The 115,343-nt window shown below is 40.2% G+C and carries 108 protein-coding genes, 1 tRNA gene and 4 pseudogenes (2 of these 113 cut by a window edge); 69 read left to right on the forward strand and 44 right to left on the reverse strand.

The genetic code is table 11. From position 1 onward, the window contains the following. The 3 genes from lpxC to ACWIWK_RS02610 form a co-directional block, all read left to right on the forward strand. Positions 1–608, forward strand: partial view of a UDP-3-O-acyl-N-acetylglucosamine deacetylase gene (gene lpxC, locus ACWIWK_RS02600; protein ID WP_454150567.1) — the 3' portion only. Its footprint begins 301 nt before the window's first position; the window shows 608 of its 909 coding nt (coding positions 302–909); the start codon falls outside the window, past its left edge; the stop codon is at positions 606–608. A 164-nt stretch (positions 609–772) separates the two neighbouring features. Then, positions 773–1,165 carry a hypothetical protein gene (locus ACWIWK_RS02605; protein WP_454150569.1) on the forward strand — a complete coding sequence of 131 codons (393 nt, stop codon included), beginning with the start codon at positions 773–775 and terminating at the stop codon, positions 1,163–1,165. Positions 1,166–1,340: 175 nt separating this feature from the next. Next, positions 1,341–1,748 carry a hypothetical protein gene (locus ACWIWK_RS02610; RefSeq protein WP_454150571.1) on the forward strand — a complete coding sequence of 136 codons (408 nt, stop codon included), beginning with the start codon at positions 1,341–1,343 and terminating at the stop codon, positions 1,746–1,748. A 90-nt stretch (positions 1,749–1,838) separates the two neighbouring features. Here the strand turns inward: ACWIWK_RS02610 and ACWIWK_RS02615 are convergent. From ACWIWK_RS02615 to cysK, 8 genes and pseudogenes are all read right to left on the reverse strand, one after another. Beyond that, a pseudogene (locus tag ACWIWK_RS02615) lies at positions 1,839–2,064 on the reverse strand (type II toxin-antitoxin system HicA family toxin). A 3-nt stretch (positions 2,065–2,067) separates the two neighbouring features. Further along, positions 2,068–2,223: pseudogene (locus ACWIWK_RS02620) on the reverse strand (type II toxin-antitoxin system HicB family antitoxin); the annotation flags it as partial. Positions 2,224–2,479: 256 nt separating this feature from the next. Beyond that, complete coding sequence (locus tag ACWIWK_RS02625) at positions 2,480–2,701, reverse strand: type II toxin-antitoxin system RelE/ParE family toxin (RefSeq protein ID WP_454150573.1); 222 nt, start codon at positions 2,699–2,701, stop codon at positions 2,480–2,482. Continuing rightward, positions 2,691–2,924 (reverse strand): hypothetical protein, encoded by a 234-nt coding sequence (locus ACWIWK_RS02630; protein ID WP_454150575.1) that lies wholly within the window; start codon positions 2,922–2,924, stop codon positions 2,691–2,693. The genes ACWIWK_RS02625 and ACWIWK_RS02630 overlap by 11 nt, the downstream gene beginning before the upstream one ends. A 46-nt stretch (positions 2,925–2,970) precedes the next feature. Continuing rightward, on the reverse strand, positions 2,971–5,415 hold the full coding sequence (locus ACWIWK_RS02635) for an Eco57I restriction-modification methylase domain-containing protein (protein WP_454152011.1): 2,445 nt from the start codon (positions 5,413–5,415) through the stop codon (positions 2,971–2,973). A 99-nt stretch (positions 5,416–5,514) separates the two neighbouring features. Continuing rightward, positions 5,515–5,853, reverse strand: a pseudogene (locus ACWIWK_RS02640) (type IIG restriction enzyme/methyltransferase); the annotation flags it as partial. 10 nt (positions 5,854–5,863) lie between these two features. Beyond that, positions 5,864–6,901: a DUF7149 domain-containing protein gene (locus ACWIWK_RS02645; RefSeq protein ID WP_454150577.1), complete on the reverse strand. Its 1,038-nt coding sequence runs from the start codon at positions 6,899–6,901 to the stop codon at positions 5,864–5,866. Positions 6,902–6,966: 65 nt separating this feature from the next. Beyond that, positions 6,967–7,872, reverse strand: a complete 906-nt coding sequence (cysK, locus tag ACWIWK_RS02650; protein WP_454150579.1) for a cysteine synthase A — start codon at positions 7,870–7,872, stop codon at positions 6,967–6,969. Positions 7,873–8,049: 177 nt separating this feature from the next. On the opposite strand from cysK, the gene ACWIWK_RS02655 reads away from it, so the two are divergent. The 7 genes from ACWIWK_RS02655 to gdhA all read left to right on the forward strand — a co-directional run bounded on the left by ACWIWK_RS02655 (position 8,050) and on the right by gdhA (position 16,887). Next, entirely contained in the window at positions 8,050–9,489 is a 1,440-nt protein-coding gene (locus tag ACWIWK_RS02655; RefSeq protein ID WP_454150581.1) for a M20/M25/M40 family metallo-hydrolase, read from the forward strand. An 8-nt stretch (positions 9,490–9,497) separates the two neighbouring features. Beyond that, positions 9,498–10,502 carry an N-acetyl-gamma-glutamyl-phosphate reductase gene (gene argC / locus ACWIWK_RS02660; RefSeq protein ID WP_454150583.1) on the forward strand — a complete coding sequence of 335 codons (1,005 nt, stop codon included), beginning with the start codon at positions 9,498–9,500 and terminating at the stop codon, positions 10,500–10,502. 7 nt (positions 10,503–10,509) lie between these two features. Then, positions 10,510–11,310 (forward strand): metallophosphoesterase, encoded by an 801-nt coding sequence (locus ACWIWK_RS02665; protein ID WP_454150584.1) that lies wholly within the window; start codon positions 10,510–10,512, stop codon positions 11,308–11,310. Between the two features lie 63 nt (positions 11,311–11,373). Next, the gene (locus tag ACWIWK_RS02670; protein WP_454150586.1) at positions 11,374–12,330 is read left to right on the forward strand and encodes a chemotaxis protein CheW; all 957 of its coding nucleotides are present in this window, start codon (positions 11,374–11,376) and stop codon (positions 12,328–12,330) included. Positions 12,331–12,407: 77 nt separating this feature from the next. Beyond that, complete coding sequence (locus ACWIWK_RS02675) at positions 12,408–14,816, forward strand: chemotaxis protein CheW (protein ID WP_454150588.1); 2,409 nt, start codon at positions 12,408–12,410, stop codon at positions 14,814–14,816. A 2-nt stretch (positions 14,817–14,818) separates the two neighbouring features. Next, positions 14,819–15,313 carry a chemotaxis protein CheW gene (locus tag ACWIWK_RS02680; protein WP_454150590.1) on the forward strand — a complete coding sequence of 165 codons (495 nt, stop codon included), beginning with the start codon at positions 14,819–14,821 and terminating at the stop codon, positions 15,311–15,313. Between the two features lie 221 nt (positions 15,314–15,534). Beyond that, a complete protein-coding gene (gdhA, locus tag ACWIWK_RS02685; RefSeq protein ID WP_454150592.1) occupies positions 15,535–16,887 on the forward strand; it encodes an NADP-specific glutamate dehydrogenase in 1,353 nt (450 codons plus the stop codon). Between the two features lie 173 nt (positions 16,888–17,060). On the opposite strand, the gene ACWIWK_RS02690 is transcribed toward gdhA, so the two are convergent. Both ACWIWK_RS02690 and ileS read right to left on the reverse strand, forming a co-directional pair. Then, positions 17,061–17,186 carry a hypothetical protein gene (locus ACWIWK_RS02690; protein ID WP_454150594.1) on the reverse strand — a complete coding sequence of 42 codons (126 nt, stop codon included), beginning with the start codon at positions 17,184–17,186 and terminating at the stop codon, positions 17,061–17,063. 25 nt (positions 17,187–17,211) lie between these two features. Then, the gene (gene ileS, locus ACWIWK_RS02695) at positions 17,212–19,983 is read right to left on the reverse strand and encodes an isoleucine--tRNA ligase (RefSeq protein ID WP_454150596.1); all 2,772 of its coding nucleotides are present in this window, start codon (positions 19,981–19,983) and stop codon (positions 17,212–17,214) included. Between the two features lie 316 nt (positions 19,984–20,299). Here ileS and rpoD point away from each other — a divergent pair, with 316 nt between their 5' ends. The 6 genes from rpoD to mreC all read left to right on the forward strand — a co-directional run bounded on the left by rpoD (position 20,300) and on the right by mreC (position 27,074). Further along, positions 20,300–22,315, forward strand: coding sequence for an RNA polymerase sigma factor RpoD (gene rpoD / locus ACWIWK_RS02700; RefSeq protein ID WP_454150598.1), 2,016 nt, complete (start codon positions 20,300–20,302; stop codon positions 22,313–22,315). Positions 22,316–22,516: 201 nt separating this feature from the next. Further along, positions 22,517–22,978, forward strand: coding sequence for a 3-hydroxyacyl-ACP dehydratase FabZ (gene fabZ / locus ACWIWK_RS02705; protein WP_454150600.1), 462 nt, complete (start codon positions 22,517–22,519; stop codon positions 22,976–22,978). Between the two features lies 1 nt (position 22,979). Then, positions 22,980–23,792: an acyl-ACP--UDP-N-acetylglucosamine O-acyltransferase gene (lpxA, locus tag ACWIWK_RS02710; protein ID WP_454150602.1), complete on the forward strand. Its 813-nt coding sequence runs from the start codon at positions 22,980–22,982 to the stop codon at positions 23,790–23,792. After that, entirely contained in the window at positions 23,792–25,102 is a 1,311-nt protein-coding gene (gene clpX / locus ACWIWK_RS02715; protein WP_454150604.1) for an ATP-dependent protease ATP-binding subunit ClpX, read from the forward strand. The genes lpxA and clpX overlap by 1 nt, the downstream gene beginning before the upstream one ends. A 35-nt stretch (positions 25,103–25,137) precedes the next feature. After that, positions 25,138–26,169 carry a rod shape-determining protein gene (locus ACWIWK_RS02720; RefSeq protein WP_454150605.1) on the forward strand — a complete coding sequence of 344 codons (1,032 nt, stop codon included), beginning with the start codon at positions 25,138–25,140 and terminating at the stop codon, positions 26,167–26,169. A gap of 14 nt (positions 26,170–26,183) precedes the next feature. Further along, complete coding sequence (gene mreC, locus ACWIWK_RS02725; protein WP_454150607.1) at positions 26,184–27,074, forward strand: rod shape-determining protein MreC; 891 nt, start codon at positions 26,184–26,186, stop codon at positions 27,072–27,074. Between the two features lie 106 nt (positions 27,075–27,180). Here mreC and ACWIWK_RS02730 read toward each other — a convergent pair. Beyond that, positions 27,181–27,257, reverse strand: a tRNA-Ile gene (locus ACWIWK_RS02730). Then, complete coding sequence (locus ACWIWK_RS02735; protein ID WP_454152012.1) at positions 27,219–28,313, reverse strand: FtsW/RodA/SpoVE family cell cycle protein; 1,095 nt, start codon at positions 28,311–28,313, stop codon at positions 27,219–27,221. The genes ACWIWK_RS02730 and ACWIWK_RS02735 overlap by 39 nt, the downstream gene beginning before the upstream one ends. 93 nt (positions 28,314–28,406) lie before the next feature. On the opposite strand from ACWIWK_RS02735, the gene ACWIWK_RS02740 reads away from it, so the two are divergent. The 13 genes from ACWIWK_RS02740 to ACWIWK_RS02800 all read left to right on the forward strand — a co-directional run bounded on the left by ACWIWK_RS02740 (position 28,407) and on the right by ACWIWK_RS02800 (position 39,831). Beyond that, positions 28,407–29,594 (forward strand): pseudouridine synthase, encoded by a 1,188-nt coding sequence (locus ACWIWK_RS02740; RefSeq protein WP_454150609.1) that lies wholly within the window; start codon positions 28,407–28,409, stop codon positions 29,592–29,594. Further along, on the forward strand, positions 29,545–30,855 hold the full coding sequence (locus ACWIWK_RS02745; RefSeq protein ID WP_454150611.1) for a hypothetical protein: 1,311 nt from the start codon (positions 29,545–29,547) through the stop codon (positions 30,853–30,855). The genes ACWIWK_RS02740 and ACWIWK_RS02745 overlap by 50 nt, the downstream gene beginning before the upstream one ends. Positions 30,856–30,893: 38 nt before the next feature. After that, positions 30,894–32,222 carry a tRNA (guanosine(46)-N7)-methyltransferase TrmB gene (gene trmB / locus ACWIWK_RS02750; protein WP_454150613.1) on the forward strand — a complete coding sequence of 443 codons (1,329 nt, stop codon included), beginning with the start codon at positions 30,894–30,896 and terminating at the stop codon, positions 32,220–32,222. Between the two features lie 12 nt (positions 32,223–32,234). Beyond that, the gene (locus tag ACWIWK_RS02755; RefSeq protein ID WP_454150614.1) at positions 32,235–32,921 is read left to right on the forward strand and encodes a cell division ATP-binding protein FtsE; all 687 of its coding nucleotides are present in this window, start codon (positions 32,235–32,237) and stop codon (positions 32,919–32,921) included. Beyond that, the gene (locus ACWIWK_RS02760; RefSeq protein ID WP_454150616.1) at positions 32,908–33,717 is read left to right on the forward strand and encodes a cell division protein FtsX; all 810 of its coding nucleotides are present in this window, start codon (positions 32,908–32,910) and stop codon (positions 33,715–33,717) included. Before ACWIWK_RS02755 ends, ACWIWK_RS02760 begins: the two co-directional genes overlap by 14 nt. Before the next feature lie 9 nt (positions 33,718–33,726). Beyond that, positions 33,727–34,962, forward strand: a complete 1,236-nt coding sequence (locus ACWIWK_RS02765; protein ID WP_454150618.1) for a murein hydrolase activator EnvC family protein — start codon at positions 33,727–33,729, stop codon at positions 34,960–34,962. Positions 34,963–35,122: 160 nt separating this feature from the next. After that, a complete protein-coding gene (locus ACWIWK_RS02770) occupies positions 35,123–35,488 on the forward strand; it encodes a FlaG family protein (RefSeq protein ID WP_454150620.1) in 366 nt (121 codons plus the stop codon). A gap of 71 nt (positions 35,489–35,559) precedes the next feature. Continuing rightward, positions 35,560–37,617, forward strand: a complete 2,058-nt coding sequence (fliD, locus tag ACWIWK_RS02775) for a flagellar filament capping protein FliD (protein WP_454150622.1) — start codon at positions 35,560–35,562, stop codon at positions 37,615–37,617. A 13-nt stretch (positions 37,618–37,630) separates the two neighbouring features. Beyond that, positions 37,631–38,023 carry a flagellar export chaperone FliS gene (gene fliS, locus ACWIWK_RS02780; RefSeq protein WP_454150624.1) on the forward strand — a complete coding sequence of 131 codons (393 nt, stop codon included), beginning with the start codon at positions 37,631–37,633 and terminating at the stop codon, positions 38,021–38,023. Positions 38,024–38,025: 2 nt separating this feature from the next. Then, a complete protein-coding gene (locus ACWIWK_RS02785; protein ID WP_454150626.1) occupies positions 38,026–38,313 on the forward strand; it encodes a hypothetical protein in 288 nt (95 codons plus the stop codon). A gap of 87 nt (positions 38,314–38,400) precedes the next feature. Then, positions 38,401–38,820 (forward strand): acyl-CoA thioesterase, encoded by a 420-nt coding sequence (locus tag ACWIWK_RS02790; protein ID WP_454150627.1) that lies wholly within the window; start codon positions 38,401–38,403, stop codon positions 38,818–38,820. After that, positions 38,813–39,133, forward strand: coding sequence for an HP0495 family protein (locus ACWIWK_RS02795; RefSeq protein WP_454150629.1), 321 nt, complete (start codon positions 38,813–38,815; stop codon positions 39,131–39,133). Before ACWIWK_RS02790 ends, ACWIWK_RS02795 begins: the two co-directional genes overlap by 8 nt. Then, entirely contained in the window at positions 39,133–39,831 is a 699-nt protein-coding gene (locus ACWIWK_RS02800) for an MqnA/MqnD/SBP family protein (RefSeq protein WP_454150631.1), read from the forward strand. Before ACWIWK_RS02795 ends, ACWIWK_RS02800 begins: the two co-directional genes overlap by 1 nt. Here the strand turns inward: ACWIWK_RS02800 and mobA are convergent. Next, positions 39,793–40,503: a molybdenum cofactor guanylyltransferase gene (gene mobA / locus ACWIWK_RS02805; protein ID WP_454150633.1), complete on the reverse strand. Its 711-nt coding sequence runs from the start codon at positions 40,501–40,503 to the stop codon at positions 39,793–39,795. The two genes, ACWIWK_RS02800 and mobA, sit on opposite strands and share 39 nt — an antisense overlap. Positions 40,504–40,575: 72 nt before the next feature. On the opposite strand from mobA, the gene moaA reads away from it, so the two are divergent. Genes moaA through pdxA form a run of 3 tightly spaced genes read left to right on the forward strand, consistent with a single transcriptional unit; the run spans position 40,576 to position 43,315 of the window. Beyond that, the gene (gene moaA, locus ACWIWK_RS02810; protein WP_454150635.1) at positions 40,576–41,547 is read left to right on the forward strand and encodes a GTP 3',8-cyclase MoaA; all 972 of its coding nucleotides are present in this window, start codon (positions 40,576–40,578) and stop codon (positions 41,545–41,547) included. Positions 41,548–41,563: 16 nt separating this feature from the next. After that, entirely contained in the window at positions 41,564–42,355 is a 792-nt protein-coding gene (locus tag ACWIWK_RS02815; protein WP_454152013.1) for a pyridoxine 5'-phosphate synthase, read from the forward strand. Between the two features lie 3 nt (positions 42,356–42,358). Continuing rightward, positions 42,359–43,315 (forward strand): 4-hydroxythreonine-4-phosphate dehydrogenase, encoded by a 957-nt coding sequence (pdxA, locus tag ACWIWK_RS02820; protein WP_454150637.1) that lies wholly within the window; start codon positions 42,359–42,361, stop codon positions 43,313–43,315. Here pdxA and ACWIWK_RS02825 read toward each other — a convergent pair. Genes ACWIWK_RS02825 through ACWIWK_RS02835 form a run of 3 tightly spaced genes read right to left on the reverse strand, consistent with a single transcriptional unit; the run spans position 43,308 to position 46,161 of the window. Next, positions 43,308–43,877: a DedA family protein gene (locus tag ACWIWK_RS02825; protein WP_454150639.1), complete on the reverse strand. Its 570-nt coding sequence runs from the start codon at positions 43,875–43,877 to the stop codon at positions 43,308–43,310. The genes pdxA and ACWIWK_RS02825 overlap by 8 nt on opposite strands. Positions 43,878–43,901: 24 nt before the next feature. Continuing rightward, on the reverse strand, positions 43,902–45,185 hold the full coding sequence (locus ACWIWK_RS02830) for a hypothetical protein (protein WP_454150641.1): 1,284 nt from the start codon (positions 45,183–45,185) through the stop codon (positions 43,902–43,904). Positions 45,186–45,222: 37 nt separating this feature from the next. Continuing rightward, a complete protein-coding gene (locus tag ACWIWK_RS02835; RefSeq protein ID WP_454150643.1) occupies positions 45,223–46,161 on the reverse strand; it encodes a D-2-hydroxyacid dehydrogenase in 939 nt (312 codons plus the stop codon). Positions 46,162–46,246: 85 nt separating this feature from the next. Between ACWIWK_RS02835 and argB the strand changes: the two genes are divergently transcribed. Both argB and ACWIWK_RS02845 read left to right on the forward strand, forming a co-directional pair. Next, positions 46,247–47,113, forward strand: a complete 867-nt coding sequence (argB, locus tag ACWIWK_RS02840) for an acetylglutamate kinase (protein WP_454150645.1) — start codon at positions 46,247–46,249, stop codon at positions 47,111–47,113. 16 nt (positions 47,114–47,129) lie between these two features. Then, positions 47,130–48,122 carry a glycosyltransferase family 9 protein gene (locus ACWIWK_RS02845; protein ID WP_454150647.1) on the forward strand — a complete coding sequence of 331 codons (993 nt, stop codon included), beginning with the start codon at positions 47,130–47,132 and terminating at the stop codon, positions 48,120–48,122. On the opposite strand, the gene ACWIWK_RS02850 is transcribed toward ACWIWK_RS02845, so the two are convergent. The 3 genes from ACWIWK_RS02850 to ACWIWK_RS02860 form a co-directional block, all read right to left on the reverse strand. Beyond that, positions 48,100–49,482: a peptidase U32 family protein gene (locus ACWIWK_RS02850; RefSeq protein WP_454150649.1), complete on the reverse strand. Its 1,383-nt coding sequence runs from the start codon at positions 49,480–49,482 to the stop codon at positions 48,100–48,102. The genes ACWIWK_RS02845 and ACWIWK_RS02850 overlap by 23 nt on opposite strands. 18 nt (positions 49,483–49,500) lie before the next feature. Next, positions 49,501–50,187: a chemotaxis protein gene (locus ACWIWK_RS02855; protein ID WP_454150651.1), complete on the reverse strand. Its 687-nt coding sequence runs from the start codon at positions 50,185–50,187 to the stop codon at positions 49,501–49,503. Positions 50,188–50,373: 186 nt separating this feature from the next. Next, on the reverse strand, positions 50,374–50,871 hold the full coding sequence (locus ACWIWK_RS02860) for a hypothetical protein (RefSeq protein ID WP_454150653.1): 498 nt from the start codon (positions 50,869–50,871) through the stop codon (positions 50,374–50,376). A 182-nt stretch (positions 50,872–51,053) separates the two neighbouring features. Here ACWIWK_RS02860 and ACWIWK_RS02865 point away from each other — a divergent pair, with 182 nt between their 5' ends. Continuing rightward, complete coding sequence (locus ACWIWK_RS02865) at positions 51,054–53,153, forward strand: RNA degradosome polyphosphate kinase (protein WP_454150654.1); 2,100 nt, start codon at positions 51,054–51,056, stop codon at positions 53,151–53,153. A gap of 33 nt (positions 53,154–53,186) precedes the next feature. Continuing rightward, complete coding sequence (locus ACWIWK_RS02870) at positions 53,187–55,313, forward strand: LTA synthase family protein (protein WP_454150656.1); 2,127 nt, start codon at positions 53,187–53,189, stop codon at positions 55,311–55,313. A gap of 3 nt (positions 55,314–55,316) precedes the next feature. Here the strand turns inward: ACWIWK_RS02870 and ACWIWK_RS02875 are convergent, their stop codons facing one another. Both ACWIWK_RS02875 and ACWIWK_RS02880 read right to left on the reverse strand, forming a co-directional pair. Continuing rightward, a complete protein-coding gene (locus ACWIWK_RS02875) occupies positions 55,317–56,048 on the reverse strand; it encodes a di-trans,poly-cis-decaprenylcistransferase (protein WP_454150658.1) in 732 nt (243 codons plus the stop codon). Between the two features lie 30 nt (positions 56,049–56,078). Next, on the reverse strand, positions 56,079–57,767 hold the full coding sequence (locus ACWIWK_RS02880) for an N-6 DNA methylase (protein WP_454150660.1): 1,689 nt from the start codon (positions 57,765–57,767) through the stop codon (positions 56,079–56,081). A 138-nt stretch (positions 57,768–57,905) separates the two neighbouring features. Here ACWIWK_RS02880 and ACWIWK_RS02885 point away from each other — a divergent pair, with 138 nt between their 5' ends. Continuing rightward, the gene (locus tag ACWIWK_RS02885) at positions 57,906–60,383 is read left to right on the forward strand and encodes a heavy metal translocating P-type ATPase (RefSeq protein WP_454150662.1); all 2,478 of its coding nucleotides are present in this window, start codon (positions 57,906–57,908) and stop codon (positions 60,381–60,383) included. Position 60,384: 1 nt separating this feature from the next. Here ACWIWK_RS02885 and ilvN read toward each other — a convergent pair whose 3' ends face one another. Then, entirely contained in the window at positions 60,385–60,855 is a 471-nt protein-coding gene (gene ilvN, locus ACWIWK_RS02890) for an acetolactate synthase small subunit (protein ID WP_454150663.1), read from the reverse strand. Between the two features lie 3 nt (positions 60,856–60,858). Next, on the reverse strand, positions 60,859–62,649 hold the full coding sequence (locus ACWIWK_RS02895) for an acetolactate synthase large subunit (protein ID WP_454150665.1): 1,791 nt from the start codon (positions 62,647–62,649) through the stop codon (positions 60,859–60,861). Positions 62,650–62,806: 157 nt separating this feature from the next. Between ACWIWK_RS02895 and ACWIWK_RS02900 the strand changes: the two genes are divergently transcribed. The 13 genes and pseudogenes from ACWIWK_RS02900 to pssA all read left to right on the forward strand — a co-directional run bounded on the left by ACWIWK_RS02900 (position 62,807) and on the right by pssA (position 75,936). Then, the gene (locus ACWIWK_RS02900) at positions 62,807–63,343 is read left to right on the forward strand and encodes a 50S ribosomal protein L25/general stress protein Ctc (RefSeq protein ID WP_454150667.1); all 537 of its coding nucleotides are present in this window, start codon (positions 62,807–62,809) and stop codon (positions 63,341–63,343) included. A 39-nt stretch (positions 63,344–63,382) separates the two neighbouring features. After that, positions 63,383–64,135: an aminoacyl-tRNA hydrolase gene (pth, locus tag ACWIWK_RS02905; RefSeq protein WP_454150669.1), complete on the forward strand. Its 753-nt coding sequence runs from the start codon at positions 63,383–63,385 to the stop codon at positions 64,133–64,135. Between the two features lie 58 nt (positions 64,136–64,193). Further along, a pseudogene (pyrD, locus tag ACWIWK_RS02910) lies at positions 64,194–65,237 on the forward strand (dihydroorotate dehydrogenase (quinone)); the annotation flags it as partial. Between the two features lie 251 nt (positions 65,238–65,488). Next, positions 65,489–66,808, forward strand: coding sequence for a M16 family metallopeptidase (locus ACWIWK_RS02915; RefSeq protein ID WP_454150671.1), 1,320 nt, complete (start codon positions 65,489–65,491; stop codon positions 66,806–66,808). Then, complete coding sequence (gene dapA, locus ACWIWK_RS02920; RefSeq protein ID WP_454150673.1) at positions 66,809–67,702, forward strand: 4-hydroxy-tetrahydrodipicolinate synthase; 894 nt, start codon at positions 66,809–66,811, stop codon at positions 67,700–67,702. Positions 67,703–67,802: 100 nt separating this feature from the next. Further along, on the forward strand, positions 67,803–68,591 hold the full coding sequence (locus ACWIWK_RS02925; protein WP_454150675.1) for an enoyl-ACP reductase: 789 nt from the start codon (positions 67,803–67,805) through the stop codon (positions 68,589–68,591). After that, a complete protein-coding gene (locus tag ACWIWK_RS02930; RefSeq protein WP_454150677.1) occupies positions 68,591–70,387 on the forward strand; it encodes an ATP-binding protein in 1,797 nt (598 codons plus the stop codon). Before ACWIWK_RS02925 ends, ACWIWK_RS02930 begins: the two co-directional genes overlap by 1 nt. A gap of 9 nt (positions 70,388–70,396) precedes the next feature. Beyond that, on the forward strand, positions 70,397–71,113 hold the full coding sequence (gene hisA, locus ACWIWK_RS02935; protein ID WP_454150679.1) for a 1-(5-phosphoribosyl)-5-[(5-phosphoribosylamino)methylideneamino]imidazole-4-carboxamide isomerase: 717 nt from the start codon (positions 70,397–70,399) through the stop codon (positions 71,111–71,113). Between the two features lie 59 nt (positions 71,114–71,172). After that, positions 71,173–71,550, forward strand: a complete 378-nt coding sequence (locus ACWIWK_RS02940; protein ID WP_454150681.1) for a chemotaxis response regulator CheY — start codon at positions 71,173–71,175, stop codon at positions 71,548–71,550. Positions 71,551–71,631: 81 nt separating this feature from the next. Further along, positions 71,632–72,648, forward strand: a complete 1,017-nt coding sequence (prmA, locus tag ACWIWK_RS02945; RefSeq protein ID WP_454150683.1) for a 50S ribosomal protein L11 methyltransferase — start codon at positions 71,632–71,634, stop codon at positions 72,646–72,648. 15 nt (positions 72,649–72,663) lie between these two features. Further along, positions 72,664–74,583, forward strand: a complete 1,920-nt coding sequence (ftsH, locus tag ACWIWK_RS02950) for an ATP-dependent zinc metalloprotease FtsH (protein WP_454150685.1) — start codon at positions 72,664–72,666, stop codon at positions 74,581–74,583. Between the two features lie 40 nt (positions 74,584–74,623). Next, the gene (locus ACWIWK_RS02955) at positions 74,624–75,232 is read left to right on the forward strand and encodes a phosphatidylserine decarboxylase (RefSeq protein ID WP_454150686.1); all 609 of its coding nucleotides are present in this window, start codon (positions 74,624–74,626) and stop codon (positions 75,230–75,232) included. After that, positions 75,232–75,936, forward strand: coding sequence for a CDP-diacylglycerol--serine O-phosphatidyltransferase (gene pssA / locus ACWIWK_RS02960; RefSeq protein WP_454150688.1), 705 nt, complete (start codon positions 75,232–75,234; stop codon positions 75,934–75,936). The genes ACWIWK_RS02955 and pssA overlap by 1 nt, the downstream gene beginning before the upstream one ends. A 46-nt stretch (positions 75,937–75,982) precedes the next feature. Here the strand turns inward: pssA and pta are convergent, their stop codons facing one another. Together pta and ACWIWK_RS02970 are read right to left on the reverse strand one after the other, a co-directional pair. Next, positions 75,983–76,987: a phosphate acetyltransferase gene (gene pta, locus ACWIWK_RS02965; RefSeq protein WP_454150690.1), complete on the reverse strand. Its 1,005-nt coding sequence runs from the start codon at positions 76,985–76,987 to the stop codon at positions 75,983–75,985. 208 nt (positions 76,988–77,195) lie between these two features. After that, positions 77,196–77,558 carry a hypothetical protein gene (locus tag ACWIWK_RS02970; RefSeq protein WP_454150692.1) on the reverse strand — a complete coding sequence of 121 codons (363 nt, stop codon included), beginning with the start codon at positions 77,556–77,558 and terminating at the stop codon, positions 77,196–77,198. 138 nt (positions 77,559–77,696) lie between these two features. Between ACWIWK_RS02970 and ACWIWK_RS02975 the strand changes: the two genes are divergently transcribed. Next, positions 77,697–78,020 (forward strand): helix-turn-helix domain-containing protein, encoded by a 324-nt coding sequence (locus tag ACWIWK_RS02975; RefSeq protein ID WP_454150694.1) that lies wholly within the window; start codon positions 77,697–77,699, stop codon positions 78,018–78,020. 87 nt (positions 78,021–78,107) lie between these two features. Here the strand turns inward: ACWIWK_RS02975 and ACWIWK_RS02980 are convergent, their stop codons facing one another. Then, on the reverse strand, positions 78,108–78,560 hold the full coding sequence (locus ACWIWK_RS02980; protein ID WP_454150696.1) for a CoA-binding protein: 453 nt from the start codon (positions 78,558–78,560) through the stop codon (positions 78,108–78,110). Positions 78,561–78,729: 169 nt separating this feature from the next. Between ACWIWK_RS02980 and coaD the strand changes: the two genes are divergently transcribed. Genes coaD through ACWIWK_RS02995 form a run of 3 tightly spaced genes read left to right on the forward strand, consistent with a single transcriptional unit; the run spans position 78,730 to position 80,395 of the window. Beyond that, the gene (gene coaD / locus ACWIWK_RS02985) at positions 78,730–79,215 is read left to right on the forward strand and encodes a pantetheine-phosphate adenylyltransferase (RefSeq protein ID WP_454150698.1); all 486 of its coding nucleotides are present in this window, start codon (positions 78,730–78,732) and stop codon (positions 79,213–79,215) included. Further along, entirely contained in the window at positions 79,212–79,817 is a 606-nt protein-coding gene (gene tmk, locus ACWIWK_RS02990) for a dTMP kinase (protein ID WP_454150700.1), read from the forward strand. The genes coaD and tmk overlap by 4 nt, the downstream gene beginning before the upstream one ends. After that, positions 79,814–80,395, forward strand: coding sequence for a ComF family protein (locus ACWIWK_RS02995; RefSeq protein WP_454150702.1), 582 nt, complete (start codon positions 79,814–79,816; stop codon positions 80,393–80,395). Before tmk ends, ACWIWK_RS02995 begins: the two co-directional genes overlap by 4 nt. A 17-nt stretch (positions 80,396–80,412) precedes the next feature. Here ACWIWK_RS02995 and ACWIWK_RS03000 read toward each other — a convergent pair whose 3' ends face one another. From ACWIWK_RS03000 to glmM, 5 genes are all read right to left on the reverse strand, one after another. Further along, entirely contained in the window at positions 80,413–81,228 is an 816-nt protein-coding gene (locus ACWIWK_RS03000) for a hypothetical protein (protein WP_454150704.1), read from the reverse strand. A gap of 84 nt (positions 81,229–81,312) precedes the next feature. Continuing rightward, positions 81,313–81,594: a hypothetical protein gene (locus tag ACWIWK_RS03005; RefSeq protein ID WP_454150706.1), complete on the reverse strand. Its 282-nt coding sequence runs from the start codon at positions 81,592–81,594 to the stop codon at positions 81,313–81,315. 223 nt (positions 81,595–81,817) lie between these two features. Next, entirely contained in the window at positions 81,818–82,111 is a 294-nt protein-coding gene (locus tag ACWIWK_RS03010; RefSeq protein WP_454150708.1) for a hypothetical protein, read from the reverse strand. Positions 82,112–82,242: 131 nt separating this feature from the next. Beyond that, on the reverse strand, positions 82,243–82,716 hold the full coding sequence (gene lspA, locus ACWIWK_RS03015) for a signal peptidase II (RefSeq protein WP_454152014.1): 474 nt from the start codon (positions 82,714–82,716) through the stop codon (positions 82,243–82,245). A 70-nt stretch (positions 82,717–82,786) separates the two neighbouring features. Further along, on the reverse strand, positions 82,787–84,148 hold the full coding sequence (glmM, locus tag ACWIWK_RS03020) for a phosphoglucosamine mutase (RefSeq protein WP_454150710.1): 1,362 nt from the start codon (positions 84,146–84,148) through the stop codon (positions 82,787–82,789). Positions 84,149–84,262: 114 nt separating this feature from the next. Between glmM and rpsT the strand changes: the two genes are divergently transcribed. Genes rpsT through ACWIWK_RS03035 form a run of 3 tightly spaced genes read left to right on the forward strand, consistent with a single transcriptional unit; the run spans position 84,263 to position 86,305 of the window. Further along, positions 84,263–84,532 (forward strand): 30S ribosomal protein S20, encoded by a 270-nt coding sequence (rpsT, locus tag ACWIWK_RS03025; protein ID WP_454150712.1) that lies wholly within the window; start codon positions 84,263–84,265, stop codon positions 84,530–84,532. 33 nt (positions 84,533–84,565) lie between these two features. Then, on the forward strand, positions 84,566–85,627 hold the full coding sequence (prfA, locus tag ACWIWK_RS03030) for a peptide chain release factor 1 (protein WP_454150714.1): 1,062 nt from the start codon (positions 84,566–84,568) through the stop codon (positions 85,625–85,627). Positions 85,628–85,660: 33 nt separating this feature from the next. After that, positions 85,661–86,305: a hypothetical protein gene (locus ACWIWK_RS03035; protein WP_454150716.1), complete on the forward strand. Its 645-nt coding sequence runs from the start codon at positions 85,661–85,663 to the stop codon at positions 86,303–86,305. Between the two features lie 24 nt (positions 86,306–86,329). On the opposite strand, the gene ACWIWK_RS03040 is transcribed toward ACWIWK_RS03035, so the two are convergent. From ACWIWK_RS03040 to ACWIWK_RS03065, 6 genes are all read right to left on the reverse strand, one after another. After that, the gene (locus ACWIWK_RS03040; RefSeq protein WP_454150718.1) at positions 86,330–89,107 is read right to left on the reverse strand and encodes a RecB-like helicase; all 2,778 of its coding nucleotides are present in this window, start codon (positions 89,105–89,107) and stop codon (positions 86,330–86,332) included. Continuing rightward, positions 89,107–90,006 (reverse strand): DUF2156 domain-containing protein, encoded by a 900-nt coding sequence (locus tag ACWIWK_RS03045; protein ID WP_454150720.1) that lies wholly within the window; start codon positions 90,004–90,006, stop codon positions 89,107–89,109. The genes ACWIWK_RS03040 and ACWIWK_RS03045 overlap by 1 nt, the downstream gene beginning before the upstream one ends. Before the next feature lie 2 nt (positions 90,007–90,008). After that, on the reverse strand, positions 90,009–91,100 hold the full coding sequence (gene pheA, locus ACWIWK_RS03050) for a prephenate dehydratase (RefSeq protein ID WP_454150721.1): 1,092 nt from the start codon (positions 91,098–91,100) through the stop codon (positions 90,009–90,011). After that, complete coding sequence (gene lysA / locus ACWIWK_RS03055; RefSeq protein ID WP_454152015.1) at positions 91,090–92,337, reverse strand: diaminopimelate decarboxylase; 1,248 nt, start codon at positions 92,335–92,337, stop codon at positions 91,090–91,092. Before lysA ends, pheA begins: the two co-directional genes overlap by 11 nt. A 61-nt stretch (positions 92,338–92,398) precedes the next feature. Next, positions 92,399–93,346, reverse strand: a complete 948-nt coding sequence (locus tag ACWIWK_RS03060) for a DNA ligase (RefSeq protein WP_454150723.1) — start codon at positions 93,344–93,346, stop codon at positions 92,399–92,401. Next, positions 93,339–95,414 (reverse strand): LTA synthase family protein, encoded by a 2,076-nt coding sequence (locus tag ACWIWK_RS03065; protein ID WP_454150725.1) that lies wholly within the window; start codon positions 95,412–95,414, stop codon positions 93,339–93,341. Before ACWIWK_RS03065 ends, ACWIWK_RS03060 begins: the two co-directional genes overlap by 8 nt. Positions 95,415–95,728: 314 nt before the next feature. Between ACWIWK_RS03065 and ACWIWK_RS03070 the strand changes: the two genes are divergently transcribed. The 12 genes from ACWIWK_RS03070 to ACWIWK_RS03125 all read left to right on the forward strand — a co-directional run bounded on the left by ACWIWK_RS03070 (position 95,729) and on the right by ACWIWK_RS03125 (position 108,293). After that, positions 95,729–97,888, forward strand: coding sequence for a carbon starvation CstA family protein (locus ACWIWK_RS03070; protein ID WP_454150727.1), 2,160 nt, complete (start codon positions 95,729–95,731; stop codon positions 97,886–97,888). Between the two features lie 6 nt (positions 97,889–97,894). Further along, on the forward strand, positions 97,895–98,113 hold the full coding sequence (gene kcuS / locus ACWIWK_RS03075; RefSeq protein WP_454150729.1) for a KCU-star family selenoprotein: 219 nt from the start codon (positions 97,895–97,897) through the stop codon (positions 98,111–98,113). A 149-nt stretch (positions 98,114–98,262) separates the two neighbouring features. Then, positions 98,263–99,699, forward strand: coding sequence for an amidophosphoribosyltransferase (gene purF, locus ACWIWK_RS03080; RefSeq protein ID WP_454150730.1), 1,437 nt, complete (start codon positions 98,263–98,265; stop codon positions 99,697–99,699). A gap of 30 nt (positions 99,700–99,729) precedes the next feature. Continuing rightward, entirely contained in the window at positions 99,730–100,692 is a 963-nt protein-coding gene (locus tag ACWIWK_RS03085; protein ID WP_454150732.1) for a TIGR01212 family radical SAM protein, read from the forward strand. Between the two features lie 296 nt (positions 100,693–100,988). Continuing rightward, a complete protein-coding gene (locus ACWIWK_RS03090) occupies positions 100,989–101,708 on the forward strand; it encodes a tetratricopeptide repeat protein (protein ID WP_454150733.1) in 720 nt (239 codons plus the stop codon). Next, positions 101,708–103,204, forward strand: coding sequence for a pentapeptide repeat-containing protein (locus ACWIWK_RS03095; protein ID WP_454150735.1), 1,497 nt, complete (start codon positions 101,708–101,710; stop codon positions 103,202–103,204). Before ACWIWK_RS03090 ends, ACWIWK_RS03095 begins: the two co-directional genes overlap by 1 nt. 68 nt (positions 103,205–103,272) lie before the next feature. Continuing rightward, the gene (locus tag ACWIWK_RS03100; protein ID WP_454150737.1) at positions 103,273–103,602 is read left to right on the forward strand and encodes a hypothetical protein; all 330 of its coding nucleotides are present in this window, start codon (positions 103,273–103,275) and stop codon (positions 103,600–103,602) included. After that, entirely contained in the window at positions 103,602–103,802 is a 201-nt protein-coding gene (locus ACWIWK_RS03105; protein WP_454150739.1) for a hypothetical protein, read from the forward strand. Before ACWIWK_RS03100 ends, ACWIWK_RS03105 begins: the two co-directional genes overlap by 1 nt. A gap of 22 nt (positions 103,803–103,824) precedes the next feature. Next, positions 103,825–104,421, forward strand: coding sequence for a hypothetical protein (locus tag ACWIWK_RS03110; RefSeq protein ID WP_454150741.1), 597 nt, complete (start codon positions 103,825–103,827; stop codon positions 104,419–104,421). A gap of 4 nt (positions 104,422–104,425) precedes the next feature. Further along, complete coding sequence (locus ACWIWK_RS03115; RefSeq protein ID WP_454150743.1) at positions 104,426–105,667, forward strand: hypothetical protein; 1,242 nt, start codon at positions 104,426–104,428, stop codon at positions 105,665–105,667. A gap of 79 nt (positions 105,668–105,746) precedes the next feature. Beyond that, a complete protein-coding gene (locus ACWIWK_RS03120) occupies positions 105,747–106,163 on the forward strand; it encodes a hypothetical protein (RefSeq protein ID WP_454150745.1) in 417 nt (138 codons plus the stop codon). A gap of 21 nt (positions 106,164–106,184) precedes the next feature. Beyond that, positions 106,185–108,293, forward strand: coding sequence for a hypothetical protein (locus ACWIWK_RS03125; RefSeq protein WP_454150747.1), 2,109 nt, complete (start codon positions 106,185–106,187; stop codon positions 108,291–108,293). Positions 108,294–108,585: 292 nt separating this feature from the next. Here the strand turns inward: ACWIWK_RS03125 and dapB are convergent, their stop codons facing one another. The 7 genes from dapB to ACWIWK_RS03160 all read right to left on the reverse strand — a co-directional run. Continuing rightward, on the reverse strand, positions 108,586–109,368 hold the full coding sequence (gene dapB, locus ACWIWK_RS03130; RefSeq protein WP_454152016.1) for a 4-hydroxy-tetrahydrodipicolinate reductase: 783 nt from the start codon (positions 109,366–109,368) through the stop codon (positions 108,586–108,588). 90 nt (positions 109,369–109,458) lie between these two features. Next, positions 109,459–110,394 carry a thioredoxin-disulfide reductase gene (gene trxB / locus ACWIWK_RS03135; protein ID WP_454150749.1) on the reverse strand — a complete coding sequence of 312 codons (936 nt, stop codon included), beginning with the start codon at positions 110,392–110,394 and terminating at the stop codon, positions 109,459–109,461. A gap of 90 nt (positions 110,395–110,484) precedes the next feature. Continuing rightward, the gene (locus tag ACWIWK_RS03140) at positions 110,485–110,961 is read right to left on the reverse strand and encodes a DUF4149 domain-containing protein (RefSeq protein ID WP_454150751.1); all 477 of its coding nucleotides are present in this window, start codon (positions 110,959–110,961) and stop codon (positions 110,485–110,487) included. 29 nt (positions 110,962–110,990) lie between these two features. Beyond that, positions 110,991–112,178 (reverse strand): cell division protein FtsZ, encoded by a 1,188-nt coding sequence (gene ftsZ / locus ACWIWK_RS03145; protein WP_454150752.1) that lies wholly within the window; start codon positions 112,176–112,178, stop codon positions 110,991–110,993. Positions 112,179–112,198: 20 nt separating this feature from the next. Further along, positions 112,199–113,551, reverse strand: a complete 1,353-nt coding sequence (gene ftsA / locus ACWIWK_RS03150) for a cell division protein FtsA (RefSeq protein ID WP_454150754.1) — start codon at positions 113,549–113,551, stop codon at positions 112,199–112,201. A 36-nt stretch (positions 113,552–113,587) separates the two neighbouring features. Further along, positions 113,588–115,141: a peptidylprolyl isomerase gene (locus ACWIWK_RS03155; protein ID WP_454150756.1), complete on the reverse strand. Its 1,554-nt coding sequence runs from the start codon at positions 115,139–115,141 to the stop codon at positions 113,588–113,590. Positions 115,142–115,278: 137 nt separating this feature from the next. Next, positions 115,279–115,343 carry the 3' portion of an RNA ligase gene (locus ACWIWK_RS03160; protein ID WP_454150758.1) on the reverse strand. 2,380 nt of this gene lie beyond the right edge of the window, so the window shows 65 of its 2,445 coding nt (coding positions 2,381–2,445); the start codon falls outside the window, past its right edge; its stop codon occupies positions 115,279–115,281.

Raw genomic sequence — 115,343 nt, forward strand, 5'->3', positions numbered from 1 at the left:
ACGGCAGTGCGATAGGGTATTGTATGCTTTTAGAGGAGGCGCAAATCGTCCGTCAAGATGCGCCCAAAAAGGCAATGCGCATTAAAAAACCAATCGAAGTCAAAGATGGTGATAAATTCGTGCGTATAGAGCCAAGCGAGCGTGTGGTATTTGATTTTCGTATTTCTTTCCCACATCAAGCTATTAAAGAGCAGGCATATACATTTACTTTTTCTACAAGTGGGTATATCGAGGAGATTGCGCGGGCGAGGACTTTTGGCTTTTTAAGCGAGGTGAATTATTTGCGCTCTCAAGGGCTTGCTAAGGGGGGAGATTTGAGTAATTGTATCGTGCTTGATGATAATGGCGTGATGAATAAAGATGGATTGCGCTATAAAGATGAGTTTGTGCGACACAAAATTTTAGATGCTATTGGTGATATGGCGGTGCTTGGAATCCCGCTCATTGGTAGTTACATCGCTTTTGCGGGGAGTCATAAACTAAACCACCTCCTCACGCAAAAAATCCTAAACGAACAAGGCGCGTATGAAGTGGTGGATTTAGATGAAGTGGCTGAAGATGAGGCACTAGATTACGCACTAGCGCAAGATTACGAGCACAAAATCTAAATTTTTATACAAATTTTTACAATTTTGTCTATGGTGGCTTAATTTTTGCTATTGCAAGGAAGTGGTGTTTAGGAATCTTTGTGAAATTTTATAGATTCTTAAGCGCGAAAGAACTACAATGTATGCTTTGCAAGTGGTATTAAAATTTTAGGGAAGTGCAAGTCGTGGGCGAGATTCACAAAATATTAAACTTTTTACAAGCTAATTGGCATTTGACGGCGTATATTGGCGTGGTGGTGATTTTGGTGTCTCCTGTGGTGCTGTGGCTTTGTAAGCTGGCGGTGGATATTTTTGGGATTTTTTCCGTAGTTTTTGTAGAGATTACCTTTTTTATTACGATGCTTTTGCTTTGCTTTGTGGTGTTTTTAGGAATCAAGCAAGGATATAACTGCCTTAATGGCACGCAAGCAATACAAGCTGTGTGGCATTATATGGTCGCTAGTATCGCTTCGCTAGGGCTAATGGTAATGCTTAAGCGAATGCGCGATAAACAAAGTATCAGCACCAAGACAGAGCAATCCAGCGTTACCACAGATTCCCAAGATTTTGAATTTTAACCTCGTAATTTACCTACTTTTTCTTAGTTGTATTAAGTTTAATACATTTTTTTCAAAAATTGACAAAAACTCTCTTTTTTATGGTAAAATGTCGCTCTAAATCGTTTTTTTTTTTTTTGTCTTGCGCCGTTCTCATCAGTATTTTTGGTTTTATAAATTACTTAAAGGAGGAGTGATGAAAAGCATTTTAGCAAGGCTTGCAGGCGTGGTATTTGTATTTGGGTTGGTAGCGTGTGGCTCATCTAGCAGGAGTGCCGATGAAGCCTCAATAGAGTATGTTAAAAGCTGCTTTAGTGGCAGTGGGACGGAGTTTTTAAGCAATGCACGGGGTCCAAATGGCACTACGCTTGATAAAGAGCGGGTTATCGAGCGCACACAAGATATAGCCCAGCTACGCAGTTTCGCTCAAGCTCGAGGCGGGCTGAAGGCTATAAGCGTGCTAAAAAGTAGCAATATATCAAATGAAATACACAAGAATCTTATGCTTATAGAGTTAAAGGTGGAGTTTCATAATGGCGAGGCGGTGGATTATGTTGTGAAAGTCGCTCTTATTGATGATGTGTGGCGGGTGCTGGTGGATTGAGCGCGCGGGGCTATTGATTGGATTGTATGATTTTAATCTCATTAGAATCTAGCTCGTAGAGGGCATAGGCTAGCGTGTCGATTGTAGATTCTAGTGCGCTTGTATCCGCGCTAGAATCTTGTGCTTTTTGGTTAATCCTCCAAAAATCTCAAATAATTCTTTGATGATTTTTGGGTGTAAAATTTTCCCGCTATGGTGTGGCAAAACCATTCGTTTCGATTCTTTTTTGGATTCTATGACTGCCACTTTGTCTATCCACCACGAAGCCATTTTGCAATAGCAATGCCTCCGCTTCTTTTGCGACAATGCGATGAATCACATCTGTCTCTAAACTCTCCAAATATAGCTTAATGGCTTCTTTGATATTTGCCCGTGCTTCCTCAAAGCTCGCTCCCTCGCTTACGCAACCTTTTAGCTCTGGCACAAACGCAAAGTAGCCGTTTTCGTCCTTTTGTATCACTGCGTTTATTAGTATAGCTGTCCTTTTTTGCGAATTGTAGCATAATTTTTGGATTCGATGATTTTGTGCGAATCTAGGCTTTGTAAAAGGTTAGTTTTATTTTTTGTTTGGATTGCTTCGTTGTAGCTTCGCCACACCTCGCAATGACGCTTTTAGCTTTAAAATTTTATCTACAACATTTTGTGTTACTAATATTTGATATTTTATTCGTTTGGTTGCCACAGATTCCATTTGCAAATCCCCAAAATCACTAGTTTATCCTTGTCGCTATCTATGAGATATGCACGACATAGCCCTTGTAAATAAAATCGCGGATATTTGGGTTGCTAAAGTGGATTGATTTTCGATATTTGCGTGGCATAGAATCTAGCTGTTGGATTTTGTCTAAAAATTCGCACTCAAAATTTAGCGCATTTGCAATGCTATCTTGTGCGATAAAATCTAGCACCACTTGGAGTTGTGCTATAAATCGTTCGCTAAATTCAATGTGCATATTTCGCTTGTAAGTCCTGCATAAAGTCTTGCATTTGCTCTTTATACTGCGGTAGAGTCTTGGTTTTTAGCTTGCCTTTTTCATAGTCTTTAGCGTCTTGTTCTACCTGTGCTATGAAGTCTTGTGTCTGGTTATTTGGTGCATAGTCGATATGCAAATCATCAAGCAATGGCAAGATATAAGAAGCTTGAATCTTGCTTAGATTTATCGTATAGCGTTGCATAGCTGTCCTTTTGTGTAAAATTTTTGTGCAATTTTAGCATAAATATTTATGAGTTTTTGATTATGCCAATCTCGTGGGAATCCAATCCATAAAGTGCATAGACTAGCGAGTCGATTTGGGATTGTAAATCTTTGATTTTTGTGTCATATTGAGGTTTCGCAGAAACCGAAATATCTTTGTTGTCATTTTGAGCGGAGCAAAAAATCTCTTTTGTTGATTGAGATACTTCGCTTTCTTGCGAAAGCTCAGTATGACAAAGATTTTTTGACTCCAAAATCGTATCCACGAGATTTGCAATCTCATCGGCGATTTTGCGATTTTTGGAATCTATTTTTGGGATAGGGATTTTTCCTGCCACTTCGTTAGAAAAATCCATCGAGCGAATCGCTTTAGCATAAGCAAATCTGTGTGCATACCAATTTATGAGTTTTGAGTGAAATAACCCTAAAATAAACTTATTTGAAATATCCTCTTTGCAAATTATTTGAAAAATTGTATTAACGATTTTGTAGCTTTTATCATTAGTAATCGTGCCTGTAAATTTTATGTGTGATGTTGGATTATCAATGTGTGAGATGATTCGTTGCAATAAAATGCCATTGTCCTTTATTGTGGAATGTTCGCCGATTTTGTTTTTGTCAATATAACCCTTAACACCACTTATTGTGTATCTTTGGATTTCATTTCCACCCAAAACTTTGTATCCTTTTGAATCTTCATTCATAAATTTTTGAAAACTATCACCACGATAACATTCTGCAAAATCTAAAAGTGTTTGTTTGCAATTTTTACAAATTTTAATCCCCAAATCCAACTCTCTTTTGGTTAAGCCATTGACAAATATCCCAAATAAATCAATAAGTTTTTTATCAACAATAATGCTTTGACTTTGCGTTTGAGATTGACTAGATTCCGAATTTTTAAAGAAAATGCTTTTATAATTTTCATATTTGTGATTTTTATGCACGACATAGATTACCATTTCAAGCTTGACATAATTCCACGCCTTGCCACAATCTGCTAGCAAATAAAGATTTGGGTTTAGCACTTCGCGCAAGGGTTTCCATTTGGCGACATAGGCAAGGGATTTTGGCACGATAAAGGTATTTATGCCATTTGGACTTGTGATTTTATCGCCGAGCAAAATAAAAAGTTGCGCGGTATTTGTCGAGTTGAGTTTATAAATTTGCTTATATTTTTCTCTATCCTCTTTGCTTAAATCCGCACCATACGGTGGATTGCCTATCACTAAATCAAATCCCATAAAGTCGCCATTTTCGTCTAAAACTTCGGGGAATGCAAATCTCCATTCAAAAGAAGATTTTGCTTCATTTGCGATATTTTCATAGGCATTCATAGACTTTACCAATGCGATAAAATCGCGTTCCACAAATTCGCGTGGGTCATCTGCTTTAGGAATATCAAGGATTATCTGATGAAAATTAAAGTCATTTATATAAGTGTTTAGTTTGTTCTGCCACTCTTGTAGTTCTGCTATGTCGATATTTACCATTCGCGCATTATCGATACCATTGCAACCATAAGTTTTGAGATATTCTGCAAAAAGGATTTTAAATTCTCGATATGTAGGGTGCGTTTTGACAAAAAGATTTAGGATAAAGTCTTTGGCGGATTGTATTTTGCATTTATGCTGTGCTTTTAAGTCTTTGTGTGTTTCGTTTTTGTAGGCGTTTGTGGCTTCTTTGTAGATTTCGATTTGTCGAGGGAGTTTATTTTTTAAATCATTTAAAATCGCTTTGATTTCATAGCTAAAGACTAAGGTTTGTTTTTTGTTATTTTCTACTTTATCAGTCATGGTGAAAAGTCCTGCGGATTGGAGCAAATCTTTTAGCTGTTTTTCTAGCTTGTCTTTGGCAATATCTAGCGCGATATTTGAGAGCAGGCTATTTCCACATTTGATATTTATATCGATATTTGGGAGGGTTTGCATTTGGTGGATATGCGCGCTTAAAGTTGACTCATATCCCTCATCGCCCTGCGTGAGATAATAGCTATTTTTAAGCAATTCAATCCATAATCGTAGCCTGCAAATCTCCACCGAGTTTGGGTTTATATCCACGCCAAAAAGGTTGTTTTCGATTATGGATTGTTTGAGCGTGAAAAGTTCTTTTTGGATTTGATACTCTCTGCCTTGTGAATCTCTTTTATACGAGAAATCTGCTATATCTATCTCATCATCGATGATTTCTAAATGTGTAATATCGCTATTGATTAAATGCAGGTCATAATGTATCTGTATCATAGCATTGAGCGCGGATACGAGGAAGTGTCCGCTCCCCACAGCAGGGTCGCAAATGCGAATGCCTTGGAGCAAGGTTTTATACTTTTGTTTGATAGCGTTTCTATCCGCGCTTTGTCTCATTTCCATTTTAATTTCATCTTGTATATCACTTATATGTTTGCATTGCCACTTAGGATTTGCCTCATTAAACTTCTGTAAGACAACTCGCTCTAAACTCTCCTTACACATATATGCTGTAATCGCGCTAGGTGTATAAAATGAGCCGTCTTTATACGCATTTAGTCTCTCAAAGACATTGCCTAAAATGCTTGCGCTAATAAGCGTCTTGCCTTGTGCTTCTACCTCTGCAGTGCCAAAGTCAAAGGCGTTTAAAAACTCAAATAAATAGGATAAAAATTTCACTTCGCCTTTTTTGCTTTTGCCTGTGGCTTCTTTGATTTGTGTGTGGGGATAGTAGGATAATTTTGCTTGATTATTAAGACTTGAAATCTCTAGCAAGAATGCTTGATTGTGTGGATTCTCAATGTTTTGTCTTTGAAAGAGTGATGAGTTGAGATAAGGGAGGTGGTAAAATGGCGAGTTTGTATCGTGCCTTTTATCGTGGGGGAGCGCGAGAATCTCAAAAAACAGCTCGCTCAGTGTGCCAAAATCTTGGATTGTGCCAGATTCAAAGAACCTATCCCCCCCCTAATTGCCTATCTGTCGAGAATCTAACGAGGTTTGCCTCGATGAGCTTTAAAAATAAGATTCTATTTAGCCATAGGATTATGAGCTTCATCACATTTTCAAAATTTTTATCTTCTGGCGCAAGTTTGTGGAGTATATTATCATACAGCGTTCCATTGTTGTTTGCTCTTGGTGTGAGCTTTTCTTTATCTTTACCTTGCTGTAAGCCTAAAATATAGAGCAATTCTTTATAGAAATTTTCGCTAATTTGGTTGTTGATGTTGGGGTTAAACTCGCCGAGTAAAAAATCTCTATGAAAGGCTTTGATAAAGGGTTTATAATCCTTAGAATCTCTTAGGGAATCTAAATCCAAAAACAACGGCTGCAAGGCTTGCAATCCCTCTGTTACTAAAAATCTCTCATATTCATCGCTCGCTAAATACTCTTTTATGTTGGTGTAGAAGTCTTGGTTGTTGTCTTGCTCGCTTTTTGGAATCTTTGTGGTAAGATTGGCGTGATTTTCTGGTAATTGTTTGAAAAGCTCACGGATTCTTTTGTCTTGGTAGAAAAACTTATCAAACTGCGCCTCCCTAAAAATATAAAATTGTGTGAAATTTGTGATTATGATAAATTTTACTTCGTTGTTGGTTCTTGTCTTTTCTCGTAAATAATACAGTATGGTTTGGTGTAGAGATTTTGTGTTATAATTATCGAGTCTTATCATTTCAGGGCTTTTTGGGGCTTTGACTTCGCATATCACGCTGACTTTATCGCGTTTTTTAATGCTTATATCAATTTCACTATTGCCCTTTTGAGAATCTCCCACAACCACTTCATCTTCATCAAAGCCTAGTGCCCTGAAAAATCCTCCCAAAATCTCTGCTTTTGCGCGCTCATTTTGCTGGCTAGAATTTTGGAGTTTTTTGTGATATTCTTGCAAGGCATTGTCAAATCTCACCTCACTATCGTGTAATGGATTACTTTGAAAGTATAATGGTGTAAAAAACTTTTGCGCTTCTATGGATTCTATGGGTTGTAGTTTAAGCATTGCCGACCTTATTTGGGCTTATTTGTGGGTTAAGTCGCGCCTTTGCAAGACACGACTTTTAAGTTTTACAAAGTATTAAACAAATCCGTGCTTAAATATCGCTCGGCGGTGTCATTAAGCACAGTTAAAATCGTTTTATCGCTATGCTCGCGTGCGATTTTGAGAGCCGCGCTTACATTTGCACCGCTGGAGATTCCCACCATTATGCCGATTTTGCCAAGCCTTTGCGCCATAGCGATAGCGTCATCGTTCTCCACGCACGCGATTTCATCTATCACATTGCGGTTTAAAATCTCAGGGATAAAGTTCGCGCCAATGCCTTGAATCTTATGCCCGCCTGCTTGTCCTTTGCTAAGCAGTGGCGAAGCAGCTGGCTCAACGCCTATGATTTTGATATTTGGGTTTTTTTCTTTGAGCACTTCGCCCACACCGCTTATCGTCCCGCCTGTGCCAAATCCCGCGACAAAATAATCTAAATTAGAGCCAAAGCTCTCCCAAATCTCAACTGCAGTCGTTTTTTTGTGCATTTCTTTGTTTGCAAGGTTGCTAAATTGGCTTGGCATAAAGGCATTTGGCGTATTAGCTAAAATCTCATTTGCCTTGTTGAGCGCGCCTTTCATTCCCTCGCTTGCGGGGGTTAGCTCGAGCTTCGCGCCAAAGAGTTGCACCATTTTCCTACGCTCGATACTCATAGATTCTGGCATTGTGAGGATTATCTTTAGCCCCAAGCTCGCGCAAATCATTGCTAGTGAGATTCCCATATTGCCACTTGTGCATTCTACAATGGTGGTGTCTTGGTTTATCTTGCCACTTTTGAGTGCCTCATCTATCATCGCATACGCCGCCCTGTCTTTGACCGAATGGCTAGGGTTTAGAAACTCGCACTTGCCATAGAGGTTTGGCGCGATTTGCTTTAGGCTTATGATTGGTGTTTTGCCGATAATGTCGGTGATATTTTCATAGACTTTCATTGTCTCTCCTTTTATGTTCCTCTTTTTATGAGGGTTTTGATTTTGTGTTTAACGCGCATAACATAGCAAAAAATCTATTTACAATCAAGGGAAAGACTATGCACTTATACAAATCTCTTATTTGTTTTGCTATAATCGCACCTGTTTTATCTAAACAAATTGCATAAATGAGAGAATATGATACAAAAAACACTTGAATATTTTGGCAAAATCGCTAGTATCCCGCACGCTAGCTATGATACAACATTGCTTTTTGAATTTTTATTGCAAGAATGCGAAAAATTAGGCGCGCAAGTCAGTGTCGATGAAGCGCGCAATATCCATTTGCTAAAGGGCAATCCAAAATGTTGCTTACAGGGGCATTATGATATGGTAGCGGTGGGGGAAGCGCGAGAGAAAAAGCCACTTGAGCTCTATGAGGAAGCGCAAGGAGAGAGGCGATTTTTACGCGCGCGAGATTCTTCGCTTGGTGCGGATAATGGCGTTGCTATCGCGCTGTGCTTGGCATTGGCAAACAAATATGATGATATAGAATGTCTTTTTACCAATGATGAGGAAGTGGGTATGCTTGGGGCAAAGGCATTGCAACTGCCAATACACGCTACCATTATGCTTAATTTAGATTCTGAAAATATCAATGAAATTGTGCTTGGTTGCGCGGGCGGTATGGATATAAATGCAAAAAAATCTCTTATTCCTCAAAAGCGCAAATATGCGCATTTTTACACCATTACCGCGTTTGGATTCCAAGGGGGGCATAGCGGGATTGATATAAACAAGGGACGCGATAATGCTATTATTGAGTGCGCGAAGTTGTTAGGAGAGTTGCCTTGCGAGATTATGCGCTTTAAGGGTGGGGAGAAGCGAAATTCTATTCCAACGGGCGTTGAGGTAGTTATCGCAAGCGAGCGAGATTTGCTTGATTCTTTGGCGTTAGGAAAATTTTGTAATCATTTAGAATCTTTTGAGGAATCCACGCAATCTCTTTGCCTAAAGAGTGTTAAAAATTGGGGGTTTGCCTTTAGACAATGCGAGTGGGGTGAGAATCTTAGCTTTGCTAAAGAGCAGATTCTCCCTATTTTGCTAGAGATAAAAAGTGGCGTGTATGAGAGTGATGGCGCGGTGGTGCTAAACTCCGCAAATCTTTCTCTTTGTGAATTAGAGCTTGCTCCAACGCCGACTTTTAGTCTAAGCATTATGGCGCGGGCAAATGATGATGAAAAACTCGCACACACCAAGACACACTTACAACAATCACTACAAATGCAGGACTTTGCAGTGGAGATAAGTGATTTTTACGGAGCGTGGAAACGAAGCATACACGATGATGACACACTTTTACAACTCCTTATGAAAGAATTTAATGTGTGCGACATCACACCAAGTGTGGTGCAGATTCACGCGGGATTAGAATGCGGGATTTTGCAAAAGCGCATTAGTGAGCTACGCGCTAAAAGTGGTGGCAAGAGCGAGTCTTTAAAGATTCTCTCTATCGGTCCTAGCATAGATTTCCCGCATAGCACGCAAGAGAGGCTTGATTTAGCAAGTTTAAAACATTTTGTTACAATCGTGGAAAATTTTATGCAATCATTGCAAAAAGATTGTAAGGTTGGTTAGGAGAGGAAATGAAACGCTTACGCGCTGGAATCATTGGAGTAAGTGGCTATACGGGTGCAGAGTTATTAAAGATTTTGCTTCCCCATCCACATTTTGAGATTACTTTGCTGGCAAACTCGCAGGGGCAAACAAACATAGAGCACATTCACCCCGAGTTTAAGGGAATCTTTGAATGTGAGGTAAAAAAGGCAGACCCACAAGAGGCGATTGCAAGTTGTGATATAGTGTTTTTAGCTCTACCGCATAAAAGTGCTATGGAGTTTGTCAAAGGCTTGGGAGAGAATCTCGGTGGGCTAAAGGTTGTTGATTTGTCCGCAGATTATCGCTTAAGCGCGCAAAATTATGAGAAGTTTTATTGTCCGCATATTGATTTGCATAATTTACAAGGCGCAGTATATGGGCTACCAGAATATGCCAAAAGAGAAATTGCGAATGCTTCTTTGGTGGCAAATCCGGGCTGTTATCCAACGGCGACACTTTTAGCCATTGTGCCATTTTTGCCATTTATTAAGTCAAATACTATCTTTGTCGATGCCAAAAGTGGCGTGAGTGGCGCGGGGAAAAAGCTCAGTGATAATACACATTTTCCCAGCATTAACGAAAATATCTTTGCGTATTCACCGCTAAATCATCGCCACCAAATCGAAATGGAAGAAAAATGTGCTCTTTTTGGGAATAGGGAATTGCAAATCCATTTTATTCCCCACCTTATCCCCATTACGCGTGGAATGTTAGTGAGTGTTTTTGCCGAGCTTAGCGAGGATATTGAGCCATTAGAAATTTTACAAAAAACCTACAAGGGAGCGGAATTTGTGAGAATCTGTGAAAGCCCCGTGCGTGTAAGCAATGTATGCAAAACTAATATGTGCGATATTTTTGCTTCAAAAAGAGGAAACGCGCTCTATGTCAATAGTGCGATTGATAATCTTATGCGCGGGGCGAGCTCCCAAGCGGTAGTAAATGCAAATTTAATGTGTGGATTCCCTGCGGACTGCGCAATCCCAAAAGTTTGATAGCTTAATGTCAAAATACACAGAAATTGTCATCAACCCTGATGCGGTGTTTGTCGCGGATTCTCATTGGTTTGATTACACGCTTATTAGTGAGAATCCCCACATAAATGCCACAGATTCTAGCGATTATACGCCAAAAGATTTGCCAAGTTTTTTAGAATCTTTGCGTTGCTCGCAAGTGTTTTTAATGGGTGATATTGCGCAAGTGCTCGTTGGCAACATTCACACAAGCGTGCAATCAAACCAAAAATTGCTCGCGGTTATAGAGATTGTAAGTCAAAGAAGCGAGGTTTTTTGGTTTGAGGGTAATCACGACTTTGCCTTGCAATCATTACAATCATTGCTCCCTCGCGTGCGTTTTATCCCACGCAAAAGCCAGCCACTTTTGGCGACATTGAATGAGAAGTGCGTAAGTTTAGCACACGGCGATTTGTTTTTAAATTTGCGCTATAAAGTGTATATTGGAATCTTAAATTCTTCTTTTGGTCGCAGTGTCATTAAAGTGCTTAATAAAGCGTGCTTTGGCAAGTTATATGAGGCATTGGAGCAAAAAATCGTGCGTAAAAAAATGCGCCCATTTGCTGGGGAATCAGAGGCATTTTGTGAGAGAAGATTGCATTTGTATGCACGATATTTTACTCATAGAGAAAAAAAAATGCCACAAATCATTATCGAGGGGCATTTTCATTTAAACACACACAAACTCAAAGATGGAGTTTTGTATGTGTGTTTGCCAGCTTTTTGTGAAAATAGCGAAACTTTATGCCTTAATACCCTCATAGATACAATCAATGATATAAAGATTTGATAAAATTGCCGATTGTTTTGGACTAAAGTCAAAGAGATTATAATATTTGGGAGAAATCAAAATATGCTAGGCGAAAAATCAGGCATTCCTAGTCTAAGCACCAATGAAATGGAGCTATTAGATTTTAGAATCTATGAGCTACGCGAAGATAACAGAGTTTATGAGGGTGTGTATGGGATAAATGTCGCTAAGGTTGAGGGCGTTGTGGTCTATCCAGACCATATTTTTGATTTGCCCGCCGCACCTGATTATGTGATTGGGACTTTTGATTTGCGTGGAGAGATTGTGCCGTTGGTGGATTTGACCAAGTGGATTAGAGTGCAATCTGATACCTCAAGGGATAGAGATAGAAAAGTCATTATCGCGATTTTTAATAACATTAAAATTGGCTTTGTGATTCACGAGGCAAAGAGAATCCGCCGTATTAGTTGGAAAGATATTGATGGCGCGGAGTTTGGTATGAGCGGTGATAATAGTCGCTCTAAAATCACGGGCACTACCCGCATAGAAGATGGTGTAACACTGCTGATTCTCGATTTAGAGGGAATCATTGATGATTTGGATTTCTACGACCCGATGAAATCTCTGTCTAAAGATGATGGTTCTACGCGCGAGATTCCCAAATTTGACGGAATGGCTCTCATTTTAGATGATAGTGTTATTGCGCGCAAACTTTTGCGCACTTCTCTTGGCAATGCGGGCTTTGAGCTTGTAGAGGCGGTGAATGGCGAAGATGGCTTGCAAAAGTTAGAGAGTTTGTATGCCAAGTATGGCAACGAGCTTAACAAACATCTTAAAATCATCGTTTCAGATGTGGAAATGCCAAAGATGGATGGCTTTCATTTTGCTGAAATAGTGAAGCAAGATAGGCGGTTTTCAAGCATTCCCGTAGTCTTTAACTCTTCGATTTGTGATAGAATTAGCGCGGAGAAGGGGAAAAAGGTTGGTGCTGATGCGTATTTAGTGAAATTTGATGCGGGGTCATTTTATGATGAAATCTCTAAAATTTTATCTAAATAGCTCTAAAATTTGCTACAATCCCAAAAACACTAAATTTTGGGGTTGATTAAAACTTAAATTTAAAGCGGAGGTTTTTTATGGATGATATGCAAGAGATAATGGAGGACTTCCTTGTCGAAGCCTTTGAAATGGTTGAGCAACTCGACCAAGACTTAGTCGAACTAGAGAGCAACCCAGAAGATTTGGAATTGCTTAATAGAATCTTCCGTGTGGCACACACCGTGAAAGGCTCTAGCTCATTTTTGAACCTAGACATTCTCACAAGCCTTACACACAATATGGAAGATGTGCTCAATAAAGCGCGTAGAGGTGAGTTAAAAATCACTCCTGATGTAATGGATGTGGTGCTTGCTTCGATTGACTTGATGAAATCTCTACTCAACGCCATTAGGGATAACGGCACAGATTCTAATAGTGGCATTGACATCACTGATATTGTAAAAAGATTGCAAGCTATCTCCACAGGTGGCGCAGCTCCAGCGGAATCTGCCCCAGAAGCTCCAGCCGCCGCCCCAGCACAACCAGCTCCAGCCACCACTCCAGCCCCAGATTCCTCCAATCCTTTAGCAAATGAGCCAGAGATTGATGTGTCATCAATGAGTGGCGAGCAAGTTGATGCTGAGATTGAACGATTGCTTAAAAAACGACAAGAGGCGGATAAGGCGCGTCGTGAGGAACTTAAAAAACAAGGTGTAGCAGTAGAAGTGCAAGCTCCAAGCGCACCAGCTACTGAAGCTCCAAAGGCTCAAGCTGCCCCAGCGCAACCAGCTCCAGCCGCCGCTCCCAAGCCAGCGGCCAAACCTGCTCCTAAACCAGCAGAGAAAAAAGACGGAAATGCTCCAGCGACTAATGTCGAGCAAACTGTGCGTGTAGATGTCCGTAGATTAGACCATTTGATGAATCTCATTGGTGAGCTTGTGCTCGGCAAAAACCGCCTTATTAAGATTTATGGTGATGTCGAGGAGCGATATGATGGCGAGCGATTCTTAGAGGAGCTTAACCAAGTTGTTTCAAGCGTTTCAAGCGTTACTACCGACATTCAGCTAGCGGTGATGAAAACGCGTATGCAACCTGTTGGAAAGGTATTTAACAAATTCCCTAGAATGGTGCGGGATTTATCACGCGATTTGAAAAAAAGCATTGACTTAGTAATCACAGGTGAAGAAACAGAGCTTGATAAATCTATTATTGAGGAAATTGGCGACCCACTTATTCACATTATCCGTAACTCTTGCGACCACGGTGTGGAATCACCAGAGGATAGAAAAATCGCTGGCAAGCCTGAAACAGGACGCGTGGATTTGAAAGCATATAACGAGGGAAATCATATCGTTATTGAAGTAGTTGATGATGGTAAGGGCTTAGATGCGGATATGCTTAAGCAAAAGGCAGTTGAGAAAGGCTTAATCAGCGAGCGAGAGGCTGATACAATGAGCGATAAAGAAGCCTTTGGTATCATCTTTAAGCCGGGCTTTTCTACCGCCAAAGTCGTCTCAAATGTCTCTGGGCGTGGTGTGGGAATGGATGTGGTGAAAACGAATGTCGAAAAACTCAATGGAATCATTGAGATAGATTCCGAAAAGGGTGTGGGCACGGTCTTTAAACTTAAAATCCCACTTACGCTTGCTATTATTCAAGCATTGCTTGTGGGTGTGCAAGAGGAATATTATGCCATTCCGCTTTCATCGGTTATTGAGACGGTGCGCATTAGCCAAGAGGAGATTTATGCTATTGATGGGAAGAGCGTGCTAAGATTGCGCGATGAGGTGCTTTCTCTCGTGCGATTGGCGGATATTTTTAAGGTAGATTCTGTTTTAGAGGCGATGAATGAAGTATATGTAGTCATCATCGGGCTTGCAGACCAAAAGATAGGCGTGATTGTGGATTATCTTGTGGGACAAGAAGAGGTGGTTATTAAATCACTTGGCTATTACCTAAAAGGCACAGAGGGCATAGCTGGAGCGACTGTGCGAGGTGATGGTAAGATTACACTTATTGTCGATGTCGCAGGTATGATGGAAATGGCAAAAAGTGTAAAAGTAAGCATCAATAAGCTAATGGACGAGGCTGAAACACAAAAAACCAAAAATTCTCCAGCGGATTATGTCGTGCTTGCTATTGATGATAGCAACACGGATAGAGCGATTATGAAAAAATGCCTTAAAAAGCTTGGCGTAACGGTGCTAGAAGCAGCAAATGGGCTAGACGGTTTAGAAATTGTCAAAAATAGCGATAAGCCACTTGATGCCGTGCTCGTGGATATAGAGATGCCAAAGATGGATGGTTATACTTTCGCTAGCGAAGTGCGAAAATACAATAAATTTAAGAATCTGCCACTGATTGCGGTTACAAGTAGGAATAGTAAGACGGATAGAATGCGCGGGGTAGAATCTGGTATGACAGAGTATATCACTAAGCCCTATACACCCGAGTATTTAACCAATGTGGTAAAACGCAACATTCACCTTGAAACGACAGGAGAGTAAAAATGAGCGACCAAGTAAAAAAAGTAATGCAAGACCAGCAAAAGGGAATTGATAACAAAAACACCGAGATTGAGGAGGCGTTGCAAGTCATTAGCTTCACTATTGGCAATGAAGAATTTGCTGTGCCAATCCTTAATATAAAAGGAATCGAGCGACCTATCGAATATACACGCGTGCCGGGCACACCTAATTATGTGTTGGGTGTGTTTAATCTACGCGGAAGTGTCTATCCGCTTATTAACTTACGAATGAAGTTTGGACTTAATGCGATTAAGCAAGATAAAGACACACGATATTTAGTCGTGCATAATCACGATGAAATGGCGGGTTTTGTCATTGATAAACTCAATGAGGCTATGTGGATAAATCAAAGCGATATTGACCCTGTGCCAGAAACCATTGGTGAGGGAGAGAATCTCATTCAAGGCATTGGCAAGCGAGAGGATAGACTTATCTCAATCCTTAAGGCAGAAAATCTTCTCAAGCGAGTTTTTTAAGCTCGCTCCCCATACATTAAGTTCCTTCTTTTTTATTTTCTATCTTTTTAAGTAGTTTTTGCAGTCGTGCTATATTGAGACAAATAATTTTTTAATATAGTAAATTAGGGAAATTATTTGTAGAATTTTTGCATAAATTGCAAGATTCTCATTATGTTTAAAAAATTTTTAAGTTTAATTTCGTTAGAATCGCCTCGTAAAAAAATATTAAGGAGCGTACAATGTCTTATACACAGCAAGTTCTAGCCAACTTAAAGGCTAATTTTCCGTCTCAGGTGCTTTTTCATCAAGCCGTAGAAGAGGTTTTTGATTCTCTTCGTTTAGAAGTGGATAAAAATCCAAAATACCAAAAAAACGCGATTTTAGAGCGAATGGTGCTCCCAGAGCGCGAGATTCACTTTCGTGTGCCTTGGGTTGATGATAATGGTAAAGTGCAGGTTAATCGGGGCTATCGTATTGAGTTTAGTTCAGCGATTGGACCATATAAGGGAGGATTACGCTTTCACCCAAGTGTAAATGAGGGCGTAATCAAGTTTTTGGGCTTTGAGCAAGTGCTTAAAAACTCTCTTACCACGCTTGCTATGGGCGGTGGTAAGGGTGGAAGCGACTTCGACCCACACGGCAAAAGTGATGGCGAAGTAATGCGATTTTGCCAAAGTTTTATGAATGAGCTTTTCCGTCATATTGGTGCGACTACCGATGTGCCAGCGGGTGATATAGGTGTTGGAGGGCGTGAGATTGGCTATCTTTTTGGTCAATATAAGCGTCTTACCAATCGTTTTGATGGTGTGCTCACAGGCAAGGCTCTTGCTTGGGGCGGAAGTTTAGTGCGCACAGAAGCCACAGGCTATGGATGTGTGTATTTTGCTGAGGAAATGCTAAAAGAGCGAGGCGAGAGCTTGCAGGGCAAGACTTGCACTGTCTCAGGTGCGGGCAATGTGGCAATCTACACGGTTGAGAAACTCCATCAATTAGGCGCAAAAGCCGTAACGGTAAGTGATTCTAAAGGAATGATTTATGATGAGAATGGTATTGATGTGGCGTTGCTAAAAGAGATTAAGGAGGTTCGTAGAGAATCTTTAGAATCTTATGCAGCACAAAAATCAAGTGCCAAATACACAAAAGCAAGCGATTATAAAAAGGGCACAAATGGCGTGTGGAGTGTGCCTTGCTTTGCAGCATTCCCATCAGCGACACAAAATGAAGTAAGCGAAGAGGACGCTAAGATACTCTTAAAAAATGGGTGCAAATGCGTGAGTGAAGGAGCGAATATGCCTTCAACTATCGAAGCGGTGCATCAATTCCTCAACGCAAAAATCGCTTATGGTCCGGGTAAAGCTGCAAATGCTGGTGGCGTGGCAGTGAGCGGATTAGAAATGGCGCAAAATGCAAGTATGAATCCGTGGAGTTTTGATGTGGTTGATGCAAGATTGCACGAGATAATGGAGAGCATATTCCGTGCTTCAAGTGAAGTGGCTAAGGAATTTGGTGAGCCTACGAATCTCGTGCTTGGCGCAAACATTGCTGGCTTTAGAAAAGTGGCTGGTGCGATGATTGACCAAGGAATTGTGTAATCACAAACTACGATGCAAAGATTCTATAAGAGAATCTTTGCGTTTTTGCTCTAACTTCCCCACACAAGAATCCCATAAAGATTTAATCCAATACGATAAATATTATGTATTATTTTTCATCATTGTAATTTTAGAAAGTAAGTTTAAAAGAGTTGATGATTGCAAATATTTTATTACGAATTAGGGCGGAAGTATCGCAGGAGTAAAAATATCACTAATGACAATCCTAACACAACACCAATGGTGCTAAACGCTTCAAAATATCCAAAAGGCTTGCTTAAATCAAATACATTTTCCATACCATTTTCCTATTGTGCTAGATTCTCACCCGACTACTTGCTTACAGCGCGCGCATAGGCAATCCTCGCTGGGCGCGATAAATTGCCAACAGCGCGGGCACTTATGCTTTTTGGCGCGGGCGATATAAAATGTCTCGGTGGTTTTTGATTGTGCGTTTTCAATGCCAAATTCACCCAAAATTTCCTCACCATCTTGCGCACTCTTGCATTCACTTACGATAAGCCATCGCTCCAACTCGCTAAACTCTTGCTTATTTGGGCTTATTACGCAGAGTTCTAGCGAGGATTTGATAAGTTTTTCTTTTTTAAGCCCATCTACGCATTCGCCAAACTTCTCTCTAATGTGCATTAAACGAGTAAAATCCGCTGTATATGCGAGATTACTAAGAGAATCTAAGTCGCTATCGCGTATGTCAAAAATGTCTTCCCCGCCGTTTTTTACCAATTCACTTGCGTGCGAAAATGCCTCATACGCAGTGTATGTCAGCACAGGAGCGATAGTGAAAAGTAATTTGCGTAAGATAAGTGCCATAGCACTTTGAATAGAGAGCCTACGAGAATCGCCAATCCCATCACAATACAAGCTATCCTTACACAAATCCATATACACACCACTTAAATGCGTGCTTAAGAAGTTCATTATCACACTAAAGCCCTTAGCGAACTCATACTCACCAAAGAGTGTGTTTGCAGTGTTTAGTTCCTTTTGTGCGAGTGCGACAATGTAGCTATCAATCTGTGAGCTTAGCGGGGCGAGATTCTCCAAACCCTGCGTGTTTGCAAGGAGGAATCGAATGGTATTACGCACCTTTTTATACTGCTCGCTAATTTGCTTTAAAATCTCATTAGAAATGCGTTGGTCATTTTGATAATCACTTAATGCCACCCAAAGTCTTAGAATCTCGCTTCCATATTGCTTGATGACTTCTTGTGGAAGCACCACATTGCCTAATGATTTGCTCATTTTACGCCCATTTGCATCCATTGTGAATCCGTGCGTAAGCACGCTTTTATACGGGGCTTTTTTGTTGATTGCGCACGACACAAGCAATGAACTTTGAAACCAGCCTCTATGTTGGTCGCTCCCCTCCAAATACATACTCGCAGGATATGCGCCTGCATTGTATTTGGGATTTTGTAGCACAGCACTCCAAGTGCTTCCGCTATCAAACCACACATCTAAGATATGTTTGCCTTTTTGCAAATCTTTTGCTCTGTGTTTCCAGCTTTGCGGGAGTAACTCTTCTACTTCACGCTCCCACCACGCATCACAGCCTTGTTTTTCAAATATTTGTGCGATATGCTCTAACACTTCGGAATCTAAAATTGCCTCGCCATTTGTGCTATCTATGAAAAATGCGATTGGCACACCCCAATCTCTTTGACGAGAGATACACCAATCAGGGCGATTTTGCACCATTCCATAGATTCTATTGCGTCCAATTTGTGGATAAAATGTCGTTTTTTCAATTTCACTTAGGGCAATTTGGCGCAAAGTTTTCCCCTCAAAGAATGGCTCATCGAGCAAAATAAACCATTGTGTCGTGGCACGATAAATCACAGGTTTATGAGAACGCCAGCAATGTGGATAGGAGTGCGTAATTTTACTTGAATGCAATAGATTCTCCCCTAAAAGCTCTAAAATGCGTGGTTGGGCATCAAAAATATGCTGACCGACAAATTCTTTTGCATTTGGCAGGAGATTAAGACTCTCCACCAAAGGCGAGAAATTCCCCTTATCATCAACAGGCATAATAACCTCTAATCCATACTCCAAGCCAATGTAGTAATCATCTTCGCCGTGCCCGGGCGCAGTATGCACCGCTCCACTCCCATCATTAAGCGAGACATATTCTGCTAAAATCAACACAGAATTTCGCCCATTAAGCGGATTTATCGCCTTTAGATTCTCTAATTCTTTCGCGTTAAATTCACGCGTTATTGTTTGTAAGCCAAGAGTTTCTTTAAGTTTTTCAAAGAGTGATTTTGCCACAATGCACCCATTTTGCGCAAGGACATAGATTTCATTTGGATTGATTGCAATCCCCACATTAGCTGGCAATGTCCAAGGTGTGGTCGTCCAAATCACTACACCAACTTCATTTGCACTAGATTCTAGCTTAAGAGATTGTTTTGCCTCATCGCTTAGGGCAAACTTCACAAAGATAGAATCTGAAACTTTATCTTGGTATTCTACTTCTGCGTCTGCAAGCGCGGTTTCACACGCCCAGCTCCAATAAATCGGTTTTAATCGTTGCACGAGCAAGCCCTCTTTGGCGATTTGGCAAAGGGAGCGATAAATTTGTGCCTCAAAGGCATAATCCATTGTTTTATAAGGATTTTTAAAGTTGCCAAGCACTCCTAATGCTTGAAATTCCTCACTTTGAATAGTGAGGAAATTTTGCGCCCAATCTCTACACATTTGGCGAATGGTTGATTTTGGCAAAGTATCTTTTTTTGCCTTACCAAGTTTTTCCTCTACCTTTTGTTCAATGGGTAATCCGTGGCAATCCCAGCCCGGCGTATAGGCGATTTTCTCACCTTTGAAGTAGTGGTATTTCACTACAATGTCTTTAAGAATCTTATTAAGCGTGTGCCCGATATGCAAGTGTCCGTTGGCGTATGGGGGACCATCGTGTAAATTAAAAGCATCTTTGCTGCTTTCATTTGCCTTTAGCATTTTTTCATATATTTTTTTTTCTTGCCATTTGGCATATACGGGTGGTTCGCTAGCAGTGAGGTTACCACGCATTGGGAAATCTGTGTTGGGTAAAATAAGCGTATCTTTATAATCCATACATTTAGCCTTAAGTTGAATTTAACTTGGAATTGTAGCAAAATTAAAGAGTGTTTAGGTGTGTTGGCAAGATATTCATTAAGAATGCTTTTTAAAAGCCTTAATTTAGGGCATTGTAGCAAAAAGTTAGAGAATCTTTGAGCGAAAAATTGCAGAATTTAGATACAAAAATTCCTTAAAATTCTATAAATTTTGCGTTTTATTTACCAAAATATGGTTTTTGGTATTAAATTTTTTTAGCATTAGTCGATAGTTAGCCGATTTTAAAGGGTGTAACAAATGCAAAAAAATAAGCAGAACTTTTAAGGAGTGTCGTATGGCAGTGCAAAATGAACAAAACGATGTCTTTGATGAGATGACTGATGCTGATATGGAAGAGATGATTATCATTGATGGAGAAGATGAAAAAAGCACTGATAAGAAAAAAGCCAAAGAAGTAATGGGCTCTTTGGAAAAATTCTTTAAAGAGGAAGAAAGTAGTTATGTAACCTACGAAAAAATTGCACAAATTTTTAACAAAGCACCATCAAGCGCGCAAGCACGAAAAATCCGCGAAATGGCAAAAAAATACAAAAAAGAACTTTTAAGCTCTTCAGAAGCAGCAATCAAGCTCAACAACAAAGAAAAAGTCCAATCTCAAAAAGAGCGCAAGAGAATCTTAGATGAGGAATTAGAGAGCGAGTTTGACTTCACTAAAGATAAAGAGCTCTTAGAGTGGAGCAGGAGTGATAGTCCTGTGCGAATGTATCTGCGTGAAATGGGGCAAGTGCCACTTCTTACCAAAGAAGAAGAGGTGGATTTGTCTAAAAAAATAGAAATTGGAGAGAGCACTATTTTAGATGCGATTTGCTCCGTGCCTTATCTTATTGATTTTATCTATGATTACAAAGACGCGCTTATCAATAGAGAGAGACGCGTAAAGGAGCTTTTTAAAAGTTTTGATGATGAGGAGGAGGGTGAAGATTCTGAATCATTGGAGCTAGATGTCGAGGAGAGCGATTTAGAATCTGAAAGCCCAAAGCAAACACTCGAGGATAAAAAAGTCTCAAAAGTCGCCAAGCGTAAGGATAAAAAGCGCGTAGAAAAAGTGTTAGAGAGTTTTAAAGCACTTGATAAAGCCAAGCGCGATTGGCTTAAAGTCCTTAACACAGAAAACACAATCAATGAAAAAGAGAAAAAAAATAAAGCTAAGAGTGATGAGGATTTGGCACAGATTCTCTTGCTCGCACACAAAAAGCAGATTTTAAAGGACAAATTGCTCGATTTAGGTCCTACGAGCAAACTTATTAACGAGCTTGTCAAAGCGATGGAAAATACACTAAAAAGTGGCGATGGGTTTGAAAAAGAGCTCAAAAGACTTGAGTATAAACTCCCACTTTTTAATGATACGCTTAAGCAAAATCACCAAGAGATTCTCTCTAAAATTACTTCAATGAGTCGCGAAGACATTGTCGCTAGTGTGCCAGAAGCCACGATGGTGAGTGCGTATGTAGAGATTCAAAAGCTCTTTAAAACAAAAGAGGCAAGTGAGGGCGGGTTTAACCTAGAGCCAGAGAAACTCAAAGAAATTTTAGAGCAAATTAAGCGTGGGAAAAACATTTCAGATAAGGCAAAGGCAAAAATGGCAAAATCAAATTTGCGCCTTGTAGTAAGCATTGCCAAACGCTACACCAATCGTGGGTTGCCGTTTTTGGACTTAATCCAAGAGGGAAATATCGGGCTAATGAAAGCGGTAGATAAGTTTGAATACAAAAAGGGCTTTAAGTTTTCTACTTATGCGACTTGGTGGATTCGCCAAGCTATTTCGCGTGCAATCGCTGACCAAGCACGCACGATAAGAATCCCAATCCATATGATTGAGACGATTAACAGAATCCACAAGATTATGCGTAAGTCTATACAAGAGACAGGCAAAGAGCCAGATGTAGAGTTCATCGCTAAAGAAGTGGGCTTGCCTGTGGATAAAGTAAAAAATGTGATTAAAATTACCAAAGAGCCAATTAGCTTAGAAGCTCCTGTGGGCAATGATGATGACGGGAAGTTTGGAGATTTTGTCGAGGATAAAAACGCCGTTGGTCCAATGGATTTCATTTTAAAAGAGGATTTAAAAGCCCAAATTGATGATGTGCTAGAGCAACTCAATGATAGGGAAGTGAGAGTTATTAGAATGCGCTTTGGGTTGCTCCCAGATGAGAGCGACCGCACGCTTGAAGAGATTGGCAATGAGCTTGGTGTAACGCGAGAGCGCGTGCGACAAATAGAATCGAGTGCGATTAAAAAGTTAAAACACCCAAAAGTCGGGCGCAAACTCAAAAATTATATGGAAGAATAAGTGAGCTTTGGCACAAATGTAGTGTTAAATACCCAAGATTTCATAGAATCTGCCTAAATTCTCTCTGATTTTATGCAGATTTTGTATTTGTAATAAAAGTTACAAGACAAGGCATTTTTTTAGTGCGTATTTTTAGGATTTTTTTGCTAAAATACCTTTTTTATTTAAGTCTGCAACTTTAAAACAAAAGGCAAATACACAATGATGGATGTAAATAAGATTAGAGAAATCCTCCCACATCGCTATCCTATGCTATTGGTTGATAGGGTGGTGAGCCTTATCCCAAACGAAAGTATCGAAGCATATAAAAATGTAACAATTAACGAAGAGGTCTTTTTAGGGCACTTTCCACGACAGCCGATTTATCCGGGCGTTATGCAGATTGAGGGAATGGCGCAGGCTGGGGGATTACTCGCGTTTTGTAGTATGTTTGGTGATAATGTCGAGGAAGCAAAAACCAAAATTGTGTATTTTATGACGATTGATAATGTAAAGTTTAGAATCCCCGTAGTGCCGGGCGATAAACTCGTATATAAACTCAGCGTGCTTAAGCACAGAGGGAGCATTTGGAGCTTGAGCGCACAAGCGTTTGTCGATGATAATGTCGTTTCTGAATGCGAGCTTAAAGCGATGATTGCAGATTCCACAGATTCAAAGAGTTAGTATGCAAGAAGCACTTATTTCCCCAAATGCCATTATAGAATCTGGAGCAAAGATTGGCAAAAATGTCAAAATTGGGCATTTTTGTGTTATTGGCAAAAATGTCAAAATTGGAGATAATTGCCAAATCGCTAATAATGTTACCATTAGCGGATATACAAAGATTGGCAACAACAATAAAATTTACTCAAATGCCTGCATTGGCACACATCCCCAAGACTTAAAATATGCTAATGAGCCCACAGAGCTTGTCATTGGTGATGATAACATTATCCGTGAATGCGTTACGATGAATACAGGCACGATTGGTGGCAGTGGAGTTACACGCGTAGGAAATAAGAATCTTTTTATGGCGTATGCACATATCGCGCACGATTGTCAAGTGGGTGATGAGTGTATATTTGCTAATGTGGCGACTTTAGGCGGGCATGTTAAGGTGGGGAATTATGTAAATATGGGTGGACTTACAGCCGCACATCAGTTTGTCCAAATTGGTGATGGTTGTATGCTCGCAGGTGGGTCTATCTTGGTGCAAGATTTGCCACCATATTCTATGGCGCACGGCTCGCACGCCTACATTCGTGGGTTAAACAAACACCGAATGCGCAAGATTTTTAACTCCAAAGAAATTGATGAGATTTCCGCGCTTTATAAGCGGTTGTATTCTCGCACTGCGCCGTTAAAAGAGCTTGTAAAAAAAGAGCTAGATTCTAAAGAAATCACACAAACAATGCGATATATTTGCGAATTTATTTTGGGTGCGACTCGCGGGATTCCATTTAGGGGTGGCAATAATCATAGTGAAGGAAATGAGTAATGGAGAGATATTGTAATTTTTGTGGCAAGCCAGAAACACCAAGTAATCGTATCATTACGGGCAATGTAGGAGTTTCTAAAAATGTGTATATTTGTGAGAATTGTGTGCGTGCTGTGGAAATTGCGCTCAATCGAGCTCCGTTGGAAAGCATTGAGAGCGAGGGTAAGGCGCAATCGCCATTTGATTTGCCAACGCCAAAAGAGCTTAAAGCAAAACTTGATGAGTATGTCATCGGACAAAATGATGCAAAAAAGGTTTTTAGCGTGGCGGTGTATAATCACTACAAGCGCATTAGCCACCAAGATGTGGAGCAAATAAGGAATCCACAGGAAAATGAGCTAGCTCGCGGATTAGAAGAAGTTGAGATTGCGAAGTCTAATATCTTGCTTATTGGTCCCACAGGGAGTGGGAAAACACTTATGGCACAAACTTTAGCGCGATTTTTAAATGTGCCAATCGCGATTTGTGATGCGACAAGTCTCACAGAAGCTGGTTATGTGGGCGAAGATGTGGAAAATATTTTAACGCGTTTGTATCAAGCTGCCGATGGTGATGTGAAGTTAGCCGAGCGCGGTATCGTGTTTATCGATGAGATTGATAAGATTTCACGCCTTAGCGAAAACCGCTCTATCACGCGTGATGTGAGTGGCGAGGGTGTGCAGCAAGCATTGCTAAAAATTATTGAGGGAAGTTTGGTTAATATCCCACCAAAAGGCGGGAGAAAGCACCCAAATCAAGAATTTATCCAAATTGACACGAGCCATATTCTTTTTATTTGTGGCGGAGCGTTTGATGGTTTGGGTGAAATTATCAAACGCAGAGTGGGTGGCAATGTGCTTGGATTCAATGGTAAAAAGCGTGGTAAAAGCGATGAGAGCGAGCTACTCCATTTAGTCGAGCCAGATGATTTAGTGGGTTATGGACTTATCCCTGAGCTCATTGGACGATTGCATATTATCACTACGCTAAGTCCTATTGATAAAGAGGCGATGATAGAGATTCTAACTAAGCCCAAAAACGCTCTTATAAAGCAGTATCAAAAACTTTTTGCAATGGACGGAGTGAAGTTGCATTTTGACTTGGGGGCGATTGAAGAGGTCGCAGAATTAGCCATCGCGCGTAAAATTGGTGCGCGTGGGTTGCGCTCAATTATTGAGGAGCACATCAATGATTTAATGTATGAATTACCAGAATTAAGAAACTGCGAGGTAAGCATTACTAAAGATTGCATACAAGGAAACAAAAAACCACTTATCATAAAGACAGCTACGGCAAAGACAACCATTGGTAAAAAGGCGCGTAGCTCGTAGCTAAGTGGTGATAAATCTAATACAAGGAGTTTAGAATGTTTGATAAGTTTGTAGGAGCACTTTCAAAGGATATTGCCATTGACTTGGGCACGGCAAATACGGTGGTTATTGTGAAAGGTGAGGGCATTGTAATCAATGAACCCTCCGTAGTCGCTGTGCAAACAGATAAAAGAGGCACAGACAGAATCCTCGCTGTGGGGTATGAGGCAAAAGAAGTCGCAGGCAAAACGCCAGATAGGATTAAGGCTGTGCGCCCAATGAAAGACGGCGTGATTGCGGATTTTGAGATGACAGAAAAGATGATTCGATTTTTTATTGAAAAGGCACATAAGCGAAAGTCTCTCGTGCGCCCAAGAGTTATGGTATGTGTGCCTTATGGCCTCACAGGTGTGGAGAAAAAGGCAGTAAGAGAATCTGCGCTTGGGGCTGGAGCTAGAGAGGTGTATTTGATTGAAGAGCCAATGGCGGCGGCTATTGGTGCTGGATTACAGACTGATGAAGCAAAAGGGAATCTCGTCATTGATATTGGCGGTGGGACGACAGAAATTGGCGTGGTGAGTTATAGTGGTCTTGTGGTGAGCAAAAGTATCAAAGTCGCGGGAGATAAGTTTGATATGGCTATCCAAGATTATGTGCGTAAAAAATATAATCTCCTTATTGGCGAGCGCACAGCAGAAGAGATTAAGCTAGAAATTGGTTCGGCTTCACCGCTTGAGAATCCACTCACCTATCAAGTTAATGGTCGTGATAATGTGAGCGGATTGCTTAACACTATTCCTTTGACTAGCGAGGATTGCAGAGAGGCGATGAAAGAGCAACTCAAAGAGATTGCTAATGCGTTAAAATCCGTGCTTGAGGAAACTCCGCCAGATTTATCAGGAGATATTGTAGAAAATGGAATCGTGCTTACAGGTGGCGGGGCACTTATACGCGGACTTGATAAATATCTTTCTGATATTGTTAAGCTTCCTGTGTATGTCGCAGAAGAACCACTACTATGTGTGGCAAAGGGCACAGGCAGGGCTATGGAAGACCCACGACTTTTAGAAGAACTCGCTATCGAGTAAGATAAGAATCTTTAATGCGCTATAAGGCTTTAATTTTTGTTGTGATATTGCTTGCTACACTGCTTGTGGTGATAGAACTTGATAAGGGAATTGAGAGCAAGGTTTTGGGTGCGGGTGATGCGGTGCGTATGTTCTTTGTCCAAAAGATTCAAGGATTTAAAGAGTGGAAAAGCAAGTATTTTGACCAAGCTGAGCAAATCGTTGCGTTGCGCCAAAAGGTTGCAGATTATGAGAATCTTGCGTTGCAAAACCACGCTTTGACAAATGAAAATAAGCGATTAAACACTCTTTTTGATACACAACATTTAACCAACAATCCAATATTTCATCGTGCTTTTGTGAGTGCTTTTGTGCGTTTGGGTGAATATGAGCGCGTGTGGCTAATACTTGATTTGGCTACACAACAAAGTTTTGTGGGCGATGAGGAGAGAATCGTAGGGTTAATTCACAATAACACCGCGATTGGGATTGGGAAGTTTGAAAATGGCCGTTTAATGGGACTATTAAACGGAGAAAAAAATTGCAGTTATGGTGTGTTTATTGGTGAGGATAGAGCTTTGGGGATTTTAGAGGGCAAAAGTGATGATGGCGAGCACATAAGCGTGCATTATATCCAGCGGTGGAGAGACATTAAAATCGGCGATGAGGTTTATACAAATGGACTTGATGAGATTTTTTTGCCCAATGTGCCTGTGGGAAAGGTGATAAATATTTATGAGGATAGCGGATTTTTACGCGCTGATGTATTGCCTTATGCGAATATGAGTGATATGGATTATATTTGGGTTGTTGATATGAGAAATAGCGTAGATGAGAGCATTGATGAAAGCATAAGTGATGAAACAAACCAAATACAAGAGAATCAAGCACAAGATTCCAAACCAAATCAAGCAGAACAACAATAATACAACAAACTATATATCATAAAGAGAATGAAAAAGCATTCAAAAGAGCCATAGCCTTATAAACCATTTCCATTGTAATGCAAAGAAATGTTTATTTGGCATTAAGTGGTGGGCTTTGCAGGACTTGAACCTGCGACCAATCGGTTATGAGCCGAGTGCTCTAACCAGCTGAGCTAAAAGCCCACTTCGACCTGGTGAGGCTGAATTATACTGAAAAATCAATCTAAAGGCAAGAGCGTTTTCTAATATCGCCAATAAGACGAGAAAAGTTGTAAAACTTGTCCCGCCATAGCTTACCATCGGTAGCGGTATGCCAACCACAGGTGCTAATCCAACGACCATACAAATATTCACCCCAGCGTATAAGAAAAATAGCACAGCAATATACGCGCTTACCACGCGCAAAAAGTAATCTTTCATCGCATTAAAGCAAATATTAAGCAAATATACAATGAGCATCATATACAAACCGATTAAGCCAAGTGCGCCAACCAACCCAAATCGCTCGACAAAATACGCAAAAATAAAATCTGTGCTCGCATAGGGCAAAAATTCTAATTGGGATTGCGTGGCAGATTCTTTATCTTTGCCCACCACACCACCTGAACCAATCGCAATGAGAGCTTGCTGGACTTGATAGGGATAATTTCCGCTTACAAAGTCATCAATACGCTTTTGATGATAGCTTTTTAATAACCCAGAGCTAAAGGCGATTGATGAGCCAATAGGCACAACCAAAAGTCCAATAATCCCAAGTGTAAGCCATACCTTTTTATTCACCCCTATTAAAAAAAGCACTCCAAACCCAGCGAGAAACACAATTAAAGCCGTGCCTAAATCAGGCTCAAGTAAAATAATAAAAAAAGGCACTAAGATAAGCAAGGAAATAATGCTAAAATCTTTCCACCCATAGCCATCTTCTGCTGGCGGATTCTTAGAGACATACCAAGCAATGATAAGCATTAGCGCGATTTTCATAAATTCGCTGGGCTGGATAGAAAAACTTGTGAATGGAATCTCAATCCAACGCCTAGCGTGATTTTTCTCCACTCCTATATATTTCACCAAAAGAAGCAACAATAGCAAGATTATATACACAACAACAAGAGAATAATTCAACTTGCGATAGGGGATAAAAAACAACGCAAATGCTATGCAAAAGCCAAACACAATGTATTTGAGCTGTTTTGAAGCGAGATTCTCATCAAGCTCGCCAACCAAGTAAAAACTCACTAGCATTAACGCGCCCACAAGTATAATGACAAAGAAATCAAAATTTGCTACAATTTTGCGAAAATCCAAAATACCAACCTTAAAATAAAAAGTGAGAGAATGACTGCAATTATAACTAAAAACAGCAATTTCGTGCGCTTAGATTCTATAATAAGTGAAGTTTTGGGCATTTCTCGTGCAAAAAGTGTAGGCCTTATTAAATCAAACAAAGTCTATCTTAATGGGAATCTCGCACCAAAGCCAAGTCTCCAAGTCGCACAGGGAGATAAAATTGAGATTGATGAAGATATAAATTTAGAGCAAGATTTATCTCATTTAGACACAAACAGTTTAGATGAACTCATTGCAATAAAACCACAATTACAACAAATTGATATTGTGCATAAAGATAGCGATATACTCATCATTAACAAACCCCCAAATCTCGTCCTCCACCCCGCCCCCAACCTAAAAGAGCCGACTTTGCAAGATTGGCTTAAATGCAAGGCTAAAGATTTTGGTATCACTCTTAATGAAGATTCTCGTTATGGCATTGTCCATAGACTTGATAGAGAGACAAGCGGAGTGCTTAGCATTGCAAAAAATACTACCGCCTTTAACGCGCTCTCAAATCAGCTTAAATCTCGCCAAATGGGGAGAATCTACCTCGCCATTATTGAGCCACCGCTTAAAGAAGCACAAACGCTCGAGTGTTACTTAGGACGCAATCCAAAAAATCGCCTAAAAATTACCCAAATTGGTAAAGCTACACGACACATTATTCCACAAGAATGCTTTGAGTATGGCGATGGAGAATCTCCACACAAACAATCAAAGCAAGACCTACAAGGCGACTTAGCGCACAATCCTAGCGCAGATTCTAGGCATTTGCGCTATGCTAAAAGTGCATTTTTACCATTGCTTCATTCACGCTCTAATGCAATGCAGCTTATAGCGGTTAAACTTTTTACAGGCAGAACACATCAAATTCGCGCACAATTAGAGGGCTTGGGGCGACACATTGTGGGCGATAGTTTGTATGGATTCAAGCTTCACAGCAAGGCTGGTAGAGAATTTAGCACATTTTTAGCACAAAGCCCATTAGCGCGTAATCTCACACATAGAATCTTTTTGCACGCGTATGTGCTTTACTTGTGTCATCCAAATGATGAGTGCGGTAAAATATCGCTTTTTAGGGCGCAGATTTTGGCAGATATGGTAGAATTTTTGCAGACATTTTTTGATTTGGATGGTGTGAATGAAGCGTTGGACATCGAGCGTATTTTGCGTAATTTTAGGGCTTTTTAGTGGCTGTGCATTCATCGAGGGAGACAAAAAGTTAAGTTTAGATGAAACTCTCCCAGAACTTGGAAGAATCCAAGTATTAAGCGATGTGAATGCCGTTGGCTTTGAGTGGCAAGGATTAAGCCAAGAACCAAAAGCAAGCTCTATAAACCCCTCACTCATACCATCAATTAACACCATAATTGATGGATTTGTCGTGTATCGCGCTGATGCAAGCTCGCTTAATAATGCCCGCAAAAAATATAACAATACTAGCGCGGATTTTTTCCCCGCGGAGGCGTTTAAAAAAATCGCCACGATAAAAAATCCTTTCGCTACGCATTATTTTGATAGCGGGTTAAAGCCCAAAAGCGTGTATTATTATATGTTTGCCACACTTGGAGCAAACAGCACGGTTGGGAAGACTTCTCGAGTTATTAAGGTTGAGACTTCCTATGTCGATGCGGTCGAGGGGGTTTTTGGATTCTCAACCACACCAAAGAGCAATAAACTCATCATCACTCCTCACCCAAATCCCAGCGTGAAGTCTTACATTATCCAGCGCAAAAATAACCAAAACACTTTTTCTAAAGTTGCTGAATTAAAGCACCGCTTTGATATTGAGTTTTTTGATGAGAATCTCCAAGATAGCAAAACTTATGAATATAGAGTGTTGGCAAAAGATTTTTTAGGCAATCTCTCTGAGCCTAGTGAAATCATTTCGGTGCGCACGCTAGACTTAATCCGCAGTGTCGAGGGAGCGCAAGCAAGCAAGGGACTGCCACTCAAAGTAGAGCTTAAATGGGAGGAACACCCAGACGCAATAGGATATAGAATCTATGTAAGCGATGAGCCAAAAGGCAGATACACATTTCTTGCAGCAAGCAAACAAGCAAAATATACGCATAATGTCGAGGAGCACGGCAAGATACTCTATTATCAAATTGTTGGGATTGATGAGCATTCAATGGATGGCAAACGATTGGCAAGCCCCATTGAAGGCTCTACACTGCCTCCACCCCAGCCCCCTAAAATCACAGCTTCGTTTGTGGAGAATAATGCCATTATCATTGAGTGGGAAGAGCCAGATGATGGGAGAGCGAGGAAATATGCCCTTTATCGTAAAGAAGGTAGGGCTGATGCAAATCGCTATGGGAATCTTAGAGATACAAAATTTATCGATAAAGAAACAAACATAGGCGTAGTATATACTTATAGCGTAGTGAGTGTCGATGAATTTGGCATACAATCTGCCCAAAGTCAATCTGTAAGCCTCTCACGCTAAGTGATTTATGATGAGAATCTTTTATCCTTAGGTGAGCTATGCCACATTTTTTCGCCCAAACTTTGCAAAATTTCTCACTGCCTTTGCACAAAAGAGAGTTTGAGTTTGTGGGGGAGTTTTGTCATTGTGCGTATCCTCATAGGCGGGCAATGTTGGTTTGTCATAGAGAATCTACGCGTTTTAAGGAATTTTTGCTTAGCATAAATGCTGGGCAAAAAGTGCTCTATAAATGCCTCAAATCCACCAAACCAAGCCCTATTGGAATCGCCAAAGATGCGCTTGGTATTTTAATGGAGCATTCAAACCAAGTCCTTTCACACAACCTTTCGCCTAATTCACATCGACAAAAAGTAAGTTCGCCATTTTTACTCTTAAAAGATGAAATACCAACCTTTATCACACAAAAACTTCACAGCACTAAGCCACTCCAAATTGAGATTGGCTTTGGCTCTGGGCGACATTTACTTCACCTTGCCAAGTCAAATCCAGATGTGCTTTTTTTGGGAGTGGAGATTCACACGCCCTCGCTTCAGCAAGTGTTGCGTCATATTGAGCTTTTAGAGTTGGAGAATCTTTATGTAACAAACCTCGATGCAAGGCTACTTATAGAGCTTTTGCCACACAAATGTGTGAGTGTGCTTTATATTCACTTCCCCGTGCCGTGGCTTAAAAAGCCTCATAGACGCGTGATTAGCAAGGAGTTTTTAGGGCAAATTGCGTGCGTGCTTAAACCTACACAATTTCCGCAAGATTTGGATACAAAGAGCACAAATAGCGGAGGATTCTTGCATTTACGCACTGATGAAGAGCAATATGCAAACTTCACATACGATATAGCGCAAAGTTTGGGGTTTATCTCACGCTTTAGTGTTGATGAAAATGCGTTAGTGGTAAGCAAATATGAAGCAAGGTGGCGTGCAAAACAAAAGAGAATCTATGATTTATTTCTCACTATTGACAAAAATAGGCAAAATTTGTGTTGCAAAAATAAAATTTTGTGGCAAAATACAACATTTATTTTTCCTAAAATGAATGAGACTATCAGGCGAAATGTGGAGGATTTGATAGCTTTTTTTGCCAGCCCTGCGTCTATTGGCGCGAATATTGAGCAAGGAGGCTTACAAGGGGCGATACAAAAGGAGGATTATTTTTTACACATTAGTGCGGTGTATAGAGGCGTGGATTGCGTTAAGGGTTCTTTTTTGTTGGAGGTGAGTTTGGGAGATTTTGGCAGGGTGCAAAATGCGTTTGTGTTACTTGATATACAGAATGCAAAAGTGCGATATGTCAATCCCCCGCTCCCTACCATAGCGACATTAAAAGCCCACGACCTTTTAGTTAGCATTTTGGAATCTAAACCAATTTAAGGATGTGTTGGTATGAATGCGGTTACTTCAAATACTATCATTGAGGCAAGAAATCTCTATCTAGCCTACAATAACAAAGAGGACATTATCAAAGATGCAAATTTTAGCATTCAAAGGCGCGAATTCGTGTTTATCACAGGACCAAGTGGGAGTGGGAAAAGCACGATTTTAAACTCACTTTTTGGATACTTGCCTATCAAAAGTGGCAATTTGGAAGTGCGTGGGATAAATATGGCGCGCCCATCAAAGGCACAGATTAACTTTTTACGCCAACATATTGGAATCGTGTTCCAAGATTACAAACTCATTAAAGAGTGGAATATAGAGCGTAATATTGAATTACCAATGATGATTAGCGGGTATAAAGAGCAGATTCGCAAAGACCAAGTGCAAAAACTTCTTACTCACATTAAACTCCCCCATAAATTTAATAAATATCCCTTAGAGCTAAGTGGTGGAGAGCAACAGCGTGTGGCTATGGCTCGCGCTCTCTCAAGCAACCCCGAGATTATCCTAGCCGATGAGCCAACGGGCAACCTTGATGATTATTCTAGTGATTTGATATGGAATCTTTTGCGTGGGGTTAATGAACAGCTTGGCATTACTGTGATTGTGGTTACTCACCGCCTACCGCAAAGTTTTAATGCGAACTTTAGACACATTAGGATTGAGGAGGGAATGGTGTATGACTTCGATTAGAAATCACTTGGCATTGATTATTCCGCTAATTGCGTTGCTTTTTGGCATTGAGAGTATAATGCTTGTCAATCGTGCTATTTCAACACACGAAATGCAGCTTGCCCAAAATTATCAAATAATTATTGCTTCTAAAGAAACGCTTGATTTAAGCAAGATTCAAACCTTTGTGCGCGAAGCGGTAGAACTCAAATCTATTTCTCCAGCATATATTATCAATGAGTTAAAAACTGAGCTTCCCAAAGATGCCATAGAAACATTGCAAAAAGAGTTGCCATTTTTTTATTCTTTGCGCTTAGATTCTTATCCTAGCGATGAGAGGATTGATAAAATTAGCTCTACGCTAAGTCGTTTAGGAAGTGTAACTCGCGTGGAATCTTTTAAGAAAACGCATTCTCAAGTCTATAAACTTTTGTTGATTATTAAAGGTTCGGTGATTATTTTTTCGGTGCTTAGTGCGATTTTAAGCTGTCTTTTAATGGTAAAACAAATCGAAGTGTGGAAACTAGAGCATAGTGAGCGAATGCAGATTATGAGCTTTTTAGGTGCGCCATCTTGGATGCGTAATAATATTTTATTAAAACTTGCTGTGATAGATTCTATCATCGCCACCGTAGCGATAGTTTCTGCGCTTGTGTATTTTAAAACCACTCCATTAGCAGGCGATGTGGCTATCGCCCTAGAAGTGGATTTAGATATTATTAAGACGGCGAGTGATTGTGTGATTTTATTTTTCTCATCAGTTATTATTTCGCTAGTTTCGGTGTTTTTTGTCATTATCAAACAAAAAGATTTTTAAGCTTGAATAATGCGTATATTAGGAATCTTACTCGCCTTTGTGGGATTGACATTTGGCGCACCAGATGTGCAAAGGGACATTTCACAAAACACTAAAAAGCTCGAAGAAACTATCAAGGCACAAAGCAAGATTAGCCAAAAACTTGATAAATTAGGCAGGGCGATTAACCAAAAAAACCAAGAAATTATTAACCTTGATGCGCAGATTGAGAATCTCCAAAAAGGCATAGAGCAAAACAAAAGCAAATATTCCCTCCAAGAAAAATCACTCAAAGACAATCAAACGCGCCAAAATGAACTTATAGAAAAATCTAAAAAATTACAAAGCGAAGTTATCTCGCTAGTGAGCAAAAGCCTTGCTTTTTATGCCCTAAGTAATGAAATAGATTCTAAAGAAGATGTGCTCTCCCAAGAAGTATTAAATATCTTGCTTAAGGATAGCAAAAAGCGTATAAAAACACTCAAAGAAAACCAAGAAAAACTTAATAACGAAATAAACAATGTGTCTAAAAATATTTCCACCCTAAAAGATTCTATCCAAGCTCAAAGTGTCAAAAAACTTTCCCTAGAGGAAACAAAAGCAAAGCAAGAGCAAATTATAGCTTCTATGAAAAAGGAATTAAACGCTTATAATGCCGAGCTCCAAGCCATTAACAACGAACGAAAGAATCTTGATTCAATTTTAAGTAATTTGAAAATTATCCAAGCCCAAAATGAAAAAAATATCCAAAAACAAGTCCAAAAAGATGAGCAAGCTCAAGCAAACTTACCAAATCCCAAGCGCACAATTCAACCAAGTAAAGATGTGCGCATTGCTTCAAGTGCGTATAAAGACATCAAAACCGCTGTGTATAAGGGGAGCAAAACTATACCGCCATTAGAGCCAAAGACTTTTAGCATTGACCAAAAATTTGGACCCACTTTTGACCCTGTGTATAAAATGAAGTTTTTTTATGAAAATATAATCCTCGTGCCAAAGAATAAAAATGCTAGTGTCAAAAGCGTGCTTGATGGCAAGGTCGTTTTTGCCAAAGAGAATCCTGTGATTAAAAAAGTGGTGATTATTGAGCATAGCAATTCGCTTTATACCGTGTATGCCCACCTTGATAAAATTAGCAATGGCGTGAAAAATGGTGTGTATGTGAAAAAAGGTTTTGTCATTGGTAATGTAAATGAAAAGCTAAGCTTTGAGGTTACACAAAAAGACAAGCATATCGACCCACTTCAACTTATAAAAATCAATTAACCCCTTACAACACGATTATATGAAATAGTTAAATATTTTATTACTTAAAAGTATTCAAAAAAAAAACCCTTAGCCGATATTGCACGCATAAAAGCAAGAAGCTTAATGGATTATATGAAATCTACAACATACACATTTCAAGGAGGAATGGCGAGTGGATATGAGGATTGAGAATACAAATTCGGCGCAAGCCGTCCAAAACAAAATTGTTGATATGGTTGAATCTGTCGCAGCGAAACAATCAAACCACGCACAACAGCAGCAACTCGAACAAGAATACACTAAGGAGCAAAAAAAACAGCTTGAAGCAGAGCACCGAGTCCTTAGTCAAAAACTCAATGAAGAGATGAGACAGCTTGGCACAAGCATTAGCTTTTCTTATAATGATGTTTTGGAGGGGCTAACAGTTACGGTAAAAGAGTTTGGCAGTGGGCGTGTGATACGCGAGATTCCAAGCAGAGAGGCTATTGAGCTTATGCACAAGATGCGTGAGGTAGTTGGCATAATTTTTGATAAGCAAGCGTAGATTCTTATACCACAGCCTTGTTTTGTCGGATTTAGTGGGTGAGAATGAAAATTTACACATAAAGGCAGATTATGGCATTAGGAAGAATGAGCTCTTTGGGCGTTGGAAGCAATGTCTTAAATTATGATATGATTGATAAATTGCGTAAAGCAGATGAGGGCTCTTACATTGCCCCCATTGATAGAAATTTAGAAAAAAATGTGCAAAAGCAAACCGAGCTTGTCGAGCTCACAAATTTAGTGCGTGATGTGAAGTCAAACACAAGGGTGCTTAGCGATTATTCTACTTATTTAGGTCGTTCTCACGAGGTCATAGGCAATGAAGTGAAAGCTATCATTAGCGATGGTGTGCCTATCCAAGATATTCGGTTAGATATTGATTCTATTGCGCAAAATGATGTGAATGAAGTTGGCTCGAAATTTTCTCAACGCGATTCTGTATTTAGCCAAAAAGATTCTACTTTGCGTTTTTTTACAAAGGGAAAGTTTTATGAGATTGATATAAAGGCTGGGACGAACTTAGAGGAGGTCGCACAGCTTATTACTGATGAGACAAAGGGCGAGGTAATAGGCTCGATAATGAAAACAGGCGGGCAGCACCCCTACCAACTAATGATAAACTCCAAAGATACAGGGGAAGAAAATAGAATCTATTTTGGTGAAACCCTTAGTGGCGGGACGATAAAAGCAGGCGAGATTGATATTAAAGATGATGATTTTACCATTACTTTAGCGGATAAAAACGGCGGAGAAAAAACACTCCAAATCAAACTAAAAACCTCCCAAAGTGCTAAGACAAATGAAAATGTGGAGAGCTTGCGAGATGCGATTAAAGAGGCGATAAGCGAAGATTCTGACTTTGAGGGCTTGCTTGATTCTGAGATTAACATTGGTATTGGAAGCAACGATTCGTTAGTGATTAACGATTTGCGAGGTTATGAAGTCAAAGTAGGTGGCGATAGTGCTAGAATGCTTGGTTTTAAAGAAACAAGCAGTCAAAACGACAAAGATGAGCGCAAGAAAAAAGATTTGGTTTATGGAGAGCCCGTGCAGGAGGGATATATAGATGGCATAATAAGAATTGGTTCAGTGCCACTTGACTTAGCCAAACTCACACAAAGAGGCAACTCATCGTATAAAAATGCCAAAATTATCGCCCGCGCTATTGATAACATCGCTGGAATCCACTCTTATGCCACAAAAGATGGAAGAATTGTCATAAACTCTGATACGGGTGAGGTTGCCATTGTCCCAGATGATGATGGTGGAAAGAGTGAAGATGCACTAAAAAGAATCGGCTTGGAGCGAGGCTCGGCTATGGATTATACAAAGGCACAAAACGATTTATTCAAAATTAGAAATATTCAAACCGCTCAAGATGCGGAGTTTAGTTACAATGGCATAAAAATGCGCCGTGCTTCTAATCAAATCGATGATATTGCCACAGGTGTGAATATTGAGCTCCTTGCCTCTACTCAAGAGGGCAAGCCAGCGATGATACACATTGGGCGTAATGACGAGGAAATCATCGAAAATATCACAGGCTTTGTGGAAAACTACAACAAACTCAGCACCAAACTTGATGAAGTAACCCGCTATGATGAGGATACTAAAATCGCGGGCATCTTTAATGGTGATAGCGATATACGCGCTATTCGCCCAGCACTCAATAAGATTCTCTCGTTTAATAGAGGCGGGATTGATGGGCAAACGCTCGTAAAATATGGAATCACTATCAACGAACACGGATTGATGAGCCTTGATTCTGGGAAGTTGCGAAGTGCTATCAACGAAGACCCGCAAGCCGCTCAAGAGTTTTTTCAAGGCAAGATAGTTACAAGAGAGTTTAGAGATGTTGAAATTGATGGTGTATTTAAAATGCTTGATAAAGAACTTTCCCTTTTTGTCGATAATGGTAAGTCAAGGTTGAAGTTGCTTGAGGAGAGTCTCACAACAGAGGATAAGAAGCTAAAAGACGATAAGCGCAGAGCAACAGAAATGTTAGATTCTCGCTATGATTTGATGGCACAGCGATTTGCTAATTATGATAGCCAAATCGCAAAAGCAAACAATTCATTTAATGCCGTGCAGATGATGATAGACCAATCGATTGCGAATAAAAAACCATAAGTTAGGAGGATAAATGAAAAACAATAATGCCTATGAGCTCTACCAAGCCAACTCGACAATGGTAGAATCACCAATTAAATTGGTGGAAATGCTTTATGAAGGAATCTTGCGTTTTTGTGCGCAGGCGAAGCGGTATATGGAGGCTGGGGATATTGAAAAAAAGGTGTATTTTATTAACCGCACGACAGATATTTTCACAGAGTTGCTAAATACGCTTGATTACGAGCGTGGTGGAGATGTAGCGACTTATCTTACAGGATTGTATATGCACCAAATTAAGCTTCTTACGCAAGCTAATGTTACCAATGACACACAAAAAATAGATATTGTTATAAATGTGGCTAAAGGACTTTTAGAAGCGTGGCGAGAAGTCAATGCCGATGAGCTAATGCAATATGAGAGCTAGGAATGAGAGAATCTAAAGAGATTAACCAAGAGCAACAATCTCACGCTCAAGCTGAGATTATGGTGCGAGCGTGGTTAGATTCCCTAAAGATTGCTCTTATGAATAATGACGAAAATAAAGCCTTCGCACTCACACAGAACCTTCCAAACCTATTAAACCAAGCAAGTTTGGAATCAAAACTCCAAGCAAAAGAACTCATCTCTCAAACTATCGAGTTGCTTCAACTCCACAAAAATCACACAAGACTATCAATGGAGCAAATTAGGGCGGCAAAAAATTTTTTCTCTTAAATCTTTTATTGTCAAACAATCACCAAGATGCCTTTCGATAATCTTGTGCTACAATGTGGGTTTAGATTCCCATTTTAAAGGATAAGAGTGCAAGTCCGTGTGTATTTTGAGGATACAGATTGTGGGCAAATCGTGTATCATACTAATTATATAAAATATTGTGAGCGTGCTAGAAGCGAGTTGTTTTTTAGCAATGGATTTAAGCCTTATGTAGATGATTGCGGGTTTGTGGTGAGTAGCATTGAGGCGAAGTTCCATACCACAGCAAGGCTTGGCGATGTGTTAGAAGTGCGCACAAATATTATCCAAATTAAGCACAGCTCACTTATTGCTCACCAAGAGATTTATAGAATCTATGATGGATTAAACCAAAAAGATGATGAGCGTTTAATCTTTAGTATGGATTGCCTGCTTGCTTTTGTGGATATAAGTAAGCAAAAAATTGTAAAGATTCCGCCACAGATGCGTGAAGTCTTACAAAAGACACTTGGTGGTGATAATGCCTAAGAATACTCCACAACCCACAAACAACCCACAAGACAACTCCTTGCCCCCATTTAAGCAAGAGCTAGACATAACGCCACTTATTTCTTATCCCACGCGCTGGGAGTATATCATTATTGGTAAAGATGAGAATCACATCAAATCCGCGCTCGATGAGATTCTCCTAAATAAAGAATATGAAATCACCGCTCATAAAGTCTCTGCAAAGGGGAATTTTACTAGCATTCATATCGCCTTAGAAGTTGCCTCTAAGGAGGAACGCGATGAAATTTTTCGCACTTTAAAAAGCCATAGTGCCGTGAATATGGTGATTTAATGCGTTTTGGTAAAATTGCTTACCTCAATCTTTTGCCTTTTGATAGCTTTATTAAGTCCTATCCATTGCCCTCACAAGTCAAAGCATTTATCACGCTTAAAAAATCTTATCCCGCCAAACTTAACAACGACTTTTTCTTTAAGCGCATTGATGCGGGCTTTATCTCTTCAATCGCAGGAATGAAAAGCCATTATAAAAAATGTGTCGCCCCAAGTGGAATCATCGCCAAAGGCGCAGTATGGAGCGTGATAGTAAAGCACGGAGAGGGATTTGATTATCAATCAAGCACTTCAAACGCGCTTAGTCAAGTGCTTGATTTGCAAGGAGAAGTGCTTATCGGCGACCGCGCTTTAGCGTATAAAAAATCTGGTGGAGAATATATCGATATGGGTGAAGTGTGGTGGGAGAGAGAACGCCTGCCTTTCGTGTTTGGGCGATTGTGCTTTAGTAAGCATAAAGAGTTGCTTTTACGCATAAGCAAGGCGTATAACGCTAAAACGCGCTCAAAGCGCAAAAAAATCCCCCGCTATCAACTCCTCAACGCACAAAACACAAGCGGGATAGAATCTGCTTATATTTTAGAGTATTTAGAGCATATTTTTTATGAGATTGGGGCGAAAGAGCGCGCAGGATTAGAGCGATTTTATCGCTTCGTGCGCTTAAAGCGATTGTTTTTGAAAAGAAGTTTTAGAATCTAAGCACTCAAGTATTTTGAGAGCATTTTGGTATTCCTCTTTAGTGTTGCAGTTTATACTAAGGAGTTTATCTCGCACATTGATATGGGTGGAGTTGAGTGTGTGTATAAGCGAGGCGATTTTAAACTCGCCTTTTTGCAACGCTTGCTCTATTGCTTCAACCGTGTCTTTGCACCAAATGCTCAGTAAAAAATGCTCCCTATTTTCTTGGTGGGAGAGAATCTGTGAAATGTAGGCAACTTGTGCGTTTTGTTCTTCTAAATGTGTAAAAAGCCCCGCAAAATATCGCCCATTTAAAAATGGGCTATCCACACTCATAAAGGCAATAAATGGAGAATCTAGCACTTCAAATGCCCTTTTAATGCCAAAGAGCGGTGAAAACAGCGATGTATTTGTCTTGTCAATGGGCGTGCTTGATTCTGCGATGATGTTTTGTTTGGGTATGTTTGTCGCTCCATTATCCCATTTCACACACACAAATACTTCGCTAAAATATCTTTGCATTGATTGAAAGCAAAATTGCACCAACAAACCATTGCCAAATGGCAAAGTTGCTTTATCTTGCCCCATTCTTTTGCTTCTCCCACCACACAAAATCACACAGGGGAATCCAAGCGCATTGGTGCTTTGCAATCCACACCTTACTTTAGCGTCATTTGTGCTCTTTGGTGGCATTTTTTATCCTTTTGGTCGATATTGTGTTTTTTATTGTATTATTGCATTATATCTCAACAATAAAGGTTTTGTATGCTTGTGGATTCTTTTGGACGCAAGATTGATTACTTGCGTATCTCGCTTACCAAGCAGTGTAACTTTCGTTGCGCATATTGTATGCCAAATACTCCTGATGACTTTTTTGACACGAATGCCCTGCCTTTGCCAAAACTTTTAGAATTTTTAAAAATTGCTATGGATAATGGAATCCAAAAAATCCGCATAACAGGCGGAGAGCCACTTTTGCGTGAAGATATTGCGGAGTTTATCGCAGGCATTTATGCGCATAATCCAAGTATGGAAATCGCAATGACAAGCAATGCTTTCTATCTCCAAAAATATGCTAAAGCTCTTAAAGAAGCAGGATTAAAGCGCATTAACATATCCTTAGATTCTCTAAAACCAGAACGCATAAAGCAAATCTCAAAACGCGATGCCTTACCACAAATCTTAGCAGGGATAGAATCTGCCCTGCAAAATGGGCTAAAAATCAAGCTCAATATGGTCGCCTTAGAAATAAACAAAGATGAAATCCTTGATATGCTCGAGTTTGGTAAAGAGCGCGATATTTTAGTGCGCTATATCGAATTTATGGAGAATATCCACGCTAAGCAAAATCTCACATCACTTTCACGCGAGGACATTGTAAGCATTATTAGCGCGCGCTATGCTGTGCGTGAAGTAAAAAAGGAGTGCTTTGGTCCTGCAAGGCTTTATGAGATTAGCGAGGGAGCGAATGTAACTAAGCCCTATGCTTTTGGCATTATCGCGCCACACGAAGATGATTTTTGTGAAAGTTGTAATAGAATTCGCCTCACAAGCGATGGAATCTTGTGCCCTTGTTTATTTTATCAAGATGCTGTGAGTGTGAGAGAAGCGATTTTGGCAGGAGATAGAGAGCAAATGGAGGAGTTATTAAAACTTGGCGTGCAAAATAAGCCACAAAAAAATCAATGGAGTGCCAATGAAGTTTCCACGCGTGCCTTTTATCACACAGGCGGATAAGAGATTTGGGAATGCTATGAAGCGATTAGGAGTGAATATCGACCATATTGCTACTCTAAGAGAAGCGCGCACCATAAATGACCCAAATCCCCTGCAAGCAATCTTTATCGCTCACACCGCAGGCGCGCACCAAATCACACTCCACTTGCGTGAAGATAGGCGACATATCCACGATAGCGATGTGTTGCAGATTATCCAAGCCTCGCCACTACCTATAAATGTCGAATGCTCGATGAACGCACAAATTATCGAGTTTTTGTGCGAGCTTAGACCACAGCGCATTACTCTTGTGCCTGAGAATCGCGCTGAGGTAACCACAGAGGGCGGATTAGAGTTGCTTCATAACGCTAAGCACATACAATCTCTTATGCGCACTTTTGAGAATCTAGGCGTAAAAACTACGCTTTTTATCAACCCAGATATAAAAACTATTGCGCTTGCAAAGGAGTTAGGAGCGAGTGGCGTGGAGCTTCACACAGGTAGATACGCTAATTTATGGTTAATGGCAAATACCAATCTTTCGCGCACACAGCATAGTATTAAGGAGTTTGAACTCCACCAAGATATGCTTGTCAATGAGTTAGCATTAGAGGTTGAGGCACTTACAAAGAGCGCGAAAAAGGCGCAAAAATTAGGATTAGATTGTTTTGCTGGACACGGATTGCATTATCACAATCTCACGCCAATCCTTGCAATCCCTGAGATTACTGAGCTTAATATCGGGCACGCTATTATCGCGCGCGCAGTGTTTGTAGGACTACAAAACGCCATAGAGCAAATGCTTAGTGCAATGGCACAAGACTGCTAAAATATGACACACAACAAACCAAGCATAGCCATTAGCATAGGCGATATAAATGGTGTTGGTTTAGAGATTCTCTTGCGAGAGCATAGCTTTGTGCGCGAACTTTGTCAGCCGATATATTGCGTGCATAGTGAGATTCTTAGCCAAGCAAGCAAACTTTTAGGAATCCAAGTGCCAATACAAAAACACTGCATAAACCCCCCAAAGAATTGGAACTCCCCGTTGCCTGATATTCGCATCGCCTGCATTGATGAGGGCAGTGGGCGATATAGTTTTGAGAGCTTTATGCACGCGTGTGATTTGGTAGATTCTAACCAAGCCCAAGCACTTGTAACATTGCCAATCCATAAAGAATCGTGGCACAAAGCGGGCGTGAAGTTTATCGGTCATACGCACGCCTTAAGAGAGCGGTATAAAGCAGAGGCGATTATGATGCTTGGTTGTGAGGAAATGTTTGTGGCATTATTCACAGAGCATATTGCGCTTCGTGCTGTGAGTGAGCGTATCAAGGAAAAGTCATTATGCGATTTTTTGCTCTCTTTTGCGCGGTGTGCGCGATTAGATGAGCCTTGCGCGGTGCTTTCGCTTAATCCACATTGTGGTGATGGCGGGCTTATGGGGAATGAAGAGGAGGACATTAACAATGCTATAATCAAAGCAAATACGGCACTCCAAAAGCGTATATTTTTTGGACCTTGCGCGTCAGATTCTCTCTTTGCTCCGCATAATCGTGCAAGATTCCGCTATTTTGTAAGTATGTATCACGATGTGGGATTGAGCGTGCTTAAGGCATTGTATTTCGAGCAAAGTATCAATGTCAGTTTAAACCTCCCAATTATCCGCACCTCAGTAGACCACGGGGTGGCGTTTGATATTGCTTATAAAGGTATTGCAAGCACGCAGAGCTATAAAAATGCCCTGCTTTATGCACTCAAAGCCATAGAAAAACAAGGAGTTATTTGATTTTTGCCTTGCTAGAGGCACGATTAAGAATAAAAAGCAGCAATGCAACCCAAGCAAGGACAATAGGAATCACAATAAATGGAGGAATGTCAAATTGCTCTATGATATTTGCTACCACATTGCCCGCAAAATATGAAATGCCACCTACCAAGATAGCCCATAGAGCACACGCAAGCGTGTTGTAAAGCAAAAAGATTCTAAAATTATACCGACTAATGCCAATGCTAAGTGGCACGATAAAGCGCACAATATGGATATATTTGCTAAGGAAAATGGCTATCTTGCCATAACGGCGAATCCACACCTGACATAACGCAATTTGCCGTGAATAGGCAGAAAACATCGGGAGAATGTCCTTTTTATAATACCGTGCTAATACCGCACTAAGTGAGCTACCAAGCGTATTAGCACAAAAGGCAACCACAATGCACACACCTATATCCATTTTCCCAAAGGCACTCATTGTCGCTGCGGCGATAAGCCCCACATACCCGCCATACAAGCAGTATAAAAATAACAATAAGTAACCCCAAGATTCTAATCTAGCAATGACTTCTTCCAATTATAGTCCTTATACTAAGCAACCTTAGTAAGTAAAGCGCACAAATACATTAAAACTACTACCCCTGCGCCAAGTGTAATCACGCGAAGCCGTAGTATTATAGAATCCATACGATTTATATTTATGGTATATAAATCCTCCGCCAAAATCTAACTTCATATTATCCTGTTGCCACGCGCTATATTGGAGCATTAAAGAAATCTCTTGATAATCAATAAATGAAGCCATTGCTTGGAGTTTAAAATTCTTTATATCCACATCACTATAGAGATATGCGCTAAGGAGGTTGTTATAAAAATATGGCGCAAGCAACGCAGAATTTCCTATTCTTCCGAGCGTGTTGCCATAATAATGTGTAGTATCGCTAATACTCCAAATCCCACCTGTGCCCTCTCTACCAAAGACATAATGCGCACCAACGCCAATATGGAAATCTTCATAAAGAGTGATTCTCTCATCAGCCCACGCTAGCACGCTAAAATCCTGCCCGAGCGCATCGGGGACATCTCTTTGGTCGGTGTTGCCATATTGGGCTAATCCTTTTAGGTTTGTTTGGAATCTAACATTTTGTGAGCCAATCTCAAAACTTGCCACCGCTCCAGCCTGCCAAAGCAACGAAGCACCCGTATAAGTGAGAGCATTAGCAGAATCCCACACCGCTACGCTACCAAGATTTGAGCCAGATGGAAATTTTGTGTTAAGCAAGCCAAAAACATCAAATAAAATATTTTGGTTGCTAAATCGCACGCCACCTGTTATCACTTCACCGCCCACAGAGCTATTTTTAGAATCTGGGCTATAAGGCACAAGCGAACCAAGCGCACTTCCATATACCGCACCAATCTGCCCTCTTTTGTATCCTGTATTGAGATAGGAGTTCGCATACAACGCATATATATCAAAGCGATTGGTGATTGAATATGCTACCCCAAGTCCTTGCACATTGCCAGCTACCCAAGGTAGCGTTAAATAATCGCTATTAAATCGCCCAAGACTTGCTTCTATATGCGCCTTTTGAGAGCCATCATCTTCTCTAGCACCTTTTTTATATTTGACATACGCATCAGAAATATCCCCCACGCTTGCAGAACTTCGAGCATCTAGCGGGATATTCCACGCACCAATCGCACCAAGTCCTACACTAAATCCACTGCTTCCAAAACCAAATGTCGCACCGCTACGCGCACTTAGTGTGAAGTCGTTGCGTTGGTTATATCCTGCTGTGAGGTAACCAAAAGGGTTTATATCCACTTCCATTGCACTTAGCAATGCTGTGCCACTTAGGAGTAATCCTGTGAGTTTTTTCATTCTCTATCCTTTTTAGTATTAGTAAAAATGCGCGTGATTATACTTTATTTTTTACAAATTCTTGTATATTTTTTCTCACTCCATCGATTAAACGCGCCCTTGCCTTATCATAAGCCCACGCATAATGTGGCGTAATGATGAGTTTATGGGCAATCATTGGATTGAGTAAAGGGTGGTTTTTTGCCATTGGTTCGCTTTGAAGCACATCAGTTCCAAAATAAAAATTTTTAGATTCTAAAGCTGTGGCGACATCTCGCTCATTGACAATGCCACCTCGCCCCATATTTAGCAGTATCGCCCCATCTTTTAGTAAGCCCAAATTGCCACTATGTAAAAGATTGTTAGTGTTTTCATTAAGGGGTGCGTGGATAGAGATAATATCACTTTCTTGCAAGAGGGAATCGAGACTTTTTTGTGTGAGGTTAGATTGCGTATTTTTTCCACTTGTGGAGTAATAGCTCACATTTGCACCAAAACTTTGAGCAATATCACTGACGCGCTTGCCAATATTACCCAAGCCAATAATCCCCCACTCCAAACCATCAAGCTCGATAATAGGCTCTTTAATATGTGTGAAAATCACACTTTTACTCCAACCACCACTTTTGCAATATTCATCAAAATAGCGCAGATTCCCTAAAAAATTAAGAGTTATCATTAGCGTGTGTTGCGCTACGGCATTAGTGCTATAACCAGCGACATTTTTCACTGCTATACCTTTTTGCTTAGCGTAGTCTAAATCCACATTATTCATTCCTGTGGCTGTGATACAAATAAGCTCCAAGTTTGGCAACTGCGAGAGAATTTCGCTATTTAAAACCACTTTATTGGTTAAAATGATATGCGCGGCTTTACTCCGCTCAAACACTTCATTTGGCGCAGTAGTGGGGTATGTCTTAAAATTCCCAAATTCCTTAAAAACACTCAAATCACACTCACCCAAACTTAGCGCGTCTAAAAAAACAATATTTTTCATTTTCTGCCTACCTTTTGTTAATTTGCTTTTGTATAAGAGTATAATAAATTTTCTAAAACTAACAAATAATTCTCAAAGGATTTTTATGCCAAGTGTTTCTAGTTTGAGAGGGTATAGCAAAATCGTCCATACACTTTTAGAATCTATTCCCTACATACGCGAGTTTCGTGGGAGTGTGATGGTGATTAAATACGGCGGTGCAGCCCAAATCACACCGAGCTTAAAGGAGAGTTTCGCACTTGATTTAGTGTTGCTTTATATGGTTGGCATTAGACCTGTGGTGATTCACGGCGGTGGCAAACGCATTGATGAAATGCTCCAAAAATTGGGGATAGAGAGTCATTTTGTCGATGGCTATCGTGTAACAAATAAAGAATGTATGAGTGTAGTGGAAATGGTGCTAAGTGGGGAAATCAACAAAGAAATTACAGCATTTTTAAATCATCACGGCGCAAAGGCGGTGGGCTTAAGCGGTAAAGATGCGATGATGCTCCAAGCCAAGCCAAAAGACAATGGCGCGTTTGGCTACACAGGAGAAATCACAAAGGTAAGCACGGAATTACTTGATAAAATTCTTCGTGATGATTTTATCCCTGTTATTGCTCCTGTGGCGTGTGGGCAAGATAGTTTGGGATTAAACATTAACGCAGATATTGCTACTTGTGAAATTGCCAAAGCCCTAAAAGCACAAAAAGTCATTTTTCTTACCGATACGGCTGGCGTGCTTGATTGCAACCAATCTCTCATAAGCTCGCTTAATCCCACAAAAATCGCCGAACTAAAAAACAATGGTGTAATATCTGGCGGAATGATACCAAAGCTAGAGGCGTGCGTGGGTTGCGTGCAAAATGGTGTGCAAAAAGCTCATATTATTGATGGGAGAGTGGAGCATTCGTTGCTTTTGGAGCTTTTTACCGCTCAAGGTATCGGCACACAAATCCTCCCACAATGAGAGCAAAGGCAAGGAGATGACGATTGTTATCCATCGTGCAAATAGAGTAGGTGATAATGTCGTAGCGATTAAGGCATTTTACGCGCTTAAATGTCTCTTTCCACAATCGCGTTTAGTCGTTGCGACAAATGGCATTGGAGAGAATCTTTACGCACATTTGCCATTTATAGACACCTTACTCAACTTAGATTCTAATCCAAATGCACTTAGCACGATAGATTGTATTGATTATTTTATCATTACGCATCGCACTAGCGTAAATATCGCCTTTGCAAAAGCCACCAATGCACGCAAAATAATCGCTCAAGCACATTTGCATTGTCTGTTTTCTCCGCGCTTTATATTAGATTTTAATTTTTTCACTAACCTCCGCACTGAAAGTGAGAATCTCCTGCGTCTTGCGCGTTTGGTGGATAAGCGCGCATTTGATAATGGCATAAAAAATATAGATTTTAGCAATGCAAGACTAAAGATTGCAACGCAAAATAGCAATTTTGTGCGTGCGTTTTTTGATTCAAACACAACGCATTTTAGCGATAAAAATCGCCCAACTATTGGCATAAATTTTTTTGGTTCGGGCGGGATTTGTTATTTTAGTTTGCAGACTTGGCGTGAAATTATACAAACCATAGCGCAGGAATTTCGCGCGTGCAATTTCATTATCTTAACTGCCCCCCCCCATAAGCTCAAATCTTTTGATATACCAAATGTAGCGATTTTTGCAAATAATGCGGATTTGCTTAATCTCGTGGCAATTACGGAGCGATTTAGCGCGCTTATTAGCATTGATACGGGGAATGTGCATATCGCAGATAATTTAAGGATTCCTACACTTGGAATCTTTACGCCAAAAATGGCAAAAAAGTGGCGTGGTGGCACTTATGGTGGGAAATTCGCACAATTTATAATGCCAATCTCTGGCGAGCATAATGACTTGCTGTATAAAGAGGCATTGCTTGATTACGCGCGAGCACAGATTCCAATGCTTATAGAATCGAGCTCTCAATAACTTGGCGCAAAATACAAAAGCTTGGCAACTTCGCTGGAAGCAAGAAATAATTGGTGTTGCCACTATGGATAGAATCCAACTCTTTGCCATTTTCTAAACGAATGACAAAAAGGCGCAAGTAATACGCATCATCACGCATAAAAATCTCACCAATCTCATTTTTCACACACTCAATCTCGCTACCAAGTGGCGCAATGATTTGCTTTGGCTCATTTGGATAAATGCTAAATTTACACAATGCTTTAGTCCCGCTCTCATCGACAATAGCATTGACTTGATAGCTTCCCTCGCTTAGCGCAGTAGCGTGGTTTTGCGTATCGGTGCGCTGGTATGGTCTATGAATGATATAGCCATCGGTAAATCCACGATTTTTAAGCGTGTGGAGCTCGCTTTGATAGAATTTTGTATCGTTGATTCCGTGCTCGTAATCATCGATTGCCTTGCGATAGGTGCGTGCGGTGATTGCTGCGTAATACAGCGATTTCGTGCGCCCTTCAATCTTAAACGCACTAATCGCCCCAGAATCTAGGATTTCTTTGATATGGCTAGCGAGATTTAAATCCTTAGCATTAAAGATATGCGCCCCCACACCTTGCTCTTCTTGCACCCTCATCATTACGCCATTATCAGGATTTTTTACATAAAGTTCGTTTGTGTCAAATGCCACTAATTCATCATTTGCTTTATTTTTTACAAAATATTCATAATCAAAGCGACAGTCATTGGCGCAACTTCCACGATTGGGGACGCGCCCGTTTTGCAGTGCAGAGATGAGACATCGCCCAGAAAATGCAAAGCACATACTGCCGTGTATAAACATTTCTAATTCTAAGTTTGGCAGGGCTTTTTTAATCTCCACAGCGTCTTTTAAACTTAGCTCACGCGCCGCTACAATGCGCTTCACTCCCAAATCATAAAATACTTGCGCATCGAGCACATTTAGCACATTTGCCTGCGTGGAAAGGTGGATAGGGATTTGTGGGGCGACTTGTTTGGAGAGCCTCACCACACCCGGTGCAGCGATGATAAAGGCATCGGGTTTGAGTTCTGCCATTTTGGCGATGTGAGATTCTAAGAGTTTAAGTTGAGCGTTAAAGGGGAATCCATTGATAGTTACATAAATTTTTTTTCCTCTTTGGTGTGTGTAATCAATAGCTTGCGCGAAACTTTCCATATCAAATTCCTTGCCACTTCGCGCCCGCAACGAAAAATGACTTACTCCCCCATATACAGCATCAGCACCATAAGCTAGGGCGATTTTTAGTTTTTGGAAATTTCCAGCAGGAGAGAGCAACTCGACTTTTGTGCTTGTTTGGTTTGTATTTTTAGCAACTTGAGTAAAAGGGGAATGTGCGCGCATAGAATCTCAAAGATAGAGTTATTGTTTTTTACCAAAGGAGGCGATGAGTGCCTCAATTTCATTGTCATCGGCGACATCATCTTTATCATCACCTGCGATATACACTGCTGAGCTCACTCGCTTGCTATCATCGATTTTGCTCTCAAATAAAGAGTTCATATATTGTGCCAAAGCACGCATCACATTGATAACGCGCTCAATTTTTTGACGATGAATATCTTGGAATTGCATCAAATCCATCGCTTGCATCGAAGCATCGCTAATGCTATTGCACGATTGTTTGATTTCATCGCTAAGTGCATTTATTTTTTTTACTTCTTCAAGGGCATTTTGAAAGGTTTTGATATGTGGGAAATTCGTGCATAGCTTGCTAAATATCTCTTCTTGGGAATCTAAAAAGGCTTTTAATTGTTTGTTTTTTTTGCTTATGTCATCAGAGCACGAACTCATAATCTCTAGCTGGTCAAAAATCTGTGTGCCCTTGATTTCAGAATCTTTGGTTACATCATCGAGTTGATGGACGACTTTGTGGTCATCATTTGGTGGAGGTGGGGGCCATTGCCTATCTGCTTCTACGCGATAATTATCTTCTGTGATACATTCTCCCGTTTCGCATTCTTTTGAATCACCAGAATCTTCACCACCATCAATACTTTCTTGGATATTATCACCATCCATCAATGCGTCTAATTCTTCTTGTGTCATTGCTTAGCCTTGCAAAAATTTGCCACTATTATAGCTATGTTTTGGTAGCTTTTGGTGAAAATGCCACATTTTTACGCAAAACTCACATTTATAAGACATAACATTATCAAAGTGTAAATGTATGTGAGAGTCCAAAAATATCATTTTGTAATGTTTTAATCTTTGGGCTTAAGAGAGCCCTAAAGATTAAAAATGCAATCCTAACAAAAATTGCACATTGTGCATTGTGTGAGTGGTGCTTGTGCCTACTAACTCTGGGTTTTGATAAGTGTATTGGAAACTTAGTGCCAAAGGAAGCACGGGGAATTTTACTTTTAACCCAGCATTAAGTGCCCAAGTATCGCTAAAAACTTTATTGAAACTTGAATAGTTTGCTCCGACATAAGGTGTCAATCGCACACCAAGCCCAAAATTTGTGCCAATAGACGCGCCATATTGCCCATTATTTACAGAATCTCCGCCGTATTTTTGTGAATAAAAATCAATTTTTGCCTGAGGAGCGACCACAAAACCAAATGTGCCAAGCCAGATTCTCGCGTATGCGCCATAATTGTTTGGGTTGTATCCATTGCTTGATATTTTGCCACCACTGAGTCCGATTTCAGGACTTACTTCAAGCACACCAAGACTTGCACTAAATGCCGAAGTAACGCTTAAAAACATTGCCAAAAGAAGCTTTTTCATACTATCTCCTTAGATTTTAGGATTGTTTTTATCTTGCAATTTTACTTACCCTTAAATAACGAAAGATTAGGGGTGTAAATTTTGGATAAAAATCGCCAAAATGATAGCATAAAAGCCATTTATTATTATTTTAAAATGTGATTTTTGCTACAATTTTGGAATTTACTTTAAGGAGGTTGCAAATGACAATTACAGATTCTAAGATGTATTTTAACCGCGAACTTTCGTGGTTGAGGTTTAATACACGCGTGCTTGATGAGGCTAAAAATCCAAACATTCCACTTTTGGAGCAATTAAAATTTATTGCTATCTATGGGACGAATTTAGATGAATTTTATATGATACGCGTGGCTGGGCTTAAGCGATTGTATGCGAGTGGTGTTACAGAAGTGGGTGCAGATAAGCTAACGCCATTACAGCAACTTACCCATATTCGCAAATATTTGCATACACAGCAAAATGTGGTGGAAAAGATTTTTGCCGACATCAAAAAGGGGTTGAATGCAGAGAATCTCCACATTAAATCCATTAGCGAGCTTAATGCAAGCGATAAAAAGGTGCTAAAGGAGTATTTTACAAATTATTTATATCCTGTGATTGTGCCTGTGCTTGTGGATTCCACACACCCATTTCCGCATTTAAACAATCTTTCCTTTGCCATTGCATTGAAGTTAAAAAGCGGAGAAAAAACCTTTAAATACGGCATTATCAGAATCCCGCGCGTTTTGCCACGGTTTTTTGAGATTGAGAGTGGCATTTTTATCCCTATTGAGGATATTGTGGGGAGCTTTGCTGAGGAATTTTTTAGCGGGTATGAAGTGCTCACCTATACACCATTTCGCGTTACGCGTAATGCAGATATGGAGATTGAAGAGGAGGAGGCAGATGACTTTTTCCAAATTATGAGCGAGAGCATTAAGACACGGCGCAAGGGCGAGATGGTTCGCTTAGAGATTGGCAAAAGTGAAGAGGATTTGCAAAAATTTGTTTTTGATAGCGTAAAAGTGGATAAAGAGGACACTTACATCTACAATACCACTTTTTTGATTAACCTTAGCGGATTGTGGCAAATTGTCGGCTCAAAAGCGTATGCACATTTGACTACCCCACCTTTTAATCCAAAGATTCTCCCCCCACTTGGCAATAACAGCGATATTTTTTCCACATTGGATAATCATAGTGTGCTTATGTTTCACCCTTATGAGAGCTTTGATTCTGTGGTGCGCTTTATCCAAAGTGCCGCCAAAGACCCAGATGTGCTGAGCATTAAAATGACGCTTTATCGCGTGGGGAAAAACTCGCCAATCGTGCAAGCCCTCATCGAAGCCGCCGAAAACAACAAACAAGTAACGGCATTGGTGGAGCTTAAGGCACGGTTTGATGAAGAGAACAACTTGCATTGGGCGAAGCGACTAGAAGCTGCTGGTGCGCATGTGATTTATGGAATCTCGGGGCTAAAGGTGCACGCTAAAATTGCTTTAGTGATTAAAAAACTTGGCAACAACCTTAAAGAGTATGTCCATTTAAGCACAGGGAACTATAACCCAAGCACGGCAAAGATTTACACCGATTTGTCATTGATGAGTGCGCAAAAGGAGTTTGTTGCTGATGCGGTGAAGCTCTTCCACTCACTCTCCACGGGGAGCTCACATAAGACAATGCTAGGCAAGCTTAAAATCGCTCCCACACAGATAAAGAGCGAGATTCTCTCGCTTATCGAGGGCGAATGCGCTAAAAAAGAGCAGGGGCGAATCATAATGAAAGCAAATGCTTTCGTGGATATTGATGTGATACGCGCGCTGTATAAGGCATCTCAAGCTGGTGTGAAAATTGATTTGATTGTGCGTGGGATTTGCTGTCTGCGACCGGGCGTGAAAGGCGTGAGCGAGAATATTCGCGTATTTTCTATCATTGGGAAATATTTAGAGCACGCGAGAATCTATTATTTCAAAAATGCGAAAACGCCTATTTACTTCGCTTCAGCGGACATTATGCCACGCAATTTGGAGCGTAGGATTGAGATTTTAACCCCAAGTATTAACGCAGAAATGAGCGAAAAACTCCTTGAGATTCTTAATATTCAGCTCAAAGATAATGTCCAAATGCACGAGCTACAAAGTAATGGCGAGTATAAAAAGTTAAGCCCTCTCTCTAACCAAAAACCTCTAAGCTCGCAAATTGTGTTTGAAGAAATGACAACAATGCTCTATAATGAGGCAAATAAAGCCACTCACGCCACAAAGGCAAAAAAACTTGTCAAGCGAATGATGGGCGAGTCTTAAGGGCTTTTGCCTAAGGATTGAGAGGATTTGCGTGTGCTTTTTTACAAACATCGCATAGATTTTGCTGGGAATCCAAGTTATAAAAACTTCATTGCCCTTGCCTTTGTACTAACGGCAATTTTTGGCGTGGTGTATGTGCTTATGCGTGTTTTTATGGTGCAAAGCAACATTGATGGCGCGAATCTTTTGAGCGCGGAATTTACGCAAATGTTTATTATGGGGGCGCGATTTGATATGCGCGTGGTTTGCATATTTGCCGCGCTAGTGGTGCTTTTGGGTTATGTGATGAGCCTTTGTAAAGCGGTGGGCGCACGAGAGAGAGAGAGAGAGAGAGAGAGTAGCGCGGCGCGCGTCCTTTGTGAGAATCTCGCTACATTTATCCCCAAATTTACACTAATCTTAACCGCACTTTGTGCCTTTATCGTGGCATTGAGCGCGTTTGTGAATTTTTATTATTTTGCCACTTATCACACCAAAATTGACGCGTTTATTTTTGGGCTAAAAGACGATGAGACAGCTACGATTTTAGGCATAATTTTTAATGATTATCCGCTGGTGCGCGTGATTTTAGCAAGTGTGATTTTTGGCGTTGTGTGCTATAAAATTGCAAAAATTATTTTGGGTGCAAATCTTGCGCGATTCACGCGCTTTTTAAACCTCGCTAGATTCGCTAAACTCCCACGATTCGCACGAATCGCATTTATTTTAGTGGTGAATCTTTTGCTTTTGGGTGTGATATTTTTGGGGATTCGTGGCTCTGTGGGGACATTTCCGCTAAAAGAAAACGAAGCAAATTTTAGCACAAATCCACAGCTTAATCATATCGCTATAAATCCCATAATGGCGTTTGTTTGGGCACTTGGCAACTATCAAAATCAAGATAAATTCGCGCCCATAGATTCGCAGGATTTGAAAAATTTACAAGCCGAACTTTTCCCCATTTTTGCGCACAATTCGCAACAATCTATCACAAATCCACCGCATATCGTTGCCGTGCTAATGGAGAGCTTTGGCAATAACGCATTGTCGCTGTTAGATTCGCCAAATTGCGATTTGCTAGGGAGTTTTAGAGCGCATTTTGAATCTGGCAAGATTCCACACAAAAATCAGCGCGATTTTACATTTAGCGCGTTTTTATCCGCGCAAAATGGGACTGTGGCAAGTTTTGCGGAGCTATTTTTTAATTCACCAAGTGCTACGATTAGCGTAAGTAGCGTAAAAAATCGCAAAATTGCGCTCACGCCCTTTGATATTTACAAACGCGCGGGGTATGAAGTGATTTTTATCACTTCGGGCAACCGCTCGTGGCATAATTTAGGCGATTATATCATCACACAGGGCACGGATAAAGTTTTTGATAAAAGTGAGCTAATACGCCTTTATCCCCAAAGTGCGGAGTTTGAGAGCGATTATGGTGTGCCTGATGAATACGCTTTCAAACTTGCGCTTGAAGTTTTGCAAAATGCCACAAAGCCCACATTTATCGCAATGCTAACGATTTCAAATCACCCGCCTTATGGTTTGCCTAGCCATTTTATCCCGCCAAAGTGCGATATAGAGCCGTTGCGTGAGTATTTTAACAATGACAATACTGCTAAAAACCGCGAAGCTATGAATGCCTTTGCATACTCAAGCAATGCGTTTGGCGACTTTGTGAGCGCGATTAAGGCAGATTCGCGCTTAAAAGATTTAACTATTATCGCTGGGAGTGGCGACCATAAATTGCGCGACTTAAAGGCTTCGCAAAATCTCGCACTAGAACACTCTGTGCCGCTGTATATGTATATCCCACCGCGCTACACGGGTGATTTTAAGGGATTTGCGTTTAAGCGCGATAAACTCGGTTCGCACAAGGATATTTTCCCCACGCTGTATGCGTTGAGTTTGAATGACTATGATTTTTTAACGCTGGGTGGGCGCAATCTCTTTGATAGTAATGCAGATTCGCGCTACAACTTTGCAATCAACGGCGCATTGTGGATTGATGAGTTTGGAATCTACCCAAATGGCGCAAAAATGGGCTACACATACACATTGCAAAACGGCGAATTTGTAATGAGTGGCGAATCTGTCGCATTATCGCAGGAAAAAGCGGACTTTATGGAGCGATACAACGCGCTAAATAGAGCGCAAATCAACTATCGTGTGGGAGATAAATAAAAGCTAACAATCTGTTAAACCACCAAATTTTCGCACACGCTTATGAAATTGTTTAATGATAGATTCTAATTCCTTAGCACTAAAGTCTGGCCACAGCGTGGGAGTGAAAAAGAGCTCTGCATACGCACACTGCCAAAGTAAGAAGTTTGATAAGCGCATTTCTCCTCCTGTGCGGATAAGCAAATCCACCTCGCTTGCTTCTTTAGTATCAAGGGCGTTTTGAATGTGGTTGGTGGTGTATTCTACTGCCTTTGTGTGCGAGAGATTGCGTATTTGAGTGAAAATATCACATTTTTGCAAGTTTAACACTGCACGAGCGATTTCGTTTTTCGCACCATAATTGAGCGCGAGAAATTGCGTTAATCCTGTGTTTTTGGCGGTAGATTGTTGCATTTTTGTGATGAGCTTTTGGAGTTTTGGCGAAAAGACACTTATATCCCCAATAACCTTAAAACAAATATTATGTTTCTCATAAGTTTTGCGCTCACTTTGTAAATATTGCTCTAAGAGTTTCATTAAAAATTCTACTTCTTGTTTGGGGCGTAACCAATTTTCGGTAGAAAAGGCATAAAGCGTGAGATAGCTAATGTGTGCCTTAGCGCAGTATTTTGTGATTTCACGCACGACTTTTGCTCCCATTTTATGCCCATAAGTGCGCGTTTTGTTGCGATTTTTCGCCCACCTACCATTGCCATCCATTATGATAGCGAGATGCTTTAAGTGTTGTTGTGTCATCGTGTCCCCATATAAGTTCTTATTTGGAATCTAGCGCAATTTTTCTAATGCTTGACGCGTGAGTTCAAGTTTGTTTGCCAAATCACAAATTGCTTGAAACTTTTGCTCGGATTGTTTTTGAAAATCTGGTGGAATGCGCAGATTTTTAAGAGATTGTATATCAATGGTTTTGCTGTGGCTTTCATACAGTGTGCTTAAGTCTTTTTGCCCTGCTTGTGAGTAAAAATAACAATATAGCCCAATGGCTTCACTTTTGTTTTTACACCGCACGATGACGATACCAGCATTTGCCACAGCGAGCTTTTGAGCGATATTTTGTGAAAATATCGTTACTTTTGGGGTATTTCCACGCAATGATAAACAAATATCAAAGGGTTTTAGCGCGTATTTTTTAATCTTTGCCTTATCGCCAAAGTGTCTTTTTGAGAGGAGATTCTCGCTAAATCCATATTCGCTAAAATCTGCCAATCCCACATCAAAGTATTGCACCTTTGTATCGCTTTTGCCACCATATACGCGTTGCCCGCGAAATATATTTACATCGAGTGCTTGGAGGCTTTTGCCTCTACTTAGTGATTTTTTGGCAAGGAGGTCTTTTGGTGAAATGGGTAGGCTGTAATGCGTGGCTTGCGTATAGGGAAGCAAAAAGCAAAAGTCGTTATTCTTGCGCTTGAAAAAAGATTCTAAAAGAGAATCAAGATTGATGAGGCGATTGTATTTGCCATCTTTTTTCCAAAACGACTCGCTTTTAGCATCAATGTTTAAAATATGTTTGTTGTTTGGAGAGAGCACAAGAATGCAAAAATCGCCACTTTGATAGGGAAAAATATTTTTAGGAAGTTCGATGATTGCTTCAATCAACCGCTCTTTGTGCAATCTTTTCATAAGTTCGCTTTCAAGGCTTAGCTTTTGTAACGCCAATGTGCGTAAAATAAATACACCGCGCTTTTTGAGATAAAAAAGTGAATGGATTAAAAACGCCCATTCTGGGTAAGTTTTTATCAATCCACCCACTACATTGTATGGGTGGTTGCTAAATCGTTTGTCGTTTTTTAAATACTGCACGCCAATGTGCGCAGAAAATGGCGGATTGCAAATAATTTTATCAAACTTTTGATTAAAAAATTGCGCCTTTAAAATGTCGTTAATAATAAGGTTGCTAAAGTCGATTTGGGCGAGCTTGCAAGTGAGTCTAGCGACCTTTGCCAAGTGGGAATCTAGCTCCTCGCCAAAAAGAGCGATTGTGGCTTTTTTATTTTTACACCGCACGATTTGAGAAATCATCAAAAACAACGAACCAATGCCATAACACGGATTATATACACTTTCATTTGATTGAATATCAAGCAGTCGCACGAGCAATTCATTGACTTCAAGCGGTGTAGAATAATAAAAGAGCTTGTTGGCAGTCTTTTTTTGCGTGATAATGTGTAAAAACTCTTCGATACTTGAAAGGGTGGTGTCAGTGTTTTTTATGGTTTTTAAAATCTTTAAGGCATTAAGGCTTGGATTTATGCGGGTAAAATCTTTCCCAAAAATCTCACTAAGCACAGAATCTAGTGATATTTGCTTGCGCTTATTGCCTAAGTCGATGAGGTTTTCTAACACATCATTGTAGGAGTTTTTTATGATAAAAAGCTCAAGCATTATGCTGATAGAATCAAGCATATCAATATGGTAGCGTTTAATGTATTCAAAGCATTGTAAGAGTTTTTCCAATATAACTTGCTCCAAAAAATTTATTATCAAAGGTTAATTTTAGCAAAAACTTTTTACTTTTTGTTTTGCTTCTTTAAAGAAAGCGGGGTTTGGTTATTGTATAATCGCACAAAAATTACACTAGGACGAGGAATTAAAGTGGAGCGATGTAGCCATTGTCATCTGCAATATAAAAAAAGCGCACTTAAAGAAGTCTTGTTAGAAAATGGCGAAGTGTTATATTTTTGTTGCAATGGCTGTGAGGGCGTGTATTTCTTACTGCAAAAGGCAAATTTGCAAAGCTTTTATGAAAAAAGGGGTGAAACAACGCTCAAACCACCAAGCCAAGATGTGGAGCAAGATTTAGCCTTTTTTGATTCGAGCGCATTTAAAGATACATATATTAGAGATGCTCAAGGGGGCTTTAGTGCGTGCTCACTCATTCTTACTGATATTCATTGTGCGGCGTGTGTATGGCTTAATGAAAAGATTTTAAACACACAAAAGGGCATTAAAAGTGCGAGCGTCAATTACACTAACAATCGACTTTTGCTTGTGTGGGATAGCAAACAAATCAAGCTATCACAAATCATTAAACTCATTCGCTCTATTGGTTATAATGCGTTTGCTTATGACCCCAAACTCCAAGAAAGCAGGGACAAACAACAGACTAAAGAATATTATATTCGCGTGATTGTCGCACTTTTTTGCACGATGAATATTATGTGGGTGGCGGTGGCGCAGTGGAGTGGATATTTTTCGGGGATTTCGCGTGAAGCGAGTGATATTTTGAATATCGCTTCATTTTTACTCTGCTCAATCGCGCTTTTTTATTCAGGTTTTGTATTTTATCGTGGGGCGTATTATGGGCTTAAAAATGGCTTTGTAGGAATGGATTTATTAGTGAGTGTGGGCTCTAGCCTTACTTTTTGTTATTCTATTTATGCGGCGATTACACATAGCGGGGAGACATATTTTGAATCTGTTAGTATGATTATTACCTTTGTGCTTATTGGTAAGTTCCTTGAAGTGCGGAGTAAAAAAAGTGCGGGCGAAAGCCTTGATGCGCTTAATGCGTTTTTGCCTCAAAGTGTGAATGTGTGTGAAAATGGCGATGAGAGCAACATTTGTATCAAAAAGCCAGAGGAAGTGCAAGTTGGGGAGTGTATTTTGGTTTTGCCCGGAGAAAAAATCGCCATTGATGGAATCTTGCAAAGCACAAATGGACTATTTGATACAAAGGCAATCAATGGCGAGAGTATGCCCGCCCAAAAGCTTAAGGGAGAGGAGATTTTTAGCGGATTTGTAGCAGTAAATCAAAAGATTCTCTACTCCACAACAAAAACCTTTAAAGAAAGCCTTATGAGCAAAGTCTTAGAGCTTGTAGAAGAGAGCCTCATACACCGCCCACATATACAAAATCTCGCTAATAGCATTAGTCAAAATTTTTCGCGCACTATTTTAGCCATCGCCCTTTTGTGTTTTTTTGGTTGGCATTTTGGCGGTGGGTTAGATATTGAGCATTCTCTTATTATCGCTATTTCAGTCATCATTATTGCTTGTCCTTGCGCCCTTGCGCTTGCTACGCCTATTGCTACGATTGTTGGGATTGCACAAAGCTATACAAAAAACATCATTTTTAAGCAGGCGAGTTTTTTAGAAACGCTTGCAAAGGCAAGTGTTGTGGTGTTTGATAAAACAGGCACACTCACACAAGGCAAGCCAAAGGTGAGAAAACAACATTTGTTTTCTCATAAGCACGGACAAGGTGTGCTTATCAAAGAGGATAAATCGTGTCTAGATTCTCAACATTGGCTTATTTTGTATTCTTTGGTGAGTTTTAGCAAGCATCCCATTTCAAAAAGTATCGTGGAATTTTTACAACACTCTTTCCCCAATGCCAAAACCACCAAAAAGCTTTATATTAGCGATTTTAAACAAGTTGATTCTCAAGGCATTGAGGGATTTTATGAAGGGGGAAAGATATATGGTGGAAGTTTGGCATTTTTACGCGAGCAAAATGTGGAGATTCCCCAAATTGCCTTAGGTGAAGGTATGATTTTTGGCTTTGCTTTAAATGACAAACTTATCGCAATTTATGAGTTAGAAGATTCTCTCAAAGAGGGAGCAAATGCCCTTATTACTTATTTACGCGAGCAAAATGTGCGTGTGGCGTTGCTAAGTGGTGATAGAGAGCAAAGTGTAGAAAAAATCGCATCAATGGCTGGGATAGAGGAATTTTACGCCACACAATCACCTTTGCAAAAAGGCGCGTTTGTAGAATCTTTGCGCCAAAGTGGAGAGGTTGTCGTTATGGTTGGTGATGGGATAAATGACGCGTTGGCACTTAGCAAGAGTGATATTGCTATTTCTATGGGGGCGGGGAGTGATATGGCGATTTTAAGCAGCGATGTGGTGATTTTAGATGATAGTTTAAAGTCCCTCAAAGATGCCTTTATCCTCGCTAAAAAGACTTTTGGCACAATCAAACAAAATATCATCATAAGCATTTGTTATAACGCACTTACCATACCAATCGCGCTTTGTGGGTTGATTATCCCGCTTTTTGCTGCACTCTCAATGAGTTTTAGCTCGATTCTTGTAGTGCTTAATTCACTGCGCATTAAACGCGCGTAGTCTATGTGCGTTCTATGGCGACTGCGCCACTTCGTATCATTTCTTTGGGTTTAAAGATTTCCACCGCCTTTAAAAAGCTATCAATGCGTTCAGGAGTATCATTCGCGCTTATGATGATGTATTTTTCATTCACTTCGGCGATGATTCCATTATAAGCTCGAGCAAGTGCTTCAATCTCACTTAATGGCTGTTTGGTGGGAATCTTCACAAGAGCCATTTCCCTTTGCAAGACTTGTTCGCTTTCTACCACGCTTAAAACAGGGATTAACTTATGGAGTTGTTTGACAATTTGTTCAAAAACCTTTAAGTTGCCATTTGTCGTAATGGTAATATAAGAAAGCTCACTATTTGGCACAGGCGCGACACTAAGCGATTCTATATTGTAGCCTCTCCCAGCAAAAAGCCCAGATACACGCGCTAATACGCTATGTTCGTTGATGACGGTTACACAAATTGTTTTTTTGCATTCCATTTTCTATCCTTTTTTCTTAAACACAAGCATTTCATTAAGCGAACCACCCGTTGGCACCATTGGTAAAACATCTTCGTTTCTATCGATGAGCACTTCTAAAAAACTCACTTTTTTAGAATCTACACAACGGCGCAAAGCTGGCAAAAACTCACCTTTTTCACTCACACGCTCTCCAAACCCACCAAAAGATTCTATGAGTTTAATAAAATCAGGTTGTAGAGTTAAATCCGTATGTGAAAAATGCTCATCGTGAAAGAAACTCTGCCATTGGCGCACCATTCCTAAGTAGTTGTTGTTTAAAATGATATTTATCACAGGGATTTGAGATTGCACGCAAGTCATTAGCTCTTGGATATTCATTAAAATGCTTCCATCGCCTGTAATGTTGATGATAACTTCTTTTGGTAGTGTGGGATTTTTTTTGAATGCGATTTCATTTCTGCCACCACTTGAATCTACACATTCTCTAATGAGTGCGCAATACGCACCCATAGCCGCTGGCAAGCCAAATCCCATCGTCCCTAATCCTCCGCTAGTGATAAATTGTCGGGGAAAACTAAAGGGATAAAATTGTGCCGCCCACATTTGATGCTGTCCTACATCAGTGGCGATAAGAGCGTTTGCCCCAAATTCCTTGCCAAGTATTTCAATGACCCATTGGGGCTTAATCACTTCATCGCTATCATCATAATCAAGTGGATGCTCTTGCCCGCAGAGTTGGAGTTTTTCATTCCACGCATCAATTTTGCTTGGCTCATAACGCGTAGATTCTGCATTTGTAGAATCTTTAGAAAATATTTCTGCTAAAAGCTCCTCTGCGACATTTCCCACATCGCCTACGATTGGATAATCCACGCCCACAATCTTGCCAATGGAGCTTGGGTCAATGTCAATATGCGCGATTTTGGCATTTTTGGCAAAGGTGCTAAGTTTGCCTGTTACGCGGTCATCAAAGCGTGCGCCAAGACAAATTAGCAAATCGCATTCGCTCATTGCGATATTTGCTGCGTAAGTGCCGTGCATTCCTACCATTCCTAATAAAAATGGATTACTAGATTCCAAACAACCTCTTGCCATAAGTGTCTCAACGGCGGGAATCTGTGTCTTTTGCACGAGTTCTCGGACTTTTTGACTCGCTCCACCTAAAATCGCTCCACCACCGATGTAAAAAAGAGGTTTTTTGGCATTAGCAATAGCATTGGCGAGTTTTTTGATTTGGCGTGAATTTCCCTTTAGTGTAGGTTTATAAGTGCGCAAATCAATACAATCTGGGTAGATAAATTCCCCAACACTCCTGCTGATATCCTTTGGCACATCGATAAGCACAGGTCCGGGACGCCCACTTTTAGCAATATAAAATGCTTCTTTTAAAATTCTAGGGAAGTCTTTAATGTCTTTGACTAGGTAGTTATGCTTGGTGCAGGGGCGTGAGATTCCCACTGCGTCAATTTCTTGGAAAGCATCTGTGCCAATTTGGCTCACAGGAACTTGTCCGCTAATGATGACAAGCGGGATAGAATCCATATATGCCGTAGCAATTCCTGTAACAGCATTAGTAAATCCCGGACCCGAAGTAATAATCGCCACACCCACTTCTCCGCTGGCACGAGCATAGCCATCGGCGGCGTGGATAGCGGCTTGTTCGTGTCGCACCAATATGTGGTGGAAGTGTTGTTGTTTGTAAATCTCATCATAAATATACAGCACCGCACCACCCGGATAGCCAAAGATGATTTTGACATTTTCTAGTGCCAAAGATTCTATAAGCATTTGCGCGCCTGTAAGTTTTTTCATCATTTTCTCCATTTGTAATTTGTCGTGTTTATTTAGCAAAAAAAAGCCTTATTGTAGCAATCAACTTGTAATTTTGTAGTAAAAAATGGTAATTTTAAATAATCTAGCCCAATTTTTGCTACAATTTCGACCTTACAATTACATTTAGGAGAAGACAATGCTAGAAGGTATCATTAGAGAGAGTATTTCTAAAGCCAGCACAAAGGCTTTGCGGAATGATGGTTATCTAATTGCCAATATTTATGCAAAGGGCATTAGCAACATTCATTGCGCATTTAAGGTTAATGAGTTCATTAAGACAATGAAAACTAAGAGCACACTGATTTTCCCCGTGAAAGTGGGCGCAAAGAGTTATGATGTTGTCGTGCAGGAGTATCAAAAAGACCCTGTTACCAATGATTTAAAGCACATTGATTTGTTGGTGGCACAAAAGGGCGTTGCTAATAAATTTAAAGTCCCTGTGAAGCCTAATGGCACGGCAAAAGGGCTCAAAAACAAAGGCGTGTTGCTTGTCTCAACAAAGCGAATAAGCGTAAAATGCACACCAGAAGCACTTCCAAATGTGTATGAAATCGATGTAAGTGATTTAGATGTTGGAGATTCTGTATTGGTGCGCGATTTACCGACTATTGATGGCGTCAAAGTGCTTGACAACCAAGATGTAGCGGTCGTAGGCGTGATAAAAGCAAAATAATTGTATGTGCTAGAGAATCTAAGCCTATAAATCTTAGCAATGTTTTTACAAAAACTGCAAGCTAAGCTCAAAAGCTCTCCCTCGCAAGACAAGCAGGTTAGAGATTCTCAATGTATGGATTCTTTACTCATCGTGGGGCTTGGAAATGTGGGCGTGAAGTATGAAAACACGCGCCATAACATTGGCTTTATGGTGCTTGATGAATTTGCCAAAGCCCACAGCTTGCAGTGGCAAGATGATAAAAAACACAACGCCATCATTTGCAAGCTCGATTCTAAAGCTACGAAACACATTTCTCATAGTCTAAAATCTCAAGCGCAAGATAAATTTTATGATACACTTGTGCGCTCGCCAAAGTCCGTGTTTTTGCTCAAACCACAAACCTTTATGAATGCTTCAGGAGAGAGCGTGGGGGCATTTACAAGGTTTTATAAAATTAACAATGTGTGCGTTATCCACGATGATATTGATTTAGGTTTTGGCGCAGTGCGCTATAAGCAAGGTGGGAGCAGTGGCGGGCACAATGGATTAAAATCCATAGATTCTCATTTTGGTAACGCATATATGAGAATGCGCGTGGGCGTAGGCAGACCACAAGCACAAAGCCTAGAATCGAGCGAAACACAAAGCAAACAAGAAAGCGTTGTATCGTATGTTTTAAGTCCTTTTACCCCAACCCAAACAACCCATCTCCAATCCCTTTTATCCCATTGCGCACAAGCATTAGGAGTGCTTTTGCTTGGTGGAGATGTGGCATTTTTACAATCACATTGTAGCAAACACGCGTTTTAGTTGTCCTATTTAAACAACTTTTATACAATGAGACTTTAATTCATAAAAGGTAAAGTTAATGTATGAAAAAATAAGACCATTGCTCTTTAATCTCGACCCAGAGAATTCACACACGCTTTGTGCGTTTTTTTTGCGACAGATTGCCACATTGCCTTTAGTGCAAGATTTGCTTGCTTCGCAATATGTGTTAAGTGATGAGCGACTTGCTCAGCGCGTAGATTCTCTATCTTTTAGCAATCCAATCGGGTTGAGCGCGGGATTTGATAAAAATGCCAATATGATAAAGGGCTTAAGCACGCTTGGGTTTGGGTTTTTAGAAGTTGGCACTATTACACATACCGCCCAGAGTGGGAATCCTAAGCCAAGATTGTTTCGATTTATCCAAGAGGAGAGCTTGCAAAATGCAATGGGATTCAATAATGATGGTGTTGCAACGATTCTCAAACGATTGCAAAAAGTCTATCCTTTTGTCTTGCCTATTGGAGTAAATATAGGAAAAAACAAAGTGATTACACAGAGCGATAGTGTAAAAAATTATGAAAATGCGTTTAAAGAGTGTATAGAAGTGGCAGATTATTTTGTATTTAATGTTTCAAGTCCTAATACGCCAAATTTGCGCGATTTGCAAAATGTGGAGTTCATCGCTAATCTTTTTAAAATGGCGCGTGATTACACAAATAAACCTCTGTATGTGAAAATTTCTCCAGATATGCCACGCGATGATATGCTTGAAGTCATAGAATCAGCACGCAAAAGTGGCGCAAGTGGTGTGATAGCGACAAATACAAGTGTTGATTATTCTCTTTTGCCAAGCGCAAAGGAGAGTGGAGGCATTAGTGGTAGAGCGATTGCAGGACTTTGTAATGATGTGTTTGCAGACATTGCGAGGGAGTTTTTTGGCAAGATGACACTTATTGCTTCTGGTGGAATCTATGACGCGAATGAAGCATACGCGCGTTTGAGAATGGGCGCAAGTTTACTCCAAGTCTATACAGGATTGATTTATCAAGGTCCAAGTTTTGCTAAAGAACTTAATGATGGGATTTTAACCCTAATGCAAAATGATGGATTCTCGCACATTAGTGAAGTTATAGGCGTAGATGCTGGCAAGCCACGAGCAAAGACAAGTGCAAGAAAGCCAAGTGTGAAAAAGCCAGCAGATTCTAATCTCGCTACAACGGCACACACAACGACAAAGCGCGTGGTATCAAGACGCGCACCAAGCAAAAGAACAGCGACTAATTCTCAAACTTCGACAAAAAGCACGCCCAAAGTGGCTCCTAAGCCCCGCGCTCCTCGAGCCAAAAAATCAGCTCACTTGAAACCAACTAACGAAGCATAAAGGTGGTGAAAATGAATAAGACAATAAAAAATAGCGTGAAAATCGCAATATTAGGAGGCTTAATGAGTATAAATTTGCAAGCAAGCGTGATTCCAAAGCATTATGAAAAAGTGCTTGATAATGGGTTGCAGGTGGTGGTAGTCCCGCTTAAAAATGGCTCTAGCGTGATAGAAGTCGATGTGATTTATAAGGTTGGTTCGCGTAACGAAGTGAAAGGAAAAAGTGGTATTGCCCATATGCTCGAGCATTTGAACTTTAAATCCACAAAGAATCTCAAAGCTGGGGAGTTTGATGAGATTGTTAAAAAGTTTGGTGGCGTGGATAACGCCTCTACAAGCTTTGATTATACCAAGTATTTTATCAAAACTTCTCATAAGAATCTTAGCAAGTGTTTTGATTTGTTTGCGGAGGTAATGCAAAATTTAAACCTTATAGATTCTGAATTCCAGCCTGAACGCGATGTCGTGCTCCAAGAGCGTCTATGGCGCACGGATAATTCACCAATGGGATATTTATACTTTAAGTTTTTTAACACCGCCTTTCAAAAGCATTCATATCATTGGACACCCATTGGATTTAAAGATGATATTAAGGGTTGGAAAATTGAGGATATTAAAGCGTTTCATACCATTTATTATCAGCCACAAAATGCCATTGTCCTCGTAGCTGGTGATATTGAGCCAAATGAAGTCTTTAATGAAGCACAAAAATACTTTGGAGCAATCAAAAATAAGACAGATTCTATTCCACAAGTAAGCCAAAAAGAACCACCACAAAAGGAACAAAGACGCGTGGTTATCAACAAAGAAAGCGAGGTAGAATATTTGGCAATGGGATATAAGATTCCGAATTTTTCACACCAAGACCAAATTGCCATTGATGCAATCGCTAAAGTCTTAAGCGAGGGAAAGTCAAGTTTTTTTGCACGCGAAATTGTAGATAAAAAGCGACTCGCATCGAAAGTATATGCGTATAGTATGGATTTACAAGATGATGGAATATTTTTCATAAGTGCGCTTGCTGCGCCAAATATCAAGGCTGAGGTGGTGGAACAAGAGATTTTAGCCCAAATTGATTTGATTAAAAAAGGCGAGATAAGCCAAGAAACATTAGAAAAAATTAAAATTAACGCCAAAGCAAGTTTTATTTACAGCTTTGAAGATGCGAGTTCAAGTGCTAGCGTATTTGGTGATTACTTAGCGCGAGGCGATTTACGCCCACTTTTTGCTTATGAAGATGGGATTGATGGCTTGAGTGTTGCTAAACTTGCAGAAGTAGCACAAAAGTATTTTAACCAAGATTCTCTCACCGTGGCGATTTTACGCAAATAAATGGGAGCTAAAATGATAAAAGGGGCAATGAGTGCGCTTATCACGCCATTTAAGAATCAAAAAATTGATTTTGAGGCGTATGAGTTTCTTATTAAAAGACAAATTGAATCTGGAATGGACGCGTGTGTGCCTGTGGGGACGACAGGAGAAAGTGCGACATTAAGTCATAATGAGCATAGAGAGTGCATAGAACTTGCTGTGAGCGTATGTAGGGGCACTAAGGTAAAGGTGCTAGCAGGTGCTGGGAGCAATGCCACAAGTGAAGCTATCGAGTTGGCACAATTTGCGCAAAAATGCGGGGCAGATGGGATTTTGTGTGTGTCGCCTTACTACAACAAACCAAGTCAAGATGGGCTGTATCAGCATTTTAAGGCGGTAGCACAATCAGTGGATATTCCGCTTATTTTATATAATGTCCCTTCGCGCACGGGCGTTAGCATTGATACACACACGGCAATCGCGCTATTTAGAGATGTAAGAAATATTTGTGGGATTAAAGAGGCGAGTGGGCTTATGGAACGCGTGATTGAGTTTAGCGCAAATGCTCCAGAATTCAATGTATTTAGCGGAGATGACGCGCTTAATTTCCCTATTTTGGCAAATGGTGGCATTGGTGTAATCTCTGTAACAGGGAATCTTGCACCCAAAAAGGTCGCTGAAATGACACATTTAGCTATGCGTGGGAAAATGGAACAAAGCCGTAAGATTAACGATGAGCTTTTTTTGCTTAATAAAGTTTTATTTTGTGAAAGCAATCCAATCCCTATCAAAGCAGCAATGTATCTAAGCGGGCTTTTAAAAACGCTTGAATACCGCCTGCCATTAGTAAGCCCGACCAAAAAAAACCTCCAAAAAATCCAAGAAACTTTGGAGCATTATGAGCTTTTGGGTTAGAGGTATACCTAAAATACTTTTGCCGTGTATAGATTCTATAAAAAATTCACAAAATTTAGATAGAATCTAGGTTTTAACTTCTAAGAAAGAGAGGTAAAATATGAGCGAACAATCAAATATGAAAGGCAAGACGCTTGTGATAAGCGGAGCGACAAGAGGCATAGGCAAGGCGATTTTGTATAAATTTGCTCAAAATGGCGTAAATGTGGCTTTCACTTACAATAAAAACGAAGAAGAAGCGAGCAAAATCGCCCAAGATGTAGAATCAAAATACGGCATAAAAGCACGATTTTACCCGCTAAATGTGCTAGAGCCCGAGCAATATGTCGAGCTTTTTAGCAAGATTGATGCAGATTTTGCACGCGTGGATTTCTTCATTTCCAATGCGATTATCTATGGCAAAAGCGTGGCTGGGGGATTTGGTCCGTTTATGAGACTTCGCCCACGAGGGCTAAATAATATCTACACCGCCACCGTGCTAGCGTTTGTCGTGGGTGCGCAAGAAGCGGCAAAGCGAATGAAAGAAGTCGGTGGCGGGGCTATCGTCTCGCTAAGCTCCACAGGGAATCTCGTGTATATGCCAAACTATGCAGGGCACGGCAACTCTAAAAACGCCGTAGAAACAATGGTGAAATACGCCGCAGCAGAGCTAGGCGAATGGGGAATCCGCGTAAATGCAGTCAGCGGAGGTCCTATCGACACAGACGCATTGCGGGCATTCCCAGACTATGCGGAGGTGAGGGCAAAAGTGGAGGAGCAATCCCCGCTAAACCGAATGGGAACGCCTCAAGATTTGGCAGGGGCGGCGTATTTCCTCTGTGATAATGCACAAAGTGCGTGGCTTACAGGGCAGACAATCGTAATCGATGGTGGGACGACATTTAAATAATGCACGATACGCGCAAGTCATCAATGTTTAAACCCTTACCAGCGCAACCTCAAAATAGCGAGGTTGATATGCCACAAGAATTAACGCTTTTGTGCGATTTTTTGCAAGTTAGCAATGTGAGAGAATCTAAGATTTTTGAGTTATTGCGTTGCGATGAGAGCGAGGCACTAATCTTGCAAATTATGCTAAAAAATTTTTTAAATGGTGAGAGTAGCTTTGTAGTGGGGGAATTTTTAAAAAAACATTTTGACAAGATTCCCACAAAGAATTTTTCGCTCCTCAGCAATATTCGCAACTTGGTTGAGCTTGGTTGGCTTACGCAAGATGACTTTGAACCAACGGAGAATGAAAAATCTTCTTTATTGGAGCTGTATAATGACAGGGTGAGTATTTCGAGCAATTTGTTTAACCTTATAGAGGGCAACAATGAGCAAAATCCACCAGAGATAAGCGCGTATAGCAACAATTTAGATTTTTTAAAAGACCAATTTAATCGCATTGATATGCTCTATAAATCGCAATTTTCTAAACGCGAGCAAAGCGCATTAAAAACCCATTTAAATCTTTTAGAAGAGCGCATAAAGGCGCGATTGCGATTAACCAAAAAAACAATCCCCATTCAAAAATTTTTTAAAGACAACAAGCTCAATCAAAAGGAACAGACTATATTTCTTGCTCTACTTAAAGAAGAATGGTCTCTTAAAGATAATGATTTAAATCGTTACGCCAACTCACTTATTGGGCTTATTAGCAATAATGACTATGACAAAATAAAAAATGCTACGCTTTTGAGCGAGCATTCAAACCTGCTAAGCAGGGGATTAGTGGATTGTGGTGAGTATTTTTCATCATTTGGGAATTTTGAAAAGGTGTTTTATATCACACCTGAAGTGTTGCAAGACCTCTCAGAGATACATAGTGCGCGTAGAGCTACAAAAGTGAATTTGCAATCATTGCTAAAAACGCAAGATATTTTTGAGCTCTTAGAGCCAAAGCAGGATTTAGATGATGTGGTGTTAAACCCTCACGCAAGACAAACACTACACAATCTCTTAGCCCAAGTAGATTCCAAAGTCGCACAAAGATTGAAACTTTGGGGGATTAAGGACAACAAAAACATTCAGGCGAAAATTTTGTTTTATGGTCCTGCTGGCACGGGCAAAACCGTGAGTGCTATGGCGTTGGCAAAAAGCCTCAAAAAAGAAGTGATAAGTTTTGATTGCTCGAGGATTCTCTCAATGTGGATTGGCGAGAGTGAGAAAAATGTGCGTCAAATTTTTGAAACCTATAAAGAGATTTGCAAAAAAATTAAAAATGAGCCAATTTTATTGCTTGATGAAGCCGACCAATTCCTTTCTGCAAGGGGTAATGTGGCAAGTAGCGCAGACAAAAGCTACAATCAAATGCAAAATATTTTTTTAGAGCAAATCGAGCAATTTAGTGGAGTTTTGATTGCTACGACAAATTTATTAGAGAATCTTGATAGTGCGTTTTCTCGCCGTTTTAACCATAAAATCGAATTTAAGCGTCCAAATGTGGCACAAAGGATAGAGCTATGGAAAAAGTTTTTACCCAAAAATATCACACTTGAGTGTCCAAAAGATACGCTAATTAAGGAACTTTCTCGTTATGATTTAAGCGGAGCGCAAATTAAATTAGTGATTAAAAATACTGCGTATAAGGTCGCTGTGCGCGATGATGCTATCTTTGCCCTCAATGATTTTAGCGAGGAAATCACTAAAGAAATTGATACAAATTTCGATGGCAACAAAAGCGTAGGGTTTATAAAAAAGTGAGGACAAGCAATGCTTGATATTTATCCAGCTATTGATTTAAAAGATGGGCAGGCTGTGAGGCTTTTTAAAGGTGAAATGGCAAGTGCTACGATATATGGCGAGCCGTTGGTATTTGCGCAAAGATTTGAACAAATGGGTGCAAAGTGGTTACATATCGTAGATTTAAATGGCGCATTTAAAGGCACACCGCAAAATACACAATCTATCAAAAATATCCTCTCCAAAACGAAACTAAAGATTCAATTAGGTGGAGGCATTCGCAATGAAGAAACCATTAAACAATACAGAGATTTGGGAATCTCGCGCGTGATTTTGGGCTCTGTGGCACTTGCAAACCCAGATTTTGCGCTTGAAATGGCACAAAAATATCCCATTGCCATTGGGATTGATTCTAAGGGTGGGAGAGTTGCGGTTGAGGGCTGGGCGAAAGAAGGAGCATTAAGTGCGAGTGAATTTGCAAAAAAATTTAAAGAAAGTAAGATTGAGGCGATTATTTCTACGGATATTGAGCGTGATGGAGCACTAAGTGGAATAAATGTTTCTTACACCCAGCAAATCGCTCAAAGTAGCGGAATATACACTATTGCAAGTGGTGGATTTGCGAGTGATGAGGAGATTGAAAATCTTAGTGAGAATCCACATATTGCTGGGTTGATTATTGGCAAGGCGTTCTATGAGGGCAAAATAAATTTAGCAAAAATTTTGCAAAAATGCGCGTTGATATGAAACAAATTAGGCAATAAGTGCTAAAATAACGAAAAATAACACCCTATAAGGAGAGAACATTGAAACTGCTTGTAGTTGATGATAGCTCGACAATGCGTAGAATTATAAAAAACACTTTACAGCGACTTGGTTATGAAGACATTTTGGAAGCTGAGCACGGCGTGGAAGCGTGGGAGCAGCTTGATAAAGTTGAGGGAATCAATGTGTTGATTACCGATTGGAATATGCCCGAGATGAATGGTTTGGACTTGGTGAAAAAAACGCGTGCTGATGCGAGATATAAGGATATTCCAATTATTATGGTAACCACTGAGGGTGGCAAAGCAGAGGTGATTACCGCACTTAAGGCGGGAGTGAATAATTACATTGTTAAGCCATTTACTCCACAGGTGTTAAAGGAGAAATTAGAAGTCGTGCTAGGCGTGAATGAGGGCTAGATTCTTTCGTTATAGCATTCAAATCTATTTTGTCAAGTCCCAATCTCGTGGCTTTTGCCCACTTAAAGCAAATACTACCAAATGACAAATCAACATTATTATGAATATGTGGTTTATCCTAACGCGCAAGTAGAGCTTTTTGCAGATTTTCTTAGCCATTTTGACTTTAACCATTGTGCTTCCGATGAGCCACACGCTATAGATTCTAAAGATTTTGTGTCAAATAGCGTTGAGTTTATAGAATCTGGTAGCATTTTTGATGATAATAGCACCGATGATTTGGAGTGGCACTCTATCAATGGCTTTAACATAGCACAAATCTCTCAATATAACAGCATCAAGCTCATTTTGCGTCAATGCACACATTCACCTAATCTTTTTGACGAGCTCCAATCCTTTTGCGAGATTTTGAGCGAGCGGGTTAAACACCCTATTGGTTGTGTGTATAGCATAAGCAAAAAGCAAAATAAAGATTGGGTGCAGACTTACAAAGATTCTATTAAGCCCGTTTTGTGTGGGCGGTTTTTTATAGCACCAAGTTGGGCACAAGCTAAAGATATAGAGAATCTCACATTTAAAGAGCGCGTTCCAATTATCATTGACCCAGCTCTTGCCTTTGGTTCTGGGCATCACGCGACCACAGCGATGTGTTTAGAGTTGCTTAGCCAAATGCAACTCCAAAACACAAAAGTGCTTGATGTGGGCTGTGGAAGCGGAATCTTAAGCATTGCAAGTGCTAAAATGGGCGCAATGGTGTATGCTTGCGATGTGGATAAGCAGAGCATAGAGCAGACAAACAAAAACCTTATTATCAATAATATGCGTATTTGCGAACTTTTACACGGCGGTATTTGTGCGTTTAAGGGTGATAATTTAACTTTTAATGTTATAGTTGCAAATATCCTAGCCCATACTCTAATAACGCTTTGTGATGATTTTTTTCACGCCTTAGAGTGCGGGGGCATAGTGATTTTATCAGGAATTTTGGATATTTATCAAAACGAAGTGTTAGAAAAATTTGCTCCCAAGTTTAGCCTTATGGAATCTCATAAGCGTGATGAATGGGTGGCATTAAAAATGATAAAAAACAACAATTAAAGGAGTTTTATTACAATGGATAATCAACCAAATAACAAAAAACCCTACAAGCAAAACCCGTTTCTTACCTTTGCTTTGTTTATTATTGGACTTATGCTTTTATTTAAGTTTTTTTCTCCTTCTTCAGATATGCTGGGCGAACGATTAAGTGGAAGTGTGATAAATAAGGAAGTGAGTTATTATGAGTTAAAGCAACTCATAACAAACAAACAAGTAGATTCTGTAAGCATTGGTCCGAGTGTGATTCGTGCAATATCTTCGCAAAGTGTGCCAAAGATTGCATACACCGCAAACCGCGTGCTTGACCCAAATCTCACAACCCTGCTTGATGAGAAGCAAATAGAGTATAGCGGATTAAGGGAATCTACTTTCCTCTCTGAGATAGTCAATATGCTTTTGCCTATTTTTATCATCATTGCCATTTGGCTTTTTATCGCTAGTAGAATGCAAAAATCAATGGGCGGAGGAATGTTTGGCATTGGGAGTTCTAAAAAGCTCGTAAATGCTGAAAAACCAAAGGTTACCTTTGATGATATGGCAGGCAATGAAGAGGCAAAAGAAGAAGTCGTAGAAATTGTAGATTTTTTGAAGTATCCAGAGCGATATGCGGCTGTGGGCGCGAAGATTCCCAAAGGAGTGCTTTTAGTAGGACCTCCGGGCACGGGGAAAACCTTGCTCGCTAAAGCTGTGGCAGGCGAGGCAAATGTGCCGTTTTTTTCAATGGGCGGAAGCAGTTTCATTGAAATGTTTGTGGGGCTTGGCGCGAGTCGTGTGAGGGATTTGTTTGATATGGCGAAAAAGGAAGCCCCCAGCATTATTTTTATCGATGAGATTGATGCGATTGGTAAATCCCGCGCCGCAGGCAGTATGGTAGGTGGCAATGATGAGAGAGAGCAAACACTCAACCAGCTTCTTGCAGAAATGGACGGATTTGGTAGCGAAAATGCCCCTGTCATCGTGCTCGCCGCGACAAACCGCCCAGAAGTGCTTGACCCTGCGTTGCTTCGTCCGGGCAGATTTGATAGACAAGTGCTTGTTGATGCGCCTGATTTTGATGGACGCGTGGAGATTCTCAAAGTGCATATCAAAAGCGTGAAGTTAGCGCGAGATGTAGATTTGCAAGAGATTGCTAAATTTACCGCTGGGCTTGCGGGTGCGGATTTGGCAAATATCGTTAATGAGGCTGCATTGCTTGCTGGGAGAGAAAACAAAAAAGAAGTTTCCCAAAAGCACTTCAAAGAAGCAATGGAGCGCACAATGATAGGCTTGGAGAAAAAATCACGCAGAATCTCACCTAAGGAAAAGAAAATTGTCGCCTACCACGAGAGCGGACACGCGCTAATGGGTGAGGTTACAAAGGGCGCACACCGCGTAAATAAAGTCTCTATTATCCCGCGTGGAATGGGTGCATTAGGCTATACACTCCACACACCAGAGGAAAATCGCAACTTAGAGCAACGACACGAAATGATGGCGCAAATTGATGTCTTGCTCGGTGGCAGGGCTGCTGAAGAAGTGTTTTTAAAAGAAATTTCTAATGGTGCGAGTGATGATTTGCGCCGTGCGACAGGGATTTTGAAAAATATGATTGTGTATTATGGAATGACAGATGTAAGCGGACTTATGGTGCTTGATGATTTTACTCGCCGCTCAAGCTTTTTGGGTGGTGGAATGAGTGGTGGCGATTACAGCGAGGAAATGGCACAAAAAATGGATAACTATATCAAAGCAGTCCTTGATGAGCGATTTGCCTTTGTGAAAAAGACTTTACAAGATTACGCACAAGCTATCGAATCTGTGGTAAAAGAGCTTTTAGAAAAAGAGGTCATTGATGGACTAAAAGTGCGAGAGATTATCCAAGATTATGAAAAACAAAACAATATGCCATCACGCTTAGTAGCAATAGAAAGCGAAGATGAGGAGAGTGCAAAATAGATTTAGAGAATCTGGCGTTACGCATTGTAAGGAGTTGGTTATGAATACAAATATTCACATTATTGCTAGGCAGGGTTGGATAGGCGCAGTTGTCTTGGGTGTTTTGTTTTTATTAGGCGTGTATGTTGGTTGTGAGATTGGGAGTTTTGTATTGTTTGTCGCACTTGTGGTGTGGCTTTTTATTTTTAGGAATCCAGAGCGTATAGGGAGATTTGATGAGGGGCAGTTTGTCGCACCCATAGATGGGATTGTCAGAGATGTTGAAGTGCAAGATAATGCCACTTGCCTTACTATTCAAGTGCGATTTTTTGATGTGGGGGCAATCCGTGCTCCGCTAGACATCACAAATGGTAAAATAAGCACAAAAAATGGACTTACGCTTTTTTTAAACGCCAAAGCAAAAAAATCTCTTTTAAACAAATATTTTGCCTTAAGTTTTGGCACAAAGAGCGAAGAATACAAAATGGAGTTTTTCCCCGAGCTATTCAGTGATTGTGGGATTTTTGCGCATTCAAATTTAAGCGTGGGCGATAGATGTGGCTTTATGAAAATGGGCGTAGTTAAAATCTATCTACCTAAAAAATATGAACTCAAAGTTGGCATAAGCGATACAATCACGGCATTTGAGAGTGTCTTAGGAGTGAAGTGATGAAAATAAATCCACTTTTTATCCTGCCTAATCTTTTTACCGCAGGAAGCATTTTTTTAGGCGTGCTTAGTATGATTGCTGCGATAAACGCGCATTTTGAGTTTGCGTGTTGGCTTATTTTGTTTTCTATGGTCTTTGATGGGCTTGATGGACGCGTAGCGAGGCTTACCAAGACGGCGAGCAAGTTTGGCGTGGAGTTTGATTCTTTGGCTGATGTGGTGGCTTTTGGTGTCGCGCCTGCGATGTTGCTGTATATGTATGCAGGGAGTGATTTTGGGCGATTAGGACAGGTGGTGAGTGCGATTTTTGTTGTGTTTGGAGCGATTAGACTTGCGCGCTTTAATATTACAAGTTCCAATGAGCCAAATTATTTTATCGGCTTGCCAATCCCTAGCGCAGCAGTGTTTGTGGTGCTTTGGGTGCTCGTGGATTTAGAATATAAAGTATTTTTAGATTCTAAATTTCCACTGCTTATTGGTGCATTTGTGGTAAGCGTGCTAATGGTAAGCAACCTGCGTTACCCTAGTTTTAAAAGTATGCAATGGAATCTGCGTAGTTTTATCGTGCTTCTCATTTTGTTTGGCGTTGTATTTGCCTACCCAGCGGAGTCGTTATGCGCATTTATGAGTTTGTATGTCGCGTATGGAATCTTACGCTTTATTGTGCTTAGTGGCAAGATTATTTTTCGATTTAAAAAGTCTTAATGGGAGCCCATTTAGCCCGTGTGTTGCACGGGCTTTCATAGAGAATCTATTTATTGCCTTGTGCTTGGAGGGCGGTGAGCGCGACTACGCCTACGATGTCCTCCGCACTGCACCCGCGCGATAAATCGTTAATTGGGGCTGCCATTCCCTGCGTGATAGGACCATACGCCTCTGCTTTTGCGAGCCGTTGCACGAGTTTATACCCGATATTTCCAGAATCTAAATCAGGGAACACCAGCACATTTGCCTTGCCTGCGACATTTGAGCCTTTTGCTTTAGATTCTCCCACGCTTGGCACGATAGCCGCATCAAGTTGTAATTCCCCGTCAATAGCGATATTTGGCGCGAGGCTTTTGGCAATATCACGCGCTTGCGTTACTTTGGTAACATCATCGTGCTTGGCACTGCCATAGGTGGAGTGGCTTAGCAAGCCCACAAAAGGCGTGGTTTTTGTGAGAGATTCAAAGCTTTTTGCCGAGCTAATGGCAATGTGGGCGAGCTCCTCTGCGCTAGGATTTTGCACTAGCCCGCAATCTGCAAAGACAAAAGTCCCATTTAGCCCAAAATCACAATGTGGCACGACCATCACAAAAAAACTTGAGACGATTTTAGAATCTTTTGCCGTGCCGATGATTTGTAGCCCTGCTCGCAGCACATCAGAAGTCGCATTTATCGCACCTGCAACCATTCCATCAGCCTTGCCACTTCGCACCAATGCTACGCCAAAATACAGCGGATTATTGAGCAACAACTCTTTCGCGCTAGATTCTGTCATTCCCTTTGCCCCGCGTAATTCCACAAAAAGCGCGATAAACTCCTCTAAAAGCGGGCTAGTAGCGGGGTTTATAAACTCCGCTTTTTGCACGCTTAAGCCCTTGTCCTTTGCGCGTGTATGTATATCCGCCTCATCGCCTACCAAAATCACTTCTGCAAAGCCCTCTTTTAGTATCGCGCTAGCCGCCTCAAGCGTGCGCATATCGCTCGTCTCTGGCAACACGATTTTTTTAATGTCAGCTTTTGCCTTTGCCTTAATGTTGTCGATAAAACTCATATCCTCTCCTTGTATATTTCTAGATTCCACTACATTATATGATTTGCATTAACGAGGGGAGTTTGTGGGCGTAATTTCACACCAAAAATATAAAATTACACAAAAATTTAACTTTTTATCTTTTAAAAGAGTTGAATGCGCTTGGAGTGAATGGAGATTATTAGGCTTTGCTAGAATCTAGATTCTAGCAAAGTGGCATTGTGTTGGGTTATTTTATGCCCGTAGCTTGTCCTTTTGCGATTATGCAGTTTCGCCCATAAAAGAATATTGACCAATAGCTTGCGCGTATGTCAGCATTTACAAGCGCATCTGCAGGCTGTCCTTTTTTAGCCGCTTTTTCAAGGGCTTTGCCTACCGCGCCACTTACACGATTAAATCTATTGCCCAAAGACCAGAAAAGCACCTCGTGAATGCAATCTTTACCTTCTACATAATCACCTTTTTCGCTTTTTTCTGCAAGAGAGACATTGCCCGTAGAAACGACAGAAAATTTAGCCAAGTTTTGCGAACACCCGCCCAACAATAGCGCAAAAGCGCAAGCCACACTGATTTTAAACATTTTGCTATACATTTTAGCTCCTTTATGTTGAATTGTAAAACAGCGAAATACTACCTTATGTCTGTTTTTTTTTTACAAACTATTATAATAGAGTGAAAATAAAATCTAAAGCGCATATACTCTAAAAATCTATAATAATGGAGTCCTCTTATGAAGAATCACGCAAAACTTTCAAATGCGAATAAATTGGAGCGCAGACCTCTTAGTGCCGAGCGTATTTATCTTTTCCACACTAAAATCGCGCGTAATGTCGCAAGAATCCGTAAAGAGAGGGGAATCTCACAGCTTGATTTAGCTCTTAGTATCGGGCACAAGTCTGTCTCGCTTGTCTCTGGTGCAGAGAGTGGATATAATGGCATACATTTCAACCTAGAGCAACTCTACCGCATAGCCCACGCGCTAGAAGTGCCTATGATAGATTTCTTTGATGGGGTAGGTGAAGTGGATATAGATTCTCAATCCCGCGATGAATAGAATCTCACAAATTTCACGCGCAAATTTTGGGGTTATGACTTGAGATTCATAGTATTTACGCACGAGATTTAAGCAAATTCACACAAATTACCTCAAAAGTCGTGCGTGCTCCAACTTTATACACGAATCCTCTTCATACGCAATCCCCGCGTTTTGCAACTTCTCTTTTGCCTTTGCATTGTGTAAATCTAACTGCACCCACACGCATTTTGGCGCATTTTTTAGCGCGAGGATTTCGCTTGCCACCGCTTCTAACGCCTCGCTTTTGCGAAACACATTAAGAATATCGATTGTGCCACTCTGTCCGCAACTATCGCGCAATGACTCATCGCTAAACGCCTCTTGCAAACTCGCATACGCCCTACGCCCCAAAATCTCGCCACCCTCTGGCAAACGCGGATAAATGGGAATGACATTATAGCCCTGCGCGATTAAGTAACGCGCCACGATATTACTCGCCTTGCCATCATCAGGGCTAAGCCCCAAAATTGCGATATTTTTCGCCGTTTGTAAAATATGGGTTTTTTGCATATCATTCATTTGATGTCCTTTGTGTTTTTAGATTGAGGAGAATCGAGTGCAATTTTATTTTATTGATATAAATGCCACCAAAACCACTGCGCTTAATTTCACTTTATCCTTGTTTATTTATGTGGGAGATTTTGCTATAATTGTAAGAAATTAGGCAAAACTCTTATTGGTGGTTAGAATGAATAAAATCGCTATTTATCCGGGCACTTTTGACCCTATCACAAACGGGCATTTAGATATTATTAAGCGTAGTATAGGGATTTTTGATAGGGTGGTTGTCGCTGTGGCAAAAAACGAGAGCAAACACCCTATGTTTAACTTTGAACATAGAATCCAAATGCTCAAACTCGCAACTAAGGATTTGACAAATGTCGAGGTAGAGGGCTTTGAGTGTTTGTTGGCGGATTTTGCTAAAAGTAAAGATTCTCGTGTGGTGGTGCGCGGATTGCGTGCGGTGAGCGACTTTGAGTATGAGCTCCAAATGGGCTATACAAACAATTCGCTTAATAAGGATTTAGAGACTATTTATTTTATGCCACATTTGCAAAATGCCTTTATCAGCTCATCAGTGGTGCGCTCGATTATCGCATATAGTGATAATTTCGCTCATCTCGTGCCAAAGGTCGTGTATGAATATATCTTAGCGCATAAGGGACGCAAGTGAAGTTCCAAACGGCAAAAAATGGCTTTTATGTGGTGCTTGAAGGTGTGGATACTTGTGGGAAAAGCACGCAAATTGAGAATCTAAAGACATCGTTTCTTAATGCGGTTTTTACCAAAGAGCCCGGTGGAAGCTCTCTAGGAGAATGCGTGCGTGAAATCCTTTTAGATTCTAAAAATCTCCAACCTTTGAGCGAGTTTTTTTTATTTCTTGCGGATAGGAATCAGCATTATTGCGAAGTGTTGCGCCCAAACTTAGAATCTGGCAAGCTGGTGATAAGCGATAGGAGCTTTATTTCTGGGCTTGCGTATATGCGCGATATGAGCGTCAAAGAGGCGTTGGAGTTTAATTTCATCGCATTGCAGGGCTTAAAACCCAATGCAAGTGTGCTCCTTGAGGTGAGCGAGGAGGATTTGCGTGCACGCTTAAACCAAAAACCAAATGATAGAATCGAGCAACGCGGTATCCCCTATATGCTAGAAACCCAAAGTAAAATGCTTCACTTCCTCCAACTCCTAGAAATCCCCACGCTAAAAATCCAAGCAAGCCTCCCACAAGAGCAAATCACCCAGCAAATCACAAACTTCATACAAACCAAACTATGAAATGCCTTATCTGTGAGAATCTTAGCCTTAAACCAATATGCAAAACCTGCCTTGATACACTTACTCCAATGCCTAGCTCACGCACGCTAGAATGTGGGCTTAGAGTGTATAGCTTTTATCCTTATAGTGAAGTGGAGATATTGTTACGATATAAATACGAAGTAATCGGATCAAAAATCTTTACAATCCTTGGTCAAAGGTGTGCGGAGTATTTTAGTGCGCATAATAAACTTCCAGAATCTATGCTCGCAGTGGGGCTTGATGATGAGCCTAGAGGGTATTATTCACACACCGCTATTATCGTGCGTGAGTTTGCTAAGCGCGTTGCAAATCTCTCTCCTGCTTATAACGCGCTTATTGCGACTAATCGCGTGAGTTATGCGGGCAAAAGCCTTGAATTTCGCAAAAATAACCCAAGAAATTTCATCTATCAATCTCAAACACGCACAACGACTAATGCCATACTTTTTGATGACATTATCACCACAGGTTTAAGCCTGCAAGAAGCGCGTGCGTGCTTGCAAAAGAGCGGGATAAACACGCTCTTTGCCCTCACTTTAGCGAATGCACGATTGTAGTATTTAAGAGAGATTCTCTAAAACCCTATCCCAAACTCTACCATTGCTTGCGTGTTATTTATAGCGGGCATAGAGAGATTGATATTGTTTGCATTTATTGTCTGCGAAGCATTTAAGTGTTGGTATTTGCCAATAGCTCTCACAAAGGTAGAAATCCCCCTCTCAATTTCATAAGAGATTCCCACATTGGCACTAATGGCATAATTTTGTGTAGAAAATGGAATCTGTGCTTTTGTATTTTGTTTATCAAGTATATAAGTCCCAGCAACCACAAAGCTATATGAAGCACCATACATTACACTAAGTTTCGCACTTAGGGGCTTCTCTCCCTCTATTTCTATCCCAGCAAGTCCTAAAGAGCGTTGGAACTTTCTCTCCTCTTTGTTTGTAGAATACATATCAAGCCCACCTAAAATATTGATAAAGATTGGCGATTCTTTGCTTGTGATATTTGCCCCAGCTTTGAGCGCGAAATCAAACACCATTAAGTTGGCATTGCTCTTAGCCCCGTTAGGAAATGCGCTTCCGCTAAGGTCGCTATTCCCACCACCTATTGCGATATTTGCCCCAAATTGCAGTCGTTGCTTTAGTGCGACTTTGCCAAAGAGTGATACATATCCAGCATACCCACTAATGCTAGCATTTTCACCATTTGCGTTATAATACGCTCCACCGATTCCTATATTTGTCCATTCACAGATTCGCTCAAAGCAATCTTGTTTAGAGAGAATCACATTGGTTGTATCGTTTGTCGCAGCATTACTGATAGAGAATCCTAAAGTTACTGCGCCTAGAAAGGCAAGAAATTTTGAGAGTGTATTTTTGTTTGACATTGTAACTCCTTATTAAAAGCAATTAAACACAAAAGCCCTATGAGAGGATTCTCATAGAGGCAATTAGCAGTGTAAAACTTTGGCTTATTTGAAAATATCATCAAAGATTTCATCAAAAATCTTACTTAATCCCCAACTTGCAAAAGTTTGTCCAACAAAACCCCAAAATTCACCTTGAGTTTCTTTTAACTCCTCCTCGCTAAGCACAGCGATATTTAAATCACTAGCTTTAACATTGTTTCCAAAGAGAAACTCTACATCTTGGCTTTGTAAGCCACTTACACTTTGTTGAGTTCGCACTTCATTTGCGCTAAGCACTGAAGCACTCAACATACCTACAAATAAAAAAGCTACAAACTTTTTCATTTTTTACTCCTTATAAAATGGATTTTTTGTGCTTGCCTTGTATGACAAAGCACAAAAAAATTATATGTTAAAAATTTTAATATGTCAATATTTTTAGGTTATATTTTATTTAATTTTTTTGTTTTATATAAAAAAATTTTTAACATATAATTTAATGCAATATCCATAAAACTAGCCTTAAACATTTTACTTAAGGCTAGCTAGGCAAAATTTAGAGCCAATTTTAATATCTAGTTTCTCCAATACCATTTCCTAGAAATCCGCCCATTTCACGGAAAATTTTATCACTAATGAAGTCTAGCACTTTTTTCCAAAACTCACCTTGAACCCCTTTAAGCTCTTCTTCGCTAAGCACAGCGACATTTAAATCTTTCGCATCTGCATTCGCTCCAAAAAGCAATTCCATATCTTGTTTTTGCAAGCTTGTTGCAGGTTCTTGTGAGATTGTCTCACCTGCATTAAGTGAGCACATTCCTAACATCGCTACTAAGAGCACTGAAAATACTGACTTGTTCATAATGAACTCGTATTAAAATTTTGTGCCTGCCTTGTATGACAAAGCACGAGAGAAATTATAAACAGAAAGGTAAATAAAAAGTAAATGAAATCCATTACTAATTTTGTAAAAATATGTAAGTTTTTATATATTTAGTTCATTATATCAGTCTTTTTCTTCGCAAGAATCATTTGAAGAATGATAATGCCCACACCTAAGTCAATCATCACATCGGCGAAGTTAAAAATCGCCCACTCAAAGCCATAATGCCAATACACATAATCCACCACGCCATCACGGATAAATCTATCAAACACATTGCTTGCCCCTGCCCCAAATATAAGCCCAAAGGCGATAGAATGCTGTGCTAATAATCCTCCAAAAAGCGTAAAGGCAAAGAGCGCGACAAGCAAGAGCACTTGAATAAACTTCAACCACTCGCCAAGAAAGGCAAAGAGTGAGAACGCTACACCTGTGTTATACACGAGGGCGTTATACATTTGGGCGTTACCAAGTGTAAAAGCCTCGCACTCAAAGTTAAAACCCGCAATAAAGGCAAGTTTAATGGCTTGGTCGAGTGTGAAAACGACAAACGCAATCGTGGTAAGAATCACAAACTTTTTCATTCCAAGATTGTGGCTTGCGGATTTTATGCTTGCTATCACTTCTTTAAAGTCCATAATGTCTCTTAATAATTTAGGCGAGATTTTGAGAGAGGAGGGCTTTTAACTCGCTCATTTGTGCTTTTATGCTTTTGGCATTTTTGCCCTCGATTAAGATTCTTAGTTTATTTTCTGTGCCAGAGTAGCGCACGAGGTGGCGATTGCCTGATTGTGTGATAGAATCTAGGAGCGTTTGAAGCCCAGAGATTTGCTCTAATGGCGGCTTTTTGGACACACTTAAATTGCACATTTCGCTTGGATAGAGCTTAAAGGGATTAAGCGCGATATGTGAGGGTTTGCCTGTCTGCTTGAGATAGGCGAGCACTTGCAGGGCACTTACTAAGCCGTCCCCTGTCTTAGCATAATCGCTAAAAATGATATGCCCGCTATTCTCCCCGCCAAAGTTTAAGTTTTGCTTTTGTAATGATTCTATGACGAATTTATCGCCCACGCCACAGCGCACAAGCTCTATATCGTGCGAGCCCAAAAACTCCTCTAGCGCAAGATTACTCATCGTAGTGGCTACGATTTTATTGCCTTGCAAGGTGTTATTTTGCTTTTGATAGAGTGCGAGCGCACCAAGTAGTTTATCGCCATTGACTACTTCGCCTTTATCATCAGCTACCACGAGCCTATCCGCATCGCCATCAAGCGCAAATCCAATATCTGCACGATATTTCTGCACCTCTTCAGCGAGAATCTGCGGATACATCGCCCCGCATTGCTCGTTAATGTTATGCCCGTTTGGCTCATCGGCGATGACTATCACATCAGCTCCAAGCTCACTAAATATCGTAGGTGCGACTTTATACGCCGCACCATTAGCGCAATCACACACTATACGCATTCCCTTAAGGCTTAAATGTTTGGGAAAAGAGTTTTTGATATGCACGATGTAGCGACCGACTACATCATCTATGCGCTTTGAGCTCCCAATCTCTAAGCCACTTTTTAATGAGGAGTTGAGCAAATCATCGTTAAAATAGATTTTTTCAATCTCTTTTTCGGAATCTACATCAAGTTTAAATCCCAAATGGTTAAAAAATTTTATCCCATTATCTTCAAAGGGATTGTGGCTTGCAGAAATCATAATCCCCGCATCACAGCGCATATCTTGCGTGAGGAAAGCAACTGCGGGCGTAGGCATAGGACCAATTTGAATCACATCATAACCCACAGAAGTGAGGCTTGATACAAGTGCATTTTCTATCATATAACCACTACGGCGCGTGTCTTTGCCGACTAGAATCTTATTGCTCGTGCTTTGTGTGTTTTGGTGGAAGTAGATTCCCGCACTTTGCCCTAAGCGAATGACAGAGTTTGGTGTCAAAAATTTCCCCGCTTCTCCTCTCACGCCATCAGTGCCAAAAACCCTTGTATCTGCCTTTTTGCTCATACTCTCTCCTTAATGTGTTATAAATTTTACAAAATAAGAGGCGATTTAAACTTCATTTAATTGAAATTTTGGCACAATTTTGCCTTAAAATTTTTTATAAAAGGATTAAATTCAATGGCAAATCATAAATCTGCACAAAAACGCATCCGACAAACAAAGACAAGAACCGAGCGCAACCGCTATTACAAGACCAAGCTTAAAAATATGGTAAGAAGCCTAAGAGAGGCTATTGATAGCAAAGATGTCGCTAAGGCACAGGAGTTTTTTAAAACAGCGAACAAAGAAATCCATAAGCTCGTAAGCAAGGGAATTTTGAAAAAAAATACCGCTGCTAGAAAAGTTTCCCGCCTCAATGCTGGCGTAAAAAAAATCGCTACAAAATAACGAGCATAAGATTTTCATTGCTTGGCGCAACTTATGCTCACACAAAAGCTCACGCCTATTATCGCTCGCTATGATGAGATTAGCACTCTTTTGCAAAGTCAAGAGGTGCTAAGCGACATTACTAGACTTAAAACTTTAAGCAAAGAGCAAAGTGATTTGGAGGAAATCGCATTAAGCGCGAAACGCTACATTGAGATTTTGCACCAAATTGACGAAAATAAGGCACTTTTAGATGACAAAGAGCTAGGCGAACTTGCCAAAGAGGAGCTAAAATCGCTAGAAAGCACCAAAGAGCAACTAGAATCCCAAATCAAAATCCTCTTAATCCCCAAAGACCCCAATAGCAATAAAAATGTATTTTTAGAAATCCGCGCAGGCACGGGAGGCGATGAAGCGGGAATCTTCGTGGGCGATTTGTTTAAGGCGTATTGTCGCTACGCGGATTTACGCAAATGGAAAGTCGAAATCATAAGCTCAAGCGAAAATAATGTCGGTGGCTACAAAGAAGTCATCGCGCTTATCAAGGGTGAGGGCGTGTATGGCAGGCTTAAATTTGAGGGCGGGACACACCGCGTCCAGCGCGTCCCAGAGACAGAATCTCAAGGGCGTATCCACACCTCCGCTGTAACGATTGCCATAATGCCCGAAGTCGATGATGTGGAGGTGAATATCAACCCAAATGACTTAAAAATCGATGTGTTTCGCAGTGGTGGGCACGGCGGGCAAAGTGTCAATACTACCGATTCAGCGGTGCGCGTAACGCATATCCCCACAGGCATTTCTGTCTCTATGCAAGATGAAAAATCCCAGCACAAAAACAAAGATAAGGCGTTGAAGATTTTAAAAGCGCGAATCTATGAAATGGAACTAGAGAACAAAGCAAAGGCGGAAGGCGCAAACCGCAAAGAGCAAGTGGGTAGTGGCGATAGGAGCGAGCGAATCCGCACTTATAACTACCCGCAAAACCGCCTAACCGACCATAGAATTAACCTTACTTTGTATAGTTTGGAAGAGATTATGCTCTCTGGCAATTTGGATTCTGTAATCGACCCGCTTATCACCCACGCCCAAAGCGAGGCAATGAGCGGAGAGTAAAGTCCAACATTGAGATTTAGCAAGGAATGATAAATGACAAGAATGCTCGCATTGATGATTTTAGTATGTTTGGGGGTTTTGTTTAATTCCTGCTGGCACAAAGCCACTGCGACAAAAATGCAACAACCAAGCAGTGATTGGGAAGTAATAGAGCTCATTAAAAGCGTGAAGTTTGATGACAAACTTGCGGAGTTTGGCAAATGTGTCAAAAAAACGCCCAAAGGTTCATTACAAAAATGCGAAGCAATCGTTGAGAGTTTCGCACATTCTTGTGAGCGTGGAAGTGCTAAACATTGCGTGGTGGAAGCGGAGTTTTACCTTAGAGGTGCGATAAATGCAAATAAAGATATACACACCAAAGGCAAGGAAATTTTAGCCAAAAGCTGTGAGCGTGGATATGCTCCCGCGTGTGTATCGCTAGGAGAAGTGGAGGATAATAAGATAAGACATTGGCAGAGGGCTTGTGAGTTAGGGAGTTTCTTGGGCTGTGGGAATCTCGCACACGCATACCACACAGGCACACAAGGTGCGAAGCAAAATAGTGATAAGACAAAAATGTATGCTACATTGCACTTGCAAATCGCCGATAGAGACTGCAAGGCAGGCAAAAAGATAGCGTGCGAATGGCTAGAGCAAGCCTTTAGTGATGTAAAGCCATTGTTGGGCTTGCAACACTAGCCTAAGATTCTCTAAGTAACACACTTATATGACTTCTACACATATATCTTGCGCTGATGGATAGATGAGATAGCCTTTAATGGGATTGGTGCTGAGTGTCGCAAGAAAATCCATATATTTTTTTACTTGGGTGAAGTGCTCCTCTTTTGGCTCTTTAGAGCTTTTGTAATCAAGCACGATAATTTCTTTTTGTGTAAATATGAGCGCGTCAATGCGGTAGAATTCGTTTTGACACAAATAAGAAACCTCACTAAATACCGTGCCACTAGAGAGTATGGTTTGTAAATGTGGATTTGCTAATGCGCGCTCAAACTTGCCCTGCACGATTTGGCGCATATCTTGTGAGAGTGAGAATCCATAGAGGTTTTGCATAATGTGCCAAAGCGTTGGCAAATGCGTTTCTTTCATTCCAAAGTAATATTCAAAATAGCTATGCAAAGCCTTTCCAAACATTATGCTTGCAACATTAAATTCACTAGATTCTTTTTGGTTGCGGACAAAATTTTCTTGCCTGCCTAGATTTTGCAGTGCGATATATTGGCTTTCGTGCGATTGTTTTTGTGAGGTGTCTTTGCTTGAGAGTGTGCCGATTTGTGTGGGCGTTAGATTGAGTGTTTCGAGTTGAGAGCTTTTTTGCTTTTTGAGAATGCAAAGAGAGCTTTTAGCACGAGTAAGCGCGACATAAAGCACATTGATTGATTCGTTTCGTTTTGTTTGTTCATAAGATTCTAAGATTTGCTTGTAGTCCTCATCGACATTTTCTCGCCCATCAAACTTAAAATACATATCTTTAAGGGTAATACTCTCATATTGTGGGATAAATTTGTTTGTATCTCCCTTTTTTTTACCAAAGCCATCACACACAATCAAATGCTCAAATTCTAAGCCCTTTGATTTGTGGATAGTCATAATTTTTATGCCATTTAAGTGTTCTTTTGGTGCGGAGACTTCAAGTGATTGATATGAGGCTAAAAACTCCTCTATCTTGTCATATTCGCATACTTTCTCTAAGAATCTCGCGCTCATCGCACATCCAAGTGAAAAAGATTCTATCACTTCATACACATATTGCCCCATATTTCCCTTATACTCTGGCAAAGATACAGATTCCATAATGCCCTTGCCAAGCAATTTTGCGATATTTTTTGTATAGAAATTTTTGTGTTCTTGTTGCTGTGTGCTTTGGTATTTGAGTGCCTGTATGAGCACATTGCAAGGGAATACATCAAAAAAGTTTTTTGTGGTCTCAGCGATGATATTAAGAGAGGAATCTTGAGCTTTTAAAAAATCTTTTATACGCTCCACTTCATCATTTTTCCATACTAAAATGCTTATATCATCTTGATTTACACCATTTTCTAACAAGTAACAAAGCGTTTCATATACAGATTCTTCATCAAATTTTTCATATTCTTTGACACTTATAAATCCCTCTTTGCTCGATTGCGTGCTGGGAAGTTCTTGGGTGATATAGTGAGGATATTGTGGCGTAAAAACTTCATTGATATAATCAACAATGTTGCTTTTGGAGCGGTAATTTTTTTTTAAACTCTGTGTGATAAATGGTGCTTTTTGAATCGCATTAAACACTTCCACAAATGCCCCACGAAAGCTATAAATGCTTTGTTTTTCATCGCCCACTACAAACACACTTCGCTCATCAATTCTCCCCTTGCCAGAGAGAATCTCCTCAATAAGCGGGCGCAAGATTTCGTATTGGATAATGCTTGTATCTTGGAATTCATCAAGCAAAATGTGCATAATCCTCTCATCAAGACGAAAATAAAAAAAATCCCTATCAATGTTTGAGTGCAATAAATTATGCACTTTGCGTGTAATATCTTCGTGCGTGAGGATATTTTTTTGGCGTAAAAAGTCGTGCTTAATACTACAAAACTTATCAATATAGGTATGTACTTGCGTAAATATAGCATTTTGTTTGATTTGATAATACACACATAAAAGCTTTTTGAGTGCGTTAAAGTCATTGGTAAGATATTCTAACCCTTTATTCTTAAAGCCTCTAAATTCAAAGGGTGTTTCTTTTTTTAACCAAGTTTTATTGCTTATGTCTTCGATTGTATCATAAGTGAGCGCATTGATAGCTTCTTGCTTGATATTTGGCTTTGTGGCAATTTCTTGGCGCAAATGCTCCATTATGGAATCTATGCTATTTTTCACTTCTTTTAGGTTTGTTTTTTGCTCTGTTTGCCTTAATGCGTGCTTTTGCTCGCTAAATTTACTTACAAAACCTAAAAAATCTTCTATACGCATATCATTGACAGAGCAAAATTTTGCTATGCTTTTGCGCTCATTTTGGCTTAAGCATTGTGCAAATCGCTCATATAGAGCCATATTGTCATATTCGCTTATTTCAAAGGCATTGTTCACTCCAGCGTGCCAGCAAAACTTCTGTAAAATGCTATAAAAAAATGAATCAATGGTAGTGATTTTTGGGCGGGTTTGCATAAATTGAGTATAGATTCTCTTAATGTTGTGCTTGATAAATTCCTCATCTATGCCATTTGCTTGTAAAGATACAAAGGTATCGTTGCTCGTAAGTGTGCCGTGCAGAGAATCTGTGTAGAGATTTTTTAGATTTTTTTGGATTCTACTACGCATTTCATTAGAGGCTTTTTTGGTAAATGTCAGCGTGAGAATCTCCCACGCCTTCGCTCCCTTGCAGAGCAAATACACAAAGCGCAACGCTAGGCTAAAGGTTTTACCACTACCAGCCGAAGCCCTAAGCACAAGGTATTCATTGCGTATATCTGGTTGTGTATCTTGCGTGTTATCGTGCATTACTTAATCACAACTTCAAATTTCTCTAACAACGCGCAGGGTTGATAGCTTAGCTTAGCCTTTCTTAAGCCCTCTATGCCTAAATCTTCCTCCCGATTGACAAAGCCACATTCAGCAAAGCAGTGCTCTAGGACTTGTTGATTGATTGCTTGATAGATGCCTCTAATTTGCGGATTTGCCTTTTCGATGTGCATAAGTGCGACTTTTTTGCCCTCCAAATCCCCGTGTAAAACCTCACCAAAGCTAAAGGCTTCTATATTGCCATTTACGCGGATTATCCCACCTTTTAATCCCAACTCATCATAGAATCTTAGCGCGTCATTTATGCCCAAATTCTCAAACTTTAACCCCTCTGTTTTGTTAGGATTTGCCTCAAACCACTTATCATTTACTTGCATAATTTCCTTTGTATTGTGTGTAGAAATCTCCTCAAACACAAAGTCCTTATGCTCTTGCAAGAAAAAGTTGAGATGATTTTTTTTCTTGTGATATTTTCTGCCACTTAGCGTGATAAGTTCAGGCACATTATAGACATAATCAAATCTATCTCTATTTTCTTGTGGCTGTATGCCAAACTCCGCGTGAATGTGCTTTGCTTGGGTAGCATTAAGTGCGTGGATTTCAAGCGCGAGGTTATTTTGTGCGTAGAATTCCTTGCACATCTTTAACGCGCCTTGCTTATCACCATCGCCTATGGGGTAGAAAATGTAGGGATTTTTGCCCTCATAGCGCGTTTGTATCACTAGGCAATCTTGCACCTGCGCGAAGCAAATATCCCTCGCATTACGCCAAATAAAGCAATTCGCAAAACTCATATCCGAAAGCACGAGGGAATCTCGCGCTAAATAATGGGTAAAAATATCTTTAGATTCTAAATCTATAGGTTGAAATGTAATCATTGTTACTCCTCAAAGTCATAGCTACACACATAACTTCCTAGCCATTTTAGCTCCTTAGTGCGTTTGGTAAAGAGGGCTTTGACATTCTCATCAAGGTAATGCCCCTTAAAGTCCAAATAAAATCCAAACGCAAAAATATCACTTTTAGAGCGGATAGGGCGTGAATCAATTTTAGTAATGTTAATGCCAAAGTGTTTAAAATCCTCGAGTAATCCAAGCAATGCGGCAGATTGTTTGTAGTTTTGTAAAGTTGCAAAAACAGAAGTTTTATCGCTTCCACTAGGATTATTGGTAAAATCACTTACCACCACAAAGCGCGTTTTGTTGTTGTTTGAATCTTCAATATTTTCAAACATAATGGGTAAGTTGTAGAGTTTTGCGGCTACTTTAGAGCAAATCGCGCCTGATTTGGAATCATTGCTAGCAAGTTGGGCAGCCTTAGCGGTGGAATCTACGGGGATTAGCTCTAAGTCATCAAGGTTGTGAGATTTGAGGAATTCATCGCATTGTCCAAAGGCAATATCTTTGGAATAAATCTTTGTAATCTCGCTTAAGTGCTCGTTTTTTGAAGCAAGACTATGATGAATGGGAATCACAATTTCAGCAATGATTTTAAGCTCACTGCACGCAAGATTATCAATAGTCGCGCCCACCATTCCATTAGTGTTGTTTTCGATAGGCACAACGCCATATTTTACACGCTTTTGTTCTAGGGCTTTAAAGACAGAGGAGATATTATTAAGCGCGATATATTCGCTCATCGCACCAAATCGCTCCTGTGCTGCTTGGTGTGTGTAGCTCCCAACAGGACCTAAAAATGCCACTTTTTCTGGGAGTTCTAAATTTCGTGCGATTCCAAAAATTTCTTGGAAAATTGCACCGATGGCTTTATCGTTTAGGAATTTTACCCCTTTTTTGTTTAATCGCTCTAAAATTGCTCTCTCTCGTTCAGGGCGATAAATCGCACTTCCACTTTTTTTCTTATGTTTGCCAATCTCATCGACCAAACCCATTCGCTTCTCTAGCAACAAAAGTATTTCATCATCGATACTATCAATTTGTGCCCTAAATTGCTCTAATAGTTTATCTTGCATTGGTATTCCTTTGGAGGAGTTCTAGCTCATCGGCGATAAGATTCTCAAATGTTTCTCTGTGTTTGATGACAAAACTCTTTCCCTCTTTTATGCCTATTTCTGCGGGCTTTAAGCGCGTGTTATAATTGCTTGACATTGAGTATCCATACGCCCCAGCATTCTCAAAGCTAAGCAAATCCCCAGAATCTAGCGATTCTATCTCAATGTCTTTTGCTAGAAAATCACTACTTTCACAAATCGCCCCGACAATATCGGCCTTGCAACCTTTGGAATCTTTTGGCCTAGATTGTGTGTCGCGCGCCTTTGCTATGATATTCACGCGATGATATGCGCCATAGAGGGCAGGGCGCATTAAGTCGTTCATCGCCGCATCAACGATGACAAAGCGTTTTTTGCCATTGTGTTTTTCATACAGCACCTTACTTAAGAGCACGCCACTTTTCCCAACGATATAGCGACCGGGCTCGCAAATAATAGTTACATCAAGTCCGCGCAAGATTCCCAAAATGCCCTGCGCGTAGTCATATAATGTGATTTCTTGCTCGTCTTTGTAAGTGATACCAATGCCTCCACCAATATCAAAAAACTTAATATCAATCTTTAGTGCAAGCAGACTATGGAGAAGCTCGGTGATTTTTTTTGCGCCCTGTAAGATTGGCTCAAGTTCTAGGAGTTGCGAGCCAATATGAAAATGAATGCCTATCGGCTCTAGGTGTGGCGAATTTTTTGCCATAATATACATTTTTTTGGCATTTTGTATATCAACGCCAAATTTGTTCTCGTGCAATCCTGTGGAAATGTAAGGATGTGTTTTGGCATCAATGTTAGGATTTACACGCACCGAAATGCGCGCTACCTTGCCACAATCTTTAGCAATAGATTCTATACGCGAGAGTTCAGCCTCACTCTCCACATTGATAAATAAAATGTCATACTTGAGAGCTTCGCGCAAATCATCATCGCTTTTTCCCACGCCACTAAAAATAATCTTATATTTTTCCACTCCTGCCTTTAGGGCGCGTTTGACTTCACCAATGCTCACACAATCCGCACCGCAACCAAGTTTTGCTAAGTGATTGATAATGCTAAGATTAGAGTTTGCCTTGAGCGCGTAGCAAATAAGTGATTTGCGCGCCTTAAAAGCCTCTTTAAACGCGCTAAATTGCGCTGAGATAGTATCAAAGTCATACACATATAATGGCGTGCCATATTCACGCGCACAAGATTGTAAGGTCATCTTATCCATTTTTACTCTTTTTGTGGTGCTAAATTAAAAGCATAATTTTAGCCTAAAAACTTTATGGCACGCTAACAAATTCTCGTAAAAATACAGCGTTTTTTGGCAAACCATTTTTGCTAAAACCATTGTATTTGTAAGTGATTATTGTGCCAATTTTGGGTGGATTCTCACGCATCGCTTCGCTAAAGCCCGTGCCTATTTTAAAGGTTATTGTGTATTTTTTTGGCTTTTGTTTAGAATCTAGGGCGTTTGTATTAGCAAAAGGGCGCAAAGTGGCAATATCATCATTTTGGCTGATTTCTTGCTCGCAAATAAGCGCACCCATTTTACCCGCAAATTTTCCTTTTCCTTGCGTGTGTCCTATCACTTTGCATTCGGCGTCATTGTGAGGCTTTAGCTTAAAGGCATTTTTTGCCCTCCCGCTTTTATACCCTTTCTCATCAGGGCGTAATATTAACCCCTCGCCACCATTGCTTAGCACTTTATCAAGCATTCTATCTAAAGTGCGTTGAAATTCTTTATCGCGAGATTCTAATGCGCTTTGCTCGATAAGCTCAATGTGTGGAGGCGTGTGTTGCGTGATAAATGCCCGCACTTTGTCTAATCGCTCGCTTAAGCGACATTGAGAATCTCGCTTAGATGATTTTTGTCCGCAGGTAGGCGCATCAAAGACTTTATACATTATATTTGCGTAATCTTCACATACAGGATTTGTGCGTGCGACAATGCTCGCTACTTCTTCAAACTTCCCATACCCAATCCACAACTCGCCATCAAGGGCAAATGGTGGAAAATTGCGTAAAAAGCACTCTGGGGCGTTGATAAGGTTGCCACGCTTTGTTCTTAACTCCCTGCCATTCCACACGCCACGCACGCCATCAAACTTTTCGCTTACGAAGTATGTCGCGTTAGTGAGATTGTCTTTTTTATACACGCTAAACTCCACCACCTCTGCGCTAAGGGCGAGAAAAAACCAAGCACAAAGGCACGCGATAACTCTACTCATCGTCCTTAGGTGGCGCGTCATTTGGGATTATATAGCCATTATTGATAATCCACCAGCTTAGAGCCTTTGCGCGTTGTAGATTATCAAAAATACCATTTGCTTCGGTTTTATCGCCACTACGCTCCACACCATCGCCCATATATTCCAGCTTGTAGCCATCATAGACAAATCTTTGATTAGCAATTATGCCAAAGCCAAACGCTTCATTGTGTTCTCTGCCTATGGTTGCTTTGTTTTGGAGCATTGCATCACCAAAGCTCGCGTATTTATAGCCATTAGGCGCGACTAGCTCAATGATAGTAGGTGTTATATCAATGTGCGAGCCCACATTAGAGAGCGGTTTGGGATTGAGATTTGGCGCATAGACAATAAGCGGGACAGAGTGTGTGATTCTCGCGTTGGCAGATTTTTTAGGGTATTCTCTATCATAATGGTCGCCTGTGATGATAAAAAGTGAGTTTGGCAGGTTTGAAGACATTTCACGAATAAATCTTCCAATGACTTTGTCTTGGTAATAAATATGTGCTAAAAGAGTTGGCGTGATATTTTTTTGTGTGATTTCTGGGTGAGAAGTGATAAAGGCTTGAATCTCTTTAGTAGGCACGCCAAAAGATTCCACAGGGGCATCATAAGGTGGGTGATTAGAAGTGGTCATAATCATATTAAAGGTCTTTTGCGTTGGGTTTGCCTTAGAATCTGCAAGCAATTTATCGCGCACAAAAGAAAATAAGTGGTGGTCAAAAGCACCCCAAGAATTGTCATAAGGCGATGAATACCCCTTGATTTTGGAGTTTTGGATAATATGCGTGTTATAAAAAATATCTCTAAAACCCTGCGTGGTTACATAACTATCAAGTTTTTGCCAAGTGCCTGAGCCACCATAAAAAAATGTCCCCCTATATCCCAAATCATCTAAAATCACTGCAGGAGCAGTTTTAAGTGGCTTTAGTCGTCCTGCCATTAGACTTAGTGGAATGTCAGTTTGGAGCAATCCGCTGATTTGCACATCAAGGCTTGCGATAGTGTTGCCCGCGTTTTGTAAAAATATATCTGCTTTATATGCGCCATTGGCGATGAGTTCTTTAAGCTCACGGCTTAGCCCTAACTCATCAAACTCACTATCAAAGTGCCATTCGCTCATAGATTCCGCAACGATATAAAAAATGTGCTCTATCTTTGGCAAAGCGATATGAGAATCTAGCACAGCAGGGTCGTAATCTGGGTTATTTACACGATGAGATAAAAGCTCTAATAAGTCAATTTCTTGTTGGTTTGTATCGCTGGGAGGCGATTTTTGCAGGAGCTCGCTTTTGTATGTCGCAAACGCTATCGCACTTTGTGCTGGCGATTCATCTACATAATCATTAAAATGCGAATTGGCTATTTTTTTATAACCTTTATATACCAAATACAAATCTCGTAATGCTCCCGTGCTAGCCTTACGCAAAAAGGTATCACTAACGGGTAAAATCTCTTTGCCTAAAGATACACCCTTTAATCCAATCGTCCCATTGATACTAAAAAGTGTGGCAGGGATAAGAATCGCAAGCAAAACAATGGTCGTTTTGTTGCTCGTGTGGTGGTGCTGATGAAGCCTGCTGGTGGCACTTGGAGCGTAGATTTTATCAATCACTCCAAAAATCGCACCAAGTATGTAACACAGCACAGCACTTATAGCAAGCCAAGCAAGTGTTCTTAGCAAGACATTGTATTGCCCGCTTGCTATGGTGGCAAAAATCGCACTTCTATCATCAAAGACAAGCCCTAGTAAGTTTGCATTAAACACATCACCAAAGACCTGATAAAACGCGATATTAGCGACATTGACAAAACTTATAACAATCACACACGCAAACCCTAATATTTTGAGAATCTTGGCACAAAATTCCTTACGAACAAACACAACCCCCACGATGAAAAATATCACAGACACAACACCGATAATTTGTCCATCATAGCGCGCACCATTAAAAAACGCCTTTGTAATATCATTGCTATCATATTCTTGCCCAAGATAAAGGACAAACAACCCACGAAACGCAAAAAACACGACATACAAAAATGCCATAAATAACAGTGTTTTCCATAGTTTTATTTTAAAGTGTTCCAATGCAATACTCCAACATTTTTAAGTTTTTTAATTTTGAAATAAATCTCACAAGTTTATATAAAAGCATAAATGCCTAGCATATCGGCATTTATAAAATTTATATTAGAGAAATTATGCAATTTTTCCATATTTTTTATTGTGATTATTGTGGAGTTTTACAATTTTATAAATTTGTAAGCAAATTTTAAACAATACCTTGATAAGAGAACAAAATTTCCTATATAATCCAAGATTGTCAAGCAATTTGACAGAGATTTTTCAAGGAGAATAGAATGAACACAATAGTGAGTTACGCCCTTTGGGCAGTAGTGGCGGTTATTGGCGCGGCGTGTTTTGGCGTGCTAGCGTTACACACAGGCGAGAGTATCTCGGCGGTGTGGATAGTTGTAGCGGCAGTATGTATCTATGCGATAGGGTATAGATTCTACTCCAAATACATTGCGTATAAGGTTTTAGGTTTAGATGATAATCGTGCTACTCCAGCGGTGGTGAAAAATGACGGACGCGACTTCGTGCCGACAAACAAAATCGTGCTTTTTGGACACCATTTTGCGGCTATCGCAGGCGCAGGTCCCCTCGTAGGTCCAATCCTCGCCGCACAAATGGGATATTTGCCAAGTATGATTTGGATTGTTGTAGGCGTGGTGTTAGCGGGTGCGGTTCACGATTTCACCGTGCTTTTTGTCTCAATGCGCCGTAACGGAAAGTCTTTGGGCGAGATTATTAAGTTAGAGCTTGGTAATGGCGTGGGAAGCATTACAATGATTGGAATCTTAGGCATTATGATGTTAATTATTGCCATTTTGGCTCTTGTGGTTGTCAATGCCCTCGCAGAATCACCCTGGGGACTTTTTACTATTGCTATGACTATACCAATCGCCATTTATATGGGCTTGCATATGCGCTTTTTGCGTCCGGGCAAGATTGGTGAAGCAAGCATTATTGGCTTTACTTTACTCATTTTGGCGTTGTATTTTGGACGCGATGTGGCAGCTGACCCGACTTTGGCAGAGATTTTTACGCTTAGCCCTGTTCAGCTTACTTATGTCATCATTGTGTATGGCTTTATTGCGGCGATTTTGCCTGTGTGGTTCTTACTCGCGCCACGCGATTATTTAAGCACATTTTTAAAGATTGGTGTTATTGTGCTAATGGCACTTGGAATCTTATTTGTCGCTCCTGATGTGCAGTTTGCTAGCACTACGAAGTTTATCGATGGCACAGGTCCTGTGTTTAGTGGGCAACTCTTTCCATTTTTGTTTATTACCATTGCGTGTGGCGCGATAAGTGGATTCCACGCGCTTATCTCAAGCGGGACTACGCCAAAAATGCTCGAAAAGGAATCGCACGCTAGAGCGGTAGGCTATGGTTCAATGGTTATGGAATCTGCTGTGGCAGTTATGGCACTTGTGGCAGCGGTGATTCTCACTCCGGGATTATACTTTTCTATCAATGTAGCACCTGCTGGGCTTGGCACTGCAGGAGTGAAAGACATCGCTGAAGCTGCAGCTATCGCAGCGCAAACGATAAGTTCTTGGGGATTTGTCATCACACCTGAGGAGATTCTCACAATGGCTGATGATATTGGCGAGAAGTCTATCCTTAGTAAGACAGGCGGTGCACCGACTTTTGCTATTGGTTTGGCGAGCATTATCTCTCAAGTCCCGTTGTTTAATCAAGGCTCTATGGCATTTTGGTATCACTTTGCGATTTTATTTGAAGCGTTGTTTATTTTGACTGCGGTTGATGCGGGCACTCGCGCTGGACGCTTTATGGTGCAAGATGTGCTCGGTAATGTGTATAAGCCTATTGGCAATATTCAATCGTTATTTTGGGGCGTTGTGGCGACATTTATTTGTGTGCTTGGCTGGGGGTATATCCTGTATCAAGGCGTTACAGACCCACAAGGTGGAGTAAAATCACTTTGGACACTCTTTGGTGTGTCAAACCAAATGCTTGCTGGAATGGCATTGCTCACGGTAATTACCGTGCTTTTCAAAATGGGGAAAGCAAAGCAAGCGTGGGTGGCGATTGTGCCTACGATATGGGTATTGGTAAGCACGCTTTATGCTGGTGTCTCAAAACTCCTCCCTGCAAATGGTGAGAAAATCCACGATTCGGTAAGCCACATTGCGCTATGGCAAAATAATGGAGCAAAGGCTGCACAAAAACTCGCCGAGATTACTGCAGAGAGCGACCCAGAAGTTATTGCTACACTTACACAAGAAGCACAAAAACTTCAAACAATCGCAACAAATAACCTCATAAATGCGTGTTTGTGTGGATTGTTTATGTTTGTAACTTGCCTTGTGCTCGTGCAGTGCATTAGAATCTGCTTGCAATGTATAGGCGGGAAACCAACAATCCCACTTGCAGAAACTCCATATCTTAAAGCAAGTGATTATGAGGGCAAAATCCCCGCACACGGCTAAGTTGCAATGACAAAGCTTGAGCGTTTGAGAGCGTTTGGAGAGAGGGTTTATGCCCTCTATAAACGCTCTGATAGATTTTTGCATCTTTTGGTGGGAATGCCAAGCTATGACAAATATGTCGAGCATATGCGTTTGCACCACCCCGATAAGATTCCAAAAACACAAAAGGAATTCTTCAAAGAAGCATTGGAGAAAAAGTATGGAGCGGGGAGCGCAAAATGCTGATAGATAATGAGCGCAAGGTTTGCGTTAGACAAGATATATCAAGCATAAAAGGAATTTAAGGCAGTTTTGTATCTCCTTTCTTTAAGATTTAAGTTAATAAAATTACACTACAATCCCGCCAAAACTAAAGATAAGATTAAGGCAAAATTATGCAATTAGCAAAAACAACAACAAGAGAATGGAACGAAGAATGTGCGGTCGTGGGCGTGTATAATGTCAAAAATGCAAGTCTGCTTAGCTATTACGCGCTTTTTGCAATGCAACACAGAGGGCAGGAAGCAAGCGGGATTGCCAGCTCAAATGGCACAAAAATCACCACCATTAAGGGAAATGGATTAGTTACGAAAGTTTTTACCCAACGCAAACTCGCCAAATTGGAGGGCAAATCAAGCATAGGACATAATCGCTATGCCACCGCTGGTGAAGATTCTCTTAATGACGCTCAGCCTATTTTTGCGCGTTATTCGCTTGGTGAAATGGCAATCGCGCACAATGGGAATCTTACCAATGCTAAAGAATTGCGTGAGGAGCTTACCAAAAATGGCGCGATTTTCCAAAGCCACCTTGATACAGAGAATCTTATTCACTTAATCGCTCGTTCAAACAAACAACACTTAGTAGATAGAATCATTGATGCACTTCAACTTGTCGATGGTGCGTATTGTTTTATGTTTCTTTCACGCTCTAAAATGTTTGTCGTGCGTGATAGATATGGATTGCGCCCGCTTAGTCTAGGTAAAATAGAAAATGATGATGGTTCTGTGGGCTATATCGTGGCGAGTGAGACTTGCGCGTTTGATTTGATTGGAGCGAGTTTTGTGCGTGATATTAAAGCGGGCGAAATGCTTGTATTTGAGGGTGCGTATTCTCCGCTTGGCGACACACAGCCAAAGAGTATCCAAGTCTTTGCGCCAAAGGAATTGCCCTGTGTGTTTGAATATGTGTATTTTTCGCGCCCTGATAGTCAAGTGTATGGAAAAAATGTCTATGAAATCCGCAAAAATCTCGGCGCGCGTTTGGCAAAGGAATTTAAACTCAAAGCCGATATGGTAATCCCCGTGCCAGATTCTGGTGTGGCGGCGGCGTTAGGATACTCTAAACAAAGTGGCATTGACTTTGAGCTAGGCATTATCCGTAATCACTATGTCGGACGCACTTTCATCGAGCCTACGCAGTCATCGCGCGAGCTTAAAGTGCGCTTAAAGCTCAATCCAATCACAAGTATCATTAAGGGTAAAGATGTGGTTGTGATTGATGATTCTATCGTGCGTGGGACGACTAGCAAGCAAATCGTGCGTATCTTGCGCAAGGCTGGTGCGAGGAAAGTGTATATGCTTATTTCTTCTCCACCTACGATTAGTCCTTGTTATTATGGTGTGGATACGCCTGATACAGACCAGCTCATTTGTGCGAACAAAAGCATAGAGGAAGTGTGTGAGTATATCGGCGCGGATTTCTTAGGCTTTTTATCCATTGAGGGAATGTTACAGAGCATTGGCGGGGATATGAAGTTTTGCAAGGCGTGCTTTGATGGGAAGTATGTCGATGAGTTTTTGCTCCACAAACAATCGCACGAGCAAGCATAAACAACGCAAATCAAACGCAGGAAGTTATCAGTGAAGACAATTCTAACCATTGGGCGATATTTCAAATCTCGCTTTGGCGAGCGCGTGCGTAAGATTCCCATTTCTTTGCAAGGATTTACTTGCCCTAATATCGATGGGACCGTGGCAAGCGGGGGGTGCATTTATTGTGATAATGAATCATTCTCGCCAAGTCTGGTAAAAATCGCCAAACGAAGCGAAGTAAAAATGAATTTTTCCCTCACGCATAATCCACTGCTTCAAAAGCAACTCGCGCAATTAAAAGAGCAGTTTTTGTGGCACGCGGAGTTCCATAAGCGCAAATTTGGAATCGCAAAGTATCTTATCTATTTTCAGTCTTTTACTAACACTTACGCGCCATTTGATACGCTTAAGGCATTGTATGATAGTGCGCTTGGATTCTCAAATGTGGTGGGGCTTAGCATTGGCACGCGCATAGATTGTGTGAGTGATGAGGTGCTTAGGCTTTTAGGCGGGTATGTCAAGCAGGGCAAGGAAATCTGGCTTGAATATGGAATCCAATCGGTGCATAATGAGACACTCAAACTCACCAATCGCGGGCATAGCATTGAGGGCGCAAAGGAACTCTTTGAAAAGACGCGAAATGCGGGCGTGAAAGTGTGCGCGCATATCATTTATGGACTCCCAAAAGAGAGCAAGGAAATGATGCTCCACACATTAGAATCTGTGCTTAGTTGGGGGATTGATGGGATTAAAATCCACCCAATGTATGTGATGAGTGGCACGAAGCTCGCCCAAATGTATAAGGCTGGCGAATATGAGCCAATCAATCTGCACGATTATAGCGAGCTTATTATAGAGTCTTTAGAGCGTATGCCACAAAATGTCGTGGTGCAACGCGTGAGTGCTGGAGCACACGAGGAGAGTTTGCTCGCGCCGAAGTGGTGCTTTGATAAAAATATCCAAATGCGCCATATTAGAGATGAGCTCCGTAAGCGCGACATTGAGTATTAGTCGCTTAAAATAATGCTATAATACACCACCGCTTGACTTTGTGGTGAGATTGTATTACAATCGCAACCTAATAATTTTACACAAAAGGATTTGGTGATGAAAAATAACTTAAAGCAGGGATTTGCTAGAAACTTAAAGTTTGCTGAAACAAACGCTGTTCTCTCTCTCTCTCTCTCTTAATAGAAAAATTTTCTCAACTATTGCGCTCCTGCGCGCTCTTGCGCGGACTTGTATCACGCACATTTCCTCTCGCACGCATTCAACCCCAAAATCACGCTGATACGCAAGGTAGGACAATGAAAAAGTTGGTGCTAATATGCGGAATCTTAGCAGGTGTGCTAAGTGGAATGGACGCGATGAGTGAGGAGGATAAGGAAAGATTCTCTAATATAGTCGAAGCAATCAAGCAAAGGGACGAGAGGAGTGACGAAGAGTGGGAAAAGGCTAAATATAATTGCCATTTCAATAACGATAAAAGCGCGTGTCAAGCATTGATTGATGATGGTTTAGCTAGTGTGGAGCAATGCACTAAAGAGACAGGCACAAATAATTGTATTTTTGTAGGCGGAATTTATAACCAAGCAGGACATTATAGAGAAGCGATACCATACCTTGAAAAAGCCATCGCTTTGGGGGATAATGGTGCGTATGAACTTTTGCTTTTGGGATTAACTTACATTGCTTTAAATGATTATTTTAACGCAAAGAAATATTTTGAAATCGGGTGCAACAAAGTTAGCTATTTGCAATCACAATTTTGCTACAACTTAGGGGTAATGTATTATAATGGCAAAGGTGTGCGACAAGACTACCACAAAGCACGCGAACTCTACAAAAAAGCCTGTGATATGAAAGATGCTGAAGCGTGCAATAATCTAGGTGTTCTCTATGGCAAAGGGCAAGGCGTGAGACAAAATCTCTCTATCGCTAAGCAATACTACGGCAAAGCGTGTGATTTGGGCCAACAAGTAGGCTGTGATAATTACAAACTACTAAACAATCAAGGGGTGCAGTGATGGCACAAAATACAATCTATAATAGCCCAAGCTGTCGTATAGAATCAAAATGCGATTCTTTGATTTTGTATATTAAACAAAATAACAAAGAAGCCTTTATCTTTGAAAATATTTTGGACGAGTGTCTAAAAACAAAACCACAAGAAAAACTAGATAAGTTAATCAAAAAGCAAGGGGATAAATATTATATCTGCAAGCCTTTGAGTGTAAAATATGACAATATCAATACAAACACGGAATCTAAAGAATCTCAAAACGATACAAAAACTAGCGATTGCAACAAAGAATCTAATCGTAACAATATTTACATAAAAGATGAAATCTCTTTTAAAAATTGCGTGTTTTGTAGCGAAGTTCATTTTAAATATATCACTTTTGCTCTGTTGGATTCCGTATCGCACGATAAATGCAACACAGAATCTAATAAAAATCCACAAGCCCTACACATAGATTTCCAACATTGCGAGTTTAGAGAGCGAGTATATTTCACCAACTGCGAGTTTAATGGCAATGTATTTTTTAACCACGCGGTATTTCACAAATACGCGGATTTTCACGAGAGTATTTTTAATGGCATAGTTTCGTTTTATAATGCTACTTTTAATTCTGCGCCAAATTTCTCTACTTGCGTGTTTAGCAAGATTCAAGGCACAGATTTTATCAATGTCAAAATAGAGAGTTTGGATTTTGATAAAGTTTGGAAATTTATTGATGAGTTTGCAAATGATGAAACTTATAAGAAAGAAAAAGCCCAAGCAATAGATTCCAAAGAAATAGAGCAAATCACAAAAAAGCACAAACTCCGCTATGCGAGTAATGCACGCGATTCATTTCGCACGATAAAAAATGTGTTGATTGAAAATAATAACTTGTTAGACGCGTCAAATTGGCATAAATTAGAACTCTATGCAAAAGAAATTGAGCTAAGATTGCCCAAACCACATTCAAAAGAAAATCCAAACAATGAGCGTAAAAATTATATTGATTTAATCCAACTTTGTTTTTATCGACATACTTCAGAGCACCACACGGATTTATTAGAATCCATACAATCATTGTGTATTGTGATAGGGATTTTTGGGATATTAAGTTTTGTTGTGATATTGGGATTTGCTTTGTATGGGGAATTTTGGGATTGGAATCCTAATACTTTGGTTAAACATTACAATGAATACATTAAGTGCTTTTTGGCAGAACACTATTTTATTGCTTTGTTTATCAATTTTATCTTATTTGTAGCTTTTATAGGGATTTTTATATTTTCTATTGTTTGCCAAAAGATGAGAAAAATAGTCTTTGTATTATCTTGTATTGTTGCATTTACTTTGATTGTTTTATCACCAAAATATCTTATCCCACCTATTGAGATTTTTACTAATAAACGAATGCTACTTGACCCGCTATCTGTGGTGGGTGGAGTGTATAGCATACTTTTTGGCTTTATGCTTTATTCATTTATTAAAACCGCACGCAAAAATTCCATAATCCCAAGTTAAAGGAGGCAAGTGATACAAAAATCGAAAGCAACACAAATATATAGCAAATCTTAATAAAGGAGCAAATAATGAGTGATAAAGACTTAACACAAAGCGAAATTGAGGATTTAAAAAAGAAAGTTAAAGGTTGGTTTGAGAATCCACATCAGTTTAATAGCTGGATTTTATTTAACTACCTTAATTTGTCCAAAAATAATTCTATTGGTGTGAAAAAAGAGAATCTGAAAGAAAGTGTAAAGATTGACTTTGAGGGGAACTTCAACTCTATGAAAAGCAATAGCGGACATAATCACGGCAAAATCTTTATCGAGAAAAATGACGAAATCAAGCTCTATGAGCCAATAGCGGAATTTATCCTTGAACAATACAAAAGCAAATTTAACAATGGAGGTAAGTAATGAACATATTTAGGATTGTAGCGTTAGTTGGAATATTGGTAGGTTGGTTGAGTGCATATCAAATCGGTGGAATGTATGTAACACTAATAGATTGTTCGTGGGGACAATATGGCTATCAATACGGAAATATCGGCACTTACAAAGATAGTAATGGCAAACTATATCAAGTGTTTTTTGGAAGTAATTGGTGTCAATACTAATCAGTAAATAAGGAGTAAGAAAATGAAAAAAATAGCGTTGGTGTTTGCAATTTTTGTAGGTGTTTTAAGCGCAAAGAATATTTGTGATAGGGCTCTAGAGTATGAATTTCTACAAGGTGGTATCAAGGAATACTTACATATAATGAGTTCAATAAACCAAATAAACCAAGAATTGTTTGATGTTTTTTCTGCTTATTTTGTTTCATTGGGTTTTCACTATCTTTTCTGTGAAGCAGGATTAGAGAGTGGAACTTTAGAAGAAAACCCAATGATGAAAGGACAACGATTTAATAATATTTTTGCAACTGCAGAAGCAATCTTTAGAGAAGATAGTGAATTTGCTCAATATACACCTCAATGTGGAATACAATTAAGAGAACAACTTGCGAGTTTATATAAAAGGTTGGATAAGGCAAGTATTAGTGAAAAAGAAAAACAAGTGACAATCCCTGCTTATCTATTAGCTCTTGGTTCATTACATTTATTTTGTACTATTGCTGTTGAAGGTGACGATGCAATAGTGCTATTCGACTCCAAAAAATATGAAGATGTGCCATTATTGAAAAAATATGAAAATGAGTGGCGTAAAAAAATAAAAAACTATATTAAAGGAAAATAAAACAATGAAAAGGCTAACATTAGTGATTATACATTTATCATTGTTTTTCACATTTTATGCGTGTAGTTCTACAACTCTCTCAATATATTCCACCAATTCGCTTGCTAGCCAAGACATAGATTCTCTCATACAATCCCATACAAATTCTCTGCTTTCTAAGGGCTTTGTCAAAAAACTTAAATCCCAAAAAGTCATTGCCATTTCAGATATAGAAAATGCCACAGGAGAAAAGATTGATATAGATTCTCTAATGACACGATTTAAAAACGCTCTAAGTGATGAGGAAAAGTTTGTCTTTAGCAGAGCGATTGCAGGCAGTGGAAGCAAGATAGATACACTCCTAAAAGATTCTCGCAATCTCCGCAATAATGAGGAGTTTAACCAATATACCACTAAAGAAAAGGGCGAATTGCTCGCTCCTGATTACTCCCTCTCAGGGAAAATAACTAAGCGCACTAAACCAAAGGGTAAAAATGCCTTAGTAGAATATGAATTTTTGCTCAGTCTTGTAGATTTAAGCACGGGTGTAGAAGTGTGGAATAATATCGCTAAAGTTTCTAAGCTCATCTCAGTTGATAAAGCAAGTAATCTAAGTGGTGATGATAAACAGAAAAAAGAATCTAAAATGAGTGATGAACAGTTCTTTAGACTTCAATCTGATTGTCTTGCAAAGAATAAAAGTGCGTGTCAAGCACTCATAGATAATGGTGGTCTTCCAAGTGTCAAACATTGTGTGGCTGTAAAACCCGGTGCCGACGCTAGGAGTACCTGTTCTGCGACAGGTGTGATTTATTATGAAGCAGGGCTTTATAGATTGGCGATTGATTACTGTGAAAAAGGCATAGAATTTGGAGAAGATTATATGTATGTAACATTAGGGCAAGCTTATTGGAGAAATGGCAACCATTATCTCGCACGAAAATCCTTTGAAAAAGGGTGTATATACGAACCAATGAGTCAATCAGAAGTTATATCTGTTAGTTATTCGTGTTATTTCGCAGGTTTAATGTATTTCAATGGAGAGGGTGCACCACAAGACTATAATATAGCAGTTGAATATTTGGAAAAAGCCTGTCGGTTCAAGCATGGAGAAGCGTGCACTTTGCTAGGTTTTGCGTATGGAAACGGAAAAGGCGTGAAGCAAAACTATTCCATTGCTAGACAATTTATTCATAAAGGGTGTAGATTTGGCAGTCAAAGAGCGTGTGATTTTTATAAAGAACTAAACCAACAAGGAGTAAGATAATGCCAATAATATTTGATTTGCAAGCAGATAGAAAAGTCTCTTTTAAGTAGGCTTGTTGAGAAATTATAAAGGAACGACAATGATTGATAAAAAACGAATACTCTCTCGCTTGTCTTTAATGCAAGAATATATCAATGAAATAGAACAAATGCTAGAAGAATCTACACCATACAAACCAGACAAAAAATCAAATAACAATACTAGCAACGAACCAAAAATAGGCGAAATAGCAAGATATAGGCTAGCAAAACTCCTCGCACAACGAGTGTGGAGTCCGCAAGAATTTGCTAGCTTTTTTGATGAGAGATATTGCAAAGATATGTTTGATATAGATTTTGCATTACTCACGCAGGGAAGTAAATTCGATGAGAAAGGATACTCGCGTTATTACAAACACACAATCTCTATAAATGGCAAAAACTGCTATCTATGCTCGCAATGGTATGAGCGTAGCAGAGGCAAACTTTTGGCTTTTATTGAAAAATATGAAAATTAAATAACGCATAAGGAGTGAAAAATGACAGCAATCGATGAGAATACTATAAAAAATCATATTATAGACACTATTCTTGAATGCGGGGTTTTAAATGATAGTAATTATAAAGAAAATTTATCGCGTTGTTTGGAGTTGATGCGAGACCATATTGACAGTTTAGAGCGTGAGTTTTCAAGAGATAGTTCATTTTGTCCTATAGATACAACAATATTAATTGACCAATACACAATCCGTTATACAAAAATCCTAAACCAAGAAAGTATCTTTAGAAAATTTTTATATGAGAATATAAACTTCTGCACAAATGATAGATTGAGTAAGGAAAGAAGTATAGATAGTTATATTTCTATGCTTAATTCTCTAAGTAGAGAGGTTACATTGTATTGTGGCGTGGAGTTTCATTTCTTATGTTTTATGGGGAATAATGCAGATATAGATTTCATTTTTCAATTTATCATTGAACTTAACATATTTAGTGAGGAGTTTATTGCAGATAGTAATAGTGTTATTGAACACTATAAAAATTTTAATATGCAGGTGTTACAAAGGGGTGCTATACCAAGAGCACACGGTACTGACGGTAGTGTTAATTATTTGTCTTCAGAAGGTGATATTTATGGTGGATGGGGATATACACAGCAAGAAGCGGTAGTGCTTGGGAAATCTATCCAAGATATTATCGAAGTTGAAGATTGGTTTTTAGCAGTGCGCATACTTGAAGAGGGCATACCTGGTGCAGAGTTTAAAAGAGTCAAGGAAGAGTTCTATCACAATAAGGGCAGACATTATCACAAAATCACGATATTTATAAGGTTTCTTCCACCATGGACAAGGATTGATGATATGAGGTCTAGGGAAGAAATTCAGAAATTAGTAGATTCTGGAAATATTAAGACAATAAATTTTGAGGCTGTTTGTTGGTTTGATATAACCAATCACTTTAGCGAAGATATGCTTTTATTCGCCACAAACCCTCAAGATTTTAAATCGAAAGAGGATTGTTACTTACCGCAATGCAGAGGATGTGAAAAATACAAGACAAGTGATAAATTTTACCTCATAGATGGTGGGCTTAAAATTGAGGGGATAGAAAATTTACGATTTGGAATATGTAAAGAATGTATGAAAATATACAATGAAAAAAATCATAAAAAACAGACAGACAATTACAAATACCTTGATTGGCAGTGTATTAGTTGCTATTTTGTCGCCAAACTTGAAAAAACCGCAAAGCGCATTGATAACGGTATGCTAAACACAAATTCAAAACGAGATACTATCAAAAATATGCGGTATCTTTTGGGCAAGAATGATAGCTTTGAACACAAAAGCGAACAACATAAAAAGATTTTTGACATATTGCAAAACGCAAATACACAAACAGACTTACAAAAAGCTATCCAAGAAATATTAGCAGAGGATTATAAAACTTTTGAACAATTTAAACAAATGAAAGCACAGGAGAAAGAGATGGAAAATGTAGCAGAGTTTGTGAGAATTTTGTTTCACTGGTATTTCACAGGGAAAAGAGGCTTTAGAGAGACTATTTTGGTGCAATTCCTTGAACTTTCTTCGCTAAATACGCGTCCTGTTAAGCGATATGAGCTAGAGGAGGCTTGTAAGGAGACTAAAGAAGACTTTATTAGCAATTACGACGATATGTGCAATATGTCAAGAAGTTCTAGATTTGATAGCTTTGAGCGTCCTTTTTCCTTATTAATAAGACAAGCCAAAGTATTTGAGGAAGTAAATGAAGAGGTTATGCTGTGGCAACCTGTGGCAGACATCGTGCTAGAAGCATATAATAAGGCAAAGTCTTTGGCAGACGAGCCTTTTACTTCGGTGGGAGGGCAGTTTCTCCTTACTAATGTGGAGGAAATAATTGCATTGCATAATAAAAATTATACTACTGCACAAATAGCTGAAATTATGTTTAAAAAAGGTTATGATTCTAATATTTCAGACACACAAATGAGGATTTCTAGTATTTTGTGCTTAATTAGAGAGAATAGGATTATAGAGGCGATAGAAAAAGTGCGAGATTCTGCAAGAATAAATAACGAACACCCGCAAGCAAGAAGTCTAGCAATAGAAATATTGCAAAGAATTTCAAAAAATCCTAAATATTGACACACCCCTGTTAGAAAAGGATAAAACAAAGGGTGTTATGGAATAAGGATTTATAATGTAAAACAAGAGCCAAATGCGGATATAGTTAAAAATATTTTAGATTTTATTTTCCAAATAATTATGCCTTTGGCATAGGCACAAATATCAATATCCCTCTAGCGCGAAGTTATTTTGATAAAAGTTGCGATTTAGGATTCCATATCGCTTGTGAGATAAACGCCGATACTCTGCGCCCAGAGGATTTAAAGAAATTTAAGCAAGAGAGCGGGAGCGAACTACGCGGACTTGATATTTAATCAAATCCTAAAAAGTCATTCACCCCATAGATTGCATTTTCGCGCTTTTGTGCGGTGAGCCATTTGAGCGCAACGATTGCCCCTTTAGCAAAGGTGAGACGACTTGTAGCGTTATGTGTGAGTTCGATATACTCGCCATCAAGATAGAATCCCACCGTATGCCTCCCAGCGACATCACCACCGCGTAGGCTCATCACACCGATTTCATCTTTGCTCCTTGCATCGATGTCTCCATCGCGCCCGCTTACACGCACTTTTTCTAGCTCTAGCCCACGCGCTTTGGCGCAAGATTGTGCGAGAGTGAGTGCTGTGCCACTTGGAGCGTCTTTTTTGTGGTGATGGTGGATTTCGACAATCTCAATATCGCTCTCACGCAGGCTACTTGCTACAAGTGCGGAAATCTTGCTTAAAATCGCCACGCCTCTACTCATATTGCTCGCGTATAAAATGGGAGCTTGCTCGCTTGCGCGTTGCATTAGCGCATTTGTTTGGGAATCTAACCCCGTGCTTCCAATTACCATAGGAATGCAAACTCGCATATCAACAGCTTGCTTTAATAACGCATAAGTCCCAGCATTTGAGCTAAAGTCAATTACACATTGGCAATTTTGCAAAAATTCACTAATGTCTTTTGCCACAGGGAGGTTTTGATTGTTAAGCGATTGGATTTCATCGCGTGCAAAGACACTGCTAATGTGCAAATCACACTCTTTAGCAATTTCCTCAATAAGGAGCTTACCAATGCGCCCACTCGCGCCAAAAATCCCAATGTGCTTCATCATATCTGCCATACGCAATCCTTATAAGAATCTAGGTGTATCAAGTTGTGAGGGAAATCGCCTTTAGATTCTAAAATCCAAAGCATTAGCCTAATGCCCCTGTAAAAATGCTATGGCTTGTAGTGCCGCACACGCTCCATCACCAGCCGCGCACACGACTTGCTTTGGTGCATTAGAGCGCACATCACCCGCTGCAAAAAGTCCTTTGATATTTGTCCTCATCGTTATATCAACCTTAATGCTTCCATATTCATCAAGTTCGCATAGCATTGTGCCATCACCTTGATTGAGCACTTGAGTATTGACATCATAGCCCACAAAGATAAAAATGCCCGGCACGGGAAGTTCTGTTATCTCCTCAGTTTGAGTATTTTTGATTACCACAGAGGTTACGCCACTGCTATCGCCTTTGATTTCTTCAACGATTGCAGGCGTGATAAACTCGATTTTGTCATTTTCTTTAGCGTGTTTAATCGTTGTAGGCGCGGCGCGAAATTCATTGCGTCTATGCACGACATACACTTTTTTACAGATTCTAGCGAGATAGACAGCTTCTTCAAGTGCAGTATCGCCACCACCAAGCACAACAACTTCTTTATCTTTGTAAAAAAATCCATCACAAGTCGCACAAGTGCTCACGCCTCTGCCCCAAAATTCATTTTCGCCTTTGACGCCACTGCGCTTGGGTCTCCCACCTGTAGCGAGAATCACGGCTTTTGATTGGAGAATGTCGCCATCGCCTTTGTAAATCTCAAAAATTTCACCATTCTTACTCACACGCATAACCTCATTCATATCGTGCTTAAGCCCAAAGCGAAAGCACTGCTCTTGCCAAGGCTCCATAAAGTCCATACCACTGACAATGTCTTTTACACCGGGATAGTTTTCTATTTCGCTTGAGCCTGTGATTTGCCCGCCGGGCATACCTTTCTCAAGTAAGACCACATCTTTAATACCTCCCCTCGTGGCGTATAGTCCCGCGCTTAGTCCAGCGGGACCACCACCAACAATCGCTAAATCAATCATAATGTATCCTTTAGTAAATATTTTATTGACTTTGCATTATAAATAAACCTTACAAATATATTGTTACATTGTGGGAGAAAAATATACAATTTATCGTTGCACAATCTTTAAAAACTTGCTTACAAAAAGCACGCAAAGACTCACAAGTAAAATATCAAAGACAACCACGCTTTGGGCGTGCATAGATTGAAACTCTGGCGATTGCGCATCGGGGGCAGATAGGATATAGGGCGTGTAATACAGCGCAAAAAGGAAAATCATAATAAGGCTAATGCCAGCACTTAGGACAATGACAATGCTTGAATTTCTTAACATTTTAGCAACTATAAATTCAAAGACAATAACGCCACCAGCAACGATGAAAAGCACAATGTTGAGATTCTCAAAGATTCTCCCCATAAGCACACCGCTTTGTTCTTTAGTGATTGGTAGGGTTAAAATTTCCCCTGCCCTAAATAGAGTAGGCGCACTAAAAATACACGCAATAATCGCACCCACACCTATCCCAAGCAGGAGCAAATAGAGAGAATCTAAAAATTTTACTATCTTTGTTGCATTGATTGTCATTAGATTCTCTTTATTTTATGCTTGTGAGCTTAATCTTGCTTGTTGCGGATATAAGTTGGCTCATCAAACCCATCTCTGTCAAATATGCGACCATTGCTTTTATCATACATAATGATTTCGCCATTTGCCACTCTTGTGGGATATGCGACAAAGCTTTCATCAGTCATTGGCAGATTCTTTACACTTTCTTTATCAACCGTGCTTAAGGCTACTTCATTCTCAAAGCCTGTGGCGAGGAATGTAACGCGCACATAGTCTTTTTCAAAGTCCTCTTTCCAATAATTGCCAATTTTCATAAATGTGTTTTCTGTGCCTAGTGCGTTGATAAGCTCGCACGCTTCATTGAGCTGGCTCATAGAATAATCAGGGTGTGCTTCAAAGCACGCGATAATCCCTTGCGCGCCTTTGAGATTCTCGTGGCTAAGCATTTCAGAATCTATAGCTTTCTTTATGGCATCCATAGCAGCATTTGAGCCATAACCCTCGCCAATACTCATCATCGCCAAGCCTTTATTTTCCATTGCGGCGCGAATATCAGCAAAATCTACATTTTGGTCATTTTCACCATTTCCACCTAGGACGATGTTTGAGATTCCAAGCACGGCATTTGCTAAGACATCATTGACTTTTTCTTCAGCCTGTCTTTTAGAAGCGTCAGTGCCCAAAATACTCATTACGCGCTGGTTTGGGATTACGATGATACAATGAACTCTTGATTTAAGCTCTCTTAAGCCCTCTTCGGCTACTTTCTTGCGCCTATCTCCCTCAAAGTCAAATGGCTTGGTAACAATCGCTACGGTGAGTGTATCATTTTTATTTACAATATCAGCAATGATAGGAGATGCACCTGTGCCTGTGCCTCCGCCAAGCCCTGTGGAGATAAAGACCATATCATAACCGCGTAACACTTCAGCAATTTCTGTCGCACTCTCTTCAGCAGCTGCAAGTCCTTTTTGCGGGTCAGCACCAGCCCCAAGTCCTTTGGTAAGTTTTTTGCCAAGCTGGATTTTTTCTCTTGCTCTGTTTTTAGATAAGTGCTGCATATCCGTATTGGCAGCAATAAGGGCGATTTCTTCAGGCAATTCTTCTTTTTTGGCAAGGTGATTTATCATATTGCTTCCACCGCCACCTACACCGATAGCAGCGATTCTAGCACCTAAAAAATCTCTATATTCTGTTTCATCAATCTCGCGAACTTTTACTTCATCCATTCCCATAATTATCTCCTTAAAATCAATTAAAACAAGCCCTTGAGCCAATCATAAAATCCACTAAATACCTTTTTAAAAGGATTTCCAACACCATTGGTTTTTGTTCGTTCTTGAATCTGTATATCCTTCACATCGCCTACTTCTGTGTCCTCATTTGGGAGGATAGATTCCACACTTTTGGTCGCGTAGGATTTGAGCATTTGTATTCTCCCCTTGCCACTTGACTCATAATTTGTAAATTTCCCAGCACTATGGAGCACGAGCCCGATAGCTGTCGCCATTTCTGGGCTTTGAATCTCGCTCTTGCCAATACCATCAATATCAGCAGGAACGCCGATTCTCACGGGGAGATTTCCAAATATTTTTAAATCATTGGCGTATTTTTGTAGATTCTTCAACTTCACAAATCCACCAGTGAGCACCACACCACGCAAATTTTCCCTTACTTGAGAGCTTTCAAGTAGGGCATTTATCGTTTCTAGTGTTTCTTTTACACGCGCTTGGATTATACCACAAATATGCTCCATATCTACGCTTTTTTGTTCAGAATCTCTAGTAGGGAATCCAAGTGCTTTCCCTTTATGCTCTTGACTAATAATCAAATCTCCATAATCTTTTTTTATTTGTTCTGCTGTTGGGATTTGAGCACCAAGTGCTTTTGCTAAGTCTAAAGTAATGTGGTTTGAGCCTACTCCAAGATAGTCGTTATGAGCCATTGAAAGCCCACTATGCACCATAATATCAGAAATTTCCCCACCAATATCGATACACGCGACACCCCATTGTTTCTCTTCGGGGGTAAGCACAGCAATAGATGAGGCATAGGAGCTAAGGATAATGTTTTTGATTTCAATTCCGCAGTTGTGAATGACTTTTTTTAGGTTTTCTAATCCCTCTTTTTTTGCCGAGACAATGTGTGTGTAGCATTCCAGCCTATTTGCTGATAGTCCCATTGGGTCATCAGATGGTATTTTATAATCATCAACTTGGAATCTGTATGGCAAGATGTGAATCGCCTCAAGTTTGCTTTCGCGTTTGCGGACAGAGTCCTTTATCACGCGTTCAATATCATTGAATTTAACTTCGCCATCAGAGACATTGACAATTCCTGAGTAATTTTCCCCAGAAGCATAAGCCCCAGAAATACAAATAGTGGCTTGTGGTAATTCTTCTACCCCAGCCATTCGCTTCGCTTCATCAACGGTCGCTTTGATAGAGTGGCTTGCTTGCTCAATATTGCTGATAACGCCCTTTATGACGCCTAAAGAACTGCGTCTTGCCATACCGATTATACGAGGCACGCCAAGATTTATCTCTGCAATAAGCACGCAAATTTTACTTGAGCCAATATCAATAGCTAAAATAATAGGGGCTTGCATATATGTCCTTTCATTGTATTTGCTTTCATAAGTTTGCTACTCAAAGTTAAAAAACACTTGCGGTTTGTATTTTTCGTTGATATAGGATTCTAAAACAGAACCAAAAATCTCTTGATTGAAATACTCCGTGCCTATTCTATCGGCAAATTGCGGGTTTTTTGTAGTATCCAAGCGTTGCTCTAAGATTCTATAAAGCACGCCAAATTCGCCCATATTGACAAAGCCACTTTTTTGCTGGTTGGAAAAAATTTCACTTAAAATTTCACTCAAAAGGTTAAGTTGTTCTAATTTAAACCCTGCCTTTTGTAGATTCTGCACTTGGGTTTGACTTAGAGAATCCATACCAAGAGAGTAAAATCCCACATCAACACCTTTGAAATTTTCCACTTGTTTTTGCCCCTCTTGCTTGAGTGCTTCTTCTTGTTTTTGGTGCATTAGTTCAGCTTTTACCTCATTTTTTACTATATTAAATTCTTTTGGTTTGGGCTTGGATTTCTCTCGTAGTTTTAAAAGCACAAATCCATAACTTTGCTCTATGGGCTTTAGCACTTGTCCGTTGCTCGCAGATTCTAAAGCCTCAATACCCTCCGCGCTTAGCGTAATGCCATTACCAATATTTGTGTCTTTAATCACAATGTTAGAGCCCTCAAGCTCCATATTTGGCTTAAGGTTTGATTGCATTACACTTCCGCTTATCTCTTCATTACTAAATGGCGTATAAGCGCGATTTGCCGCGCGCAAAGCCTTTTGTCTAGGCAGGCTACTTGCAATTTCTTGCCGTATAGAATCAAGCAATGCACTATTTTCTCCCTCACCCTTAAGCTGTCGTTTATATTCCTCGTTTGCTTCCTCATCGATTTCTTCTTGTGTGATTGTTTGCTCGCTTGTGAGAAATTTCATAAATTCAATGTTATAAAGCGTTTCTGTTTGCCATTTATCCTTGTGAGATTCCCAATATTGCTTTATTTGCTCCTCGCTAAGGCTAATCGAAGGCTTTGTAAGCACCTTTAATTCAAGTTTATCTTGGATATGCAGTGGAAACTCAAGGCTTAGAGATTCTAGCGCGCTTGCTTTTGGCACACTAGCATTAAGTGCATCATAAAGCTTTCTCACCAATATATCATCGCTAAGCTGTTTTTCATATTCCTCTGTGCGCCAGCCACTTTTTGTAACTAAATCTATGTAAGTGGCTTTGTCAAATACTCCATTGACTTGGAAATCTGGGGTTTGCTGGAGGTTTTGCAAAACCTCCTCATCATTTACTTGCAAGCCCAAATCTTTCGCAAAACTTAGCAGTTGAGCGCGTGCAACGAGACTTTGTATTGTTTGCAGCGGTAGTCCCAACTCTTTTGCCTTTGCTTCATCAAAGTTACCTTGCAAGTCTTGCATATATTGCTCATAGATTCTGCTATAAAGTCGTTGGTATTGTGCATTTGAAATTTTTATATCGCCCACTCTTGCTACGGAATCACCACTAAAGCTAATGTTTCCATTTACCGCCCAGATACCACCTGCGCCTACAAATGCAATCGTGCTAATCCAAATTGTTACTACAAGCCACTTTCTATGCCTTTGCATCCAAGTTATCATTCATACACCTTAAATATTCTATGAAGTTTAAATTTGCGATTTTACCTTAATTTTTCCTAAAATGGATAGTTTTTTATCCAAAATTTCTATTGGACTTTTAGTAATTTAAGAATCTATGATTTATTAAGAATGCGGGATTACATTTGCTTAAAAAATTTCTCTCGCAGAGTGATGATGTTGTTTGCAAGCACACTAAATCCCT

The sequence above is a fragment of the Helicobacter sp. 23-1048 genome (genome assembly GCF_053654545.1).

Excerpts from the sequence above, each read along its gene's own strand:
- ACWIWK_RS02655 (WP_454150581.1), top strand. The coding sequence starts at position 8,050 with ATGATACAAAAAACACTTGAATATTTTGGCAAAATCGCTAGTATCCCG.
- ACWIWK_RS02680 (WP_454150590.1), top strand. The coding sequence starts at position 14,819 with ATGAGCGACCAAGTAAAAAAAGTAATGCAAGACCAGCAAAAGGGAATT.
- ACWIWK_RS03005 (WP_454150706.1), bottom strand. The coding sequence starts at position 81,594 with ATGAAAAAGTTTGTAGCTTTTTTATTTGTAGGTATGTTGAGTGCTTCA.
- pdxA (WP_454150637.1), top strand. The coding sequence starts at position 42,359 with ATGACACACAACAAACCAAGCATAGCCATTAGCATAGGCGATATAAAT.
- ftsA (WP_454150754.1), bottom strand. The coding sequence starts at position 113,551 with ATGCAAGCCCCTATTATTTTAGCTATTGATATTGGCTCAAGTAAAATT.
- argC (WP_454150583.1), top strand. The coding sequence starts at position 9,498 with ATGAAACGCTTACGCGCTGGAATCATTGGAGTAAGTGGCTATACGGGT.
- ACWIWK_RS02915 (WP_454150671.1), top strand. The coding sequence starts at position 65,489 with ATGAATAAGACAATAAAAAATAGCGTGAAAATCGCAATATTAGGAGGC.
- ftsZ (WP_454150752.1), bottom strand. The coding sequence starts at position 112,178 with ATGGGAATGGATGAAGTAAAAGTTCGCGAGATTGATGAAACAGAATAT.
- ACWIWK_RS02975 (WP_454150694.1), top strand. The coding sequence starts at position 77,697 with ATGAAGAATCACGCAAAACTTTCAAATGCGAATAAATTGGAGCGCAGA.
- ftsH (WP_454150685.1), top strand. The coding sequence starts at position 72,664 with ATGGATAATCAACCAAATAACAAAAAACCCTACAAGCAAAACCCGTTT.
- ACWIWK_RS03155 (WP_454150756.1), bottom strand. The coding sequence starts at position 115,141 with ATGATAACTTGGATGCAAAGGCATAGAAAGTGGCTTGTAGTAACAATT.
- ACWIWK_RS02930 (WP_454150677.1), top strand. The coding sequence starts at position 68,591 with ATGCACGATACGCGCAAGTCATCAATGTTTAAACCCTTACCAGCGCAA.
- ACWIWK_RS03065 (WP_454150725.1), bottom strand. The coding sequence starts at position 95,414 with ATGGCATTTTTGTATGTCGTGTTTTTTGCGTTTCGTGGGTTGTTTGTC.
- ACWIWK_RS02865 (WP_454150654.1), top strand. The coding sequence starts at position 51,054 with ATGACAATTACAGATTCTAAGATGTATTTTAACCGCGAACTTTCGTGG.
- mobA (WP_454150633.1), bottom strand. The coding sequence starts at position 40,503 with ATGCCACCAAAGAGCACAAATGACGCTAAAGTAAGGTGTGGATTGCAA.
- gdhA (WP_454150592.1), top strand. The coding sequence starts at position 15,535 with ATGTCTTATACACAGCAAGTTCTAGCCAACTTAAAGGCTAATTTTCCG.
- ACWIWK_RS02855 (WP_454150651.1), bottom strand. The coding sequence starts at position 50,187 with ATGACACAAGAAGAATTAGACGCATTGATGGATGGTGATAATATCCAA.
- clpX (WP_454150604.1), top strand. The coding sequence starts at position 23,792 with ATGGAGAGATATTGTAATTTTTGTGGCAAGCCAGAAACACCAAGTAAT.
- ACWIWK_RS03070 (WP_454150727.1), top strand. The coding sequence starts at position 95,729 with ATGAACACAATAGTGAGTTACGCCCTTTGGGCAGTAGTGGCGGTTATT.
- ACWIWK_RS02815 (WP_454152013.1), top strand. The coding sequence starts at position 41,564 with ATGAAGCGATTAGGAGTGAATATCGACCATATTGCTACTCTAAGAGAA.
- ACWIWK_RS02850 (WP_454150649.1), bottom strand. The coding sequence starts at position 49,482 with ATGCGCGCACATTCCCCTTTTACTCAAGTTGCTAAAAATACAAACCAA.
- ACWIWK_RS02800 (WP_454150631.1), top strand. The coding sequence starts at position 39,133 with ATGCGTTTTGGTAAAATTGCTTACCTCAATCTTTTGCCTTTTGATAGC.
- ACWIWK_RS02760 (WP_454150616.1), top strand. The coding sequence starts at position 32,908 with ATGACTTCGATTAGAAATCACTTGGCATTGATTATTCCGCTAATTGCG.
- prfA (WP_454150714.1), top strand. The coding sequence starts at position 84,566 with ATGCTCACACAAAAGCTCACGCCTATTATCGCTCGCTATGATGAGATT.
- dapB (WP_454152016.1), bottom strand. The coding sequence starts at position 109,368 with ATGAAGCACATTGGGATTTTTGGCGCGAGTGGGCGCATTGGTAAGCTC.
- ACWIWK_RS02785 (WP_454150626.1), top strand. The coding sequence starts at position 38,026 with ATGAGAGAATCTAAAGAGATTAACCAAGAGCAACAATCTCACGCTCAA.
- ACWIWK_RS03115 (WP_454150743.1), top strand. The coding sequence starts at position 104,426 with ATGAAAAGGCTAACATTAGTGATTATACATTTATCATTGTTTTTCACA.
- coaD (WP_454150698.1), top strand. The coding sequence starts at position 78,730 with ATGAATAAAATCGCTATTTATCCGGGCACTTTTGACCCTATCACAAAC.
- ACWIWK_RS02835 (WP_454150643.1), bottom strand. The coding sequence starts at position 46,161 with ATGAAAAATATTGTTTTTTTAGACGCGCTAAGTTTGGGTGAGTGTGAT.
- argB (WP_454150645.1), top strand. The coding sequence starts at position 46,247 with ATGCCAAGTGTTTCTAGTTTGAGAGGGTATAGCAAAATCGTCCATACA.
- ACWIWK_RS03100 (WP_454150737.1), top strand. The coding sequence starts at position 103,273 with ATGAGTGATAAAGACTTAACACAAAGCGAAATTGAGGATTTAAAAAAG.
- ACWIWK_RS02860 (WP_454150653.1), bottom strand. The coding sequence starts at position 50,871 with ATGAAAAAGCTTCTTTTGGCAATGTTTTTAAGCGTTACTTCGGCATTT.
- rpsT (WP_454150712.1), top strand. The coding sequence starts at position 84,263 with ATGGCAAATCATAAATCTGCACAAAAACGCATCCGACAAACAAAGACA.
- ACWIWK_RS03000 (WP_454150704.1), bottom strand. The coding sequence starts at position 81,228 with ATGTCAAACAAAAATACACTCTCAAAATTTCTTGCCTTTCTAGGCGCA.
- dapA (WP_454150673.1), top strand. The coding sequence starts at position 66,809 with ATGGGAGCTAAAATGATAAAAGGGGCAATGAGTGCGCTTATCACGCCA.
- fliD (WP_454150622.1), top strand. The coding sequence starts at position 35,560 with ATGGCATTAGGAAGAATGAGCTCTTTGGGCGTTGGAAGCAATGTCTTA.
- ACWIWK_RS02875 (WP_454150658.1), bottom strand. The coding sequence starts at position 56,048 with ATGACACAACAACACTTAAAGCATCTCGCTATCATAATGGATGGCAAT.
- ileS (WP_454150596.1), bottom strand. The coding sequence starts at position 19,983 with ATGGATTATAAAGATACGCTTATTTTACCCAACACAGATTTCCCAATG.
- kcuS (WP_454150729.1), top strand. The coding sequence starts at position 97,895 with ATGACAAAGCTTGAGCGTTTGAGAGCGTTTGGAGAGAGGGTTTATGCC.
- ACWIWK_RS02625 (WP_454150573.1), bottom strand. The coding sequence starts at position 2,701 with ATGCACATTGAATTTAGCGAACGATTTATAGCACAACTCCAAGTGGTG.
- prmA (WP_454150683.1), top strand. The coding sequence starts at position 71,632 with ATGACAAATCAACATTATTATGAATATGTGGTTTATCCTAACGCGCAA.
- glmM (WP_454150710.1), bottom strand. The coding sequence starts at position 84,148 with ATGAGCAAAAAGGCAGATACAAGGGTTTTTGGCACTGATGGCGTGAGA.
- ACWIWK_RS02740 (WP_454150609.1), top strand. The coding sequence starts at position 28,407 with ATGACTGCAATTATAACTAAAAACAGCAATTTCGTGCGCTTAGATTCT.
- ACWIWK_RS03045 (WP_454150720.1), bottom strand. The coding sequence starts at position 90,006 with ATGATTACATTTCAACCTATAGATTTAGAATCTAAAGATATTTTTACC.
- ACWIWK_RS02635 (WP_454152011.1), bottom strand. The coding sequence starts at position 5,415 with ATGTGTAAGGAGAGTTTAGAGCGAGTTGTCTTACAGAAGTTTAATGAG.
- ACWIWK_RS02765 (WP_454150618.1), top strand. The coding sequence starts at position 33,727 with ATGCGTATATTAGGAATCTTACTCGCCTTTGTGGGATTGACATTTGGC.
- ACWIWK_RS02980 (WP_454150696.1), bottom strand. The coding sequence starts at position 78,560 with ATGAATGATATGCAAAAAACCCATATTTTACAAACGGCGAAAAATATC.
- ACWIWK_RS02770 (WP_454150620.1), top strand. The coding sequence starts at position 35,123 with ATGAGGATTGAGAATACAAATTCGGCGCAAGCCGTCCAAAACAAAATT.
- hisA (WP_454150679.1), top strand. The coding sequence starts at position 70,397 with ATGCTTGATATTTATCCAGCTATTGATTTAAAAGATGGGCAGGCTGTG.
- trmB (WP_454150613.1), top strand. The coding sequence starts at position 30,894 with ATGCCACATTTTTTCGCCCAAACTTTGCAAAATTTCTCACTGCCTTTG.
- ACWIWK_RS02900 (WP_454150667.1), top strand. The coding sequence starts at position 62,807 with ATGCTAGAAGGTATCATTAGAGAGAGTATTTCTAAAGCCAGCACAAAG.
- lpxA (WP_454150602.1), top strand. The coding sequence starts at position 22,980 with ATGCAAGAAGCACTTATTTCCCCAAATGCCATTATAGAATCTGGAGCA.
- ACWIWK_RS03110 (WP_454150741.1), top strand. The coding sequence starts at position 103,825 with ATGAAAAAAATAGCGTTGGTGTTTGCAATTTTTGTAGGTGTTTTAAGC.
- ACWIWK_RS03090 (WP_454150733.1), top strand. The coding sequence starts at position 100,989 with ATGAAAAAGTTGGTGCTAATATGCGGAATCTTAGCAGGTGTGCTAAGT.
- ACWIWK_RS03140 (WP_454150751.1), bottom strand. The coding sequence starts at position 110,961 with ATGACAATCAATGCAACAAAGATAGTAAAATTTTTAGATTCTCTCTAT.
- ACWIWK_RS02670 (WP_454150586.1), top strand. The coding sequence starts at position 11,374 with ATGCTAGGCGAAAAATCAGGCATTCCTAGTCTAAGCACCAATGAAATG.
- ACWIWK_RS02675 (WP_454150588.1), top strand. The coding sequence starts at position 12,408 with ATGGATGATATGCAAGAGATAATGGAGGACTTCCTTGTCGAAGCCTTT.
- ACWIWK_RS02795 (WP_454150629.1), top strand. The coding sequence starts at position 38,813 with ATGCCTAAGAATACTCCACAACCCACAAACAACCCACAAGACAACTCC.
- ACWIWK_RS03120 (WP_454150745.1), top strand. The coding sequence starts at position 105,747 with ATGATTGATAAAAAACGAATACTCTCTCGCTTGTCTTTAATGCAAGAA.
- ACWIWK_RS02630 (WP_454150575.1), bottom strand. The coding sequence starts at position 2,924 with ATGCAACGCTATACGATAAATCTAAGCAAGATTCAAGCTTCTTATATC.
- ACWIWK_RS02690 (WP_454150594.1), bottom strand. The coding sequence starts at position 17,186 with ATGGAAAATGTATTTGATTTAAGCAAGCCTTTTGGATATTTTGAAGCG.
- ACWIWK_RS03105 (WP_454150739.1), top strand. The coding sequence starts at position 103,602 with ATGAACATATTTAGGATTGTAGCGTTAGTTGGAATATTGGTAGGTTGG.
- ACWIWK_RS02895 (WP_454150665.1), bottom strand. The coding sequence starts at position 62,649 with ATGAAAAAACTTACAGGCGCGCAAATGCTTATAGAATCTTTGGCACTA.
- ACWIWK_RS02925 (WP_454150675.1), top strand. The coding sequence starts at position 67,803 with ATGAGCGAACAATCAAATATGAAAGGCAAGACGCTTGTGATAAGCGGA.
- lysA (WP_454152015.1), bottom strand. The coding sequence starts at position 92,337 with ATGACCTTACAATCTTGTGCGCGTGAATATGGCACGCCATTATATGTG.
- pheA (WP_454150721.1), bottom strand. The coding sequence starts at position 91,100 with ATGCAAGATAAACTATTAGAGCAATTTAGGGCACAAATTGATAGTATC.
- ACWIWK_RS03035 (WP_454150716.1), top strand. The coding sequence starts at position 85,661 with ATGACAAGAATGCTCGCATTGATGATTTTAGTATGTTTGGGGGTTTTG.
- ACWIWK_RS02830 (WP_454150641.1), bottom strand. The coding sequence starts at position 45,185 with ATGAAAAAACTCACAGGATTACTCCTAAGTGGCACAGCATTGCTAAGT.
- ilvN (WP_454150663.1), bottom strand. The coding sequence starts at position 60,855 with ATGGAATGCAAAAAAACAATTTGTGTAACCGTCATCAACGAACATAGC.
- ACWIWK_RS02645 (WP_454150577.1), bottom strand. The coding sequence starts at position 6,901 with ATGCTTAAACTACAACCCATAGAATCCATAGAAGCGCAAAAGTTTTTT.
- ACWIWK_RS03125 (WP_454150747.1), top strand. The coding sequence starts at position 106,185 with ATGACAGCAATCGATGAGAATACTATAAAAAATCATATTATAGACACT.
- ACWIWK_RS03040 (WP_454150718.1), bottom strand. The coding sequence starts at position 89,107 with ATGCACGATAACACGCAAGATACACAACCAGATATACGCAATGAATAC.
- ACWIWK_RS02755 (WP_454150614.1), top strand. The coding sequence starts at position 32,235 with ATGAATGCGGTTACTTCAAATACTATCATTGAGGCAAGAAATCTCTAT.
- cysK (WP_454150579.1), bottom strand. The coding sequence starts at position 7,872 with ATGAAAGTCTATGAAAATATCACCGACATTATCGGCAAAACACCAATC.
- ACWIWK_RS02955 (WP_454150686.1), top strand. The coding sequence starts at position 74,624 with ATGAATACAAATATTCACATTATTGCTAGGCAGGGTTGGATAGGCGCA.
- ACWIWK_RS03010 (WP_454150708.1), bottom strand. The coding sequence starts at position 82,111 with ATGAACAAGTCAGTATTTTCAGTGCTCTTAGTAGCGATGTTAGGAATG.
- mreC (WP_454150607.1), top strand. The coding sequence starts at position 26,184 with ATGCGCTATAAGGCTTTAATTTTTGTTGTGATATTGCTTGCTACACTG.
- ACWIWK_RS02845 (WP_454150647.1), top strand. The coding sequence starts at position 47,130 with ATGACGATTGTTATCCATCGTGCAAATAGAGTAGGTGATAATGTCGTA.
- pssA (WP_454150688.1), top strand. The coding sequence starts at position 75,232 with ATGAAAATAAATCCACTTTTTATCCTGCCTAATCTTTTTACCGCAGGA.
- ACWIWK_RS02745 (WP_454150611.1), top strand. The coding sequence starts at position 29,545 with ATGAAGCGTTGGACATCGAGCGTATTTTGCGTAATTTTAGGGCTTTTT.
- trxB (WP_454150749.1), bottom strand. The coding sequence starts at position 110,394 with ATGATTGATTTAGCGATTGTTGGTGGTGGTCCCGCTGGACTAAGCGCG.
- ACWIWK_RS02735 (WP_454152012.1), bottom strand. The coding sequence starts at position 28,313 with ATGCTAGTGAGTTTTTACTTGGTTGGCGAGCTTGATGAGAATCTCGCT.
- fliS (WP_454150624.1), top strand. The coding sequence starts at position 37,631 with ATGAAAAACAATAATGCCTATGAGCTCTACCAAGCCAACTCGACAATG.
- fabZ (WP_454150600.1), top strand. The coding sequence starts at position 22,517 with ATGATGGATGTAAATAAGATTAGAGAAATCCTCCCACATCGCTATCCT.
- lspA (WP_454152014.1), bottom strand. The coding sequence starts at position 82,716 with ATGAAAAAGTTTGTGATTCTTACCACGATTGCGTTTGTCGTTTTCACA.
- ACWIWK_RS03060 (WP_454150723.1), bottom strand. The coding sequence starts at position 93,346 with ATGAGTAGAGTTATCGCGTGCCTTTGTGCTTGGTTTTTTCTCGCCCTT.
- pth (WP_454150669.1), top strand. The coding sequence starts at position 63,383 with ATGTTTTTACAAAAACTGCAAGCTAAGCTCAAAAGCTCTCCCTCGCAA.
- ACWIWK_RS02995 (WP_454150702.1), top strand. The coding sequence starts at position 79,814 with ATGAAATGCCTTATCTGTGAGAATCTTAGCCTTAAACCAATATGCAAA.
- moaA (WP_454150635.1), top strand. The coding sequence starts at position 40,576 with ATGCTTGTGGATTCTTTTGGACGCAAGATTGATTACTTGCGTATCTCG.
- ACWIWK_RS02610 (WP_454150571.1), top strand. The coding sequence starts at position 1,341 with ATGAAAAGCATTTTAGCAAGGCTTGCAGGCGTGGTATTTGTATTTGGG.
- ACWIWK_RS03095 (WP_454150735.1), top strand. The coding sequence starts at position 101,708 with ATGGCACAAAATACAATCTATAATAGCCCAAGCTGTCGTATAGAATCA.
- ACWIWK_RS02665 (WP_454150584.1), top strand. The coding sequence starts at position 10,510 with ATGTCAAAATACACAGAAATTGTCATCAACCCTGATGCGGTGTTTGTC.
- rpoD (WP_454150598.1), top strand. The coding sequence starts at position 20,300 with ATGGCAGTGCAAAATGAACAAAACGATGTCTTTGATGAGATGACTGAT.
- pta (WP_454150690.1), bottom strand. The coding sequence starts at position 76,987 with ATGAGTTTTATCGACAACATTAAGGCAAAGGCAAAAGCTGACATTAAA.
- ACWIWK_RS02720 (WP_454150605.1), top strand. The coding sequence starts at position 25,138 with ATGTTTGATAAGTTTGTAGGAGCACTTTCAAAGGATATTGCCATTGAC.
- ACWIWK_RS02970 (WP_454150692.1), bottom strand. The coding sequence starts at position 77,558 with ATGTATAGCAAAATGTTTAAAATCAGTGTGGCTTGCGCTTTTGCGCTA.
- purF (WP_454150730.1), top strand. The coding sequence starts at position 98,263 with ATGCAATTAGCAAAAACAACAACAAGAGAATGGAACGAAGAATGTGCG.